The sequence below is a fragment of the Calditerricola yamamurae genome (assembly GCF_054654135.1).
The window spans coordinates 110,580-224,175 of sequence record NZ_BAAIFH010000003.1 but is presented as its reverse complement, the minus strand read 5'-3'; the positions used below and the strand labels follow the sequence as shown (position 1 = coordinate 224,175).

Annotated in this window: 106 protein-coding genes, 1 tRNA gene, 1 pseudogene, 1 riboswitch and 1 other annotated feature (1 of these 110 running past the window's edge); of the genes and pseudogenes, 95 read left to right on the top strand and 13 right to left on the bottom strand. The window is 63.2% G+C overall.

What is annotated here, in order from left to right:
* Positions 1-102 precede the first annotated feature (102 nt).
* From ACYQ0Z_RS01190 to ACYQ0Z_RS01170, 5 genes are all read left to right on the top strand, one after another.
* Complete coding sequence (locus ACYQ0Z_RS01190; RefSeq protein ID WP_459863601.1) at positions 103-603, top strand: DUF4912 domain-containing protein; 501 nt, start codon at positions 103-105, stop codon at positions 601-603.
* A gap of 94 nt (positions 604-697) precedes the next feature.
* Entirely contained in the window at positions 698-3,511 is a 2,814-nt protein-coding gene (locus ACYQ0Z_RS01185) for a 1,4-alpha-glucan branching protein domain-containing protein (protein WP_459863599.1), read from the top strand.
* A 12-nt stretch (positions 3,512-3,523) separates the two neighbouring features.
* Positions 3,524-5,932, top strand: a complete 2,409-nt coding sequence (locus ACYQ0Z_RS01180; RefSeq protein WP_459863597.1) for a sugar phosphate nucleotidyltransferase — start codon at positions 3,524-3,526, stop codon at positions 5,930-5,932.
* Between the two features lie 20 nt (positions 5,933-5,952).
* Entirely contained in the window at positions 5,953-7,932 is a 1,980-nt protein-coding gene (locus ACYQ0Z_RS01175; protein ID WP_459863595.1) for a glycoside hydrolase family 15 protein, read from the top strand.
* Positions 7,929-9,392 (top strand): phosphoglucomutase/phosphomannomutase family protein, encoded by a 1,464-nt coding sequence (locus ACYQ0Z_RS01170; RefSeq protein WP_459863593.1) that lies wholly within the window; start codon positions 7,929-7,931, stop codon positions 9,390-9,392. Before ACYQ0Z_RS01175 ends, ACYQ0Z_RS01170 begins: the two co-directional genes overlap by 4 nt.
* A gap of 104 nt (positions 9,393-9,496) precedes the next feature.
* Here ACYQ0Z_RS01170 and comER read toward each other — a convergent pair whose 3' ends face one another.
* Positions 9,497-10,354: a late competence protein ComER gene (gene comER, locus ACYQ0Z_RS01165; protein WP_459863592.1), complete on the bottom strand. Its 858-nt coding sequence runs from the start codon at positions 10,352-10,354 to the stop codon at positions 9,497-9,499.
* Between the two features lie 122 nt (positions 10,355-10,476).
* On the opposite strand from comER, the gene ACYQ0Z_RS01160 reads away from it, so the two are divergent.
* The 18 genes and pseudogenes from ACYQ0Z_RS01160 (at position 10,477) to ACYQ0Z_RS01075 (ending at position 30,138) form a co-directional block, all read left to right on the top strand.
* Positions 10,477-11,148, top strand: a complete 672-nt coding sequence (locus tag ACYQ0Z_RS01160; RefSeq protein ID WP_459863590.1) for a helix-hairpin-helix domain-containing protein — start codon at positions 10,477-10,479, stop codon at positions 11,146-11,148.
* A gap of 238 nt (positions 11,149-11,386) precedes the next feature.
* Positions 11,387-12,457 (top strand): Gfo/Idh/MocA family protein, encoded by a 1,071-nt coding sequence (locus ACYQ0Z_RS01155; RefSeq protein WP_459863588.1) that lies wholly within the window; start codon positions 11,387-11,389, stop codon positions 12,455-12,457.
* 3 nt (positions 12,458-12,460) lie between these two features.
* Positions 12,461-13,537: a LacI family DNA-binding transcriptional regulator gene (locus ACYQ0Z_RS01150; RefSeq protein WP_459863586.1), complete on the top strand. Its 1,077-nt coding sequence runs from the start codon at positions 12,461-12,463 to the stop codon at positions 13,535-13,537.
* Positions 13,534-14,562, top strand: coding sequence for a Gfo/Idh/MocA family protein (locus tag ACYQ0Z_RS01145; protein WP_459863584.1), 1,029 nt, complete (start codon positions 13,534-13,536; stop codon positions 14,560-14,562). Before ACYQ0Z_RS01150 ends, ACYQ0Z_RS01145 begins: the two co-directional genes overlap by 4 nt.
* Positions 14,563-14,658: 96 nt before the next feature.
* On the top strand, positions 14,659-15,627 hold the full coding sequence (locus tag ACYQ0Z_RS01140) for a sugar phosphate isomerase/epimerase family protein (RefSeq protein WP_459863582.1): 969 nt from the start codon (positions 14,659-14,661) through the stop codon (positions 15,625-15,627).
* A gap of 52 nt (positions 15,628-15,679) precedes the next feature.
* Positions 15,680-16,981 carry an ABC transporter substrate-binding protein gene (locus tag ACYQ0Z_RS01135; protein ID WP_459863580.1) on the top strand — a complete coding sequence of 434 codons (1,302 nt, stop codon included), beginning with the start codon at positions 15,680-15,682 and terminating at the stop codon, positions 16,979-16,981.
* A gap of 135 nt (positions 16,982-17,116) precedes the next feature.
* The gene (locus tag ACYQ0Z_RS01130) at positions 17,117-18,502 is read left to right on the top strand and encodes a carbohydrate ABC transporter permease (protein ID WP_459863578.1); all 1,386 of its coding nucleotides are present in this window, start codon (positions 17,117-17,119) and stop codon (positions 18,500-18,502) included.
* 15 nt (positions 18,503-18,517) lie between these two features.
* Positions 18,518-19,345 carry a carbohydrate ABC transporter permease gene (locus ACYQ0Z_RS01125; protein ID WP_459863576.1) on the top strand — a complete coding sequence of 276 codons (828 nt, stop codon included), beginning with the start codon at positions 18,518-18,520 and terminating at the stop codon, positions 19,343-19,345.
* A gap of 265 nt (positions 19,346-19,610) precedes the next feature.
* Positions 19,611-20,624, top strand: a complete 1,014-nt coding sequence (gene adhP / locus ACYQ0Z_RS01120; RefSeq protein WP_459863574.1) for an alcohol dehydrogenase AdhP — start codon at positions 19,611-19,613, stop codon at positions 20,622-20,624.
* A 106-nt stretch (positions 20,625-20,730) separates the two neighbouring features.
* On the top strand, positions 20,731-21,822 hold the full coding sequence (locus ACYQ0Z_RS01115) for an NAD(P)H-dependent flavin oxidoreductase (RefSeq protein ID WP_459863572.1): 1,092 nt from the start codon (positions 20,731-20,733) through the stop codon (positions 21,820-21,822).
* An 87-nt stretch (positions 21,823-21,909) separates the two neighbouring features.
* Positions 21,910-22,035, top strand: a riboswitch (SAM riboswitch).
* Positions 22,036-22,149: 114 nt separating this feature from the next.
* On the top strand, positions 22,150-23,451 hold the full coding sequence (locus ACYQ0Z_RS01110) for a homocysteine synthase (RefSeq protein WP_459863570.1): 1,302 nt from the start codon (positions 22,150-22,152) through the stop codon (positions 23,449-23,451).
* A gap of 374 nt (positions 23,452-23,825) precedes the next feature.
* Entirely contained in the window at positions 23,826-24,308 is a 483-nt protein-coding gene (locus tag ACYQ0Z_RS01105) for a deoxycytidylate deaminase (protein ID WP_459863568.1), read from the top strand.
* A complete protein-coding gene (locus ACYQ0Z_RS01100) occupies positions 24,305-26,821 on the top strand; it encodes a DNA internalization-related competence protein ComEC/Rec2 (RefSeq protein ID WP_459863566.1) in 2,517 nt (838 codons plus the stop codon). Before ACYQ0Z_RS01105 ends, ACYQ0Z_RS01100 begins: the two co-directional genes overlap by 4 nt.
* Complete coding sequence (locus ACYQ0Z_RS01095; RefSeq protein WP_459863564.1) at positions 26,814-27,362, top strand: RNA polymerase sigma factor; 549 nt, start codon at positions 26,814-26,816, stop codon at positions 27,360-27,362. Before ACYQ0Z_RS01100 ends, ACYQ0Z_RS01095 begins: the two co-directional genes overlap by 8 nt.
* Positions 27,359-27,454: pseudogene (locus tag ACYQ0Z_RS01090) on the top strand (zf-HC2 domain-containing protein); the annotation flags it as partial. The gene ACYQ0Z_RS01095 and the pseudogene ACYQ0Z_RS01090, both read left to right, overlap by 4 nt.
* Positions 27,455-27,489: 35 nt before the next feature.
* On the top strand, positions 27,490-28,533 hold the full coding sequence (locus tag ACYQ0Z_RS01085; RefSeq protein ID WP_459863716.1) for a hypothetical protein: 1,044 nt from the start codon (positions 27,490-27,492) through the stop codon (positions 28,531-28,533).
* Between the two features lie 40 nt (positions 28,534-28,573).
* On the top strand, positions 28,574-29,635 hold the full coding sequence (gene holA / locus ACYQ0Z_RS01080) for a DNA polymerase III subunit delta (RefSeq protein WP_459863562.1): 1,062 nt from the start codon (positions 28,574-28,576) through the stop codon (positions 29,633-29,635).
* On the top strand, positions 29,632-30,138 hold the full coding sequence (locus ACYQ0Z_RS01075; protein WP_459863560.1) for a 2-thiouracil desulfurase family protein: 507 nt from the start codon (positions 29,632-29,634) through the stop codon (positions 30,136-30,138). The genes holA and ACYQ0Z_RS01075 overlap by 4 nt, the downstream gene beginning before the upstream one ends.
* Before the next feature lie 104 nt (positions 30,139-30,242).
* Here the strand turns inward: ACYQ0Z_RS01075 and rpsT are convergent, their stop codons facing one another.
* Positions 30,243-30,539: a 30S ribosomal protein S20 gene (rpsT, locus tag ACYQ0Z_RS01070; protein ID WP_459863558.1), complete on the bottom strand. Its 297-nt coding sequence runs from the start codon at positions 30,537-30,539 to the stop codon at positions 30,243-30,245.
* Positions 30,540-30,746: 207 nt separating this feature from the next.
* On the opposite strand from rpsT, the gene ACYQ0Z_RS01065 reads away from it, so the two are divergent.
* The 22 genes from ACYQ0Z_RS01065 (at position 30,747) to ACYQ0Z_RS00960 (ending at position 59,180) form a co-directional block, all read left to right on the top strand.
* The gene (locus ACYQ0Z_RS01065) at positions 30,747-32,198 is read left to right on the top strand and encodes an ISLre2 family transposase (protein WP_459863556.1); all 1,452 of its coding nucleotides are present in this window, start codon (positions 30,747-30,749) and stop codon (positions 32,196-32,198) included.
* A gap of 115 nt (positions 32,199-32,313) precedes the next feature.
* Positions 32,314-33,423, top strand: a complete 1,110-nt coding sequence (gene gpr / locus ACYQ0Z_RS01060; protein ID WP_459863554.1) for a GPR endopeptidase — start codon at positions 32,314-32,316, stop codon at positions 33,421-33,423.
* 143 nt (positions 33,424-33,566) lie between these two features.
* Complete coding sequence (spoIIP, locus tag ACYQ0Z_RS01055) at positions 33,567-34,787, top strand: stage II sporulation protein P (RefSeq protein WP_459863552.1); 1,221 nt, start codon at positions 33,567-33,569, stop codon at positions 34,785-34,787.
* Positions 34,787-35,146, top strand: a complete 360-nt coding sequence (locus ACYQ0Z_RS01050; protein WP_488193078.1) for a DUF3679 domain-containing protein — start codon at positions 34,787-34,789, stop codon at positions 35,144-35,146. Before spoIIP ends, ACYQ0Z_RS01050 begins: the two co-directional genes overlap by 1 nt.
* Before the next feature lie 128 nt (positions 35,147-35,274).
* Positions 35,275-37,101, top strand: a complete 1,827-nt coding sequence (gene lepA / locus ACYQ0Z_RS01045) for a translation elongation factor 4 (protein WP_459863548.1) — start codon at positions 35,275-35,277, stop codon at positions 37,099-37,101.
* A gap of 68 nt (positions 37,102-37,169) precedes the next feature.
* Positions 37,170-38,396, top strand: a complete 1,227-nt coding sequence (gene hemW, locus ACYQ0Z_RS01040) for a radical SAM family heme chaperone HemW (RefSeq protein ID WP_459863546.1) — start codon at positions 37,170-37,172, stop codon at positions 38,394-38,396.
* An 80-nt stretch (positions 38,397-38,476) separates the two neighbouring features.
* The gene (hrcA, locus tag ACYQ0Z_RS01035) at positions 38,477-39,511 is read left to right on the top strand and encodes a heat-inducible transcriptional repressor HrcA (protein ID WP_459863544.1); all 1,035 of its coding nucleotides are present in this window, start codon (positions 38,477-38,479) and stop codon (positions 39,509-39,511) included.
* A 99-nt stretch (positions 39,512-39,610) separates the two neighbouring features.
* The gene (locus tag ACYQ0Z_RS01030) at positions 39,611-41,155 is read left to right on the top strand and encodes a TCP-1/cpn60 chaperonin family protein (protein ID WP_459863709.1); all 1,545 of its coding nucleotides are present in this window, start codon (positions 39,611-39,613) and stop codon (positions 41,153-41,155) included.
* 12 nt (positions 41,156-41,167) lie between these two features.
* A complete protein-coding gene (grpE, locus tag ACYQ0Z_RS01025; protein ID WP_459863542.1) occupies positions 41,168-41,896 on the top strand; it encodes a nucleotide exchange factor GrpE in 729 nt (242 codons plus the stop codon).
* A gap of 65 nt (positions 41,897-41,961) precedes the next feature.
* Positions 41,962-43,791 carry a molecular chaperone DnaK gene (gene dnaK, locus ACYQ0Z_RS01020; RefSeq protein ID WP_459863540.1) on the top strand — a complete coding sequence of 610 codons (1,830 nt, stop codon included), beginning with the start codon at positions 41,962-41,964 and terminating at the stop codon, positions 43,789-43,791.
* Between the two features lie 118 nt (positions 43,792-43,909).
* Complete coding sequence (gene dnaJ / locus ACYQ0Z_RS01015; protein WP_459863538.1) at positions 43,910-45,061, top strand: molecular chaperone DnaJ; 1,152 nt, start codon at positions 43,910-43,912, stop codon at positions 45,059-45,061.
* A 162-nt stretch (positions 45,062-45,223) separates the two neighbouring features.
* Positions 45,224-45,985, top strand: a complete 762-nt coding sequence (locus tag ACYQ0Z_RS01010; protein WP_459863536.1) for a glycerophosphodiester phosphodiesterase — start codon at positions 45,224-45,226, stop codon at positions 45,983-45,985.
* Between the two features lie 179 nt (positions 45,986-46,164).
* Positions 46,165-47,589, top strand: coding sequence for a sugar ABC transporter substrate-binding protein (locus ACYQ0Z_RS01005; protein ID WP_459863534.1), 1,425 nt, complete (start codon positions 46,165-46,167; stop codon positions 47,587-47,589).
* Positions 47,586-48,518 (top strand): carbohydrate ABC transporter permease, encoded by a 933-nt coding sequence (locus ACYQ0Z_RS01000; protein ID WP_459863532.1) that lies wholly within the window; start codon positions 47,586-47,588, stop codon positions 48,516-48,518. The genes ACYQ0Z_RS01005 and ACYQ0Z_RS01000 overlap by 4 nt, the downstream gene beginning before the upstream one ends.
* A gap of 69 nt (positions 48,519-48,587) precedes the next feature.
* The gene (locus ACYQ0Z_RS00995) at positions 48,588-49,424 is read left to right on the top strand and encodes a carbohydrate ABC transporter permease (RefSeq protein ID WP_459863530.1); all 837 of its coding nucleotides are present in this window, start codon (positions 48,588-48,590) and stop codon (positions 49,422-49,424) included.
* Entirely contained in the window at positions 49,421-50,515 is a 1,095-nt protein-coding gene (locus ACYQ0Z_RS00990; protein ID WP_459863528.1) for an ABC transporter ATP-binding protein, read from the top strand. Before ACYQ0Z_RS00995 ends, ACYQ0Z_RS00990 begins: the two co-directional genes overlap by 4 nt.
* Before the next feature lie 104 nt (positions 50,516-50,619).
* Complete coding sequence (gene prmA, locus ACYQ0Z_RS00985) at positions 50,620-51,555, top strand: 50S ribosomal protein L11 methyltransferase (RefSeq protein ID WP_459863527.1); 936 nt, start codon at positions 50,620-50,622, stop codon at positions 51,553-51,555.
* A gap of 44 nt (positions 51,556-51,599) precedes the next feature.
* The gene (locus tag ACYQ0Z_RS00980) at positions 51,600-52,340 is read left to right on the top strand and encodes a 16S rRNA (uracil(1498)-N(3))-methyltransferase (protein ID WP_459863526.1); all 741 of its coding nucleotides are present in this window, start codon (positions 51,600-51,602) and stop codon (positions 52,338-52,340) included.
* Between the two features lie 59 nt (positions 52,341-52,399).
* On the top strand, positions 52,400-53,746 hold the full coding sequence (gene mtaB / locus ACYQ0Z_RS00975; protein WP_459863524.1) for a tRNA (N(6)-L-threonylcarbamoyladenosine(37)-C(2))-methylthiotransferase MtaB: 1,347 nt from the start codon (positions 52,400-52,402) through the stop codon (positions 53,744-53,746).
* Between the two features lie 359 nt (positions 53,747-54,105).
* Complete coding sequence (locus ACYQ0Z_RS00970; protein WP_459863522.1) at positions 54,106-56,241, top strand: hydantoinase/oxoprolinase family protein; 2,136 nt, start codon at positions 54,106-54,108, stop codon at positions 56,239-56,241.
* Between the two features lie 31 nt (positions 56,242-56,272).
* A complete protein-coding gene (locus tag ACYQ0Z_RS00965) occupies positions 56,273-58,594 on the top strand; it encodes a hydantoinase B/oxoprolinase family protein (RefSeq protein WP_459863520.1) in 2,322 nt (773 codons plus the stop codon).
* 70 nt (positions 58,595-58,664) lie between these two features.
* Entirely contained in the window at positions 58,665-59,180 is a 516-nt protein-coding gene (locus ACYQ0Z_RS00960) for an acetone carboxylase subunit gamma (protein ID WP_459863518.1), read from the top strand.
* Positions 59,181-59,240: 60 nt separating this feature from the next.
* On the opposite strand, the gene ACYQ0Z_RS00955 is transcribed toward ACYQ0Z_RS00960, so the two are convergent.
* Entirely contained in the window at positions 59,241-61,241 is a 2,001-nt protein-coding gene (locus ACYQ0Z_RS00955) for a sigma-54-dependent Fis family transcriptional regulator (RefSeq protein WP_459863515.1), read from the bottom strand.
* A 216-nt stretch (positions 61,242-61,457) separates the two neighbouring features.
* On the opposite strand from ACYQ0Z_RS00955, the gene ACYQ0Z_RS00950 reads away from it, so the two are divergent.
* From ACYQ0Z_RS00950 to deoC, 7 genes are all read left to right on the top strand, one after another.
* The gene (locus ACYQ0Z_RS00950) at positions 61,458-62,426 is read left to right on the top strand and encodes an iron-hydroxamate ABC transporter substrate-binding protein (protein ID WP_459863513.1); all 969 of its coding nucleotides are present in this window, start codon (positions 61,458-61,460) and stop codon (positions 62,424-62,426) included.
* Positions 62,423-63,478 (top strand): FecCD family ABC transporter permease, encoded by a 1,056-nt coding sequence (locus ACYQ0Z_RS00945; protein WP_459863511.1) that lies wholly within the window; start codon positions 62,423-62,425, stop codon positions 63,476-63,478. The genes ACYQ0Z_RS00950 and ACYQ0Z_RS00945 overlap by 4 nt, the downstream gene beginning before the upstream one ends.
* A gap of 14 nt (positions 63,479-63,492) precedes the next feature.
* The gene (locus ACYQ0Z_RS00940) at positions 63,493-64,470 is read left to right on the top strand and encodes a FecCD family ABC transporter permease (RefSeq protein WP_459863509.1); all 978 of its coding nucleotides are present in this window, start codon (positions 63,493-63,495) and stop codon (positions 64,468-64,470) included.
* Between the two features lie 114 nt (positions 64,471-64,584).
* On the top strand, positions 64,585-66,069 hold the full coding sequence (locus ACYQ0Z_RS00935) for an IS1182 family transposase (RefSeq protein ID WP_459863507.1): 1,485 nt from the start codon (positions 64,585-64,587) through the stop codon (positions 66,067-66,069).
* Between the two features lie 161 nt (positions 66,070-66,230).
* Complete coding sequence (locus ACYQ0Z_RS00930) at positions 66,231-68,168, top strand: AMP-binding protein (protein WP_459863505.1); 1,938 nt, start codon at positions 66,231-66,233, stop codon at positions 68,166-68,168.
* 291 nt (positions 68,169-68,459) lie between these two features.
* A complete protein-coding gene (locus ACYQ0Z_RS00925) occupies positions 68,460-68,897 on the top strand; it encodes an NUDIX hydrolase (protein ID WP_459863503.1) in 438 nt (145 codons plus the stop codon).
* Positions 68,898-69,569, top strand: coding sequence for a deoxyribose-phosphate aldolase (gene deoC, locus ACYQ0Z_RS00920; RefSeq protein ID WP_459863500.1), 672 nt, complete (start codon positions 68,898-68,900; stop codon positions 69,567-69,569).
* A gap of 24 nt (positions 69,570-69,593) precedes the next feature.
* Here deoC and ACYQ0Z_RS00915 read toward each other — a convergent pair whose 3' ends face one another.
* Positions 69,594-70,517, bottom strand: a complete 924-nt coding sequence (locus ACYQ0Z_RS00915) for a Na/Pi cotransporter family protein (protein ID WP_459863498.1) — start codon at positions 70,515-70,517, stop codon at positions 69,594-69,596.
* A 77-nt stretch (positions 70,518-70,594) separates the two neighbouring features.
* On the opposite strand from ACYQ0Z_RS00915, the gene ACYQ0Z_RS00910 reads away from it, so the two are divergent.
* The 24 genes from ACYQ0Z_RS00910 to ACYQ0Z_RS00795 all read left to right on the top strand — a co-directional run bounded on the left by ACYQ0Z_RS00910 (position 70,595) and on the right by ACYQ0Z_RS00795 (position 89,548).
* Positions 70,595-71,803, top strand: coding sequence for a class I SAM-dependent rRNA methyltransferase (locus ACYQ0Z_RS00910; RefSeq protein WP_459863496.1), 1,209 nt, complete (start codon positions 70,595-70,597; stop codon positions 71,801-71,803).
* 82 nt (positions 71,804-71,885) lie between these two features.
* Positions 71,886-72,218, top strand: coding sequence for a histidine triad nucleotide-binding protein (locus tag ACYQ0Z_RS00905; RefSeq protein WP_459863494.1), 333 nt, complete (start codon positions 71,886-71,888; stop codon positions 72,216-72,218).
* Between the two features lie 163 nt (positions 72,219-72,381).
* Positions 72,382-72,558 carry a 30S ribosomal protein S21 gene (rpsU, locus tag ACYQ0Z_RS00900; RefSeq protein WP_054671155.1) on the top strand — a complete coding sequence of 59 codons (177 nt, stop codon included), beginning with the start codon at positions 72,382-72,384 and terminating at the stop codon, positions 72,556-72,558.
* 16 nt (positions 72,559-72,574) lie between these two features.
* A complete protein-coding gene (locus ACYQ0Z_RS00895) occupies positions 72,575-73,021 on the top strand; it encodes a GatB/YqeY domain-containing protein (protein WP_459863492.1) in 447 nt (148 codons plus the stop codon).
* A gap of 104 nt (positions 73,022-73,125) precedes the next feature.
* Positions 73,126-73,404, top strand: coding sequence for a sporulation protein YqfC (gene yqfC / locus ACYQ0Z_RS00890; RefSeq protein WP_459863490.1), 279 nt, complete (start codon positions 73,126-73,128; stop codon positions 73,402-73,404).
* A gap of 15 nt (positions 73,405-73,419) precedes the next feature.
* A complete protein-coding gene (gene yqfD, locus ACYQ0Z_RS00885; RefSeq protein WP_459863488.1) occupies positions 73,420-74,610 on the top strand; it encodes a sporulation protein YqfD in 1,191 nt (396 codons plus the stop codon).
* Positions 74,611-74,667: 57 nt separating this feature from the next.
* Positions 74,668-75,594 (top strand): PhoH family protein, encoded by a 927-nt coding sequence (locus ACYQ0Z_RS00880; RefSeq protein WP_459863707.1) that lies wholly within the window; start codon positions 74,668-74,670, stop codon positions 75,592-75,594.
* Positions 75,595-75,606: 12 nt separating this feature from the next.
* Positions 75,607-77,745, top strand: a complete 2,139-nt coding sequence (locus ACYQ0Z_RS00875) for an HD family phosphohydrolase (protein WP_459863486.1) — start codon at positions 75,607-75,609, stop codon at positions 77,743-77,745.
* 32 nt (positions 77,746-77,777) lie between these two features.
* Positions 77,778-78,254 (top strand): rRNA maturation RNase YbeY, encoded by a 477-nt coding sequence (ybeY, locus tag ACYQ0Z_RS00870; protein ID WP_459863484.1) that lies wholly within the window; start codon positions 77,778-77,780, stop codon positions 78,252-78,254.
* A gap of 14 nt (positions 78,255-78,268) precedes the next feature.
* Complete coding sequence (locus ACYQ0Z_RS00865; RefSeq protein WP_459863482.1) at positions 78,269-78,910, top strand: diacylglycerol kinase family protein; 642 nt, start codon at positions 78,269-78,271, stop codon at positions 78,908-78,910.
* 44 nt (positions 78,911-78,954) lie between these two features.
* The gene (locus tag ACYQ0Z_RS00860; RefSeq protein ID WP_459863480.1) at positions 78,955-79,368 is read left to right on the top strand and encodes a cytidine deaminase; all 414 of its coding nucleotides are present in this window, start codon (positions 78,955-78,957) and stop codon (positions 79,366-79,368) included.
* Complete coding sequence (era, locus tag ACYQ0Z_RS00855) at positions 79,346-80,254, top strand: GTPase Era (RefSeq protein WP_459863478.1); 909 nt, start codon at positions 79,346-79,348, stop codon at positions 80,252-80,254. The genes ACYQ0Z_RS00860 and era overlap by 23 nt, the downstream gene beginning before the upstream one ends.
* A gap of 84 nt (positions 80,255-80,338) precedes the next feature.
* Entirely contained in the window at positions 80,339-80,467 is a 129-nt protein-coding gene (locus ACYQ0Z_RS00850) for a YqzL family protein (RefSeq protein ID WP_459863476.1), read from the top strand.
* Between the two features lie 32 nt (positions 80,468-80,499).
* Complete coding sequence (gene recO / locus ACYQ0Z_RS00845) at positions 80,500-81,264, top strand: DNA repair protein RecO (RefSeq protein ID WP_459863474.1); 765 nt, start codon at positions 80,500-80,502, stop codon at positions 81,262-81,264.
* A 267-nt stretch (positions 81,265-81,531) separates the two neighbouring features.
* Complete coding sequence (locus ACYQ0Z_RS00840; protein ID WP_459863472.1) at positions 81,532-82,578, top strand: metal ABC transporter substrate-binding protein; 1,047 nt, start codon at positions 81,532-81,534, stop codon at positions 82,576-82,578.
* The gene (locus ACYQ0Z_RS00835) at positions 82,575-83,336 is read left to right on the top strand and encodes a metal ABC transporter ATP-binding protein (RefSeq protein WP_459863470.1); all 762 of its coding nucleotides are present in this window, start codon (positions 82,575-82,577) and stop codon (positions 83,334-83,336) included. The genes ACYQ0Z_RS00840 and ACYQ0Z_RS00835 overlap by 4 nt, the downstream gene beginning before the upstream one ends.
* A gap of 39 nt (positions 83,337-83,375) precedes the next feature.
* Entirely contained in the window at positions 83,376-84,218 is an 843-nt protein-coding gene (locus tag ACYQ0Z_RS00830; RefSeq protein ID WP_459863467.1) for a metal ABC transporter permease, read from the top strand.
* An 81-nt stretch (positions 84,219-84,299) separates the two neighbouring features.
* On the top strand, positions 84,300-85,136 hold the full coding sequence (locus tag ACYQ0Z_RS00825; protein ID WP_459863465.1) for a metal ABC transporter permease: 837 nt from the start codon (positions 84,300-84,302) through the stop codon (positions 85,134-85,136).
* 17 nt (positions 85,137-85,153) lie between these two features.
* Complete coding sequence (locus tag ACYQ0Z_RS00820; RefSeq protein ID WP_459863463.1) at positions 85,154-85,579, top strand: Fur family transcriptional regulator; 426 nt, start codon at positions 85,154-85,156, stop codon at positions 85,577-85,579.
* A gap of 302 nt (positions 85,580-85,881) precedes the next feature.
* Positions 85,882-86,724: a sensor histidine kinase gene (locus ACYQ0Z_RS00815; RefSeq protein ID WP_459863461.1), complete on the top strand. Its 843-nt coding sequence runs from the start codon at positions 85,882-85,884 to the stop codon at positions 86,722-86,724.
* Positions 86,721-87,365 (top strand): response regulator, encoded by a 645-nt coding sequence (locus ACYQ0Z_RS00810; protein WP_459863459.1) that lies wholly within the window; start codon positions 86,721-86,723, stop codon positions 87,363-87,365. Before ACYQ0Z_RS00815 ends, ACYQ0Z_RS00810 begins: the two co-directional genes overlap by 4 nt.
* A gap of 96 nt (positions 87,366-87,461) precedes the next feature.
* The gene (locus tag ACYQ0Z_RS00805) at positions 87,462-88,442 is read left to right on the top strand and encodes a CopD family protein (RefSeq protein WP_459863457.1); all 981 of its coding nucleotides are present in this window, start codon (positions 87,462-87,464) and stop codon (positions 88,440-88,442) included.
* Positions 88,443-88,826: 384 nt separating this feature from the next.
* Positions 88,827-89,279, top strand: a complete 453-nt coding sequence (locus ACYQ0Z_RS00800) for a FixH family protein (RefSeq protein WP_459863455.1) — start codon at positions 88,827-88,829, stop codon at positions 89,277-89,279.
* Between the two features lie 14 nt (positions 89,280-89,293).
* Positions 89,294-89,548, top strand: a complete 255-nt coding sequence (locus ACYQ0Z_RS00795) for a FixH family protein (protein ID WP_459863453.1) — start codon at positions 89,294-89,296, stop codon at positions 89,546-89,548.
* Positions 89,549-89,711: 163 nt separating this feature from the next.
* Here ACYQ0Z_RS00795 and ACYQ0Z_RS00790 read toward each other — a convergent pair whose 3' ends face one another.
* From ACYQ0Z_RS00790 to ACYQ0Z_RS00780, 3 genes are all read right to left on the bottom strand, one after another.
* Positions 89,712-90,107, bottom strand: a complete 396-nt coding sequence (locus ACYQ0Z_RS00790) for a c-type cytochrome (RefSeq protein ID WP_459863451.1) — start codon at positions 90,105-90,107, stop codon at positions 89,712-89,714.
* A gap of 141 nt (positions 90,108-90,248) precedes the next feature.
* Complete coding sequence (locus ACYQ0Z_RS00785; protein ID WP_459863449.1) at positions 90,249-90,437, bottom strand: hypothetical protein; 189 nt, start codon at positions 90,435-90,437, stop codon at positions 90,249-90,251.
* A gap of 123 nt (positions 90,438-90,560) precedes the next feature.
* A complete protein-coding gene (locus tag ACYQ0Z_RS00780; protein WP_459863705.1) occupies positions 90,561-91,730 on the bottom strand; it encodes a DDE-type integrase/transposase/recombinase in 1,170 nt (389 codons plus the stop codon).
* A 190-nt stretch (positions 91,731-91,920) separates the two neighbouring features.
* Between ACYQ0Z_RS00780 and ACYQ0Z_RS00775 the strand changes: the two genes are divergently transcribed.
* From ACYQ0Z_RS00775 to ACYQ0Z_RS00755, 5 genes are all read left to right on the top strand, one after another.
* Complete coding sequence (locus ACYQ0Z_RS00775; RefSeq protein ID WP_459863447.1) at positions 91,921-93,924, top strand: tetratricopeptide repeat protein; 2,004 nt, start codon at positions 91,921-91,923, stop codon at positions 93,922-93,924.
* Positions 93,887-94,351: a 6-carboxytetrahydropterin synthase QueD gene (queD, locus tag ACYQ0Z_RS00770; RefSeq protein ID WP_459863445.1), complete on the top strand. Its 465-nt coding sequence runs from the start codon at positions 93,887-93,889 to the stop codon at positions 94,349-94,351. The genes ACYQ0Z_RS00775 and queD overlap by 38 nt, the downstream gene beginning before the upstream one ends.
* Before the next feature lie 2 nt (positions 94,352-94,353).
* Positions 94,354-95,109, top strand: a complete 756-nt coding sequence (locus tag ACYQ0Z_RS00765; RefSeq protein WP_459863443.1) for a 7-carboxy-7-deazaguanine synthase QueE — start codon at positions 94,354-94,356, stop codon at positions 95,107-95,109.
* 78 nt (positions 95,110-95,187) lie between these two features.
* Positions 95,188-95,889, top strand: a complete 702-nt coding sequence (gene queC / locus ACYQ0Z_RS00760; protein WP_459863441.1) for a 7-cyano-7-deazaguanine synthase QueC — start codon at positions 95,188-95,190, stop codon at positions 95,887-95,889.
* A gap of 67 nt (positions 95,890-95,956) precedes the next feature.
* On the top strand, positions 95,957-97,387 hold the full coding sequence (locus tag ACYQ0Z_RS00755; RefSeq protein WP_459863439.1) for an HD domain-containing protein: 1,431 nt from the start codon (positions 95,957-95,959) through the stop codon (positions 97,385-97,387).
* A 142-nt stretch (positions 97,388-97,529) separates the two neighbouring features.
* On the opposite strand, the gene ACYQ0Z_RS00750 is transcribed toward ACYQ0Z_RS00755, so the two are convergent.
* The gene (locus ACYQ0Z_RS00750; protein ID WP_459863437.1) at positions 97,530-97,664 is read right to left on the bottom strand and encodes a hypothetical protein; all 135 of its coding nucleotides are present in this window, start codon (positions 97,662-97,664) and stop codon (positions 97,530-97,532) included.
* 168 nt (positions 97,665-97,832) lie between these two features.
* Between ACYQ0Z_RS00750 and asd the strand changes: the two genes are divergently transcribed.
* Positions 97,833-98,696 (top strand): archaetidylserine decarboxylase, encoded by an 864-nt coding sequence (asd, locus tag ACYQ0Z_RS00745; RefSeq protein ID WP_459863435.1) that lies wholly within the window; start codon positions 97,833-97,835, stop codon positions 98,694-98,696.
* 53 nt (positions 98,697-98,749) lie between these two features.
* Here the strand turns inward: asd and ACYQ0Z_RS00740 are convergent, their stop codons facing one another.
* Positions 98,750-99,931, bottom strand: a complete 1,182-nt coding sequence (locus ACYQ0Z_RS00740; protein WP_459863433.1) for a cysteine desulfurase family protein — start codon at positions 99,929-99,931, stop codon at positions 98,750-98,752.
* Between the two features lie 145 nt (positions 99,932-100,076).
* Between ACYQ0Z_RS00740 and ACYQ0Z_RS00735 the strand changes: the two genes are divergently transcribed.
* Genes ACYQ0Z_RS00735 through nadA form a run of 3 tightly spaced genes read left to right on the top strand, consistent with a single transcriptional unit; the run spans position 100,077 to position 103,573 of the window.
* Positions 100,077-101,645 carry an L-aspartate oxidase gene (locus tag ACYQ0Z_RS00735; RefSeq protein WP_459863431.1) on the top strand — a complete coding sequence of 523 codons (1,569 nt, stop codon included), beginning with the start codon at positions 100,077-100,079 and terminating at the stop codon, positions 101,643-101,645.
* Positions 101,599-102,438 (top strand): carboxylating nicotinate-nucleotide diphosphorylase, encoded by an 840-nt coding sequence (nadC, locus tag ACYQ0Z_RS00730; protein WP_459863429.1) that lies wholly within the window; start codon positions 101,599-101,601, stop codon positions 102,436-102,438. The genes ACYQ0Z_RS00735 and nadC overlap by 47 nt, the downstream gene beginning before the upstream one ends.
* 34 nt (positions 102,439-102,472) lie before the next feature.
* Positions 102,473-103,573 (top strand): quinolinate synthase NadA, encoded by a 1,101-nt coding sequence (gene nadA / locus ACYQ0Z_RS00725; protein ID WP_459863427.1) that lies wholly within the window; start codon positions 102,473-102,475, stop codon positions 103,571-103,573.
* A 137-nt stretch (positions 103,574-103,710) separates the two neighbouring features.
* Here the strand turns inward: nadA and ilvA are convergent, their stop codons facing one another.
* Positions 103,711-104,715: a threonine ammonia-lyase gene (ilvA, locus tag ACYQ0Z_RS00720; protein ID WP_459863424.1), complete on the bottom strand. Its 1,005-nt coding sequence runs from the start codon at positions 104,713-104,715 to the stop codon at positions 103,711-103,713.
* Positions 104,716-104,774: 59 nt separating this feature from the next.
* Positions 104,775-105,099 (bottom strand) — a binding site (T-box leader).
* 71 nt (positions 105,100-105,170) lie between these two features.
* Positions 105,171-106,142 carry a branched-chain amino acid transaminase gene (locus tag ACYQ0Z_RS00715; RefSeq protein WP_459863422.1) on the bottom strand — a complete coding sequence of 324 codons (972 nt, stop codon included), beginning with the start codon at positions 106,140-106,142 and terminating at the stop codon, positions 105,171-105,173.
* A gap of 196 nt (positions 106,143-106,338) precedes the next feature.
* On the opposite strand from ACYQ0Z_RS00715, the gene ACYQ0Z_RS00710 reads away from it, so the two are divergent.
* The 5 genes from ACYQ0Z_RS00710 to ACYQ0Z_RS00690 all read left to right on the top strand — a co-directional run bounded on the left by ACYQ0Z_RS00710 (position 106,339) and on the right by ACYQ0Z_RS00690 (position 109,695).
* On the top strand, positions 106,339-107,559 hold the full coding sequence (locus tag ACYQ0Z_RS00710; RefSeq protein ID WP_459863420.1) for an ISL3 family transposase: 1,221 nt from the start codon (positions 106,339-106,341) through the stop codon (positions 107,557-107,559).
* Between the two features lie 79 nt (positions 107,560-107,638).
* Entirely contained in the window at positions 107,639-108,292 is a 654-nt protein-coding gene (locus ACYQ0Z_RS00705; RefSeq protein WP_459863418.1) for a thermonuclease family protein, read from the top strand.
* 93 nt (positions 108,293-108,385) lie between these two features.
* Positions 108,386-108,778, top strand: coding sequence for a hypothetical protein (locus ACYQ0Z_RS00700; protein WP_459863416.1), 393 nt, complete (start codon positions 108,386-108,388; stop codon positions 108,776-108,778).
* A gap of 95 nt (positions 108,779-108,873) precedes the next feature.
* On the top strand, positions 108,874-109,320 hold the full coding sequence (locus ACYQ0Z_RS00695; protein ID WP_459863414.1) for a YlbF/YmcA family competence regulator: 447 nt from the start codon (positions 108,874-108,876) through the stop codon (positions 109,318-109,320).
* A gap of 84 nt (positions 109,321-109,404) precedes the next feature.
* Positions 109,405-109,695, top strand: a complete 291-nt coding sequence (locus tag ACYQ0Z_RS00690; RefSeq protein ID WP_459863412.1) for a YlbG family protein — start codon at positions 109,405-109,407, stop codon at positions 109,693-109,695.
* A gap of 72 nt (positions 109,696-109,767) precedes the next feature.
* Here the strand turns inward: ACYQ0Z_RS00690 and ACYQ0Z_RS00685 are convergent, their stop codons facing one another.
* Positions 109,768-110,166: a DUF7147 family protein gene (locus ACYQ0Z_RS00685; protein WP_459863410.1), complete on the bottom strand. Its 399-nt coding sequence runs from the start codon at positions 110,164-110,166 to the stop codon at positions 109,768-109,770.
* 87 nt (positions 110,167-110,253) lie between these two features.
* Positions 110,254-110,327 (bottom strand) — tRNA-Gln (locus tag ACYQ0Z_RS00680).
* Positions 110,328-110,478: 151 nt separating this feature from the next.
* Here ACYQ0Z_RS00680 and ACYQ0Z_RS00675 point away from each other — a divergent pair.
* The 5 genes in view from ACYQ0Z_RS00675 to ACYQ0Z_RS00655 are tightly spaced (at most 19 nt apart) and all read left to right on the top strand, a layout consistent with a single transcriptional unit that may run on beyond the window.
* Positions 110,479-111,585 carry a GspE/PulE family protein gene (locus ACYQ0Z_RS00675; RefSeq protein ID WP_459863408.1) on the top strand — a complete coding sequence of 369 codons (1,107 nt, stop codon included), beginning with the start codon at positions 110,479-110,481 and terminating at the stop codon, positions 111,583-111,585.
* Positions 111,563-112,606: a type II secretion system F family protein gene (locus tag ACYQ0Z_RS00670; protein WP_459863406.1), complete on the top strand. Its 1,044-nt coding sequence runs from the start codon at positions 111,563-111,565 to the stop codon at positions 112,604-112,606. Before ACYQ0Z_RS00675 ends, ACYQ0Z_RS00670 begins: the two co-directional genes overlap by 23 nt.
* A gap of 19 nt (positions 112,607-112,625) precedes the next feature.
* Positions 112,626-112,976: a competence type IV pilus major pilin ComGC gene (locus ACYQ0Z_RS00665; protein WP_459863404.1), complete on the top strand. Its 351-nt coding sequence runs from the start codon at positions 112,626-112,628 to the stop codon at positions 112,974-112,976.
* Between the two features lie 11 nt (positions 112,977-112,987).
* On the top strand, positions 112,988-113,434 hold the full coding sequence (locus ACYQ0Z_RS00660) for a GspH/FimT family pseudopilin (protein WP_459863402.1): 447 nt from the start codon (positions 112,988-112,990) through the stop codon (positions 113,432-113,434).
* Positions 113,406-113,596, top strand: partial view of a hypothetical protein gene (locus tag ACYQ0Z_RS00655; RefSeq protein WP_459863400.1) — the beginning only. It continues 202 nt past the right edge of the window; the window shows 191 of its 393 coding nt (coding positions 1-191); the start codon lies at positions 113,406-113,408; its stop codon lies beyond the right edge, outside the window. The genes ACYQ0Z_RS00660 and ACYQ0Z_RS00655 overlap by 29 nt, the downstream gene beginning before the upstream one ends.

The window sequence follows — 113,596 nt, the reverse complement described above, 5'->3', positions numbered from 1 at the left end:
AAATCTATAATTCAAGGTGTGGCTAAACCGACACCGAAGGCATCGCCGGCGTGACGGTTGCATACTGTTACTACTGTGTTGTGCCCAAGGAAGGGAGGACCGATGACCGTGTCGCTGCCGGCTTGTTCATCGTACCGCCCCACCGAGTTGACCCAGCTGGTGGCGCTGGTGCAAAATCCGCGCACCATCTTCGTGTACTGGGAGATTGGAGAAAGCCATCGCAAGTTGGCCGAGGAGATCACCGGGTGCGCGTGGGAGGAGCTGGCGTTTTTCCTGCGCGTTCACCAACTGGGTGATGGCGGGGGGAAAGGAGGGCTGGAACCCGTCGGCATGTGGGACATTCCCGTTCACCGGGAAGCTAACAACTGGTACATCCACGCCCTTACCCCCGGCGCCTTCTATCGCATTCATTACGGCGTGCGCACCGCACGCCATGCGTTCTTGACCCTGCTCTATTCGCGCCTGCTGCAAACGCCGTGGACCTCACCGGATCAGTACATCCCCCATCCGGCACACGAAGCGCCCTCCGTCATTACCCCGGACAGCTACGAGCTGACCCGCCTCCTGTCAACGAAGGAGTCGAACGCGCAGTCGAAAGGGTAAAAACCGTCTGGCTGTTCGCGCGGGTTGATCCGATGGTTTCGCTTGTCGACGTGGGCAACAGAGAGAGGCGATCTGCCGACGAAGGAGTGGAGTCATGACCCACGGATACGTCAACCTCGTGTTGCACGCCCATTTGCCCTACGTGCGTCATTTGCGCGCCGATCGGCTGGAGCACCGGTGGCTGTTCGAAGCCATCACCGAATGCTACCTTCCCCTCCTGGATGTGCTGGAAGGCCTTGTGCGCGACCGCATTCCCTTCCGCCTTACTGTCTCCCTCTCTCCCACCTTGATGGCCATGCTGGCTGATCCGCTTCTTCAACACCGCTATGCGAGCCATCTGCGCAGGCTGATCGCCCTCGCCGAGGAGGAAATCAGGACTCACCGAGGGCAACAACCGTTGACGGCGCTGGCTGAGGGATATCGCGAACGGTTTGGCTATTGGCTGGATGTCTATGAAAACCGGTACGGCCGCAACCTGCTCGCGCCCTTCAAGCGGTTGGCCGAGCAGGGGGTGCTGGAGCTCATCACCACGACGGCGACCCACGCCTTTTTGCCGTACTGCGCTACCGAGGCAATGGTGCGCGCGCAAATTGCGCTCGGCCTGCGCGAATTTGTGCGCCACATGGGGGTTTGTCCGCGGGGGCTGTGGCTGCCCGAGTGCGCGTACCGCCCGGGACTGGATCGCGTGCTGCGGGACTTCGGCATCCGGTACACCTTTGTGGACGCCCACGCCCTGCGTTACGCCGTACCCGCGCCGCCCCACGACGTGTATGCGCCGGTGGAGACGCCGGAGGGGGTGGTGATGTTCGTGCGCGATCCTGAGGCGTCGGCACAGGTGTGGAGCAACGTGGCCGGTTATCCCGGCGATCCCGATTACCGGGAGTATTACCGCGACATCGGCTATGAGCGCCCCCAAGCCTATTTGGACCGCTTTCTTCAGCCCACCGGCGTGCGTGCGCCGACGGGGATCAAATACTGGCGTGTGACCGGGCGCGGCGAGGAGAAGGAGCCGTATGCGCCGGAGCGGGCCGATGCCAAGGCGCGCGCGCATGCCGCCCATTTCTGGCAAGCCCGGAGGACACAGTTGGCCGCGTTGGCCGAGCGCATGGCGACGCCGCCCATCACGACCGTTCCCTTTGACGCGGAGCTCTTTGGCCATTGGTGGTATGAAGGCCCGCGTTTTCTCGACGCCCTGTTGCGGGAGGCCGCCGGCGACGGCGAGGTCGCCTTTACCACGCCGAGCTGCTTCCTGGAGCGTTTTCCGCCCCGCCACCGGGCTCGTCTGCCGTTTTCCAGCTGGGGACGGAACGGCTATGGCGAGGTGTGGCTTAACGGGAAAAACGACTGGGTCTATCCGCTTTTGCACCGGCGCGAGCGGGTGATGATCCGCGTCGCCGAGCGGTACCGGGAGGCGGCGTCCTGGCAAAAGCGGGCCCTTCGCCAGGCGCTGCGGGAGCTTTTGCTGGCCCAATCGAGCGACTGGCCCTTCATCCTCGACGGCCAGACGGCGGTCCCGTACGCGACGGAGCGCGTCTTGACCCATGTGCGGCGCTTTGACGCGCTGGTGGGGATGGTCGAGGGGACGCATCCCCGCAGCGAGGCGAAGCTCGCCCTGTGGGAGGCGGAAACGAACCCGCTTTTCGTCGACGGCGTTCTCGTGAGCCAGTTGGCGGCCTGGGCGGGGATGCGAATGGCGGCGGATCAGGCCGCAGCGGTCCGGCGGGTGCTCATGCTCACCTGGGAGTTTCCCCCGCGTGTGGTCGGCGGGCTGGCCCGCCATGTCGCCGAATTGAGCCGAGCCCTTGTGCGCCAGGGGGTTGAGGTGCACGTTGTCACCTGCGCCGCCCCCGGCGCGGCAAGCGAAGCGGAGTGGCACGGCGTGCGCGTGTTCCGCGTGCCCGTGGACTTCGTGCGCGCAGACGATTTCCTGCACTGGGTCGACCAGTTCAACCTCGCCGCGGCGGCGATGGCCGGGGAGCTGATGGAACAGTACACCTACGATTGCCTCCACGCCCACGATTGGCTCGTGGAACGGGCCGCCCGCGCTCTCCGGCGTGCATCAGGGCTGCCGCTGGTGACCACCATCCACGCCACGGAACACGGGCGCTTTGGCGGGCTCCACACCGCCATGCAACGGACCATTCACGGGCGCGAAGCGGCGCTGGTTGCAGCAAGCGACCACGTCATCGTATGCAGCCAAGCCATGTGGCGCGAAGTGCAGCACGTGTTTGGCGTGCCGTCGGAGCGCCTGACAGTCATTCCGAACGGGGTCGACCGGAGGGCCTTCCGCGGGGCGGACGGTGCGGCGGCCCGTGCACAGCTGGCCCTCCCGTCCGGGAAGCGGCTCATCGTCTTTGTCGGCCGGCTGGTGCACGAGAAAGGGGTGCATGTACTCCTTTCCGCTGTGCCGGAGATTGCGGCACACTGTCCCGACGTGCACGTCGTCGTGGTGGGCAAGGGGCCGATGCAGCCCCGTCTTGAGGATCAGGCCCGTGCGTTGGGGATCGAGGGGCGGGTCACCTTTACCGGCTTTGTGTCCGACGAGACGCGCAACGCCCTCTTGACTGCTGCCGACGTGGCCGTCTTCCCCAGCTTGTACGAGCCCTTCGGTATCGTCGCCCTCGAGGCCATGGCGGCCGGCGTCCCGGTGGTGGTGGCACACACTGGCGGACTGGCCGAGATCGTACGTCATGAAGAAAACGGCCTGACGGCTAATCCCGGGGACAGCCGGTCGCTGGCCGCACAGGTGGTGCGCGCCCTGACCGACGACCGGCTGCGCAGGCGTATCGCCGAGTCGGCGGCGCGCGACGTGGCCACCGTCTACGATTGGGACGGCATTGCCCGACGGACGCTGGGCGTGTATCGGATCGCGGCGGCACAAACCCAAACGGCAATCCGCACATCATGAGGAGGCGATGGGATGAAAGCAGTAATCATGGCAGGTGGCAAGGGAACGCGGTTGCGCCCGCTCACGTGTGCGATTCCCAAGCCGTTGGTGCCCTTGCTTGGCAAACCGGTTATGGCGTATGGCCTTGAGCTCTTGAAACGCCACGGCATTCGCGACATCGCCGTCACCCTGCAGTACTTGCCTGACGCGATCCGCAACTACTTTGAGGATGGCACGGCCTACGGCGTCAACCTGCACTATTTCGAAGAAGAGACGCCCCTGGGCACAGCGGGAAGCGTTAAGAACGCCGAGGCCTTCCTCGACGAGACGTTTGTCGTCGTCAGCGGCGACGCCCTTACCGACTTCGACCTGGAGCCGGCCATCCGCTTTCACCGTGAACGGGGGGCGGTGGCGACGATTGTCCTGGCCCACGTGGACAATCCCTTGGAGTACGGCGTGGTGATTACCGACGACGACGGGCGAATCCGGCGGTTTCTCGAAAAACCGGGTTGGGGTGAAGTGTTCAGCGACAAGGTGAACACGGGCATCTACATTTTGGAACCGCGCATCTTTTCGTTCTATGAACCGAACCGGGAATTTGACTTCAGCAAGGATTTGTTCCCCCTCCTGATGGCCCGCGGCGAGCCGCTGTACGGCTACGTTGCCAAGGGATACTGGTCGGACATCGGCAACCTCGCGCAATATCGTCAGGCGCAATTTGACCTGCTCGACGGGAAAGTGAACCTTTCGCTGCCGGGACGGGAAATTGCGCCCGGCGTGCGCGCGGAATCGGGCGCGGTGATCGAGGACGGCGCTACGGTGGTTGGCCCTGCCTTTTTGGGGCGGGACGTCCGCGTGCAGTGCGGCGCGCGGATCGACGGGTATACCGTGGTGGGCTGCGGGTCGATCCTGAAGGCGGGCGCTTCCGTCAAGCGCAGCATCTTGTGGGACGGCGTGGTGGTGGAAGGGGGCGCCGAGCTGCGGGGGACCACCCTCTGCAGCCGCGTCCATGTCGGCAAACAGGCCGCGCTCTTTGAGGGATCCGTTGTGGGGGAGCGCACGGATATCGGCGAGAAGGCCACGGTGCAGGCCGGGGTGAAGGTGTGGCCGGCCAAGCGGGTGGAAACGGGTGCCGCCGTGGTGACCTCAGTCATCTGGGGGGAAGGTGCCGGTCGTCGCCTGTTTGGCCGTTATGGCGTGTGCGGGCTGGCCAACGTGGCGATCACCCCCGATGTTGCCGGACGGGTTGCCCAAAGCCTGGGCAGCACCCTGTCGGTCGGCGCGACGGTAGCCGTGAGCGACGACGGCAATCCCTTCGCCGGGGTGATCAAACAGGCCGTGGCCGCGGGGTTGCACGGATCGGGCGTTCATACCCTCGACCTCGGCGCGGTCGCCACGCCGGCGGCGCGCCACGCTGCGCGGACGCTAGACGTGAGCGCCGGCGTCCACGTGCGGCACGAGACGGCCAAAAACCAGGAATGGATTCGCCTCCTCTTCTTCGATGGGCGCGGGGTGCCCTTTGACAAGGGCCGCGAGCGGAAAATCGAAAATGCGTACGACCAGGAGGATTTCCGTCGCGTGCTCCCCGCTGAAATCGGTACGGGGCGGGTTGTGTCCGGCCAAACGGCGGCGTATGTGGAGGCCCTCGTGGAGGCCGTCGACGCTGCGGTCATTCGCCGGCGGCGTTTCCGCGTGTGCCTGCAGCACGACGCGCGCCTCCATGCCACCGTCCAGGCGCTGATGACGGCTTTGGGGGTTGAGGCGATCAGCTTGTCGCCGACGGAGCCGCTGGCGACGGTAGCCAAGGTGACGGCGGCCAGCGGGGCGGATATGGGTGCCGTCCTTGATCCGGCGGGCGAGGCGCTGGTGCTCGTCTGCGACGACGGGCGTGTCGTCGAACCTGCGCAACTGGAGGCGCTGCGGGTGATGAGCCATCTCGCGGCGCGGGTGGGGCAGCACATCGCCCTGCCCGTGACTGCGCCGTCGGCCCTCGACGAGCTGGCGCAGAGGCTCAAGGGGCAGGTGGTGCGCGCGCAGGCCAATCCCGCCGCCCTGATGGGGGCCTGTCCCGACCTACCGTTCCAGCCGCTGTTTGATGCCTTCTATACCCTGGCGCGGCTTCTGGAGTTCCTGGCCGTGCGCGACGTCTCCTTGGCCGCGTTGTGCGCGCAGCTTCCCAACGTGGGAATCGTTCGCGTCGAGGTGGATTGCCGGTGGACGGAAAAGGGCAAGGTGATGCGCCGCCTGATCGAGGAGACGGCAGGCGAGCGCGTGGAGCTCCTGGACGGGGTAAAGGTGTACCACGAGGACGGTTGGACCCTGGTGCTGCCGGATGCCGAAGAGCCGGTGGTGCATATTGTCGCCGAGGCGCCGGACGCGGAGCGGGCCGACGCGCGCATCCGCGCGTATGTGACCAGAATCCACCGGTACCAGGAGCGGTGAACGGGAGCGTGGTGTCTCCAATGCCAAGGCCTTTGGTTGTCGGAAACGGGCAACTGCTGGTCAATTTTGACGACGGGCTTAACATGCGCGACTTGTACTATCCCCACGTGGGGCTGCTCAACCATGTCGGGGGGCACCGCAGCGCCTTTGGCGTCTTTGTAGACGGCCGGTTTTCGTGGTGCGACGAGCCCGCCTGGCAGCGCAGCCTCGGGTATCTTCCCGACACGCTGGTGACCGACGTGCGCGCCGTTCACCCGGAGCTGGGCATTGCCCTTTCCATCCATGACGCCGTGGACGACGCCGAGAACGTGTACCTCAAGGAGGTGACGGTGAAAAACTTGGCGCCGGTGGCGCGCACAGTGCTGCTCTTTTTCAACCAAGACTTATCCATCGACGAGTCGGATGTCGGCGACACGGCCGTGTACGACCCGCGTCTCCACGCCGTATACCACTACAAGCGCAACCGGTATTTCCTCTTTAACGGCAGAACGCCCGAGGGCGGCATTGACCAGTTCAGCACGGGCATCAAGCGTTTCCATCACGCGGAGGGCACCTGGCGGGATGCCGAGGACGGCCACCTCCACGGCAACCCCATCGCCCAGGGGTCGGTGGACAGCGTCATCGGCTTCCGGCTGCACCTTCCTCCCGGTGGCCAGCAAACGATGCACTACTGGTTTGCCGTCGGCGCGTCCTATGACGAGGTGGTGGCCCTGAACGAAAAGGTGCTGCAGTCCGGACCCGACCGGCTGATCCGGAAGGTGGCCCACTACTGGCGGCGGTGGCTGGCCAAGGCTCCGCCGCCCCCCGCCGACCTCTCTCCCGAGGTGCTGGACTTGTACAATCGCAGCCTGCTGATCATCCGCACCCACGTGAACCACAACGGGGCGATCACGGCGGCCAACGATTCCGATATCCTGCACTACAACCGTGACCACTACAGTTACGTGTGGCCCCGCGACGGGGCCTACGTGGCCGACGCCCTGAGCGAGGCGGGTTACCACCGGCTGGCGGCATCCTTCTTCGAGTTCTGCGCCCGGGCGGTGACGAAGGACGGGTACCTGCGCCACAAGTACAACCCCGACGGTTCGGTCGGCTCCAGCTGGCATGCCTTCACCAACGGGAAGGAGGAAAAGCTGCCCATCCAGGAAGACGAGACGGCCAGCGTCCTCTTTGCCCTGTGGCGCTTTTACCGGCGGGACGAGGACATCGAGTACATCCGCCGCTTTTACCCCGTCTTCATCCGGCCGGCGGCCCGCTTTCTCCTCGCCCATTACGATCCGCGGCATCGGTTGCCCAAGCCGAGCTACGACCTGTGGGAAGAGCGGTGGGGAATTTTCACCTATACGGCGGCCACTGTGTACGGCGGACTGAACGCAGCGGCCGGCTTCGCCGAGCTGTTTTGCGACGATGACCTGGCCCAGGCGTGCCGCATACGGGCCCAGGAGATCCGCGAGGGCATGCTGCGCCACCTGTACGATTCCGAGCGCGGCCGCTTTTTGCGCGCCGTATACCCGGAAGGTTCCCGCTTGCGCAAGGACCCCACCGTAGACAGCAGCCTGTTTGCCCTGTTTTTCTATGACGTCCTTCCCGCCGACGATCCACGGGTCATTCGCACGATGGCGGCCGTGGAGTCCCGGCTGCGCGTGCGCACGGACATCGGCGGGCTTGCCCGGTACCCCGCCGACGCCTATTTTCAGCAGACCGACGATGTGGACACCGTACCGGGAAATCCGTGGATCATCTGCACGCTGTGGCTGGCGCTGTGGAAGATCGTTTCGGCATCGACGGCAGGAATGCTCCGGGAGGCGCGGCAGTGGATTGAATGGGCGGTTCGCCGCAGTTTGCCGAGCGGCGTGCTGCCGGAACAGCTGCATCCGTATACGGGCCAGCCCCTTTCGGTGGCGCCGCTGACATGGTCGCACGCCACCTTTGTGTACGTGGTGCGCCGCTATGCCCGGCGGTACCACGAACTTCATTCGGGGCAGGAGGGAAAGGCGTGACGTTGATCCGTTTTGGCACCGATGGCTGGCGCGCTGTTATTGCCGGGGACTTTACCTTTGCCAACGTTCGTGCCGTCAGTTGCGCCATCGCCCGTTATCTCGCGAAGCAGGGAAAGGGGCGTCGCGGGGTGGTGGTGGGCTATGACACCCGCTTTCTGTCCGACGCCTTTGCCCGCGAAGCGGCCCGGGTGCTTGAGGCCCACGAGATCCCCGTGTTCATGGTCCAGCGGCCCACACCAACGCCTTTGGTGGCCTTTGCCGTCGTCCACCACGGCGCCGATGGGGCGATCATGTTCACCGCCAGCCACAACCCGCCGCAGTACAACGGCATCAAGTTCATTCCCGACTATGGCGGGCCGGCCACACCGGATATCACGCAAGGGATCGAGGCGGAGCTTCCCCGTGCCTTGCGCGAAGCGGACACCCTGCGCCTGCCCGATGCGCCGCGAGCGGAAATTCTCGACATTTGGCCGGCCTACGTGCGCCATCTCAACGGGCTGGTGGATTGGAATACGGTTGAACGGGCTGCCCTGTCCGCTGTGGCCGACCCGATGTACGGCGCCGGGCAGGGGTTGGTGCGCCAGCTGCTCGCCGCGCGGGGGTGGACCGTTGCCGAGCTGCATGGCACCCGCGATCCGCTGTTCGGCGGCCGACTCCCCGAGCCCACAGAAGCCCACTTGACGGCCCTGCGCGAAGCGGTGGTGGCGGGCAAGGCCCACCTCGGGCTTGCCAACGATGGGGATGCCGACCGCTTCGGTGTGGTGGATGGCGACGGGACGTACCTGACGCCGAACCAGGTGCTGGTGCTCCTCGCCCATCACCTGCTGGCGCGGCGCGGATGGAAGGGCGCCCTCGTGCGCACCGTAGCCACAACCCATTTGCTCGATCGGGTGGCCGAGCGGTTCGGCGTGCCGCTGGTGGAGACGCCGGTCGGCTTCAAGTATGTCGGCGAGGCGATGCGCCGGCAGCCCGTTGTGGTGGGGGGCGAAGAAAGCGGGGGCCTAAGCGTCCTCGGTCACATTCCCGAGAAGGACGGCATCCTGGCCAATTGCCTGATCGCCGAGATGCGCGCGGCGGAAGGGCGGTCCTTGCGGGAGGCGCTGGCCGACCTGGAGCGGAAATATGGCCGCGCCGTACACAGGCGGTTGGACCTGCGCCTGCGCGACGACGTGAAACGGGTGTTGATAGAGGCCCTTCGCCAAGCCCCTCCCTCGTCCCTCGGCGGCCGACGGGTACAGGAGGTATCCGCCGCAGACGGCGTCAAGTTGCGGCTTGAGGGCGATGCGTGGGTGCTCGTGCGCCCCTCCGGCACAGAGCCGCTGATCCGGGTGTACCTGGAAGCGGAAACGGAGGCGCAACTCCAAGTGTTACAGGAGGCGGTGCGCACGTTGCTCGCGCGCGCCGAAGAACACGCGCGGGCGGTGCGGACCGGAAGCGAAAACGGCAACAGCCCCAGGTGACAGCCCGGGGCTTTCTTTACGTAGATAAAATCAATTGGAAATGGAACGCGGTGGCAGGGAAACGCGCCCAGAAGGGAGAATCTTCAACCCTAATCCCAACGATTTCATGAAGGCGGTTCCGCGTCGGACGGGCGCGGGGCGAGGCGGTGGAAGCGCTGGCGCACCTGTTCGACGTCCTCCTCGAACTTTTGCCGGGTACGGCGATACAGCCGGTCGAAGGTCCCGCGCGTCTCCGCTTCCAGCACGGCCAGCCCCGCGCCGGTCACCCCGCCGGGAACGCACACCCGCTGGCGAAGGGCTTCCAGGGTGAACGTACCGGTGGCCAGCAGGCGGCCAAAACCGATGGCCATCTCCGTGACCAGTTCCGTGGCCAGCGGCTTGGGCAATCCCGTTTCCCGTGTCGCCGCTTCGGCCATCTCCTGCAGGAGGAAGCTGAGGAAGGCAGGACCACAGCTGGAGAGATCGGAGGCGATGCGCGTCCACCGCTCGTCGATTTCCACGGGATGCCCGATGGCGTGGAGCCAGTCCAGCAGCTCGCGGTGGTCGGCGTCGGAAAACCGGGAGCCGCGAACGACGAGCAGGGCTCCGCTGAGCGCCCCGTTGGTGATGCTGGGGATGACCTTGGCTACCTTGGCGTGCAGCAGGGCTTCCAGATCGGCGACGGACACCGGGCTGGTAATGGAAATCAGCCATTGTTCCGGACGCAGGCAATTGGCAATGCAATCGAGGACGTCGCTGTATTCCAGGGGCTTGACGCATACGAACATGCGGTCGCACGTGTGGGCCACCTGTTCGGCGTTCGGTGCCACGCGTACGCCCGGAAACCGCTCGGAAAGCGCATAGGCCTTGGCCAGTGTGCGGTTGGTCACCCACACCTGCTCGGGTCGAAGACGGCCCGAGACGAGAAAAGCCTCAACGAGGAGCGATCCCATGCTACCGGTGCCGATAAAGCCAACGTTCATCGCCGATCCCCCTATCTGCGGACGGTTCCCTTTTGGTTCATAGATATGCCTGGGTGCATTCGGCGATGACGGCGGGCGAGGAGAACCGCCATCGGGTTGGACGCAAACGGGGAGGGGAAAACATGCGCGAATGGTTGGCAGAGTGGACGACGCGCGAACGCCGGCTGGCGGCAATGGTGGTTGTGCTGGCGGTGGCCGTGCTGAGCCTGTTTGCGTATATCCTCTGGGGGGAAACGCACGAGGCGACGTGGACGGCCGACCTGGCGGTTCTGGATGCGGCAGACGAAGCCGTCCCTGGGGCAGGGGTGCCGCGGGGAGCAGCGGAACACAATGCGCAGGCTGCCGGCCCAACCGAGCGACCCAAGACGGTGACCGTTGACGTGAAGGGCGCGGTGAACCGACCGGGGGTGGTCGTTCTGCCTGAGGGAAGCCGCGTGCAAGACGCCGTGCGCGCTGCGGGTGGCCTCGCCCCGAACGCGGATGTTGAGCGGGTCAACCTTGCCGCGCCCCTTACCGACGGGATCGCCGTTGTCATTCCACGGCAAGGGGAAAATCCCGCTTTGGCGGGGGAGCTTGCCCCGACCGGCGCCGGACAAGGGGAAAAGCTGGATCTCAATCGGGCCACGGTGGCCGAGCTGGACGCGCTTCCCGGCATCGGCCCGTCAAAGGCGGCGGCAATCGTCAAGTACCGCGAGGAAAACGGCCCCTTTCGCGCGGTGGAGGACCTGTTGGACGTGCCCGGCATCGGTCCGGCGCTGTTGGAACAGATCCGGGACCGCGTGGTGGTTCGATAAAAAACGAGCACCCGTTCGCTTGACACATGGGAAAAATTTTTGATCTTTTATAAAAAGGGGGGTCATAAAGGAGAATGGAAGTCGGAAGGAATCCGTTTTTTTGGGGGTGAGACGGGTACGCAGGTTTGAAAGCGTTACCAAGATGTGCGGACTTTCTCTTTTTTCGGGGATTGAAATCGATTTCAATCTCGACGGACGTCGCAGCAGCCACACCAGCGACGCGGAAAGGGGTAGGAGGATGGAACACCGGCTGGGCATCATCGGAGCCGGCGGCATCGCCCGGGAGGTTCACGTGCCCGTGCTGCGGACCTTTTCCGACGTCAAGATTGTCGCCGTAGCCGATGTAGATCGAGCGGCGGCTGAACGATTGGCCGGTGTGCACGGGATTCCCCATGTGATGACGGACTACCGTGAGTTGCTTGCGCGCTCCGATGTCGACGTCGTGTTGATCAGCACGCCGAATCACCTCCACGCCGAGATGGCCGTTGCCGCCCTCGAGGCGGGGAAGCATGTCCTGCTCGAAAAGCCGATGGCTACCTGTGCCGCGGAAGCGGAACGCATTGCCGCCAAGGCCCGCGAATGCGGCCGCATCCTCATGGTCGGCATGAACAACCGCTTTCGCCCCGATGCCCAGCAACTGAAGCGGTACCTGGAGGGCGGGGCCTTCGGGGACGTCTACCACGTCCGCACCGGATGGCTGCGGCGAGCGGGCATTCCTTCGTGGAGCCGGTGGTTTACCGACAAGGCGCGCGCCGGCGGCGGGGTGCTGCTTGACATTGGCGTGCACATGCTCGACCTGGCGTTGTGGCTGCTCGGAAACCCCCGGGTGGTTCTAGTGACCGGGAAAACCTTTCAAACCTTCACCCGTCCCGAGGCACGCCAGACGCGCATGTGGGCGCCGGCGGCATCCGACGGCGCCTATGACGTGGAAGACTTCGCCGTGGCCTTTCTCCATCTGGAAACGGGTGCCACGCTGACCCTCGAGGTGAGCTGGGCGGCCAACCTGGCGCGCGACGTACAGTTTGTGCACCTGTTTGGGACAGGAGCCGGCGCGGTGTTGGAAGAAATCGATTTCAGTGACCGCCGCTTCACGGTGTACACCGAGCGGTTCGGATGCCTGGTTGACGAATCGCCCCGGGTTAAGTGGGAGCCGTGGGGCGACCGCGTGGCGATGTGGCGGCACTTCTTGGACTGCGTGAAGACGGGGCAGCCCCCCAGCGCGGCGGTAGAGGAGGCCGTGCAGGTACAGCGCATCCTTGACGCCATCTACACCGCTTCCGAAACCGGTCAGCCGGTTGCCCTGAGGTGACGGATGGCGACGATTCGGGATGTGGCCAAGCTGGCCCGCGTCTCTCCTGCGACGGTCTCCCGCGTGCTGTCCGGAAAAGGTGCGGTGTCGGAGGCGACGCGCCGCCGCGTGCTCGACGCGATGGCCGCGCTCAACTATGAACCCAACGCCTTGGGACGTAACTTGCGAAAGCAGGAGACAAAGACGGTCATCGTTCTGATTCCCGACATCAAGAACCCGTTCTTTTCCGAGATTATCCGCGGCATTGAGGATGTGGCCATTCGCGAGGGGTACACCATCCTCCTCGGCAATACCGACAACGACGTCAAGCGGGAGGCGGAATACCTGCGGATTCTGAATGCCAAGCGGGCCGACGGACTGATCCTCACCACGGCGCGGGTGGAGAAGGACCACATCCTTGCGCTGGCGCGCCAAAAGCCGGTCGTCCTCGCCTGCGAATACCTCCTCGATGCCGACGTGCCGTCCGTTTCCATCGACAACGTGTCGAGCGCGCGCAAGGCAACGGCTCATCTCCTGTCGCTGGGGCACACCCGTATCGCCCATTTGACGGGTCCGCTCCACGTCATCATCTCCCGTGACCGCTTGCAGGGCTATCAGCAAGCGCTGCACCAGCACGGGCTTTCCGTCGATCCGGCCCTGGTGCAAGAAGGTGACTGGACCCTTGATTCGGGTTATCTTCTGATGCGCAAGCTGCTCGCCCTCGCGCACCCGCCTACGGCCGTGTTTGCCGCCAACGACGAGATGGCCATTGGCGCGATTCGCGCGGTCCGCGAACGGGGCTTGCGGGTACCGGACGACATCGCCATCGTGGGTTTTGATGACATTGCCTATGCCGCGTACGTCGATCCGCCGCTGACGACGGTCGCCCAACCGTGCTATGAAATTGGGCGGACGGCGATGGAGATGGTCCTGCACCTGATCCGCGGCGAGCCGATTCCGCAGCCGCAGCGGGTGCTGGAAGATCGCCTGGTCATCCGCCGTTCCTGCGGGACCCCCCGGCGAAGGAACGACAAGGGCAGTGGAGCCAGGATGCCAGTTGAAGGCCCGATTCACCAATCCAAGGGGAGGGGCAAGGCATGAATCCGATTCGTGTTGGCGTGATCGGATGCGGCAGCATCGCCAAGCATCGCCATCTGCCGGAGTACGCCGCCAATCCGCACGCCCAAATCGTGGCCGTGTGTGACGTTGTCCGTGAGCGCGCCGAAGCGGCTGCCAGCCGTTACGGGGCCGAGGCGTACACCGATTGGCGGGCCATGCTAAAGCGCGGCGACCTCGATGCCGTCAGCGTCTGCACACCGAACGACTTGCATGGGCCGATCACCATTGCCGCTCTGGAGGCAGGCATCCACGTCCTGTGCGAAAAGCCGATGGCCACGTCGGCGGAGGAAGCGGAGGCGATGATCCGCGCCGCCGAATCCAGCGGCAAAATCCTGATGATTGCCCACAACCAGCGGTTCATGAAGGCGCACGTAAAGGCCAAGCAGATCCTCTCCTCCGGCGCTCTAGGACGTGTGCTCACCTTCCGCACCACCTTCGGCCATGCCGGTCCGGAGACGTGGAGCGTCGAGGGGGCAGGTGGGTGGTTTTTCCGCAAGGAACGGGCCTTCCTCGGCGCCCTCGGCGACCTGGGCATCCACAAGGTCGACCTCTTGCGCTGGCTCCTCGACGATGAAATTGTGGAAGTGGCGGCGCTGATGGGCACGCTGGAGAAGGCCGACACCGACGTGGAAGACAACGCGGTATGCATTCTGCGCACGCGCCGGGGCGTCATCGGTACGATGGTGTCCAGCTGGACCTACAAGCCCTACGAGGACAACAGCACGGTCCTTTACTGTGAGCGCGGCACGCTGCGTATCGGCGAAAACCCCGATTACCAGGTGGTGGTCGACTACGCCGGCGGCGAGCGGGAGCTGCACCGCGTCGGGAAGATCCAGACCAACGAAGAGGGCGGACAGACGGCCAGCGGGGTCATCGACGCGTTCCTCGAGAGCATCGTCAAGGGAACGCCGCCGCTCGTGCCCGGCGAGGAAGGGTACCGCTCGCTCAAGGTGATCCTTGCCGCGGTGAAGTCGGCCGAGACGAAGCGCGTCGTGGCGGTGGAATGAGCGGCGCGGTCCGTTGAACGACTTTGGTGAAACCGAAAACGTTTTAGGCGCCCGGCGAAGACCGCGGGTGCCCAACCCAGGGGAGGAGGAGTGCCGGTGAAGCTCGGCGTCTTTACCGTTCTGTTCCGCGACATGCCCTTTGAGGCGATGCTCGATTTCGTGAAGGCGCACGGTATCGAAGCGGTGGAGATCGGCGCGGGCGGCTATCCCGGAAAGGATCACTGCGATCCCGCGGTGCTCCTGGCCGATGAGGCCAAACGCAAGGCGTTCAAAAAGGCGGTGGAGGAGCGGGGACTCCTCATCAGCGCCCTCAGCGTGCACGGCAACCCCCTACACCCGCAGAAGGAGGTGGCGCAGCGCTTCCACGACGACTTCGTGCAAACGGTGCTGCTGGCCGAGCAGTTGGAGGTGCCCGTGGTCAACGTCTTTTCCGGCTGCCCGGGCGACCACGAAGGGGCCAAGTACCCCAACTGGCCGGTGATGGCCTGGCCGCACGACTTTCAGGAGGTGCTGGAGTGGCAGTGGCGGGAGAAGATTATCCCCTACTGGAAAGAGTGGGGGAAGTTTGCGGCCGATCACCACGTGAAGCTGGCCTTTGAGCTGCACGGCGGCTTCTCCGTCCATTCGCCCGACACGCTGCTCAAGCTGCGTGAGGCGGTGGGCGAGGTGATCGGGGCCAACCTCGACCCCAGCCACTTGTTCTGGCAGGGCATCGATCCGGTGCAGGCCATCCGCATTCTGGGCAGCGCCGGGGCCATCTTCCACGTGCACGCCAAGGATACCGGGATTGATTGGGGCAATGCGGCCCGCAATGGGCTCCTGGACGCCCGTCCCTTTACCGACCTTGCCAATCGCAGCTGGATCTTCCGCACCGTGGGCTTTGGCCATGACCTGAAGGTGTGGCGGGACATTGTCAGCGCGTTGCGCCTGGTTGGCTACGACTATGTGCTCAGCATCGAACACGAGGATGCCCTCATGTCGCCGCAGGAAGGGTTCCGCAAGGCCGTGGCCAACCTCAAGCAGGTTATAATGGAAGAGCCGGTCGGCGACATCTGGTGGGCATAGGGCGAAAGCCTGTCAACCGCACGCTGAATCCGATGGGGAGGGAGGAACAGCCATGCGCGCATGGCGAAAAGCGCTCAGCGGCTTGCTTGCCGCAATGATGGTCATTTCCCTTGCCGCCTGCGGTTCGGGAGGCAATGAAGCGGCGCCTTCCGGAGACGGTGGCGGGGCGAAAAGCGGGGAAAAGGTCAAGATCGTGTATGCCCGCGGCAAAGACGTGACGGGGGCGACGCTAAAAATCGTTGAGGAATTTGAAAAGCGGCACCCCAACATCGACGTGGAATTCCGCGAAATGCCGGCGGATACGGGGCAAAGCCACGACCAGTACGTGACGATGCTCAGCGCCAAGTCGGACGAGATTGACGTCTTCGACTTGGACGTGATCTGGCCGGCGGAGTTCGCCCAGGCCGGGTATCTCCTGCCGCTCGACCGCTTCATCGAGCGGGACGGCATCAACCTGGACAACTACATTCCCGGCGCTGTCGAGGCGGGGAACTACAACGGTCAGCAGTGGGCGATGCCCAAGTTCCTCGACGCTGGACTCCTGTACTATCGAAAGGATTTGGTGAAGAATCCGCCCAAGACGTGGGACGAGCTCCTGGCCCAGGCCAAGGAACTGAAGGGCAAGGGTGGCACGCAGTTTGGCTACCTGATGCAAGCGAAGCAGTATGAAGGCCTGGTGTGCAACTTCATCGAGTTCATCGCCTCCTATGGCGGAAAGGTGCTCGACGACAAGGGCAATGTGGTCATCAACAGCCCCGAGACGATCAAGGGTCTGAAGAAGATGATCGAGATCGTCCGGTCCGACGTGGTCCCGCAGAACATCACCACCTTCACCGAACTGGAGACGCACACGGCGTTCATCGAGGGCCAGGCGCCGTTCACCCGCAACTGGCCGTACATGTACGCCCTGGTGCAGGACAAAAACCAGTCGAAAGTGGTGGACAAGGTTGGTGTGGCGCCGTTGCCTGCGGGTGACGCCGGTTCCGTGGCGACGCTAGGCGGCTGGCTGACGGGGATCAACAAGTACACCAAGCATCCGGAAGAGGCGTGGGAGTTTGTCAAGTTCATGACCGGTCCGGAAGGGCAAAAGATCACGGCCATCTATGGTGGCTCGTCGCCGACGTACCTCCCGCTGTATGACGATCCGGAGGTGCAGAAGGCCAGCCCGTTGTTCTCCGAAAAGGAATACGTGGAAGCGGTCAGCAAGGCGGTGCCGCGTCCGGTCACGCCGGTGTATCCGAAGATTTCCGACATCATCCAGATTGAGGTGTCGAAGGCGCTGGCCGGCCAGCAGACGGCGGAAGAAGCCGTCAAGAACATGGAGCAGAAGCTCAAGGAAGTGCTCGGGAAGTAAGGGTGTCCGTCGCCTGCTCGCGGCGCCAATATGCGGAAGTTAAGAGCCGTAGCCTTCGCCTGCGGCTCTTAACTTCCTTTCCTTTACGTCTGGTTCATCGATTTCTGTCGATTTCTCCGGAAAGTGGGTGATTCAATGCGGCAGACCAACTTGCGGCAAACGGTTGACCCGTCGGCATCCTCGTCGTCGACGGAAACGAACCCACCGACGCGGCGCAAGGACCGTTTCCCCTTGCGGTTTTCGGAGAAAACCATCGGGTACCTGTTCGTCCTGCCGACGATCCTCCTCATCGCCGCCATCGCTATCTGGCCCGTTGTGCGCTCGTTTTGGCTCAGCCTGTACGACATCCGCCTCAACGATCCGGCGAAAACGGCCATTCACCGGACATACGGCCTCGATATGGAGGTGTATGCAGGCAAATACCCGCTCCTGTTGCGGGCGCTTGACCGGGAGATCAAGCAGGCTGACGCGCCAACGAAAACATCCTTAGCCGAGGCCAAGGACCGGCTGGAGAGCCTTCATGACGAGCTGATGAAGGACGAGGACTTTGCCGAGCGCTGGGAGGAGGTGAACCGGCTGCTCGACGCGTTCCAGCCGGTTCCGCCGAACCTCAAAACTGTCGACCTTGATCGGGATGAGGCCGAACGCGTGAAGGCGACGCTGCGCGATGTGGAAAAAACCCTTGCCCAGATTGACCCCGCCAAACTGCAGCGTCCCAACGACGTTACCGGGCTCCTTTCCGGCATCAGCGGCGCGCTGATTGAGCCCAATTTTGTCGGGTTTGCCCACTACACGCGCTTTCTCCACGAACCACGCCTGTGGATGGCGTTGTGGAACACCACGGTGTTTACGGTTGTCTCCGTCTCCCTTGAGCTGGTGCTGGGCCTGGGCATCGCGTTGCTCATCAACCGGTCCTTTAAAGGGCGCGGGCTTGTGCGCGCGGCGGTGTTGATCCCCTGGGCCATCCCCACCGTCATCTCGGCGTTAATGTGGAAATTCCTCTACGACGGGCAAAACGGGATTGTCGCCAAGCTGTTTGCTGAGATCGGGATCATTGACAACATGGCCACCCTGCTCACCACCAAATGGGGCGCCATGTTCGCGGTGATCTTTGCCGATGTGTGGAAGACGACGCCCTTTATGGCCCTGCTGCTTCTCGCCGGTCTGCAGACGATTCCCCAGTCGCTCTATGAAGCGGCCGAGGTGGACGGCGCGTCGCGGATCCAGCAATTCTTCCGTATCACCCTGCCCCTCTTAAAGCCGACGATCCTGGTGGCGCTGTTGTTCCGCACGCTCGACGCGTTCCGCGTCTTTGACCTCATTTACGTGCTGACCGGGGGCGGTCCGGCCAACTCGACGGAGACCATTTCCATCTACGCGTACAAGACGATGTTCGCCCAGCTGAACTTCGGTGCCGGATCGGCCTTGTCGGTGATCGTCTTCCTGTGCGTGGCCCTCATCAGCATCTTCTATATCAAGCTGTTGGGCGCCAACGTGCTGGGCGAAGAGAAGGCGCGGTAAGGAGGGGAAGCCCAGATGTCGAAAAAGGCAGGACCCGGGTTTTACGTGTTTCTGGCCGTGTTCGTCTTCGTGGTGCTGTTCCCCTTTTTCTGGCAACTGCTGGCCTCGTTCAAGCCACCGAACGAGCTGTTTGGTGAGGCGGCCTTTCGCGTCTGGATCGACAACCCCACGCTGGACAACTACGTGCGGGTCTTTTCCCAACGGCCCTTTTTGACATACCTGTGGAACAGCACCGTTGTTGCCACGCTGACCACGGCATACTGCCTGGTCGTCGCGTCGCTGGCCGCCTATGCGCTGGCACGGCTCGAGTTTAAGGGCAAGGCGGTAGTACTTGGTCTTGTGCTCGCCGTGTCGATGTTCCCTCAGATCGCCACTATTTCGCCCATCTTCCTGTTCATGCAGGAAACGGGGCTGACGAACAGCTATCTGGGCTTGATCCTGCCCTACACCACCTTTGCTCTGCCGCTGGCTGTGTGGAACCTGACTGTGTTTTACCGTAAAATTCCTGTTGATTTGGAGGAAGCGGCCAAGATCGACGGGGCGACAGTGTTGCAAACGTTCCGCAAGATCATTCTTCCTCTGGCCATGCCGGGCACGTTTACCACAGCCATCCTCGTCTTCCTGGCGGCATGGAACGAGTTCTTCTTCGCCTTGACGATTAACACCGAAGAGGCGATGAAGACCGTTCCGGTGGGCATCGTCATGTTCCAGGGCCAGTACACGATCCCGTGGGGCGAAATCGCCGCCGCGTCGATCATCGTGACCATTCCGCTGGTCATCATGGTCCTTATTTTCCAGAAGCGGATTATCTCGGGGCTTACGGCGGGCGCGGTGAAGGAATGAGCCGCGCCGGCCGGCTTGGCCCCGGCTTTCGCGCGATTCTGGTATCCCGTGTAGGTGCCCCCGCGAAAGCTCGCGGGGCGCTTTTTTTGGGCTTGGGGGTACGTACGCGGGCGAACAGTCGGGCGCGATCCGCTCTGTGGCACGGCATCCAATCGCTGGTTGACAACGGATGGTCCTTTTCCTATAATAGTCTTAACAATCTGATAAACATAATTGTCAGAAGTATATTGATAAAATTGTAAACGTATACAGGGAGGGGATGCCCATGAAGGCTGCGGTGGTAAACCAATTTAAGGAAAAGTTGGAGATCAAGGATGTACCGGTTCCCGAGATCGGACCGGGCGAAATCCTCGTGAAAATCAAAGCGTGCGGGGTGTGCCATACCGACCTGCATGCCGCGCATGGGGATTGGCCGGTAAAACCAAAGCTTCCCTTGATCCCGGGGCACGAGGGCGTCGGTGTCGTTGAGGCGGTTGGCCCGGGGGTCACCTCGCTCAACGTAGGCGATCGGGTGGGAATTCCCTGGCTCCATTCCGCGTGTGGCGAATGCGAGTATTGTTTAACCGGACAGGAAACGTTGTGTCCGCACCAGCTGAACACCGGTTATTCGGTGGACGGATGCTACGCCGAATATTGCAAGGCTCCCGCATCTTATGTCGTCAAAATCCCCGACAATTTGGGGTTTGAGGAAGCGGCGCCGATCTTTTGCGCGGGAGTAACAACGTATAAGGCGTTGAAAGTTTGCAACGCCAAACCGGGTGACTGGGTTGCCATCTACGGCATTGGCGGTCTGGGCCACGTGGCCGTACAGTATGCCAAGGCCATGGGATACAATGTCATCGCCGTCGATCTGGTCGATGAGAAGCTGGAGCTCGCGAAAAAACTGGGTGCGGACGCAACCCTCAACGGGACGAAGGTCGATCCGGCGCAGGAGATTCAAACGCGGTTCGGCGGTGTGCAAGCGGCGATCAGCGTGGCGGTAACGAAGAAAGCGTTCACGCAGGCGTACCATTCCCTGAAGCGCGGCGGCACCCTGGTTGTGGTCGGCTTGCCGAATGACGAACTGCCGATTCCCATTTTTGACACGGTTCTCAACGGGGTCACGGTGAAAGGGTCGATTGTGGGAACGAGAAAGGACTTGCAAGAGGCCCTGGAATTCGCCGCCCAAGGAAAGGTGAAGGTCAACATCGAGACCCAGCCACTGGAAAAGATCAATGATGTGTTTGCGCGCATGGAAAAGGGGCAGATTCATGGTCGCGTTGTTCTCACCTTGGAGTGAGCGGAAACAACGGGAGAGACAACCGGGTGGAAAAACGCGGTCGGGGGAAGGCATCCCGGCCGCGTTTAAACGTTGAAAATGGGATGGAGGGATATGGAGGAAGAACATGTTTCGCGAACTCCTGCGTTTTCCGATCGTCCAGGCCCCGATGGCCGGCGGGGTCTCCACCCCTGCGCTTGTCGCTGCCGTGTCGCAGGCTGGTGGCCTGGGATTCCTCGCGGCCGGCTACAAAACCGCTGACGCCATGCGGGAAGAAATCCGGACGGTGCGGACGCTCACCGACGAACCGTTTGGAGTCAACCTCTTCGTTCCGAGCCGGGAGGATGTCGATTTCGAAGCCGTTTTGCAGTACCGGAACCGTTTGGAGGGCGAGGCGCGGCGGCGCGGTGTGGAGCTGGGGGAACCGGTGGCCGATGAGGACGACTGGGAGGCCAAACTTGAGGTGCTCCTGAAGGAACCGGTGCCGGTGGTGAGCTTTACCTTTGGCTGTCCGTCACCTGACGTGATCGACGCGCTGAAAAAGCGGGGCTCCTGTGTCGTGGTGACGGTTACCACCCCCCAGGAGGCCATCACCGCCCATCGTGCCGGTGCCGATGCGCTGTGCGTGCAGGGGGTGGAAGCCGGGGGACATCGGGCATCGTTCCGCAACCGGCTGTCCGCGGAAGAGGATTATCCGCTCCTCGTGTTGCTGCGCCTCGTACGGCAGGAGGTGCCGTTGCCTCTCCTCGCCGCCGGCGGCATTATGAACGGACGCGATGTGGCGGCGGTGTTGGCGGCGGGCGCGTGTGCGGCCCAGATGGGCACGGCATTTCTCCGGTGCCCGGAAAGCGGAGCCCATCCGGTTCACAAAGCGGCCCTCGTTGACCCGCGATTCACCTCGACGACGTTGACGCGCGCCTTTACCGGCAGGCGTGCCCGAGGATTGGTCAATCGCTTTATACGGGAACATGATGCGGCCGCACCGGCCGCATACCCCCACCTGCACCATCTCACCCAGCCCCTCCGAAGGGCGGCGGCGCAGGCCGGCGACCCGGAGGGCATGGCGCTGTGGGCGGGGCAAGGCTTTCGTTTGGCCCGCGAGATACCGGCCGCGGAACTCGTGCACCAGCTGATGGACGAGGCGCGCCAGGGGCTTGCGGAGGTGTCCCAAACGCTCTGCGGGCGTTCCGATGCGCCCAACGCGCACGGTTTCCGTTGACAAAGGGGGGACGTGCGCCCTATAATGAGCGTAACGTTGCGTCAATCCATAATCTTTCGCCTTCTTCAATCCGCAAGGAGAAGGCTCCTCTTATCGCGAGAGGCGGAGGGACTGGCCCGATGAAGCCCGGCAACCGGTGGGATCCAGCGGTAGCAGACTCCCACAACGGTGCCAATTCCTGCAGAATCCTGCGCGGATTCTGAGAGATGAGAGGGGCGTAATGCGGTTGAAACGCCCCTTCTCGATGGAGAAGGGGCGTTGCCCTTGATAGGGGGCCTGTGGCGCGCCGGCGCCCCGGGACATTTGACCACGAGGAGGAAGGAGCGCATGAGCATCGAGACGCAAACTGCCAATGCCCATCGTCTGGAAACCCTGGCCATCCACGCCGGCCAGCAGCCCGATCCGACGACGGGGGCCCGGGCCGTGCCGATCTACCAGACGACGTCGTACGTCTTCCGCGACACCGACCATGCCGCCAACCTGTTTGCCCTGAAGGAGTCCGGCAACATCTACACGCGGATCATGAACCCGACCAATGACGTGCTGGAGCAGCGCGTGGCGGCCCTGGAGGGCGGGGTAGGCGCCCTGGCGGTAGCCTCGGGGCAGGCGGCGGTCACCTACGCCATCCTGAACATCGCCCAGGCGGGAGACGAGATCGTCTCCGCCACCAGCCTCTACGGCGGGACGTACAATTTGTTTCACTACACGCTGCCCAAGTTCGGCGTGACGGTGAAGTTCGTCGACGCGCGGGACCCGGAAAACGTCCGCCGCGCCATCACCGGCCGCACCAAGGCGGTGTTCGCCGAGATGATCGGCAACCCCAGGCTGGACGTGCTGGATATCGAGGCCATCGCCGAGGTAGCCCATGCCCACGGCATTCCGCTTATCGTCGACAACACCGTGCCCACGCCGTTCCTGTGCCGGCCCTTTGACCACGGCGCCGACATCGTCGTCCATTCCGCGACGAAATTCATCGGCGGCCATGGCACGACCATCGCCGGGATCATCGTCGACAGCGGCAAGTTCGACTGGACCAACGGCAATTTCCCTGCCTTCACCGAGCCGGATCCCAGCTATCACGGGATGGTCTTGAGCGAGGCCTTCGGAAACATGGCCTACATCCTGAAGGCACGCGTCCAGCTCCTGCGCGACACGGGGGCGGCCCTTTCGCCCTTCAACGCCTTCCTCCTGCTGCAGGGCCTGGAGACACTCCATCTGCGCATGGAGCGGCACAGCGAAAACGCGCGGAAGGTGGCGGAGTTCTTGGCCGGCCATCCCTATGTGGAATGGGTCGACTACCCCGGTTTGCCGGACAGCCCGTATCACGAGCTGGCCAAGAAGTACCTGCCGCGCGGGCAGGGCGCCCTCGTTACCTTCGGGATTCGCGGAGGCCTGGAGGCGGGGAAGAAATTCATCAACAGCGTCAAGCTCCACTCCCACCTGGCCAACATCGGCGACGCCAAGTCGCTGGTGATCCACCCGGCCAGCACGACACACCAGCAGCTCACCCCCGAGGAACAGGCGCAAACTGGCGTGACGCCGGAGCTGGTGCGGCTGTCGGTGGGGCTGGAGCACATCGACGACATCCTCGAGGACCTCGACCAGGCGCTGCGGGCCAGCCAGCGGTGAAAACGGAGTGGAGGGAAGCGGCCGGAAAACCGGCTCCTTTAGCCTGGAAAAGCCTCCTCGGTTCCAACGCAGCCGAGGGGGCTTTCTGTGCCTGTTTCTCAGGGCTCGCGCGATGGCCACATGTGACCGCGGCCGGAACATGCCGGCCGTTTTTTGTGCGCTTCCGGTTGGGGATCACCGCGCAGGCTGAAGGGAGCGCAAGGGGTGTCGAACAAACGGGTGAGTCAAGCGCGGGGCACAACGTGTAACGCTCACCGCACGTTTGCCACGGAAGGTGCTTTGTTTTTTCCCCTTACGTCCTCAGCAAGGAGACATTAAAATGGAAACGACAGGCTTGGTTACGCAGCTCCTGCAAAATGCCGCCAGAAAGGGGGATGGCGATGACCCGACGGCGCAAAAGCTGGGACGAGTATTTCATGGACCTTGCCTTCACCGTTGCCGAACGGGCGACCTGCCCGCGCCGGCACGTGGGGGCGGTTCTGGTGAAGAACAAGAAGCTGATGGGCACGGGGTACAACGGCAGCCCGGCCGGCGTAGCGGACTGCTATGACCGCGGCTGTCTCATCGAGCGCTACGTGGAAGACGGCGTTGAGCACGAACGGTGCATCCGCTCGATCCATGCCGAGGTGAACCTGATTCTTTTCACCGACCGCGCCGACCGGGAAGGGGGCACGGTGTACGTTACCGACGAGCCGTGCTGGAATTGCGCCAAGATGCTCGCCAACAGCGGGATTGTGGAGATCGTGTACGAACGGCCATACGAAAAGGACCATGAAAAGGTGGAGCGCCTCATGGCCGAGGCGGGCATTCGCCTGCGCCAATACGTACGCGAGCGTATGCGGGATGAGCAGGCGTGACGGCGCGGCCGGGCCTGTGGGCAGGACTGGGGACATGCGGCGGCACGGCCCTGGCCTTTGCCCTGGCCGATCGGCGGTGGGCGCTCTTTTGGGCCACGCTTTGCGCCCTCGGCGGGATGGTGGCGCTCGGGGTGGGGGTGCGAATTCGGGCGCGAACGGCACGGTGGCTGGCCCTCGGGACGCTTTTTGCGGCGCTGGCCCTTGCGCGGACCGCCGGTTCTCCCGCCCTTACCCCCTCGGCGCTTGAAACCCTTGGCGCGCAGGAGGGGATGACGGTAACGTTGGACGGCGTGGTGGCGGAACCGCCGCGCCTCGACGGTGACCGGCTGCAGCTTTTGGTGCGGGGAGCGGGGGTGCGGCTGGGTGCGGCCAAGGGGGAATTGGACGGCGAACGGGTCCTGGTGCGCGTGCGGCTGGCCCATCCGGGCGACCGCCGCGCGGCAGAAGGGCTGGGGCGTGGCGATCGCGTGCGCATTGCGGGTGTGCTCGAGCGGCCCTCGCCTCCGCGCAACCCCGGCGCCTTTGACTACCGCCGGTATCTGGAACGGCAGGGCATTCGCTGGATTGTTCGGGTGAGCGGGCTTGCGGCCGTCGACGTGGATCCCGGCCGACGGTTTTCTCCCCTGCGCTGGGCCGACGACGCGCAGCGGCGGCTTTCTGCCGTGCTGGACGACACCCTTTCCCCGCAGACGGCGGGATTTCTGCAGGCCCTTGTGCTTGGCGACCAGCGCGCCCTCGACCCGGAAGCGATGGAGATGCTGACACGCCTCGGCCTCCGCCACGCTGTGGCGATATCGGGGCTGCACGTGAGCCTGGTGGTTGCACTATTTTTACTTTTTTTGCGTGGTGTAGGGGTCACGCGCGAGCGGGCGGTCATCGGGCTGCTTGTCTTCGTTCCGGCCTATGTCGCGCTAACCGGAATGAGTCCGTCGGCCGTGCGCGCCGGGTTGATGGCCGAGCTGGCCCTCTTCCTTGTTGCCTTTCGCCGCTTGACCGACGCGCTGAACGCATGGGGCTGGGCGTTGGCAGTGTCGCTGCTCTGCGTTCCGGCGTGGCTGTTTTCGCCGGGCTTTCAGCTGTCCTACGCCGTCACTTGGGGGCTACTTGTTGCCGCGCTGCCGCTTGCCGAACACATGCCAAAGGTCCCGGCGCCGCTTCGCGCGCCAGTGGCGGTGACCCTCGTGGCCCACGTCGTCTCCTTCCCATTGGTTGTGGGGCATTTCCACAATATCCATGGGCTGACGCTGGTGGCCAACCTGCTGCTGGTGCCGGTGGTGTCGCTCCTTCTTTTGCCCCTCGGCACGGTGGTGCTTCTATTGGCGCTGGTGCATCCGGCGCTGGCCTTCGTTCCGGCGCGTCTGGCCGACGGCGCGGTGGCGCTGTTTTTCACGTTGGCGGCGGTGCTGGATCGCCCGCTCCTCTACACCGGTTGGCCGCCGCCGCCCGCCTGGTGGTGGCCGCTGTATGGACTGGCTCTCGGGGTGTGGGTGTACGGGCTCACGCGCTGGGAGCACCGCCGGGTGTGGATGGTTTTCGGCGCGGTCGGGGTTCTGCTGCTGGTCAGCCGTTGGGTGGGCGGGGATGGCGCTGCGGTGCGCGTCACCTTTTTGGATGTGGGGCAGGGCGATGCCGCGGTGGTGGAAGCGGACGGGAAGGTGTTCCTGATCGACGGCGGCGGGCAGCCGGCCATCCCGGCCGAAGCGTGGCGGCGCCGGCGCGATCCCTTTGATCCGGGGGCGGACGTGGTGGTGCCGTACCTGCTGTATCGCGGCGTGCGGCGGATCGACACGGTGTTTGTGTCCCACGGCGACGAGGATCATCTCGGTGGGCTGTTTGCCGTCGTACAACAGCTGAGGGTGAAGGAAGTGGCGGTGGGTCCCGGTTTCGGGCGCAACGCGCGGGAGCAGGCTTTTTTGGAGCTTTGCACCCGGCAAGGCGTTTCCGTGCGCCGGGTGGTTGCGGGATTCACGCGGCAGGTCGTTCCTGGTGTCTACTGGCGCGTGGTGCATCCAACCCGGGCGGGATGCCCCGGTTGTACGGAGAACGATGCTTCTCTCGTGCTGGCCCTTCACGCTTACAGACGCGTGGTTCTCTTCACCGGGGATGTTGAGCAGCGGAGCGAGCGGGCGATGGTGGCCGATCGGCGTGTAGGGGATGTGGACGTGTTGAAGGTGGCCCACCACGGGAGCAAGACCTCGACGAGCGAGGCGTGGCTGTCGGTGGTGCGTCCGGAATGGGCCGTCGTGTCCGTCGGGGAGCAGAACCGCTACGGTCACCCGCATCCCGCCGTGGTGGAGCGGCTGGGTCGCCACGGCGCGCGGGTGCTGCGCACCGATCGCCACGGCGCCATCGAGGTCTTCATCCGCCCCGACGGGGGATTGCGCGTGGTGCCGACGCTTCCTTCCCCGTCCGAAGCAGGTGCTGGCACGCCCTGGGGGGCAGGCGACGCGAACGCAACCTGCGGCGGTTCAGGTACGTCAACTGTTTGGAGAGGAGGACGTGCGCGTGGTTGACCCGCGTTTGATCCGCGATGCCCAAGCGGGAAACCGGGAAGCGATGATTGAGCTGCTTCGACAAATCGAGACGCCCGTGTACCGGACGGCATACTATTTGCTGGGCAATGAGCAGGACGCACTGGACGTGACCCAGGAAGCCCTTTTGCGCGTGTTTACGAAACTGCACACGTATCAAGAAAAGGCCCACTTCCACACATGGGTGCAGCGCATCGTCACCAACCTGTGCATTGACCTGTACCGCCGCCGCAGCGACAGCGTCATGTTCGAGGCGTGCGACGGCAGCCTGCCCGATCGCATCAGTGTGGAAGAGGAAGTGGAACGCCTCGACCTGGTCGCCGACGTGAAAGAAGCGATCAATCGCCTTCCGCTCCACCAGCGCGCGGTCGTCATCCTGTGCTACCTGCAGGACTTCTCCTATCAAGAGATCGCCGACGCGCTCAATCTCCCGCTTAACACGGTGAAATCCCACCTGTTTCGGGCCCGCCAACAGTTGAAGGTCTGGCTGCAAGACCACGTGAAAGGAGGGGTGCGGGGATGAGCTGCGACGAGGTGATGGACGCGATGAACCGCGAGCTCGACGGAGACCTGACCGCCGAAGAGCGCCAGCGCATGCAGCATCATTTGCTCAACTGCCCGCGATGTGTCCTGTTGTACGAGCGCTTGCGTTGTACGAGCGCTTGCGGCGGCTTTCATCGCAACTGGAAAGCTTGCCAAAGGTGCAGCCACCGTATTCGGTTGTCGACGCGCTGCTCCCCCGTCTTGAGCAGATGCCGTTGCCGACGGCGCGGAAGGTGCGGCGTCGGAGGATGGCATGGCGGCGCCTGATCCTTTGGACCGGCGGCAGCGTGGCGGTGGCGCTGCTTGGCGTGATGGCCGTGGTGGCCGAGATTCACGAGGGACAACTCTCCGCTCCACAGGACGGCGTTGTCTTGGAAACGGAGCGTGCCGACCAGGCGGGGGAGGTACCCCGATCGGGTGCCGCATCGCCGTTGGCATCGGCGCTCCGTCCTTCACCGGAAGGGCTGAGGGAACAGTCGGGTGATCCGCCATCGGGCCGCGCGGAACCGTCGCCCCGCGCCGGTAGAACGGAAGGTGGCGGAAGCGCGCTTCAGGCGGCTTCCCCGTTCGGCGGGCGCGGGACCGCACCGTCTTCTGCGCCGGAGGCCAAGTCCACCCATGAGGCATCCCGTACGCCCACTTCCACGCCGGATGTGCCGTCCGTGCCCGAGGCGCCCACTTCGGAAGCGCCGGTCGACCATGAGCCCAACGGCGAACCTCCCGCGCCGCCCCCATCGGACCATGCTACTGCTTTGGTGCCGCCGCAGCAGGAGGAGTCGGGGGCGGAACGTGCTGTTGCCCTTGGGGGTCCGGCCGGATCGGAGCGCCCGGTCGCGAACGCAGGCATCCCGCAGGGAGGAAAGGCGAAGGACGTGTCGAAGGCACCGCTGCCGTCGCCGGACGGCCAGTGGCAGGCGGCGGTGGTGGGAGAGGGCAAAGCAAGGCGCGTCATCGTGTACGACGCGAAGGGCGCAGTGCGGTTTCGCGGCCATGCTCTTTCCCCGATCGCCCGCGTCACGCTACAATGGGAAGGGAATGCGCTCGTCTACGATGTGGTGACGGCGCAAAATGGACGCGAAACGGCGGAGCGGTGGCGGGTAGACATGGCGGCGATGGCGGAGGCACGGCTTACCCAGTCGCCACGCCCGTAACCGAAGGCCCGACGGTCGGGGCCCCATGGGGGGATGGAGAATGGTCACCCCGCAAGACGTGATGCGGGAGCTTGATGCGGGACGCGTTCGGTCCCTCTACGTGTTTTACGGGGAAGAACCCTACTTGATCGACGAAATGGTGCGCAGGTTTGTTGAGCGGCTGGTGCCGCCGGAGGATCGCGACCTCAACGTCGCCGTCTATGACCTGACGGACGTTCCCGTCCAGGTGGTCGTGGAGGATTGGCTAACCTTGCCCTTTGTTGGCGAGCGGCGCCTGGTTGTGGGGACGCAGGCCCTGTTCCTGACGGCGGAACGCCTGCCGAAGAAGGTGGAGCACGATCCCGACGCCCTGCTCAACGCCCTGGTGGCCCCGCCGACCTTTTCCACGCTGGTGCTCACGGTACCGACGGCGAAGCTGGACGAGCGCAAGCGCGTGGTCAAGGCCTTGCGGGAGGCGGCAGCGGTGGTGGCCTTCTCGCCGCTCAAGGGTGCGGCACTTTCCGACTGGCTGGCCGCGCACGCCCGGGATCTCGGCGTCCATCTCGCCGCCGACGCGGCGGAAGAGCTGGTGATGCGCGTGGGCGACGAGCTCCCGTTTTTGGCGACCGAGGTGGAAAAGATGGCGCAGTACGTCGGCCCCGGCGGCACCATCACCGCCGACGTGGTGCGGGAATTGGCCCCGCGCACCCTGGAGCAGGATGTTTTCGCCCTGATCGACAGCGTTTGCCGCGTGGATACGGCAGCGGCGTACCGCATGCTGCGGGATTTGTGGCTGCAGCAGGAAGAGCCCGTTCGGCTCGTTGCCCTCCTGGCCCGCCAGTTTCGGCTGATCCTGCAGGTCAAGACCATGTCCGCCAAGGGGTATGGGACGCAACAGATCGCGCAGCGGCTTCGCGTGCATCCCTACGGCGTAAAGAAGGCGATGGAGCAGGGGCGACGCTTTACCGAGGAGCACTTGCTGGCGATATTGGATGCACTGGCCGAGGCGGACTACTGCATGAAAGCGGGATGGATGGACAAGGAGCTGGCCGTCGAAGCGTTTGTTGCCCGGCTGGCCCACTGGCTGCAGCACAGGGCGCGCAAAGGAGGGAACGGTTCATGATCGTGATCAGCGCGTGTTTGGCGGGCGTGCACTGTCGGTACGACTGCGGCCACAACGGGATCGCGGCCATCGAGGATCTGCTCCGTGTGGGGAAGGCGCTGCCGGTGTGCCCGGAGCAGCTTGGCGGCCTGCCGACGCCGCGCAACCCGGCGGAGATCGTCGGCGGCGACGGTGACGACGTGCTGGACGGGCGCGCACGGGTGATCGACAACCAGGGCCGTGATGTGACGGAGGCCTTTGTCCAGGGAGCCTATCAGGCGTTGCGCATCGCCCAGGCCGCCGGGGCGCGCGTGGCGGTGTTGAAGGAATCCAGCCCCTCGTGCGGCAGTCGCCGCATCTATGACGGAACGTTTCGCAAACAAAAAAAGCCGGGGCACGGCGTGACGGCAGCCCTTTTCCGACGCCACGGCATTCGCGTCGTGTCGGAGGAGGAATTCCTGGCGGCATTGGAGGCCGGGCGGGTGGCGGAGCTGCTGGGCGAAGACGGCGAGGGAACGAAATAAAGAGGGGGAAGCCGGGGACAAGGGAGAGCCGAAAAAAACAAAACGACCCTCAAGCGGGGTCGTTCTTTTTTTGCGGGTCTCCAGGCGTTGCGGGTTGCCGTACCTTACGCCGTCGCTTGCTCGGTTTGACCGCTTTGCTGCACCGCCTTGTTGAACTTTTGCATCAGCCGGGACTTCTTCCGCGCGGCCGCGTTTTTGTGAATGAGGCCTTTGGTCACCGCTTTGTCCAGCTTGCGGCACGCTTCACGCAGGAGCGGCTCCGCCGCTTGCAGGTCGCCGGCTTCCAACGCTTTGAGGTACTTCTTGATCGCCGTCTTCAGCGCCGATTTTTGCGAAGCCCGGTGCATGCGGCGCTTTTCATTTTGGCGTGCCCGCTTGATCGCCGACTTAATGTTGGGCATTCCATTCACCTCCTGAGGGGGATTGGGGTCCGAGACAACACGTCATATTCTACCACGATCCCCTGGGCAATGCAACAACAGCAGAATAACGGAGCGTGTAAAGTTTCAGTAGGAACACGGTGAGGAAAAAACGAAAAGAGACCTCACCGCAAGTTGTCTGGCCAGGCAACTTGCCCCGACACGAAGTCGAGGAGGCGGTGAGGTCTCATGGAATGGATTCGCGAAACCGTGCAAGAAATCCTCCTTCTTGTGCAGGAAATGGCTGACCTCCTGAAGCAAAGCCCGGATTTTGAGGCATTGGAGAAGGGCATCTACCGGCTGGTGCAGCAGGCAACCCTCCGGCTTTTGCAGGCGTCCTGTGCGGAGTTGGATCAACAGTTTATGAAAAACCGGGATCGGAAGCATTTAAAGATCGTGCATCGCAAGGAGCGCACGGTACTGACGCCCTTTGGTGAGGTGCGTATTGAGCGGCGGTACTACGTGGACCGGGAAAGCGGTCAGGGCCGGTACCTTCTGGATGAGGCGCTGGGCTTGGCACCACGCCAGCGGCTTTCGCCGTGGGCAAGACAGTTGGCCGTAGCCCTGGCGGTGGAGATGCCGTATCACCGGGCAGCGGAAGTGCTCAAGCACGTGACGCTTGGGAATGTGGACATCCGGGCCATGAGCATCTGGCAGGAGGTACAAAAGGCCGGTAGGGAATTGGGGCAACAGATCGAACAGCGGCGGCGGGATGTGTTTGAACGGGGCGTAAGCCCCAAAGGGCAACGAAAGAGCTCGGCAGTGTATGTGGAAGCGGATGAGGTTTGGGTACCAGCCCGGCGTTCGGAAGGGAAGCGGGCAACGATTCCCGTTAAGGTGGCGGTGGCCTACGAGGGAAAAGGGGACGTTTCGGCCCAGCGGCGTCGTTTGCAAGAACGTTGTGTGCATGCCGGTGTAGCAGAAGGGACGACCTTTTGGGAAGAGTGCGTGGCGAAGTTTGGTGAACATTGGGATTTCGGCGCAGTGGAGCGATGGTATGTGGGGGGTGATGGAGCGGCGTTTGTAAAAGAAGGGTGTGCGTATTTTCCGGGAGCGCAATACCGGCTCGATCCGTTTCACCTTCGTCGGAACCTGGTGGAGAGTCTTCGACATGACGAGAAGGCGTATCGGGAGGTTTGTGCTGCGCTGGCAACGTCCGATTGGGAAGGGGTTGAGCAGGCTCTGAAAGCAGCCGAACATCGCAGCCGCGGGGCACAGCGGCAGCGTGTGGTTCAGTTGCGGCGCTATCTGCGGACCAACTGGGAAGGCATTCGGGAGTTGGGAGAGCCCGTGCGATTAGGGGCGATTGAGGGACAAGTGTTTCATCACATTGCACGGCGGATGAAGCGTCATGGAGCGCGTTGGAGCGTCGAGGGGGCCGGCCGGTTGGCGCGGCTTTTGGCGTCGCGGGCAAATGGGGAACTGGCTGAAGTGGTGAAAACCAAGTGGACAGCCCAACCGGAAAGAATGAGCCATGTGTTTGGCAAAGGAGCGGCGGAGGAAAGGGAAAAGAGTTGGAGAGCAGACATAGAGGGATGGCTGCGCGCAAGGATTCCGGCCCTTAACGGGCCTGGATCCGGTGCGCCTTGGGTAAAGTATGTGCTTCGTGAGCTTGTGCGGGCGATTCCAAGAAGGGTGTAAACCGATCACTCAAATTTTTGTGTCGGGGCACCTACTGAAAGTTGACACGCACAGAATAACGGCAAGTTCCGCCAACCACCCTAGAAAGAGAAAGCGGAATGAAAGGAGCGCGGTCATGGAACACGACATTACGCTGCCCCTTGCCGTGCGCACCGATTTGGCCCTGGAGGCCCATGATTACGCCCGTGCCGCACTGGGGAAACCGGTGCCCGGCGTGACCATCGATACGGAACGGGACGATGGCATCACGGTGACCCGGGTGTCGGTGACGGACGAGACCGGCGCGCGGGCGATCGGCAAACAACCGGGCACGTATGTGACACTCGAGGTGCCGGGGTTGCGCCGGCAGGATACGCCGCTGCGCCATCGTGTGGCCGGGCGCCTGGCGCAAGAACTGGAGGGATTTTTCGACCGCCTCGGGCTTGGACCGCAAAGCAGCGTGCTGGTGATCGGACTGGGCAACGCCCAAGTGACGCCAGACGCGCTTGGTCCCCTGGTGGTGGAAAATCTGCTCGTCACGCGTCATCTCTTTGAGCTGGCCCCGGAGCAGGTGGCGCACGGGTACCGTCCCGTCAGCGCCTTGGCCCCCGGCGTGCTTGGCACGACGGGCATTGAAACGTCGGACATCGTGCTTGCCATCTGCCGCTACGTCAGGCCGGACGCCGTCATCGTCGTTGACGCGCTCGCCGCGCGCGCGCTGGAGCGCGTCAACACCACCATCCAGATTGCCGATACGGGCATTCAGCCGGGATCGGGTGTGGGCAACAAGCGCAAGCCCCTGGACCGTACGGCCCTGGGCGTTCCGGTTCTGGCCATCGGGGTCCCCACCGTCGTCGACGCGGCGACGATTGCCTATGACGCCATCGACTACGTCTTGGCTCACCTTCGCGCGCAGCTGACCGAGGCCCGGGAAAACCGCCCGGCGCGGCGCCTGGTGCCCGGTGCCCGGCGTTATGCGCCCGACCCTCGCCGCATCGAGGAGGCGCGCGGGGAACGAGACCCGGAGCTCGAAGCCTCCCTGTTTGGCGCCGTCGGGGCGCTGAAGCCTGAGGAAAAGCGCGCCCTGATAGCGGAGGTGTTGCAGCCGCTCGGGCAAAACCTGATCGTCACGCCCAAGGAGGTGGATGCCTTCATCGGCGGGATGGCCAACGTGTTGGCCACGGGGCTGAACATGGCCCTGCACGAGGCGGTGGACGGCGCCAACGCGGCGGCGTACACGTACTGATCGGCGTCCGGCCGCGACTCCTCCCGCCGCTCGGTCTTCTTCCGCCTTTTCCCGGTGGTCTGTTCTGTTTCTCCGCCCCGCCGCATAGGAATGGGACAAGGGGAGGGGGACAAGACCATCCGGGAACCGGGGAGGGACAGGCTGTGCGTAACCTTCGCTTTCGTGTGATCTCCGTCGTGGGCGGCAGCCCACGCGTGCAACGACAGATGATCGGGCTGGCGATCGGCGCGGCGGTGCTCTTTGTGTTGGCCGGGACCTTGGGAGTTTTGCAGGCGGATCGCGCGGTTGCGCCGATCGGGGGGACGTCATCGGTCCTGTCGGGGGCCCAGCTGATCCGCTGGGTCGCGCCGGAGATGTCCTATTGGTCGGCCTATGCCCACACCACCGGCGGCGGAAAGGGGTGGAGCGGGAGCCTCTTCCACCTGCTCGTTGGCGTTGACCCGTCCCGCCCGCGCACCTTCCTGTCGCGGGAACTGCCGGGGTATGCCCAGTTTGCCGGAGAGGAAGCGGTGCTGTTGGCAGCGGGCGACGCCCAGCCGCCGGCCGGCGCGTTGGCGGGAATGCCGCTCCAGGACGCAAGCGGGGCCCCCGAACCGGCTCCACCGCCTCCTCCGCCTGAACAGCCGAAGCCTTCGCCGTCCGACGAGAAGGCGTCGCCCGACGCCAAACCGGCGCTCACCACCGGCGGCCGCCGCGTGGTGTTCATCTATCACACCCATCCGCGCGAATCGTTTTTGCCGGAATTGCCCGGGAAAGACCATCCGAACAGCGCGATGGACGTCAAGGTCAACGTTACCCTGATCGGCCGCCATTTGGCCAAAGCCTTGGAGGCGCGCGGCATTGGCACGGTGGTCGACACGACGGACTTTACCGGCCAGCTCATGAAAGAAGGGAAACCCTATGCGTTGTCCTACGCTGCATCCATTAAAAAGGTGAAAGAAGTGATGGCCGCCAATCGGGACATCACCTTTATCTTTGACATTCACCGCGACGCGGTGAAGCGGGAGAAAACGACCCTGACAATGAACGGGAAAACCTACGCCAAACTGTACTTTATTATCGGGAAAGGCAACCCTCATTGGGAGAAAAACCATGCCTTTGCCGAGCAGTTGCACAAGGCAATCAACGAGCGGTATCCGGGCCTTTCCCGCGGCATCAAACCCTTTGAGAAGACGCCGTGGCGCAACGGGGAGTACAACCAGCATGTGTTGCCGCGTGCTTTAACGGTGGAGGTCGGCGGTGTGGAAAATACCCTGGAGGAATGCTACCGGACGGCGGAACTCTTTGCCGACGTCATTGCCGATGTGTATTGGGACGCAGTGAAGGTCCAGGCGCCGGCGGAGAAGGGAGAGGTGCACCGGTGATGGGCGGGGTAGCCCGCTTTGTCGGGGCGTTTGTTTCCGTGTCTGTGGTGTTGGTGGTGGGCATCTTGCTCGGGGTCAACGCGGTAGACAAGGGCATCCAGCGCGTGGAAGGCGGCGCCGACAAGGGACCCAACGGGTTGGCCATCACCCGCGTTGATGGCGATATTGTGGAGCTCACGGTAATGGGCGAACGCGTCACCCTCGACAAAGGGCGGCTGCGGCAGGCCCAGCCGCAGGCGCCGGAAACGGTGCGCGCCGACTCCCCCTTCCTGAGCCGGATGGGCAATGCGCTGGGGGAGTGGGTGCGCGGCTTGACGCGTTCGGCGGTCGAGTGGATGACCGGCAAGCTGGGATCGTGACGGATCCGTTCCGGACAGGCCCTCACGGCATGCGTGGGGGCCTTTGCGTCGGGTGTCCGTCCCGTTGTGGCGGGTTCGGCGCGGTGCTATAATGAAAAAAGTGCACGCAAGACGCGGAGGGAAACGGGATGGACCGTCGCAAGCGGCAGGAACGGATTCGCAATTTCTCCATCATCGCACATATTGACCACGGGAAATCGACGCTGGCCGACCGGCTGCTCGAGTACACCGGCACCCTCGACGAGCGGGAGATGGAGGACCAGTTCCTCGACCAGATGGAGCTGGAACGGGAGCGCGGCATCACAATCAAGCTCAACGCCGTGCGCCTGACGTACAAGGCGAAAGACGGCAACGAGTATATCCTCCATCTGATTGACACGCCGGGGCACGTGGACTTCACGTATGAAGTGTCGCGGAGCCTGGCCGCCTGTGAAGGCGCGCTTCTTGTTGTCGACGCGTCCCAGGGGATCGAGGCGCAGACGCTGGCCAACGTGTACCTGGCCCTTGAAAACAACCTGGAGATTCTGCCGGTCATCAACAAGATCGACCTGCCCGCCGCCGACCCCGAGCGTGTGCGGCGGGAGATCGAAGAGATCATCGGCCTTGACGCCAGCGACGCCGTGCTGGCCTCGGCCAAGGAGGGCATCGGCATCGAGGAGATCCTCGAGCAAATCGTGCACAAGATTCCCGCGCCCAAGGGCGATCCCGACGCGCCGCTCAAGGCCCTCATCTTCGATTCCTTTTATGATCCCTATCGCGGCGTGATTGCCTACATTCGCGTCGTGGACGGCGTGATTCGGCCGGGGATGAAGATCAAGATGATGTCAACGGGCAAGGTGTTTGAGGTGACCGAAGTGGGGACCTACGCCCCCTTTGCCACGCCAGTTGACGAGCTGACCGTGGGCGACGTGGGGTACTTTGCCGCCGGCATCAAGAGTGTGCGCGACACGCGCGTCGGCGACACCGTCACCTCGGCCGACAATCCCGCCGCCGAGCCGCTGCCGGGGTATCGCAAGGTCAACCCCATGGTGTTCTGCGGCATGTACCCGGTCGATTCCGACGACTACAACGACCTGCGCGAAGCGCTGGAGAAGCTGCAGCTCAACGACGCCGCGCTGCACTTTGAACCGGAGACGTCGCAGGCCCTCGGCTTCGGTTTCCGGTGCGGGTTTTTGGGGCTGTTGCACATGGAGATCATCCAGGAGCGCATCGAGCGGGAGTTCGGCGTGAACATCATCACCACCGCGCCGAGTGTCGTCTACAGGGTGTACAAGACCGACGGCACGGTGCTGGAGATCGACAACCCGAGCAAGATGCCGGCGCCGCAGCACATCGAGCGCATTGAGGAGCCGTATGTCAAGGCGACGATCCTCGTGCCGAACGACTACGTCGGCCCGATCATGGAACTGTGCCAGAACAAACGCGGGACGTTCGTCGATATGCAATACCTCGACACCTCGCGCGTCCAGCTCGTCTACGAGCTGCCGCTGGCGGAGATCGTCTACGACTTCTTTGACCAGCTGAAGTCGAGCTCGCGCGGCTACGCCTCCCTCGACTATGAGCTCGTGGGCTACAAGCCGTCCAACCTGGTGAAGATGGACATCCTGATCAACGGCGACCCGGTGGACGCCCTGTCGGTCATCGTCCACCGTGACAAGGCGTACTACCGCGGACGGCAGATCGTCGAGAAGCTGAAGGAGCTCATCCCGCGGCAGATGTTCGAGGTGCCGATCCAGGCGGCCATCGGCAGCAAGGTGATCGCCCGCGAGACGATCCGCGCCCTGCGCAAGAACGTGCTGGCCAAGTGCTACGGCGGCGACGTGACGCGCAAGCGCAAGCTGCTCGAGAAACAAAAGGAAGGGAAAAAGCGCATGAAAGCCATCGGCACGGTGGAAGTGCCCCAGGAGGCGTTCATGGCCGTGCTGCGCGTCGATGACGGCAACGGAAAGAAATGAGCGATCCCATGCGAGCACGAGCGGCTCACCCGTAGCGGGTGGGCCGTTTGCCAAAGGAGAGGGTACGGATGGCGAAAGCGGACGATCGGCCGGGCGAGACATGGGAAGCGGTTCCGTCGCCGGGGCAAGGGGAGCCGACTGCCCTGTATGTCCATGTCCCCTTTTGCCGGCGCAAATGCCACTACTGCGATTTTGCCGTGTTCGTTGCCCAGGGGGACGAGCTCATCGAACGGTACTTGGATGCCCTCGAGCGGGAACTGGCCCTCACCCTGGGCCATCGCCGGCCGCGCTTGGCCACCGTGTACGTGGGCGGCGGCACGCCCACGCTCCTTTCGGCCCGCCAACTGGAGCGGCTGCTCACCCTCCTGCACCGTCACGCCGACCTGACGGCGTGCGTAGAAATGACCGTGGAGGCCAATCCGGAAACGGTGGACGAGGAGAAGCTGCGCGTGTTGGCCGCCGGCGGCGTGACGCGTCTCAGTTTCGGCGTTCAGGCCTTCCAAGATCATCTCCTCGCATCCATCGGGCGCACGCATACGGCGGCCGACGCGGTGCGGGCGGTACGGCTGGCGCGCAGGGCGGGGTGGGACAACCTGTCGATCGACCTCATGATTGGCCTGCCCGGCCAGACCCTGGCCGATGTGCGCGCGTCGCTGGAGGCGGCCTTTGCCCTCGAGCTGCCCCACCTGTCGGCCTATAGCCTCAAGGTGGAGGAGCAGACCCTCTTTTACCGGAAGTGGGTGCGCGGGCAGCTCTGTCTTCCCCCGGAGGAGGAAGAGGTGGCGATGTACCTGACCGTGCTGGAGGAGACGGACAAGCGCGGCCTCCGGCAGTACGAGATCAGCAACTTTGCCCGCCCGGGGTATGCGTCGGTTCACAACCAGGTATACTGGCGAAACGAACCGTACTATGGCGTGGGTGTGGGGGCCCACGGGTATGCGGGCGGCGTGCGCTATGCCAACGTCGGGACGCTGCACCGGTACCTGAAGGCGGTTGCCGAACGTGGGCTACCGCGAGCCGAGGCCCATGTGGTCACGCCGCGGGAGGCGATGGAGGAGACGATGTTCCTCGGCCTGCGCCTAACCGAGGGGGTGAGCCATGCGCGTTTTCTCCGGCGCCACGGCGTGACCATGGACGCCGTGTTCGGCCCGGTGATCGCGGAGCTGGTTGAAAAGGGCCTGCTCGAGCGCGATGCGCGGGGCGTGCGCCTGACGCGGGATGGCCTGCTTTTGGGCAACGAGGTGTTTGCCCGCTTCCTCCTCGACGGCGGGAATGGAGGCAATGCGAATGATTGACAAACATGAGGGGGCTTGCTAGTGTAAAAGTAAGGGTTTAGCACTCGAAGTCCTCGAGTGCTAACAAGGTGGTGAACACGATGTTGACCGAGCGGCAGAAGCGCATCTTGCGCGCCATCGTCGACAACTACATTCGCTCGGGCGAGCCGGTCGGATCGCGCACCATCTCCAAGCGCGAGGACATCGGGTTCAGCCCGGCCACGGTGCGGAACGAGATGGCAGACCTGGAGGAAATGGGATACCTGGAGCAGCCCCACACATCGGCCGGGCGGATTCCGTCGGAGAAGGGCTACCGGTTCTACGTTGACCACCTGATGGAACCCGTGCGGCTGAAACCGGAAGAAATCCGCCGTATCCGGCGGTTGTTTACCCAACGCCTACATGAATTTGAGGAAGTGATCCGCCAGACGGCGACGATTCTCGCGTCGCTTACCAACTACACGGCGGTGGTGTTGGGGCCCGAAATCTACGAAACGCACCTCAAGCAGTTGGCCATTGTCCCGCTCAGCGCCGAGCGGGCCGTGGCCGTCATCGTGACGAACACCGGGCGCGTGGAACATCGTGTGGTCGACGTGCCGCCCGATTTGTCGCTGTCCGACGTGGAGCGCATGGTGAACTGGATTAACCATCGGCTGGCCGGCTTGCCGCTGTACATGCTGAAACAGCGCATTGATGCCGAGCTGGCCGAGGAGCTGCGCCGGGAAAGCGACCGATGTGCGCGCGTGCTGCAGCTCTTGGACCGCGCGCTGACGGTGGCCGACGAGGATGCGGAGCGCGTCTTTGTCGGCGGCACAACGAACATTTTGGCACAGCCCGAGTTCCGTGATGTTGAAAAAGTGCGCGCGCTGTTGGGCGTGCTGGAACGGAGCGACCTGGTGGTGGAACTTTTCGCCACGCGGGAGGACGGTGTCCGCGTGCGCATCGGGCGGGAAAACGCCAACGAAGCGGTGCAGGGGTGCAGCATCATCACCGCCTCGTACTCCGTGGACGGCAAGCTGGTCGGCACGGTGGGCATCCTCGGGCCGACGCGCATGGAGTACGGACGGGTGATCGGCATCCTGGAATACCTTGCCCACGATCTGTCTGCTCTGCTCAGCCGCCTGTACAGCGCGTAGGCGCGTTTTGCCGACGTGGACGAAGCCATCGGAGTTTGCGCAAGGAGGGGGGGAGCGCCCCCCTTCGCTATGTTCTACGAGAGGGGACGCGTGGTGGGCATGGAACAGAAAGCGGCAACCAAAGGAGACGAGAACGAGCAGCTGGCTACCTTGCTGCATAACGCGCGCGCGGTGCAGGCGGTCGCCGCGGCGGTTGAGGGAACGCTTGGCCCCAAGGGGCTTGACACGCTGCTGGTGGACGAAGGCGGTAACGTGGTCGTCACGAACGACGGCGTGACCATCTTGGAGAAGATGGAAGTCCGCAACCCGGTTGCGCGCATGGTGGTGCGCATTGCCCAGTCCCAACAGGCCGAGATGGGTGACGGCACGACGACGGCCACGGTGCTCGCCGCAGCCCTGGTGACCGAGGGGACGCGACAGGTGCAGCGCGGTGTTCCCGTGGCGCGCGTGATTGCCGGGATGCGCAGGGGCATCGCCGAAGCGCTGCGCCTTCTCGGCGAGCGGGCCGTTCCCGTCCGCGGCCTCGACGATCCGGCCCTCTTGCGCATCGCCTACATCGCCGGGCGCGAGCAGGCCGACATTGCCGAGCTGGTGGTGGAGGGCGCGCGCCGGGTCGGCGAAGCCAAGCTGCGCGACCCCGATTTCAAGCTGGCGGACACCGTGGTGGCCCACGAGCGGGCGGAGAACGAGGTGGTGGCCGGCGTGCTCATCGGCAAGCAACGGGCGAGCCGGCAAATGCCCCAGCGGGTGACGGACGCGCGGGTGCTCATTGTGGATGACGCGCTGGCGCCGGAAAGCCTCGATGAGGAGGCCCTGGCCACCGAAGCCGGTTTCCGCCGGTATCTGGAGTTGAAGGAAGCCTTCGTGCACAATCTGGAGAAGCTGGTGCGGCTCGGCGTCCGCTTCGTGGCCGTCGACCGCAGTCTCGACCCTGCGGCCGAGGAGTTTTTTGCCGATCACGGCATCCTTGCTGTCCACCGCGTGGCCCGCGCCGAGCTGCGGCGGCTGGCGGCGCACACCGGGGCAGTGCCCATCAAGCGCACGGGACTCAAAAAGCGGGAAGAGGATCTCGCGCGCTATTTGGGCACAGCCCGGTGCGTGGAGGAGGATCCGCGCCTCGGCCGGGTGCGCGTGACCGGCGGTGGCGGTGAGGAGACGGCCACCATCCTCGTGGGCGCCTCGACCCGTGAGGTGACGGGCGAACGGGAGCGCATCGCCCGCGATGCGGCGTCGGCTGTGCAGGCGGCGGTACGTGGAGGGTACCTGCCCGGCGGCGGCAGTGTGGAGGTGGCGGTGGCCCGCGAGCTGGAGCGGCTGCGCGCGACGATGCGCGGCATGGAAGGATTTGGCGTCGACGTGGTGGCCACGGCGCTGCGCGTCCCTCTGGCGCGCATCGTGCAGAACGCCGGGTTCAACCCGCTGGAAAAACTGGAGGCGGTGACGGCGGCGCAGGTGGAGAGCGGCAGCGACGCCCTCGGCGTGGATTGCGACACGGGAGACGTGGTGGACATGGTGGCCGCCGGTGTGCTTGACCCAGCCCCGGTGAAGCGACACGCCCTGAAGACCGCCGGCGAGGTGGCCGAAGCGATTTTGCGCATCCATACGGTGATCCGCATGCGGCGGGACGAGGAAGGAGAGGGGTAGGAGGTGGAAGGCGTGAACGAGAAGCAGGAGCGGCAGGAAGCGCGGGAAACCACGTCGATTGAGGGCACGGCGGAAACGGCCGCTGCGAACGCGGGCGCGCCCCAGGAGGGGCTGCGATCCGCGCCCGGCAGTGGTGAGGCCGCACAGGCCGGAGGCACCCCTCAGCCGGATGCTGCAGCGCCGGAGCCATGCGCGGCCGGAGAGGGGACCGCAGGGGGCGAGACCGATCCGAACCGCGGCGGGGCGACGGAAACGGACGTGGCGGCCCTCAAGGCGCGCGTCGCCGAGCTGGAAGGCGAAGTGGCGGCCCTTAAGGCCCAGGTGCAAGAGGCCCATGAGCGGTTCCTGCGCGCCCGGGCCGACCTGGAAAACGCGCGCCGGCGCTTCGAGAAGGAAAAGCAAGACGCCCTCACCTTCGGGGCGCTCCGCCTGGTTGAACGCCTGTTGCCCGTTCTGGACAATTTTGAACGGGCCCTTGCGGCGGGCAAAACCACCGACAACGTGGACGCCCTTGTCAAGGGCATCGAGATGATCCACCGGCAGCTCGACCAGGCGCTGCGCCAGGAGGGGCTGGAGCCCATTGAGGCCCTCGGCAAGCCCTTTGATCCCAACATCCATGAAGCGGTGATGCAGGCGGAGTCGAGCGACCATCCGCCGGGCACCGTGATTGAGGAACTCCAGAAGGGGTATACCTTCAAAGGGCGTCTCGTGCGCCCGACAATGGTCAAAGTGAGCAAGTAACCCCTGACGGACGCAAGGGGAGATACGACGCGACACGTGAGGACGCACAGGGAGGGATGGGCACGATGAGCCGGATCATCGGCATTGACCTCGGGACGACCAACTCCTGCATGGCGTACCTGGAAGGCGGCCAGCCGGTTGTCATTCCCAATGCCGAAGGGGGGCGCACCACGCCGTCGGTCGTTGCCTTCAAGGACGGGCAACGCATTGTCGGCGAGGCCGCCAAGCGCCAGGCGATCACCAACCCGGACCGGACGATCATCTCCATCAAGCGGCACATGGGCACCGACTACAAGGTGAACATTGATGGCAAGTCCTATACGCCGCAGGAGATCTCAGCGATGATCCTGCAGAAGCTCAAGGCCGACGCCGAGGCCTACTTTGGCGAGCCGGTCACGAAGGCGGTCATCACCGTTCCGGCATACTTCAACGACGCCCAGCGCCAGGCGACGAAGGACGCCGGGCGCATTGCCGGCCTGGAGGTGCTGCGGATCATCAACGAGCCGACGGCGGCGGCGCTGGCGTATGGGCTGGACAAGGAAGACGACCAAACGATCCTCGTCTATGACCTCGGCGGCGGGACCTTCGACGTCTCCATCCTTGAACTGGGTGACGGGATCTTTGAAGTGAAGGCCACCGCCGGCGACAACCGCCTCGGCGGCGACGATTTCGACCAGGCGATCATGGACTGGCTGATCGAGGAGTTCAAGGCGGAAACGGGCATCGACCTGCGCAATGACAACATGGCGATGCAGCGCCTGAAGGACGCCGCCGAGAAGGCAAAAAAGGACCTGTCCAGCGTGCTGACGACGACCATTTCCCTGCCCTTCATCGCCGCTGACGCTACGGGTCCGAAGCACCTCGAACGCGAGCTGACGCGGGCCAAGTTCGAGGAGCTGACGGCCCACCTCGTCGAGCGGACCATGGGTCCGGTGCGCCAGGCGCTCCAAGATGCGGGCCTGACGCCGAATGACATCGACAAAGTGATCCTCGTCGGCGGTTCGACGCGCATTCCGGCGGTGCAGGAAGCGATTAAGAAGTTTATCGGCAAGGAGCCGCACAAGGGCGTCAACCCCGACGAAGTGGTGGCCATGGGTGCGGCCATCCAGGCCGGCGTGCTGTCCGGCGAGGTGAAGGACGTCGTCCTCCTCGACGTGACGCCGCTGTCCCTGGGGATCGAGACGCTTGGCGGCGTGTTCACGAAACTCATCCCGCGCAACACGACGATCCCGACCAGCAAGTCGCAGATCTTTACCACGGCGGCCGACAACCAAACGTCGGTGACGATCCGCGTGGCCCAGGGCGAGCGGGAGATGTTCGCCGACAACAAGTTTCTCGGCGAGTTCGAGTTGAGCGGCATTCCGCCGGCGCCGCGTGGCGTGCCGAAAATCGAGGTCACCTTTGACATCGACGCCAACGGCATCGTCAACGTGTCGGCGAAGGACCTGGCCACGGGCAAGTCGCAAAAGATTACCATTACCTCGGGTGGCGGCCTGTCGGAGGAAGAGATCCAGCGCATGGTCAAGGAAGCCGAACAGTATGCCGAGGAGGACAAGAAGCGTCGGCAGGCCGTTGAGCTGCGTAACGAGGCTGACCAGCTCCTGTACACCGTGGACAAGACGATGAAGGAATTCGGTGACAAAGTGTCCCAGGCGGACAAGGACATGGTCGAGGAGAAGAAAGCGGCGCTGAAAAACGCCCTGGCCGGGACCGATCTGGAGGAGATCCGCAAGGCTAAGGATGCCCTGGCGGAGGCCATCGCCCAGGTGTCGACCAAGATGTACCAGCAGGCTGGGGCACAGGCGGCATCTGGCGGCGCGCAGGGCGGCGAAGCCAAGAAGGACGAGAACGTCGTCGATGCCGAGTACAAGGTCATGGACGACGACAAGAAGTGACGCGGCGAGCCGGTCAACGCCACGGGGCCGGGGCAGGATGGTCCCGGCACCAGGGCGTTGACCGTTTTCGCCCCGGCCGCTCCACGCGGCTGGCGCCGCGAAGGCAGGAGTGATGCCGATGTCCAAGCGGGACTATTACGAGGTGCTCGGGGTGTCCCGCGACGCCTCACCGGAAGAAATCAAAAAAGCGTACCGCAAGCTGGCCCGCAAGTACCACCCGGACGTGTGCAAGGAGCCCGACGCGGCCGAAAAGTTTAAGGAAGTGAAGGAAGCCTACGACGTCCTCAGCGACCCCGAGAAGCGGGCCCGCTATGACCGCTATGGCCACGCCGGCGTGAACGAGGATGTCGGCGGCGGTGCGGGAGCGGGCGCCTCGGGTTCCGGAGGGTTTGACTTCGGCGGGTTCGAGGACCTCGGTGGCTTCGGCGACATCTTTGACATGTTCTTCGGCGGCGGGCGGCGGCAAAATCCCAACGCGCCGCGTCAGGGGGCCGATGTGGAGATGCCCCTGCTCCTTGACTTCCGCGAAGCGGCCTTTGGCACCGAAGTGGACCTCGAGGTGCCGCGGGAAGAGCCCTGTTCCACCTGCCGTGGCACCGGCGCTCGCCCTGGCACGCAGCCGGAGGTGTGCCGCGCCTGCGGCGGGACGGGGATGGAGGAGATCGTGCAGGCAACCTTCCTTGGTCGCATGGTGAGCCGGCGCACGTGCTCGGTGTGCGGCGGACGCGGGCGACTCATCCGCGAACGGTGTCGCTCCTGCGGCGGGAGAGGGCGGGTGCGCGTGCGGAGAACCGTGCGCGTCACCGTCCCCCCCGGTGTGGACACGGGGACGCGCCTGCGCATCCCCGGGGCGGGCGAGGCCGGTTACAACGGCGGCCCGCCGGGTGACTTGTACGTGGTGATTCGCGTCAAGCCCGATGACTTCTTCCGCCGCGAAGGAGACGACCTCTACTGTGACGTGCCGATCACCTTTGTCCAGGCCGCGCTTGGCGACGAAATCGAGGTGCCGACCCTCGACGGACGCGTCAAGCTGCGCATTCCCCCGGGAACGCAAACGGGGACCCTCTTCCGCCTGCGCGGGAAGGGGATTCCCCGCCTGCGCGGCAGTGGACGCGGCGACCAGCATGTGCGCGTGGTCGTCGTCACGCCGACCCACCTGACCGAGCGCCAGAAGGAGCTGTTGCGCGAGTTTGCCGCCATCAGCGGGGAGGAGACGCACCGCGGCGAGAGCCTGTTTGAAAAGATGAAGCGGGCCTTTCGGGGCAGCTAGGCCCCTGCCACGAACCGTTTTTGGTTGGCACCCGCGTCGTTAACCCAATCGTAAGCGAATCGTTATCCTCTTTTCATCCCAGACGTTATAATGAAGAATGAAACGGTATCCAACCAGATGATGACCGACGCGCGCTGAGGTGCCAACGGGGGGTCTACGGAGATGGGAGCGCTGAAGCCGCTCCACGAGACGCTGAAGGAAAAGCGTTGGCTCAAGTCCGCACACCGGGGAGGGAGGGCGACCGCACCGGAGAATACGCTGACGGCGTTCCGCAAGGCATTGGAAGCCGGTGTCGACATGATCGAGCTCGACGTCCAGCTGACCCGCGACGGCCATCCGGTTGTGTTCCATGACTGGACACTGGAGCGGACGACCAATGGCCGCGGTCGGGTCGCCGATCAGTCCCTTGCCGATCTGCGTCGGCTCGACGCCGGGAGCTGGTTTGGCGACGGCTATCGCGGCGAGCCGGTGCCCACGCTGTCCGAGGTCCTGGAGTGGTCCTCGAGCCGGCTCTATCTCCAGATCGAGCTGAAGAGCCGGGGGGACGACGAGGAGGTCCTGTGCGACCGCGTCGTCCGCATGATCAAGGAGCGGCATATGGAAGAGCAAGTGATGGTGATGTCCTTTGACCACGCCATTGCACGCCGGGTTAAGCAGCTGGAACCCCGCATGATGACGGGTGTCATCTGCCAGGCGCGGCTGATCGACCCGGTGTCGGTGGTGCGGCAGGCGCAGGCCGATGTGCTCTGTGTCGATTACGACCACCTGCGGCGGGAAGATGTCGACACGCTGCACCGACAGAACGTGGCCGTGCAAAGCTTTGCCCCTACGCCGGATACGTTGCGCGAGCTGGTGGAGTGGGGGGTCGACATCGTCCAAACCGACGACCCTTCCGCCTTTCAGGCCGTAACCCAACAAGAGTGAGACGTGAGCCGTCGTGGGGAAAGCCGGAAAGCCGACGGTTGGATGAAGAGGACGGAACCATTATCGCTTGGTCGATGCGGTGAGCCTTATCTCTTCTTCTTTTTCGTCAATAGGATATTTTTTACAAGCGTGAAAATAATAAAATCACCATAACATCAATTGGATGCGGAGGTGGAAAGATGATGCGCACGTACCCGCGGGTGAGGGTGTCGCGCTGGTGGTCCGTGTGGGTACTGCTCGTGCTGATTCCTTCGCTGCTGGTAAGCGGGTGCGCGACAACATCCAAGGAAACGAATGGGACTTCTGCACAAGCGCCCGGTTCAGACGGCGTGCAAACGGTGACGTTTTCGGTAATGGTTGTTGGCAAGCCGACGGAGCGCTACCGCCTGGAAAACCTGAAGGCGGCGGCCGAGCGGCTCAACAAGAAGCTGGAACAAGAGGGCCAACCTGTACGCGTGCGTGTTGAAGGAAAGCTGGAAGACCGGCCGTGGGAGGAGTACAAGCAGAAGTTCATCCTCGCCTCCGAGGCGGGCAAGGCGCCGGACATCGTGCTGAGCGGCCACGAGGACGTGGCGCCGTGGTCGGAGGCCGGCCACATCATTGCCCTGGATGAGTACGTGCGGAACAATCCTGTGTATCAGGAACTGTTCCCCAATCTGTGGGAGGCCGTGACGTATAAAGGCAAAATCTGGGGAATTCCTCAAGACGTTGAGGCCCGTCCGCTGTACTTCTGGAAATCGCTGCTAAAGAAAGCGGGATGGTCCGACGCGGACATCGAGGCGCTCCCGGATCGCATCCGGAGCGGGGCGTTCACTCTGGATGACCTGCTGAAGGTGGCCAAGGACCTGCAAGACAAAGGTGCCGTTGAACCGGCGATGGGCTTTTGGACGCGGCCGCAGCCGGGACCGGACTTCTACCTGTTCTACTTTGCCTATGGTGGAGAGATGTACGATGCCGAGTCGGGCAAGCTCGTCCTCGATAGGCAGGCCCTGTTAAACGAATATCGCTTCTTCGCCCGTGCGGCCCAGGAGGACAAGGTGATGCGCCCGACGCTCATCGGGACCGACTGGAGCATCTGGCACCGCACGGTGATGGGACAGAAGGTGGGCTTCTTCCACGGCGGGTCGTGGCAGGTGGCCGAGTGGAAGGACAAGTACGGTCTGACGGACGACAAAATGCGCGACCTCGGCTATGCCCTGATCCCCAGCGGCGAAAAGGGGCGTCCGGGCGTGACGCTGTCCCATCCGCTCGTGTATATGGTGACGGCCCAGTCGAAGCATCCGGAGTTGGCGGCGCGCCTGCTGATCGAGGCCACGGCACCCGATCTCAACACGCGCCACGCTGTGGAAAGCGGCCACTTGGCGATCCTGAAATCGCAGCTTGACGATCCGGAATACCGCAAGAGCGGGTTCCTTCACGCCGTCAGCTACATGGTTGAGCACGCCAAGTTTCTTCCCTTGCACAGCCAGTTTGGCACGTACGACCAGGCGGTCTACCGTGGCCTGACGGCGGTGGTGGCCGGACAGATGACGCCGGAAGTGGCCGTTGAGACGGTGGTGAAGCAGCTGCAGGGGCAGCTGAAAGACGAGGTGATCATTCGATGAGAAGGCGTCCGCAGGCGCACGCGTGGCGCCTTCCCATCTTCTTTTTGTTGCCGTTTTTTCTTGTTGTGCTCATCTTCTTCGTGATTCCCGTTGTGCTGACGCTGCTCGTGAGCCTGACGAACATGAGCGTGGCGACGGGTCTTCGCGGTTTTTCGTGGGTCGGGCTGGAGAACTACCACCGGATTGCCGCGGATCCGTCGACCGGCCAAATCCTGCGGAACACCTTCCTCTACGTCGCGATGACGCTCACGCTATTCAATGTTGGCCTTGCCCTGGTGCTCGCCCTGGCCACCTCCTTCTTGTCGGGCCGGTGGGGCGGAGCCTTCCGCGCCTTGTGGCTGCTCCCGCGCATCACGCCGTCGGTGGTGTACGTGCTGATGTGGCGGTATTTTGCCGCCGAATCGCCGTACGGCATTCTGAACCAATTTTTTTCGTGGCTCGGGCTTCCGGGCGACCGGAACTGGCTGCATGAGGCCCCATGGCCGATGATCATCGCCATCAACGGGTTTGTCGGCGCGTCGATGGGGATGATCATCTTTTCTGCCGCCATTCGCGCCATTCCACGCCCGCAACTTCTCGCCGCCCAACTGGACGGCGCCTCGGCGTGGGCGACGGTTCGCTACATCGTGCTGCCGCACCTGCGGTGGCCCATTCTCTTTGTTGCCGCGTACCAGACGCTGTCGCTTCTGGCATCTTATGAGTACATCCTCCTCACGACCAATGGCGGACCCGGCTACTACACCACCGAGGTGTGGGCGCTGTATGCCTTCCACACCGCCTTGTCCAACTACTTCGGCAACGCGCAGTTCGGCTTGGGCGCTGCTCTGGCAGCGGTACTCGTCGTGATCGGCCTTGTTGCATCACTGGTATACCTAAGATTTTTCCAGTTTAGGAAAATGGTGGATCGACCGAAAATTGAGGTCTCGTAGGCCGCGGGGGGATGCGTTCCCGCCGTTCGGCGACGCAACGGCGAATCCGTGGGAAAGGAGGAACGGTGAATGCTGGGTGCGGCCAGCGAAGTGCGCCAACGCGCTTGGGTGCCGTGGCTTTTGCTTATCCCGCTGACCTTGCCCCTCGTCGTCTTGTACGCCTGGCTTTTCCTGGCGTCGTGGAGCGACGGAATGGAGGGGCTGCGTCCCCTTGGTTGGACGTGGGACAATTGGTCCTTCCTCTGGACCTCGGATCCGTACCTGCCGAACATCTGGGCGCTGACGGCGAATACCCTGCTGTTTGCCGCCCTGGTGACCCTCGGGGAAGTGGGGTTGGCCAGCACGGCGGCCTATGCCTTGTCCCGCCTTCACGTGCCGGCCCGCCGCCTGTGGCTGGGGTTGCTGATCGTCTTGCACGCCTTCCCCAGCATCACCCTGCTGGTGGCCATCTTTTTGCTTTTGCGTTACCTTGGCCTCTATGACACGCTGATCGGGGTTGTGCTGGTCAAGATCGCCCTCGACTTGCCGTTTCACGTCTGGGTGCTCAAGGGCTTTTATGACCAGGTGCCGTGGGATTATGAGATGGCGGCGATGGTTGACGGGGCCAGCCGCTTCACCGTGTGGCGAAGAGTGGTACTGCCCCTGGTGAAGCCCGGCCTCCTGGCGTCAGGCGTCTTTGCCTTTTTGTCCGGGTGGAGCGAGTTTCTGCTTCCCTACGTGCTGGCTCCAGGAATGGAGACCCAAACGTTGCCCGTCTTTTTGAGCAGTCTCATGTCGCAAGGGGACGTGGCCGACTACGGCATGGTGGCGGCGGTGGCGGTGTTCTACATGGTGCCCGTTCTCCTCGTCTACGTGTTGATGCAGCGCTACCTGCTGGCGCTGTATACAGGGGGGGTGAAAGGATGAGGGTGCAGCTGGACGGTGTAACGAAGCGATTTGGTCGTGTGACGGCGGTGGAGAACCTAACCCTGGACATCCCCTCTGGGTCCCTTGTCGCCTTGCTTGGGCCCTCGGGCTGCGGCAAGTCGACGACCCTCTATCTCCTCGCCGGCGTGCTCCGGCCGACGGCCGGGATGATCCGTTTCGACGGCAAAGTGGTGAACGATGTCCTGCCGCAGCATCGCAACATCGGCATGGTGTTTCAAAGCTACGCCCTGTATCCGCACATGACGGTGTACGACAATATCGCGTTCCCCCTGCGCATGCAAAAGAAATCCGAGGAGGAGATCCGCCGGCTGGTTCACGAGTACGCGGAACTGGTGCAGGTGGCCCACCTGCTCGACCGCCGGCCGGGGGAACTGTCCGGCGGCCAGCAGCAGCGCGTGGCCCTGGCCCGGGCTCTCGTCAAGAAACCGGCCTTGCTGCTGCTGGATGAGCCGCTGTCCAATCTCGATGCCCAGCTGCGTTTAGCCATGCGCGCCGAAATTCGCCGCATTCAGCGCGAAGTGGGCATTACCGCGGTGCTGGTCACCCACGACCAGACCGAGGCGATGACCATCGCCGACCGGGTGGTGGTGATGGATGCGGGGCGCATCGTGGCCGAGGGAACGCCCCAGGAGCTGTACCGGACGCCGCCTAATCGTTTCACGGCCGCCTTTATCGGCCATCCGCCGATGAATTGGCTGACGGGTCGCGCGGACGGGCAGCGGCTTTACCTCGAGGGGATGGCGGCCGCTGTGCCGTTGGCGGCGACGATCCCGGCGGGAGCGTATGATGTCGGTGTGCGCCCGCACCACGTGCAGGTCGTGGGGCCGGGGCAAGGGCACGCGGACGGTACGGTGGACCTGGTAGAGCTGCTCGGGCACGAAAAACTGGTGACGGTGACGACGGAGGGTGGTTCCACCTTGCGCGTTCTAATGGAAGGCGAGACGCCCGTGGCGGAAGGGGACCGCGTCGGGCTTCGCCTCGTGCCCGAGGGCGTGCACGTGTTCCGGCGGGACGATGGCCGGCGCGTGACCCACGGGATTGGCGTCACCGACGCCCCCCTGCTACAATAAACGAAGATTGCGGGCAAGACGCGGTGGGCGCGTCGCGAAAGGCCGCGGCGCGGCGGCCGCGTTTTGTTATCGGAACGGAACGCGCAGAATGGGGGAACACGCCGATGACGTGGATCGAGATCGCCGTGCATACGACGCACGAAGCACAGGAAGCGGTGGCCAACCTCTTGCACGAGGCGGGCGCGGGAGGGGTGGTGATCGAGGATCCCCTCGTGCTGTTGCGCGAAGGAGACCAGGCGTTCGGCGAAATTTACGCCCTTGATCCTGCGGAATACCCGAAGGAAGGCGTGGTGGTGAAGGCGTACCTGCCGTCGTCTCCCCACCTGCCCGAGACGGTAAAGGCCATCGAGGCGGCGGTGCGCGGATTGGCCCAGTACGGCATCGAACCGGGCCCCGCCCGCGTCACGCTGGCTGAGGTGGACGAGGCCAACTGGAGCGCGGCGTGGAAAAAGTACTACAAGCCGATTCGCGTGACGCCGCGCCTCACCATTCGCCCGGTGTGGGAATCGTACACCCCGGAGCACCCGGAGGAGCGGGTAATCGCCCTTGATCCCGGAATGGCGTTCGGCACCGGCACGCACCCCACGACGGTGCTCTGCCTGCGGGCGCTGGAACAGGCGGTGCGGCCCGGCGACACGGTGATCGATGTGGGCTGCGGATCCGGCGTGCTGGCCATCGCCGCCGCCAAACTGGGCGCGGGCGAGGTGCTCGCCCTTGACCTCGATCCGGTGGCCGTGAGGGCGGCGCGGCAAAACGTGGCCCTGAACAAGCTGGAAGACCATATTACCGTGCGGGAAAACAACCTCCTCGACGGTGTGACCGTGGCCGCCGACGTGATTGTGGCCAACATTCTGGCCGAGGTGATCGTCCGCCTGGCCGGTGACGCAGCGGCACATCTCAAACCGGGCGGGACGTTCATCGCCTCCGGTATCATCCGCTCCAAAGCGCCGGCGGTAAGGGAGGCGATGGAATCCAGCGGTCTAGCCGTCGTGGAAACGGTTTCCGAGGACGACTGGCTGGCGGTGATCGCGAAAAAATGATAGAATACCAAAGTTAATACGGTTGCAAGCATGAGGTTGTTGCCATGCAACGGTACTGGGTTCCCCGTGAGCGATTTGCCGGCGACCGGGCGGTGCTGCTGGACGAGGACGCCCACCACGCGCTGCGCGTGATGCGCCTGAAGGCGGGCGACGGTGTGATCATCTGCGATGGCGAGGGCAGCGTGTGGCGGGCCGAGATTGCCTGTGCCTCACCGCGCGAGGTGGTGGTGCGCCTCGTCGAGCCGCTGACCGAGGACCGGGAGCTTCCGGTGGAAGTGGCCCTCGCGCAAAGCTTGCCCAAGGGGGACAAGATGGACCTCATCCTGCAAAAGGGCACCGAGTTGGGTGTGGGCCGCTTTGTGCCGCTGGTGTCGGCGCGGACGGTGGTGAAGCTGGACGAAAGGAAGGCGGCGCAGCGACAGGCGCGCTGGGCACGGATCGTGAAAGAGGCCTTTGAGCAGTCCCGCCGCACCCTTTTGCCGCGCGTCGAACCGGTGCGGCGTTGGGATGAGGTGCTCCGGCTCGCCGGCGACTACGATGCCGCGCTGTTGGCCTACGAAGGGGAGGGCACGGTGCCGTTGGGAACGGTGCTCTCCCTCGTACGGCCGGGGCAGCGCGTGCTGGCTCTCATCGGTCCGGAGGGCGGTTTTGCGCCGGAAGAGGTGCAGGCGGCGCGGGCGGCCGGGTTTGTGCCCGTGTCGCTGGGCAAACGGGTGTTGCGAACGGAAACGGCCGGGCTGTTTCTGATGGCGGCCATCGCCTACCGGTTTGAGCTAATGGCGTAGCATTCGGCAGACGCCGTCGCGTTTTGTTGGATTTTCCATCCGGAAAGGGGGGATCGCGAATGCCAACGGTGGCCTTCCACACGCTGGGGTGCAAGGTGAACCACTACGAGACGGAAGCGGTGTGGAACCTGTTCAAGCAGGCCGGTTACCGGCGGGTTGACTTCAACGACGAGGCCGACGTGTACGTGATCAACACGTGTACGGTGACGAACACCGGCGACAAGAAGAGCCGCCAGGTGATCCGCCGCGCCGTGCGCCGCAACCCTGATGCCGTCATCGCCGTGATGGGCTGCTATGCGCAAACGTCGCCGGCGGAAGTGATGAGCATTCCCGGTGTCGACATTGTCATCGGGACGCAGGACCGCGACAAGATTCTCGAGTACGTGGAGCGGTACCAAGCCGAGCGCAAACCGATCAACGCCGTGCGCAACATCATGAAAACGCGCATCTTCGAGGAGCTGGACGTGCCGGACTTCACCGACCGCACGCGGGCCTTCCTGAAGATCCAGGACGGCTGTAACAACTTCTGCACCTTCTGCATCATCCCTTGGGCCCGTGGGCTTCTCCGCAGCCGCAAGCCGGAGAGCGTGCTGGCCCAGGCGCGGCAGCTGGTGGAACAAGGGTACAAGGAAATCGTCCTCACCGGCATTCACACGGCGGGTTATGGTGAGGACCTGGAAGACTACTCCTTCGCCCAACTCCTCGCCGATCTCGTCCAGATCGATGGCCTCAAGCGACTGCGCATCAGTTCCATCGAGGCCAGCCAGGTGACGGACGAGGTGATCGCCGTCATCCAGAGCTCGGAGAAGCTGTGCCGCCACCTGCACATTCCGCTGCAGTCGGGTGACGACGAGATCCTGAAGCGGATGCGCCGCAAGTACACCACGGCGGAGTACCGCGCCAAGATTGAGCGGATCCGTGAGGCGCTGCCGGGGGTGGCCATCACCACCGACGTGATCGTCGGCTTCCCCGGCGAGACGGACGCCCACTTTGAGAACACCTATCGTTTTATCGAGGAGATCGGCTTTGCCGAGCTGCATGTTTTCCCGTACTCCAAGCGCAACGGCACGCCGGCGGCGCGTATGCCCGACCAGGTGCCGGAAGCGGTGAAGAAGGAGCGGGTCGACCGGCTTATCGAGCTGTCGAACCGCCTCTCCCTTGCCTACGCCCAGCAGTTTGTCGGCGACGTCCTCGACGTGATTCCTGAACACCCGGTGCGCGACCTGCCGGCATCGGGCCTCTACGTCGGTCACACCGATAACTACCTGAAGGTGGTCTTTCCCGCCGATCCGTCGCTGGTCGGGAAGATGTGCAAGGTGCGCATTGACGAAGCCGGCCCCGACGAATGCAAGGGCACCCTCGTGCGCGTCCTCGACGACGACGCGCCGATGGCCCACGTGTCGTGAAGTCCAGAAAACCCGCTTTCCCCTTATGGGAAGGCGGGTTTTTATTTTGCATTGGTGCGGGGGATGGTGCGCCGTCGGACGTGCGGGGTGTGGAGCGCCCCGTCCCGTGAACAACTGTAACACAACAAGTGGACACCCGTATCACAACAGGTGTAACCGGACGGTGGTAAGGGTGCGCGAAAAAGGCCGGCGAGCTGCGTGTGGCGAGGGAGACCGACGTGGAGAAATGTTGGCATGATGCTTGCTTGGAATTTGGAGTGAAACGCTTTCCTGGAGGGAAGGCGTTCGCCTCCTGTTCATCTTCCACCACAGGGGAAAGGGGCGTTTGTGTAGACAACCAAGCATGGGAGGGTTCAAAGATGGCGAGGAGCATTCAGGTGTTGGGGATCGATGCCGGCGGAACGATGACGGACACCTTTTTTGTCGACGCGGAAGGGAACTTCGTTGTGGGCAAAGCGCAGAGCACCCCGCATGACGAATCGGTCGGCGTGATCAACTCATCGAAAGACGCGCTGGCGCAGTGGGGGCTCACCGTCGAAGACGTCTTTCCGCAGCTGGTGACGGCCGTGTACTCGGGGACGGCCATGCTCAACCGCATCGTGCAGCGGAAAGGCTTGCGCGTCGGGTTGATCGTCAACCGCGGGTTGGAAGATTTCCATCGCATGGGGCGGTCGATCCAGTCGTACCTGGGCTATTCCTACGAAGATCGCTTGCATCTCAATACCCATCGCTATGATCCGCCTCTGGTCCCGCGGGAGCTGACCTTTGGGGTTACCGAACGGATCGACATGTTCGGCAACATTGTCATCCCCCTGCGGGAAGAGGAAGCCTATGAAGCGGCGCGAAACCTTGTGGAACAAAACGTGGAAGGCATTGTCATCAGCTTCCTTCATTCGTACAAGAACCCCGTACATGAACGGCGGGTGCGCGACATCGTCCTCGAGGTGGTGCGGGAAGCCGGGAAGGCGATCCCCGTGTTTGCCTCTTCCGACTATTATCCCGTGCGCAAAGAGTCCCACCGCACCAACACCACTATCCTCGAAGCGTATGCCGCTGAGCCGTCGCGGAAGACCTTGGTCCGAATTAACGAGCGATTCAAACAACTCGGCGCCCGCTTCGACTTGCGGGTGATGGCCAGCCACGGCGGAACGATCAGCTGGAAGGCGAAAGAGCTGGCGCGGACGGTCGTGTCGGGGCCGATCGGCGGTGTCATCGGGGCGCGATCCCTCGGCGAACGTCTCGGTTATCGCAACATCGCGGCCACCGATATCGGCGGCACGAGCTTTGACATGGCGCTGATCGTCCAAGGGCAGTTCACCATCCAGCACGACCCGGATATGGCCCGGTTGGTCTTGTCGTTGCCGCTCGTGCAAATGGACAGCGTGGGATCGGGCGCCGGCAGCTACGTGCGCATCGATCCGTATACCCATGCGATCAAGATCGGCCCGGATAGCGCGGGATACCGTGTCGGCGTCTGCTGGCCGGAAAGCGGCGTTGAAACCGTCACCATCTCCGACTGCCACGTGGTGCTCGGGTACATCAACCCCGACAATTTCCTCGGCGGGCAAGTCAAGCTGGATCCACAGCGGGCCCGAGAAGCGATTGAAGAGCAAATCGCCCGTCCGCTGGGGCTCTCGGTGGAGGAAGCGGCCGCGGGGGTGATTGAGCTCCTCGATACGCGCCTTCGCGATCATCTGCGGGCAATGATCAGCGGGAAAGGCTATCATCCCTCGGATTTCGTCTGTTTCTCCTACGGTGGCGCCGGTCCGGTGCATACGTACGGGTATACCGAAGGGCTCGAGTTCGAGGACATCATCGTTCCCGCCTGGGCGGCCGGGTTTTCTGCCTTCGGCTGCGCCGCGGCGGAATTTGAGTACCGCTACGACAAGAGCCTCGATATCAACGTGGCGCCGGATGCCGGTGCGGCCGAAAAGCTTGAGGCCGTGAAGGTGCTGCAGAGCGCCTGGAGCGAGCTGGCAGAGAAGGTGATCGAGGAGTTCCGCCTCAACGGTTATGCGACGGAAAGCGTCACGCTGTTTCCGGGTTACCGCATGATGTACCGCGGCCAGCTGAATGATCTCGAGATCAATTCGCCGCTCAGCCGTGTCGAGAAGGCCGAAGACTGGGATCGGTTGACGGAGGCCTTTGAAGAGACGTATGCTCGCGTGTACGCCAAAGCCGCCCGCAGCCCCGAACTGGGCTTCACCATCACCGGCGCGATCATGCGCGGCATTGTGCCGAGCGTCAAGCCGCGCATTCCCGAAGAACCGCTCGGCGACGCAACACCGCCGAACGAAGCGTATCGCGGGCAGCGCCCGTTCTACTTCCGCGGGAAATGGGTGAAGGCCGACATCTGGGATATGGACGCCTTGAAAGCGGGCAACCGGATCGAGGGCCCGGCAATTATCGAGGCCCCGGCGACGACGCTGGTCGTTCCCCCGGGGTGGAGCACGACGTTGGATGCCCACCGCCTCTTCCATCTCAAGCGCCGGTAAGCCATCACGAACATGAAGGAGGATGGTCCAAATGGCAAATCCCCAAACGGCACAGGGCATGGTTTTCCGCCCCTTGAAGCTCGAGGGACAGACGCTCAAAACGCATCGCGATGAGGTGCTGCAGCTCACGCGGGAGACCGGGCACTATGCCGGTTTGACGAACTTGGAACTCAAAGAACGCGACCCGATTTTGTACAACAAAATGTTTTCGCGGCTTCGTGCCGGCGTGGTGAATGCCCGTGAGACGGCGAAGCGCATCGCCGCTTCGCCGATCGTCGAGCAAGAGGGTGAGCTCTGCTTTACGCTTTACAACCCCGCCGGCGATTCGCTGATGACCTCCACGGGGATCATCATCCACGTCGGGACGATGGGCGCGGCCATCAAGTACATGATCGAAAACGGATGGGAGGAAAACCCTGGCATTCGCCCCGGTGACATTTTTACCAACAACGACTGTTTGCTGGGCAACGTTCACCCGTGCGATGTGCATACGATCGTCCCCATCTTCTGGGAAGACCGGCTGGTCGGTTGGGTCGGGGGCGTGACGCACGTGATTGATACCGGCGCCCTCGGGCCGGGATCGATGACCATGGGTCCGGTGCAGCGGTTTGGTGACGGCTACCAGATCACCTGCCGGAAAACCGGAGAAAATGACCGGCCGCTCCGCGACTGGCTCCATGAAAGCCAGCGGTCCATCCGCACGACACGCTACTGGCTGCTCGATGAGCGCACCCGCATCGCCGGCTGCCACATGATCCGCGATCTGGTGCTCGACCTCATTCGGGAAGTGGGGATCGACAACTATATGAAGTTTGCCTACGAGATTGTGGAAGACGGGCGCCGCAGTCTGATCCGGAGAATCAAGTCGATGACGGTGCCGGGCAAGTATCGGGCGGTGGCGTTCGTCGACGTCGGGTACAAACACCCGGACGTTCACGTTCCGCCCTATGCGAAGGTCGACACGATCATGCATGCGCCGCATGAAATCACGATTCACGCGGACGGCACGTGGAAGCTCGATTTCGAGGGGTCGAGCCGCTGGGGCTGGCATTCGTTTAACGCGCAACCGGTCTCGTTCACCAGCGGGATCTGGGTGATGATGACGCAGACCCTGATTCCAACGGAACTCGTCAATGACGGTGCCTATTATGCGACGCAATTCCGCCTGCCGAGGGGGACATGGCAGAACCCGGACGATCGCCGCACGGCCCACTCGTACGCTTGGCACTTCCTGGTTTCCGCCTGGAGCGCGATCTGGCGAAGCCTCAGCACAGCCTACTTCGCCCGCGGGTATCTTGAAGAAGTCAACGCCGGCAACGCCAATACGTCCAACTGGCTCCAAGGCGGCGGGTTCAACCAGTACGACGAGATCCACGCCGTCAACAGCTTTGAGGCGGCTTCCGAAGGCACGGGAGCCGGCGCGGTGAAGGACGGGCTGGATCACGCGGCCGCGATCTGGAATCCCGAGGGCGACATGGGCGACATGGAGATTTGGGAGCTGGCGGAGCCGCTCATCTACTTGGGCCGCAACGTCAAGGCCAACACCGGCGGGTATGGAAAGTATCGCGGCGGGTGCGGCTATGAGACGCTCCGCATGGTGTACAACGCCAAGGACTGGACCATGTTCTTCATGGGGAACGGGTATATGGTCAGCGACTGGGGGCTGATGGGTGGCTATCCAGCGGCCACCGGCTATCGCTTCGAAGCCCACGGCACCGATCTGAAAGAGCGGATCGAGAAGGGGCTCCCGCTTCCCCTTGGGCCCGACGCCGATCCGGACAATCCCGAATACGAGAAGGTCATGAAAGCCCGCACCATCAAGCGGGATAAGCAAACCATGACCACAGAGACGATCTTTGAGAACTACGATCTCTACCTGAACTACCTGCGCGGTGGTCCAGGCTTCGGCGATCCGCTCGAACGTGATCCGGCGAAGATCGAGGCCGACCTGAACGGCGGGTACTTGCTCCCCCGCTATGCGGAAAAGGTGTATGGGGCGGTCCTCTTCCAAGATGAGCAGGGCCGTTGGCGTGTGGATCGGGAGGCGACCCAAAAGCGCCGGGAGGAGATCCGCAGGGAGCGCATCGCCCGGGCGAAGCCGACGCGCGAGTGGATGAAGGAGGAGCGGGAGCGCATCTTGCGCAAGGAGGCCTCGGTGCAGGTGCGCCACATGTTCGCGACGAGCTTCCAGCTAAGTCCCAAGTTTTTGGCGGAATTTAAGCGCTTCTGGGATCTGCCGGAGGACTGGAACCTGACCGAAGAAGAACTGGAGGTGCCGACCTTCGGTTCCAAACATCGCATGAGCGTGGAACAGCTGCCCGACGTGAAGCGCCTTGTGCTGGTCGAAGAGTGAGGAAGGCTGCGGAGGGCGGAGAATCGCCCCGCCCTCCCGCCAACGCGGAAAATGGAGGAGGTCTACCGCAATGGCATACGATCGGAAGAAAATTGAAGAGTTGATCGACGGGACGATCGACTGGGAGACACTGCACCGCATGCTCTCGGAGCCCAAAGATCCCGAACGCTTCCGGATGTACCTGGAGATCTTACAGGAGCGGGTGCCGTGGGAGGACCGCATCATCCTCCCCTACCAGTATCACCTGTATATTGTGCAGAAGAAAGACACGAAGGAATGGGTGATCAAGTGTGACTGTGGTCACGAATTCTGTGACTACCGGGACAATTGGAAGCTCCACGCGCTCATCTACGTGCGGGACACGGAGGAAGCGCTGAATGAAATCTACCCCAAACTGATGGCGCCGGACCCGAACTGGCAGGTGTTCCGGGAGTATTACTGCCCGAGCTGCGGCACCCTGCTCGAGGTGGAAGCGCCGACGCCCTGGTACCCGGTCATCCACAACTGGGAGCCGGACATCGAGACCTTCTACCGCGACTGGCTCGGCCAGCCGGTGCCGGAGCGTGCGGAGCCGGCCCACAGGTAAGCGAGGGTGCATGGAATGCGCAAAAAGCCCCGCCTAACAGCGGCGGGGCTTCGCGTTTTCCTAGGCGTTTCGCACGTGAATGACGGCCTGCTTTTCGAGCCCGAACTTCTTCAGCTTGCGGTACAAGGTGGTGCGGGCGATGCCGAGGCGGCGGGCGGCTTCCGACAGGTTTCCGCCCGTTTCCGAGAGCACCGCAAGCAGGCGTTCCCGTTCCCCGGCGTCATGGTTGTTGTGTGCCCCTGATGGCGAGGGGGGAAGCAGCCGAGCGGTCGGGTTCGGCGTGTTGGCGAGGTATGCCTGCGCGATCGATGGGGGAAAGTGGGTGGCATCGATGCGGTTCCCCGTACAGAAGAGCACGGCATGCTCGACCGCGTTTTCCAATTCGCGAACGTTGCCGGGCCAGTCGTACGCGTGTACGAGAAACGCTTCCAAATCAGGATTGAGCTGGGGAAGGGAACGGTTGTACTTGTCGGCGAATCGCCTAAGGAAGTGATCGATGAGCAGCGGGATGTCTTCACGCCGGTCGCGCAGCGGGGGAATGGCGACGCTGACCACGTTCAACCGGTAGAACAGGTCGGCCCGGAAACGTCCCTCGCGAACGAGTTGGGCCAAGTCGCGGTGGGTGGCGGCGATGATCCGCACGTCCACCGGAATGGGTCGGCTGCCGCCCAGGCGGAGAATCTCCTTTTCCTGCAGGACGCGCAGCAGGTGAACCTGAAATTCCAGGGGCATTTCTCCGATTTCGTCGAGAAACAGCGTGCCGCCGTCCGCTTCCTCAAATTTGCCCTTTTTGCCCTGCTTTAATCCCCCGGTGAACGTTCCCGGCTCGTATCCGAAGAGCTCGGCGGCCACCAGTTCTTTGGGGATGGCGCCGCAGTTGAGGGCGAGAAACGGTTTGTTGCGGCGGCGGCTCGACGCGTGAAGGGCCCGGGCAAACCGCTCCTTTCCCGTTCCGCTCTCCCCCAGAAGCAAAACGGGAACGTCGGCATCCGCCACCATTTCGCATTTGGTCATCGCTTGGACAATGGCCGGCGAACGGCCCACGACGGTTTGCCAGGCGGCGCTGGAGCGTGTTGGCGCCTTCGAAGGCACGGTAGGCTTGTTTCGGATGATGCAAAGAAATCCGATGCGCGCGTTGCCGTCGTACACGCCCTCGATGACGGGGTCGTCGGGTATTGAGGAGATCTGCGGACACGGCTGCGCATCCGCAGGAGACGGGCGATCTATCAGCTCGTGATAGAGCAAGCGGCGCAAGCGGGCCTCGTTGGTCCGCAGCCAGCATCGTGCGGCAGCGTTGGCCTGCACCACATGCGCGGACAGATCCAGCACCAGTACGCCGTCGCCTGGGTACTGTTCGCGGGCTTCCCAAAATCGTTCCATCAGCCGATAGCGTTGGCGGGCGGCCTCTTCGTTTAGCCGCTGTTGGATGAATTGGGATGTCGCCACCACCAGGCCGAGGCTATGAGGTTGGGCATAGTTCCACGGACCGGTCAGGTCGACGACCCCGAGAATGGTTTTGGTCGTGGGATCAAAAATCGGGGCAGCGGAACAGATCCACTCGTGAACCCCTTCGCAATAATGTTCGGAAGCGAAAATCTGAACCGGTTGTCCGATCTTTAGGCACGTACCGATCGCGTTGGTTCCAATGGCTTCTTCGCTCCATTGCGAACCGAGGACGAAATTCATCTTTTCCGCTTTTCGCAAGATGGCCGGTTCGCCACGGAGGTACAAAATGAATCCATCCCGGTTGCACAGGGTGAGGAGGTGACCCGTTCCTTCCGTCTCCTTGGCAAGCTGTTCTAAGATGGGAAGGGCCAGTTGATACAGGCGGAAATTTGCAACCAAATTTTGCACGTCGTCCTCGTCAAGGAGCACCGTTGTTTGCTGCCGCGTGGGGTCCACACCGGACGACATGCAGCGTTTCCACGAGTCCTGGACCACGGGGCGAATGGAATGCGGGATCTGGCGATGGACCACAAGCCCGTTCCATTCGCGAGACAATTCTTTCCGTTTGCGGGCGATCTCGCGATAGGAGGTGAGCGCCAAATGCCCGCCGTGCACGGGATCCACCTCCTTACCAGAAAGGATATGGTGCGAGGGGATGCGTTCCGACGGTCGTTACAGCGCAGCACTTATTTGTCGCAAATTATATTATACTAAAAATTTTTTGTATATTCAATGCGACTAGAAAGCGCCGCTGTCCCTTGACGGCGGTGATGAAAAAGATTATCATTTTTAGCGGTGTGACTTCATTGTCGAATCGAGGGGGTTGCCATCATGATGTTGACGGGAAAACGAAGGGCTGCACTTGCGCTGCTCCTCGTTCTGGTTCTCGCGATGGTGAGCGCCTGCGGGAATCAAGGGGATCCCGCAGTGGAAAACGAGAAGGCAGCGGAGAACGAAACGCGAACCTTCTCGATGGCGAACGGGAAAACCGTGGAAATTCCCGCCCATCCGAAGCGGATTGTCATGCCCTACGAGTATTTGGGAAACGCGCTGGCGCTTGGCGTAAAGCCCGTAGGGGTTTCGCAGGCGGTGATGGAAAATCCGTACATCCGCGACCAGGCGAAGGGAATTGAAAACGTCGGCAACCCGATGTCCCTGGAGAAAGTTGCCGAACTGAATCCGGACCTCATCATTGTGTATTTGGAAGACCAGTACGAACAGTTGTCGAAAATCGCGCCGACGGTGTTGATTCCGTTCGGCCACTACAAGAACATCCAAGAAGAGATCCGCGTATTCGGCGAGCTTTTTGGTAAGCAAAAGGAAGCGGAGGAATGGATTCAACGCTTTGAACAGAAAGCCGCGGCCGCCCGTGAGAAAATCAAAGGCGTCATCGGCGAGGGCGAAACCGTTGGCATTTACAAGCTGCAAGGAAAGGATTTTTACGTCATTGGCGACAATTTTGGTCATGCCGGCCAGGTCATTTACAATGCGCTGCAGCTGACACCCCCGGAGAAAATCCGGCAAGAAGTAATACAAGGTTCGCAGTGGAAATTGATTTCGCTGGAAGCGCTGCCTGACTACGCGGCTGACCACATGTTCTGGACCGTATACAAGACGGACGGAACCGAACAGGCGGAAAGCGAGTTGAAAAACAGCGCCATTTGGAAAAACCTTGGTGCTGTGAAAGACGGTCATGTTTACGAGTTGAAGATTGAAGACATTTGGTTTTCCGATGCCATTTCCGTTGAACACCAGCTCGATCTTGTTGTCGAAACCCTTCTTTCTGCCCATCAAAAATGAACACGCGGAACACGATGAAACCAGGAGGACGAAAACCGGAACCTCAATTGCCTGCTCGTCCGTGGGCGGCATCCCTCGTGCTCGTGGGGGGATTGGGCGCCATTGTGTTGAGCATTGCCCTGTCGATCTCGGTCGGCGCTGCGGACATTCGTTTGGCGACCGTATGGGATGCGCTTTTCGCTTACGATGCGCAGCAAACCGCCCACGCCATTGTCCGCGATCTGCGCCTGCCCCGTTCGCTTGCCGATGTGCTTGTCGGCGCGGCGTTTGCGGTCGCGGGTGCGATCATGCAAGGAATGACCCGAAATCCGCTGGCCGATTCCGGATTGCTGGGGCTGAATGCCGGTGCGATCTTTGCGGTAGCTGTCTGTTTTGCGTTTTTTCCCGGTCTTTCCTATCAGGCGCTCATTCTGTGGTCCTTTTGTGGCGCCGCCGTTGCCGCGGCGCTTGTTTATGGAATCACCGCGCTGACGAGGGGTGGTGTGACGCCCGTTCGCCTCGTGCTCGCCGGCGCCGCGGTGAGCGCCCTGTTTACGTCCTTAAGCGAGGGAATTGCGCTTCACTTTCAGCTCAGTCAAGATTTGGCGTTCTGGTTTGCCGGCGGGGTGGCGGGTGTGAAATGGAGCCAGTTGAAATGGCTGGCGCCGTGGCTGGTCTCCGCTATCCTTGTCGCGGTGTTCTTGTCCCGGTCGATCACCCTTCTCAGCCTTGGCGACGACGTGGCCACCGGACTGGGACAAAAAACAACAAGGGTGAAGCTGGCAGGTGCCGCTGTGGTGCTGGCCCTTGCCGGCGGCGCGGTGTCGGCGGTCGGTCCGATCGGCTTTGTCGGCCTCGTCGTTCCGCATCTGGCCCGTTTTGTGGTGGGGGTTGATTATCGTGCGGTCATCCCGTGTTCCGCGGTCCTCGGCGGGCTGTTGATGATTTGGGCGGATATCGGCGCGCGCATGATCAACCCGCCTTATGAAACGCCGATCGGCGTGCTGTTTGCGTTAATCGGCGTGCCCTTTTTCCTGTACGTGGCCCGCAAAGGGAAGGGGGGATTCGTATAGGTCGCCGACGTGCGGTGATTCCGATTCTCTTCCTCTGCCTGCTCGTGATCGTTGCCATCAGCCTGAATACCGGGGCCAGCCGCATGAACCCGGTGGAAGTGGTCAAAACGCTCGCCGGCATGGGGACGGCGAAGCAGGAGCTGATCTTATTCGAGTTTCGGCTTCCGCGCGTCCTCGTTGCGGCATTTGCGGGTGCGGGCCTGGCGCTGTCGGGATGTGTCATTCAGGCGGTCTCGCGCAACCCGCTGGCCGACCCGCACCTTTTAGGGATTTCCACCGGTGCGGGCGTGATGGTGGTCCTGTACCTTTCCTGGTTCCCGACGGGGTCAGGTGCTCCGGTACTCCTGTTGCCGTTCCTCGCGTTTGTGGGCGGTGCACTGGCGGCCGTTCTCGTGTTCGCCTTGTCCTACGAGCGGCGGCAGGGGCTGCAGCCAGGTCGTCTCGTGTTAACCGGCGTGGCCGTTGCCGCCGGGTTGAGCGCGCTTATGACCGTGCTGTCCCTCCGGCTCAGCCGGGAGCTGTACCAGTTTGTGGCGACCTGGCTCACGGGAAGCATATGGGGAGCCACCCTGGATCATGCATGGACATTGTTGCCATGGGTGGTGGGGCTGTTTCTTTATGTCTATTTCAAATCCCGTGTTCTCGACGCGCTCTTATTTGGCGAGACCATCGCAACCGGGCTCGGCGTGTCGGTGGCAAAAGAGCGGTTGCAGTTGCTGGCGGCTGCCGTCGCGCTCGGGGCGGCTTCGGTGTCGGTGAGCGGCGGGATCGGGTTTGTGGGACTGATTGCCCCGCATTTGGCGCGGCGCTTGGTCGGCGTGCATCATGCGCACGTCGTGCCGGCGTCGGCATTGCTCGGCGCATGTTTACTCTTGGGAGCCGATACGGTTGGGCGCGTGGTGGTGCAGCCGTCGGAGATTCCCGCCGGCATCGTCGTCGCCGTTGTCGGTGCGCCGTATTTTTTATATGTACTTGCCCGTTCGGCCCGTTGAACGCAGGCTTCTCCGGAAGTCTGCGTCAGCGTGTAGACAAAGTACCGGGAGGTACAAGGTCTACACGCTTTTTTGTCGAATAGAGTTCTTATCCCATCATGCAGAGGTGGCCACATGCTGAGAAAACAATCGGCCGAAGGCCGTTACCAGCTTACCGTTGTTTCGTTGGACGAATTGGTGCCTCAGGATCACCTGGTTCGCAAAATCGAAAACGCCATCGACTTCTCGTTTATCTACGAACTAGTGGAAGATCGTTACTGCCCAGACAACGGAAGACCCAGCATCGATCCCGTTGTCCTCATCAAAATGGTGCTCATCCAGTATCTGTTCGGCATCCGTTCCATGCGTCAAACCATCAAAGAAATCGAAACCAATCTCGCCTACCGGTGGTTTCTGGGATACGATCTCACCCAGCCCATCCCCCATTTCACGACGTTTGGAAAAAACTATGTCCGCCGATTCAAGGGTACCGACCTCTTTGAAAGGATCTTCACGCGCATTCTTGAAGAAGCCTGCCATCATGGGCTGGTCGACCCTTCCGTGTTGTATATCGATTCCACCCATGTCAAAGCCAACGCCAACAAGAGAAAATTCATCAAGCGGCTTGTCCAGGAAGAAGGCAAGAAATATCAAGAACTTCTCGAAGAGGAAATCAACCAGGACCGCGAAGCGCACGGGAAAAAGCCGTTGCCAAAAAAGTCTAAAGCCGTCTGGAAGGAGGTGAAAAAAAGCACCACCGATCCGGACAGCGGCTGGTTTGTCAAAAACGAAAAGGAACAGACGTTCGCTTACTCCTTCCATGCGGCCAGCGACCAAAACGGCTTTGTCGTCAGTGCCGTCGTCACGGCCGCCAACGTTCATGACAGTCAGGTTTTCCCGGATGTGTTCGAGCAAGCTGTCAAGCACGTCGGAAAGCCCAGCGCTGTCGCGGTGGATGCGGGGTATAAAACGCCTTATATCTGCAAGTACCTCTTGGACCAACAGGTCCGTCCGGTCATGCCGTATACCCGTCCCCACACAAAAGACGGAAGGTATCGAAAGCAGGATTACGTGTACGATGAGTACTACGATTGCTATCTTTGTCCTGCCGGACAAGTGCTTACCTACGAAACCACGACCCGTGAGGGTTACCGAATCTACCGTTCCGATGCCACGACCTGTCGATCTTGTTCATTCCGCTCCCAGTGCACAGAAAGCCACGACGCGGTTAAGCGTGTGAGCCGCCATATCTGGGCCCATTACATGGAAGAAGTGGAGCACTTGCGCCATACAGAAGTGAATAAACGCCTATATGCACGCCGAAAGGAAACGATTGAGCGTGTATTTGCGGATCTCAAGGAGAAGCATGGCTTGCGTTGGACCACGTTGCGAGGGTTGGAAAAAGTGACAATGCAGGCGATGCTTGTTTTTGCTTGTATGAATTTAAAAAAGCTGGCGAATTGGTTATGGAGGTTAGGAAAAACAGGGCGCCATGCCCTTCATTTCGGTGTCCTTTTCGTACTCAGACGACATGAAAACTCCCTCGGCTGCGTTGGCACCGAGGGTGTTTGTCTGCAGTCTGACGCAGGCTTCTCCGGAAGTCTGCGTTTTTGTTTCTGAGATCATCCTCCTCGCCAGGGTTGACATGGATAACGTCGTGATACCTGCATGTGCGGACACGAAATCAAGGTTTTCTGAATAGAAAAAGAATGCTAAATTGATAATGTAATCGGAATAAAATCGGGGCAGAGCAAGCGTTTCTCGGAGAAGGAGGAGAGCTGATGGCAGAACCCGTTTGGTACCCGACACCGGAGTACGTCCGCAACACGCGGCTGGCGCAGTGGATGAAGGCGCTGGGGTTTGACGACTATGACGCCTTTTACGCCGCGTCGATTCGCGATGTGGCCTGGTTTTGGGGAGAAGCGGAAAAGGCCCTCGGCATCGCCTGGTTTGCGCCCTACCGGCAGGTGCTCGACGTCTCGCGCGGCCCGGCGTGGCCGGAGTGGTTTGTGGGGGGGCGGCTCAACGCGGCGCACAACGCCGTCGACAAGTGGCTGGACGATCCTGCCGTGCGCCACCGCCCGGCCATCGTGTGGGAAGGGGAGGAAGGGCGCACGCGCATAATTACCTACGAGGAGCTGGCGGCGTGGGTCAGCCGCGTGGCGTGTGGGCTGAAGCGGCTGGGAATCGAAAAGGGGGACCGCGTGGCCCTTTACTTGCCGATGCTCCCCGAAACCGTCGTGGCCATGCTGGCGGCAGCCAAGATCGGCGCCGTGGTGATGCCGGCCTTCTCCGGCTTTGGGGCCGACGCCGTGGCCAAGCGCCTGGAGAGCGCCCAGGCGAAAGTATTGATCACGGCCGACGGGTTCTACCGGCGTGGCAGGGTCGTCCCGATGAAGGAGGAGGCCGACAAGGCTGCGGATCGGGTGCCGAGCGTCGAGCGGGTGGTCGTCGTGCGGCGCACCGGGCGGGCCATCCCGTGGCGCGAGGGGCGCGACCTCGACTGGCGCGAGTTGGAAGTTGAGGGCGCCCATATAGCAGCCGCACCGATGGACAGTGCCGATCCGCTGCTCATCCTCTACACTTCGGGTACAACGGGGCGACCCAAGGGCGCAGTGCACACCCACAGCGGCTTTCCGATCAAGGCCGCCCTCGATGCCGGCTTCGGCATGGACCTGAAGCCTGGAGAGGTGCTCCTGTGGGTCACCGACATGGGCTGGATGATGGGCCCGTTCCTTGTCTTCGGTGCGCTCTTGAACGCGGCGACGATGGTGCTATACGACGGCACCCCCGACTATCCGGAACCGGATCGCATCTGGCAGCTCGTTGCCCGTCACCGCGTCACGCACCTGGGCATCTCGCCGACGCTGATCCGCTCGCTGATGCCCCACGGCGAGGCGTTGGCCCACCGGCATGATTTGTCCAGCCTGCGCGTCATCGGATCGACGGGTGAGCCGTGGAATCCCGAGCCGTGGCTGTGGCTGTTCGACAAGGTGGGCCGGGGTCGCGTACCGATCTTTAACTATTCGGGGGGGACGGAAATTTCCGGCGGGATCCTCGGCAACGTCCTGGTGAAGCCCATCGCGCCGGTCACGTTCAACGCCGCGCTGCCCGGCATGGCCGCCGAGGTGTACGGGGAGGACGGCCGGCCGGTGCGCGGCGAGGTGGGCGAGCTGGTGCTGACGCAGCCGTGGGTGGGCCAGACGCGGGGCTTTTGGCAGGATCCCGAGCGGTACGAGGAAACGTACTGGAAGCGCTGGCCGGACACGTGGGTGCACGGCGACTGGGTGATCCTCGACGACCAGGGCTTTTGGACGATCACGGGGCGCTCCGACGACACCCTCAACGTGGCCGGCAAGCGGTTGGGGCCAGCGGAAGTGGAATCGGTGCTGGTCGACCACCCGGCCGTCAAGGAGGCGGCGACCATTGGCGTTCCGGATGAGGTAAAGGGCGAGGTGCCGGTCTGCTTCGTCGTGCTGAAGCCTGGCGCAGAAGCGTCTGAGGTGCTGGCGCGGGAACTGCTCGATTGGGTTGCCGAGCGGATGGGCAAGGCCCTGCGTCCCAAGACCATCCATTTCGTTACCGACCTGCCCAAAACGCGCAACGCCAAAATCATGCGCCGTGCCGTGCGCGCCGCCTACCTTGGCATGAGCGCCGGCGATCTGTCGGCTTTGGAGAACCCAGAGGCGGTCGAGGCGATCCGCCGGTTGGCGCGGTAGTCCACGCCGCTGAACCGGATGAAACGCTGTAGGTCCTGTGTGGCCTGCAGCGTTTTTTTTTTTGGCATGGGGAGCGGCAGAAGGGGTTGGTGGGATGGCGAATGGATGTGTGTTACAATAAACACAAAACCTTTCTCAGGTTGCCCGGTTGCGGGGTGACGGACGCAAACGCGTGGCAGGGAACTTCGTGTGGTTGGGTGGGGGACAGGCTTGCAAGGCAGGACGAGAATGCGTAGGATGAAGGCGTGTTGCCCTCCGCTCTTCCGCCATGCGATTTTGGGGGGTGAAAGGATGCGTGAAGTGTCCGCCGGTGGCGTGGTGTACCGCAAGCGCCACGGAGGCTTGGAGATTCTGATGATTGAGGATCGCTATGGCAAGATGACCTTTCCCAAGGGCAAGCAGGAGCCGGGGGAGACCATCGAGGAGACGGCGTTGCGCGAGATTGCTGAGGAAACGGGCGTGCGCGGCCGCATCGTCCGCCCGCTGGCGGTTGTGCGGTACCAGTACGTCCACCCGAGGGAAGGAAAGACGGTGGACAAGGAAGTGCACTACTTTCTCGTGGAAGCCACCGATGGGGCGGTTCGCCCGCAGGTGGAGGAGATCAACGAGGCGCAGTGGCTTGCGCCGCACGAAGCGTGGCGGCGACAACGTGAGCATGGGTACGACAACAACGTGGACGTGCTCACGAAAGCATACGCGTACTTGGGCTTGGAAAGGGGAACCGGTTGAATGCGCGACTTGGCTCGATACATCGACCACACGCTCCTCAAACCGACGGCAACGGAGGCGGACATCCTCAAGCTGTGCGACGAAGCGCGGGCGTATGGTTTTTACGCTGTCTGCGTCAACCCTTACTGGGTGCGCACGGCAGCCAGGCGCCTTGCGGACACGCCGGTGCGGGTGTGCACGGTGATCGGATTTCCGCTCGGCGCGACACCCACGGCGGTCAAGGTATACGAAACCACGCAAGCGCTTTCTGACGGGGCGAGCGAAGTGGACATGGTGCTCAACGTCGGGGCGCTCAAGTCGGGGCACGAGTCGACCGTGCGGGACGATATTGCCGCGGTGGTGGAGGCCGCGCGAGGGAAGGCCCTGGTCAAGGTGATTCTCGAAACGGCACTCTTGACCGATGAGGAAAAGGTGCGCGCGTGCCAGCTGGCGAAGGAGGCGGGCGCCCATTACGTCAAGACCTCCACGGGGTTCGGACCGGGCGGAGCCACGGTGGCCGACGTGCGGCTGATGCGCGAGACGGTGGGCCCGGAGATGGGCGTCAAGGCCTCCGGCGGGGTGCGCGACGCGCAGACGGCGCGGGCCATGATCGAAGCGGGTGCCACGCGCATTGGCACGTCGAGCGGTGTGGCCATCGTGACCGGGGCGCAGCCGGCGGGGCAAGGATACTGACGCCGTGCGAGCGGTCTCCGGGCATCAGAAGAGCCGCTCGATCCACTTTGCGTAAGGGCGGGCCAGCGGAAGGGCGATCAGGGAACAAAACAGGTTAAACAGTGTTTGCGCGTGGGCCACCTGGGTGTCGGGATCAGCGCTCAGCCAGGCGACGAGGCGGGTGAGGGCCTCCAACAGGGGATAGGCGGCCACGACGCCGAGCACGTTAAAGGTGAAGTGGCACCACGCCACGCGCTGCGCTGCCGGACGGGCCCCAATGGCGGCGAGCAGGGCCGTCGTGCACGTGCCGATGTTTGCCCCCAGCACGAAGGCGATGGCCTGGGGGACGGAGAAGGCGTTGGTGGCGGCCATGCTCATGGCCACGGCGGTCGCTGCGGTGCTGCTTTGCATGAGGGCCGTGAAAAGGAGCCCGAACAGAAGGGCGATGGCTTCGCTGTGCTGGGCGCGGCGGAACAGCTCTGCAAACCACGGGGTCTCCTCAAGCGGGCGTGCGCCGCTCTGCATGACGACAAGGCCGATGAGCAGGCAGCCGAAACCGCCGACGGTGAGGCCGATCCCCCTGAGGATGGGGCGTTTGGGTGCGGCCCACAGCAGGGCCCCGATCAACACGAGGGGCAGCGCGAAACGCTCAACGTTGAGGGCCAACAGTTCGACCGTAAGGCACGTGCCAACATTGGTGCCAAGGATGACGCCGACGGTAGCGGGGAACGTGAGCAGGCGCGCGTCCACCAAGCCCACGAGGGCCACCGTGACGGCGCTTGAGGATTGCAGGATCCCCGTTACGGCCGTGCCGGTGAGAAAGCCGTGCAGCGGCGTGCGCGTGCAGGTGGCCAGCAGCCGCGCGGGACGGGGGCCGGCAAACCCGTCGAGCCCGCGGCGCAGGATGGTGAGGCCGAACAGGAACAAGGCCAAGCCGACGGAAAACGGGATGAGCACTGCTTTGATCATGTCCTGCCCTCCGGACGTGTTGTCCTTTCATTCCTATGAAGGGCGGGACAATGCCATGCGCGAAAGGAGGGACGGCGGTGGGCCGCGTTTTTTTGCAGCGCAAGCGGCGGCGGCGCCTGGAACAAGGGCACCCGTGGATCTACCAGACCGAAGTGGCGCATGTGGAGGGCGATCCCCAGCCCGGGGACCTCGTGAACGTCTACAACCACCAGGGTGTCTTTCTGGCCAAGGGCTACATCAACCCGCGTTCGCAGATCCTGGTGCGTGTGCTGACCTACGATCCGCACGAGGAGATCGACGTGGGCTTTTTCGTGCGCCGCCTCGAACAGGCCAAGCGCCACCGCGAGCGCTTTCTGGCCGACACCTCGGCCTGCCGGATGGTGTACGGTGAAGCCGACTTTCTCCCCGGCCTGATCGTCGACAAGTTTGGCGACATCCTCGTCGTCCAGCTTCTGACCTACGGCATGGACGCGCGTCGGGACCTGATTCGCGCGGCCCTCGTCGAGGTGTTTCGCCCGCGGGGCATCTACCTGCGCAACGACGTGCCGGTGCGCGAACTGGAGGGCCTGGCGCAGGAGAAGGGCGTCTGGTACGGCGAGGTGCCGCGGTGGGTGGAGATCGTCGAGAACGGGCTGCGCTTCGTCGTTGATGTCCACGAGGGGCAGAAGACGGGCTACTTCTTCGACCAGCGCGAAAACCGCGCCGCGATCGCCCCGCTGATGACCGGCTGGGGGGAGACCGGCATGGACGGTGCCGAGGTGTTGGAGTGCTTCTGCCATACCGGTGCTTTCACCGTGCACGCGGCACACTACGGCGCCAGGCACATCACGGCCGTCGACATCTCCGAAGAGGCCATCGCGGTGGCCAAGGAGAACGTGGCCCGCAACGGTTACGCCGAGCGCGTGACGTTCCGTGTGGCCAACGCCTTCGACGAGCTGCGCCGGCTCGATGCCGAGGGCGCGCGCTTTGACGTCGTGATCCTCGACCCGCCGGCCTTTGCCAAGAACCGCCAGGCGGTGGACGCGGCCTGTCGCGGGTACAAGGAGATCAACTTGCGCGCCATGCGCATTCTGCGCGACGGCGGGTACCTCGTGACAGCATCGTGCTCGTACCATGTCAGCCGGGAGCGCTTTCTGGCCACCATTGCCGATGCCGCCCTCGACACGCACAAGATTCTCCGGCTGGTCGAGTTTCGCACGGCCGGCAAGGACCATCCGGTAATCCACGGGGCAAGCGAAGGCGACTATCTCAAGTTTGCCATTTTTGAGGTGCGCAGCCGAAAATAACGCTCGAGACGCCGTTGGCGCGTGTTCCCGTTTGTGATACGCTAGAGGCAAAAACGGGAGGACAAGGAGGAAGGTGGGCATCATGGCGCAAGACTGCGTATTCTGCAAAATCATCGAAGGCGCGCTGCCAGCGCGGATGGCGTATGAAGATGAGCAGGTGGTCGTCTTCCACGACATCAACCCAAAAGCTCCCACCCACCTCTTGATCGTACCGCGCAAGCACATCCCGACGATGATGGACGTGGCCAAGGAGGACCTGCCCCTGATTGCGCACATCCACGGCGTGGCGCAGGAATTGTACCGCAAGCTGGGCCTGACGGGGATGCGCCTCGTCAACAACTGCAACAAGGACGGGGGGCAGGAGGTGTTCCACCTGCATTACCACCTGATGGGGTGGAAGGGAACGAACGGATGAGCCGCATGCGCGGCGGGCTCCCCCCTGGCGTTGCGCTGGGCGCACGCCGTCGAGACGCGGGTCGTCGTTGACCGCCCTCCCGCCGTGTACTATAATGAGACAGACAGACTTCAGGACGGAAGGTACTGGGTCTGTGAGGGTTTGAGCGGAGGGAGGGAAGAGGGTGCCTGCGATTCGCGTCCGCAAGAACGAGTCTCTGGACAGCGCGCTGCGCCGCTTTAAGAAGACGCTGGCTCGCGACGGCATTTTGGCCGAGGTCAAAAAACGCGCGCACTATGAGAAGCCCAGCGTTCGTCGCAAAAAGAAGGCCCAGGCGGCTGCACGCAAGCGGGGGAAGTAAGGTTGGAGGGGAAAGCATGAGCCTGATCGAGCGGTTGACCGAGGATATGAAGCTTGCCATGAAAGCAAAGGACCAGGTTCGGCTTTCGGTCATTCGCATGGTACGGGCCGCGATCAAGAACGCGGAGATCGAGAAAGGTCGTCCCCTTACCGATGACGATGTGATCACCGTTCTGCATCGCGAGCTGAAACAACGGCGCGATTCCCTCCACGAGTTTGAGAAAGCCGGCCGGCAAGACCTTGTGGACAAGGTCAAGGCCGAAATCGAGGTGTTGACCCAGTACCTGCCTGCGCAGCTGTCGGACGAGGAGCTGCTGGAGCTGATCCGCAATGCGGTGCAGGAGGTCGGCGCCACGTCCAAGAAGGACCTGGGGAACGTGATGCGCGTCCTGATGCCGAAGGTGAAAGGACGTGCTGACGGAAAGCGGGTCAACGCCCTGGTGCAGCAAGTGCTTGGTGACTAACGCGCATACGCCCATCCCGGCTCGGCCGGGATGGGCGTTTTCATTGGATGCCATAACCGGTCCGCACTGCGCATATTCCTGTGAGAGAAAAGGGGGCGGGGCACATGGCCAGGTGGACCCGTCGGCTGCGTCGCTGGGCGGTGCAGGCACTCGACCTCCCGGATGACGCCCTCCTCGATGTACCCCGAGTCACGATGATCGGCTCCTTCCACGTGTATATCGAAAACCACCGCGGCATCCTGTGGTTTGACGAGCAGGAGGTGCGCCTCCTTCTCACCAGCGGACAACTGGTGATTCGCGGAAAGAACCTGGTGCTGCGGGCCATTTTGCCGGAAGAGCTGTTTGTCGAGGGGCAAATCGATTCCATCACGTTTTTGAACTAGAGGGGGCGGAAGACGGTGCGCGACCGGTGGCTGAAATGGTGGTGGGGATACGTGGTGCTGGCGGTGCGCGGGCGGCACCTGGAGCGGTTCTTGAACCAGATTGTGCGCCAGGGCGTGCAGGTATGGGATGTGCGTGTCGTCGGCAAGCAGGAGGCGTACCTGACCGTTCGGGCAGGAGATCTGCGGCGACTGCGAAGCGCGCGGCGGATGTTGGGGATGCGGACACGCATCATGGTCAAGCAGGGCTGGCCCTTTTGGCGGCTACGTCTTTTGCGGCGCAAGGGATTGATTGCTGGTCTGCTTTTTTTTGCCGTCTTGTTGTACGGGCTCTCGCAGGTGGTGTGGCACGTGGAGGTGGTCGGCAACGAGCGCCTGCGCGACGAGGAAGTCCGGCGCGTCGCCGAGGAGCTGGGCATCAAGCGGGGGCAGTGGCGTGCGCGCCTGGCCGCACTGGACGAGCTGCAGCGGCAGCTCCTTTCCCGCTTGCCTGACGTGGCGTGGGTGGGCATCGAGCTGAAGGGGACGCGCGTGCGCATTACCGTTGTCGAGCAGGTGAAGCCCGAAACGCCCCCTGCACAGGGGTCGAGCCATCTGGTGGCCGCCAAGCGCGGAATGGTGCACCGGCTGATTGTGGAACGCGGTCGCCCGCTGGTGCGTCCCAATGAATGGGTCGTCCCGGGGCAGGTGCTGGTGTCCGGGGTGGTGGGCGAAGGCTCACAGGCGCAGATCGTCGGCGCCGAGGGGAAGGTGGAGGCGGAGGTATGGTACGAGAGCGAGGTGGCCGTTCCCCTGGTGCAGAAACGCGAGGTGCTCACCGGGCGGCGGTTTGTCCGGACCTACGCCCTCCTCGGCACTTATCGCATCCGCCTGCGCGGGTACGAGGCGGTCCCTTTCGTACGCTATCGCGTCGTCGAGGAACGTGAGGAGGGCGAGCTGTTCGGTCGGCGTCTTCCGCTCGGATGGAAAAAAGATATCTATATGGAAACGGAGCTGCAGCAGCTGCGCGTTGCGCCAGGTGAAGCGGCCGCCATCGGGAAGCATCTGGCCCGGGCCGACGTCCGGCGCCGCATCGGGGAAGATGGCCGAATCCTGCGGGAAAAGATTTTGCACAGCGAAGTGCGGAATGATACATTGTATATGAAACTGCACGTGGTAACACTTGAGAACATCGCCAGGGCGCAACCCATCATGGAGCAAGGAGACTGAGGACCGTTGCAACCTGTCACGTACAAAATCCTCTTGCGCGATCCCGAAGAAGGCTTGATGCTCTTCGGACCGCATGACGCGTTTCTCAAGCGGATCGAAGCGGCGACGCGGGCCAAGATCGTCTCCCGCAACAACGAGGTCACCATCACCGGCGATCCCGAAGAAGCCCAGCGCGTCGAACAGCTCTTTCGCGTCCTCCTGCGCTTGATCCGCAAAGGCTTTTCGCTGAGCGAGGGCGATATCCAATACGCCATCGAGCTGGCCCGGCGGGGGCTGGTGGACGAGCTGGTGGACCTCTTTCACGAGGAAATCGGGATGACGTTCAAGGGCAAGCCGATCCGCGTGAAAACCCTGGGCCAACGCCACTATGTGGCGGCGATGCGCAAGCGGGACATCGTGTTTGCCATCGGCCCGGCGGGGACGGGGAAAACGTTTTTGGCCGTCGTGATGGCCGTCAACGCCCTGAAAGGCGGCGAAGTGAAGCGGATCGTCCTCACCCGACCGGCCGTTGAGGCGGGGGAGAACCTGGGCTTTTTACCGGGTGACCTTCAGGAAAAGGTCAACCCGTATCTGCGGCCCATTTACGATGCCCTGCATACGATCATGGGGCCCGATGCGGTGGCCAAATTTATCGAACGCGGGCTGATTGAGATTGCCCCCCTCGCCTACATGCGCGGGCGAACCCTGGACGACTCCTTTATCATTCTTGACGAAGCGCAAAACACCACAACCGAACAGATGAAGATGTTCTTGACGCGCCTGGGATTTGGCTCGAAGATGGTCATCACCGGCGACGTGACGCAGATCGACCTGCCGCCGGGCAAGGTGTCGGGCCTGCGCGACGCGGAGCGCGTTCTGCGTGGCATTCCGGAAATCGCGTTCATCTATCTCTCGCAAGCTGACGTGGTTCGGCACACCCTGGTCCAGAAGATCATCGAGGCATACGAGGAGCAGCGGGAAACGGTTGGAGCGACCGCGCGATAGGGAGGGGACAACATGCCGCGAAGCGGACGGTCGGACGCGCGTGCGGTGCTGCGGGCCTGGAACGCGAGCACGGTGGTGCGCATAGGGCTCCTGCTGGCGCTGTGGGGGCTTCTCTTCACCCTGGCTCTTCCCCACGCGCGCCCGACCGCCTATGAGCTGAAGGTGGGCGAGCCGTCGCCGGTGACGCTTGTTGCCCCCTACACCGTGGAGGATCCCGAGGAAACGCAGCGCGCGCGCCAGCGGGCCGAAGCCGGCGTGGAGCCGGTCTTTCGCCGCGACGACCGCATTACCGCCAACCAGATCGAGGTACTGGAACGCGTCTTTGCGGAGGCAAAGGCCCTCGCCTCATCCAACCTCCCCGCGTCCGGGCGGATTGAGCGGCTGAAGGCCGCCGTTCCCTATGAGTTGGCGGATGAGGTGTACACGGCGATGGCTCGCCTGTCGCCGCAGACGGTGGAGGTGGCCCGCGCCATCACGGTGAACACCGTGGAGCAGATCCTGCTGGAAGGCGTTACCGACCAGGCTACCGGCGTCAAAGCGGCGCGGGAAAAAGTGGACGAACAGCTTGTGCGCAGCGATCTGGGGCGCAGTGTACGAACCGTCGTCCGGGCCTTGGTGCTGGCGTCGGTGGTCCCCAATGTCTTTTACGATGAGGCGGAGACGGAAAAACGCCGGGCACTCGCCCGCTCCCTCGTCAAACCGGTAACGATTGAGCAGGGGACGGTGCTGGTAGAAAAGGGCGCCTTGGTGACGCCCGAGGGGTACCGCAAGGCCAAGCTGCTGGGGTTGGTGGAGACGACGCCGTCACCATGGCCCATGCTGGGCTTGGCCGGGCTGGCGGCGATGCTGGTGGCCATTCTGTGGGCCACACTGGCGTCGACCGGCAAACCGTCACGGCGGGACAACCGCACCTTGCTGATGCTGGTGCTGATCGCCGCGGTGCAGATGATTGCCCTGAAGGCCGTCGCGCTGTGGGGGTTGCGGACCTATCCGTATCACGGGTTTGTTGCGCCCGCCGCGCTGGGCGCCTCCCTGATCGCTGCCCTGGTGGGCAAGCGGGTGGCCCTTGCCGGAGCCATGCTGTTTGCCACGCTGGCCGCACTCTTGTACAACGAGAGTTTCGAATTGCCCCTTGACTTTCGCTACGCGCTGGTGGCGCTGGCCGGCAGCGTGGCCGGGGTGTACAGCATTGGGCGGATAACCCAGCGCCATCACTTTCTCCTGACGGGCTTCACCGTATCCGGTGTCGCTTCTGCCGCAGCGGCCGTCGTTGTGCTGCTTACTGCGCGGCACGGCTCGGCGTTCCCGTGGCCTGAGCTGTTGATGGCGATGGGCTTTGCCTTTGCCGGCGGCTGGCTGTCCACGGTGCTGACGGTAGGGCTGCTCCCGTTTTTCGAGAACGCCTTCGGGGTTCTTTCGTCCGTTCGCCTGGTCATGCTGTCCAATCCGAACCATCCCCTGCTGCGCAAGCTGCTCATCGAAACGCCGGGCACGTATCACCACAGCATGGTGGTGGCCAACCTGGCCGAAGCGGCGGCCGAGGCCATCGGCGCCAACGGCTTGCTTGCGCGTGTCGGGGCGTACTATCACGACATCGGCAAGACCAAGCGCCCCCAGTACTTCATCGAAAACCAGTACGGGGCGGAGAATCCCCACGACCGGTTGTCACCGTATCTGAGCAAGCGAATCATCCTCGCCCATCCATACGACGGCGCGGCGATGCTCAAGGCCCACAAGATTCCCAAGCCGATTCGCGACATCGCCGAGCAGCATCACGGGACGACGCTGCTCAAGTACTTTTATCACAAGGCGAAACAGCAACACCCGGACAGCGAGGTGAGGGAAGAGGATTTTCGCTACCCGGGACCCAAGGCGCAGACGAAAGAAGCGGCCATTGTCGGCATCTGCGACTGCGTCGAGGCCGCGGTACGGTCCATGAAACGGCCGACGCCGAGTCAGCTCGATCACCTGGTGCGGCGCATCGTCAAAGAACGCCTTGACGACGGCCAGTTCCACGAGTGCGATTTGACCCTCCGAGAGCTGGAAGTCATTTCGCGTACGATCGTCGAGGCTTTGATTGGCATGTTTCACTCGCGCATCGAATACCCCGCGGACGTCCGGCGCGACGAATCGTCCGCCGCCGCGCGGTGATCGGTTAGGTTTGGAATGAGGGGAGATGCATCATGGCCATTGGGGTGGACATTATCACCGAGTACGACGGGACGCCGCTTCGCGGTGATCACCTGCGCTTGCTCGAGGCGGTGCTGCAGGCCGCGGCAGAGGCGGAGGGCGTGTCCGACGCGGAAGTGTGCGTCACGTTGACCGATGACGACCGGATCCACGAACTGAACCGCACGTGGCGCGGCATTGACCGGCCCACGGACGTGCTCTCCTTCCCCTTGCGCGAGCCGGGTGAGGGAGAAACGGCGGTACACGAGGCGCCGGAAGGTCCCGAGCCCCTCGGGGACATCGTCATCTCTGTGCAGCGTGCTGCCGAACAGGCTGCACAGTATGGCCACTCCTTCGAACGGGAGCTGGCCTTTCTCGCTGTTCATGGCTTTTTGCATTTGCTGGGCTACGACCACCAGACGCCGGACGAGGAGCGGGAGATGTTTGCCCGCCAGGAAGCGATACTGGAGCAGTTCGGGCTTCGGCGCTAAAGGGGGGATTCCGCGTGCCCCGGTGGCCCTCCTTTGCCGCCTTCCGCTCGGCATGGGCAGGCATATGCGCTGCGGTTCGCGCCGAGCGAAACATGGGCATCCATCTTGTCATCGCCAGTATTGCCCTCGCCCCCTTTGTGTTTGTGCCCTGGCCGGAAGCCGCGTTTTGGCGTGTGGTAACGGCAGTCGCACTGGTGCTGGCCTTCGAATTGACCAACACGGCTGTTGAACGCGCGGTCGATTTGGCCACAACCCGCCGTCATCCTCTCGCCAAAGCGGCCAAAGACGCCGCGGCGGGCGCAGTGTTGGTCGTGGCCGGATATGCCGCGGTGTGCGGCTTGCTTATCTTTGGCCCGCCGGTGTGGCAGTGGATGACCCAAGGCGTGTGGCCGTATCGCGATGGGCATGTCCTGGTCGCCGCCTGCGCCGCCATGGTCCTGGCGGCACTGTGGTCGGCGCTCGCTGTCGTCGACGGCCGGATCTTGTGGGGGGCGGGCCTGGTGGCTGTCCTGGGCGGGCCATGGGTCGCGGCGGGCCTGCTTGTGCTCGTTGGACTCTGGATGTGGCAACGGAAGGGGTTGCGTGCGCTTGTGCCCGTAATGTTCGGCGGCGCGTTGGGCATCCTGTTAGGGATTGGCGTTGGCGCCCGCCTGTAGTGTTGGGATTATGGGGTAACGGAATCGAACGGGGTGACGAACGCATGGATGACCGCACGTTGGTTGAACATGCCCGCCGCGCGCGCGACCGCGCCTATGTGCCGTACTCCCGCTTCCCGGTTGGCGCAGCGCTCCTTTCGCGCGACGGGCGGGTGTTCACGGGGTGCAACATTGAAAACGCGGCATACGGGCTGTGCAATTGCGCCGAGCGGACGGCGCTGTTCAAGGCCGTGTCGGAGGGGGTGCGCGACTTTGTGAAGCTCGCCGTCATCGCCGACACCCCAAGACCGGTGCCGCCCTGCGGGGCATGCCGCCAGGTGCTGGCCGAGTTGTGTCCGCCGGACATGCCGGTCATTCTGGCCAACCTACAAGGAGACCAGGAGGTCAAGACGGTGGCTGAGCTGTTGCCCGGCGCCTTTGGAAGGGGGGATCTCCATGGAAACGAAAAGCGGGCATAAGTCGGGGTTTGTGGCCATCATTGGCCGACCGAACGTGGGTAAGTCCACCCTCTTGAACATGGCCATTGGCCACAAGATTGCCATCATGTCGGACAAGCCACAGACGACGCGCAACCGGATCCAGGGTGTGCTGACGGAGGCGCGCGGCCAGATCATTTTTCTCGACACGCCGGGGATCCACAAGCCCAAGCACAAGCTGGGCGATTACATGGTGCGGGTGGCCGAAAACGCGTTGAAGGAAGTGGACCTCATCCTGTTCCTCGCGGACGTGACGGAGGAGCCCCTAGGGCCGGGGGACCGCTATATCCTCGAGCGCCTCGGGGAAGTCAAGACGCCGGTTTTTCTCGTCATCAACAAGATCGACCAGGTTTCCCCCGACAGGGTGTTGGCGTTCGCCGACGCGTACCGCCGTGCGTTTTCCTTTGCCGAGGTGGTCCCGATCTCTGCCCTGAACGGCACGAATGTGGAGACGCTTCTGGAGACCATCTTTGCCTATTTGCCGGAGGGACCCCAGTACTATCCGTCTGACCAGGTCACCGATCACCCGGAACGGTTCATCGTGGCCGAACTGATTCGCGAGAAGGTGCTGCTCCTGACGCGCGAGGAAGTGCCCCATTCCGTTGCCGTGGTCGTCGAGGAAATGACGCGGCGGGAGGGGAAGGACGTTGTCTACATCCACGCCGTCATCTACACGGAGCGCGACTCGCAAAAGGCGATCCTGATCGGCAAGCAGGGCTCCATGCTGAAAGAGATTGGCCGGTTGGCGCGCGAGGATATCGAGCGCCTGCTGGGGAGCAAAGTTTTCTTGGAATTGTGGGTGAAAGTGAAAAAGGATTGGCGGAACCAGGAATTTTACCTAAAAAACTTTGGTTTCACCGAAGAGTGAGGACAGCGTTTGCCAGTATAGCGGGCACTCGGGCGGCTATCCTACAAATACAGGAACCAATCCGTCACGAAAGGGTGATTGGCGGTGCGCGACTTCTCGTGGGACGTGTTCGCCGCAACAGGGAACATCGAGGCCTACCTGCTTTACCGGGAACTGAGCAAGCGCCACGAGCAGCAGGTGGAACGTGACGTGACGGAGGTTGTTGCGACGTAGGAAGCCGCTCGCGAATCGAGGCGAGAGCGGGCATGCTCATACGGTTGGAAGGCGTAGTGTTGCGAACAAGGGATTACGGAGAAGGGCATAAAATCATTACCCTGTTCACGCGCGAGCAAGGGAAGCTTGGGGCCGTCGCCCGCGGCGCGAAAAAACCGCGCAGCCGACTGGCTGCCGTTACACAGCCGCTTACGCACGGCCTTTACCTGTGCCATGCGGGAGGCGAGCTGGCCACTCTGAGCCAGGGCGAGGTCCTGCACGCCTTTTCCCGCATCCGCGACGACTTGATCCGGACGGCATATGCGGCCTATATGTTGGAGGTGACGGATCGGCTGCTTGCCGAGCGCGAAGCGCACCCGCGTCTGTTTGATCAGCTTGTGGGGATCCTGCAGCAGCTCGAGGCAGGCAAGGATCCCGAAATCCTCACCCGCATCTATGAGCTGCATGCCCTCGCTGCGTCCGGCTTCCGGCCGCACCTCGATGCCTGTGTCGCCTGTGGCCGGCTAGAAGCGGCGGCGTTCAGCGTGCGCGAGGGCGGCTTTCTCTGCTCCGCATGCCAGCAGACCGACCGCGATGCGCTTCCCCTTGCCCCGGCGGCGGTTCGCGTGTTGCGGCGGCTGGCCCGCGTGGACGTCGGGCAAATCGGCACGATCAACGTAAAGCCGGAAACCAAGGCGCAGCTGCGCCGGCTCATGCGGGCGTTTTGGGAGGAACATGTGGGCTTGCGCCTCAAGTCGCGCGACGTGCTGGAACGACTCGAATCGTGGACGGAGGAACGACCGGCCCCTTTGGAGTGAGGCGGAACCGGTCTCGTTTTGTTTAAACGGGGATGGGCTTGACAGCGGGAACGTTCCCCGTTACGATAAAAATCGTAATCGTTACGATATAGCGAGGAGCCGCCACCGATTTGCTGTCGTTGCCGCCCCCCTTGTGTAACCGGGTTCTGCGTGGCCTACTAAATCGAAATTGTTCCTGTTTACAGGAGGCTGGCACCTTCGTATAATCGAAGGGGAGTTGCATCGGAACGGTTCCGTACAAAGCCCCGATAAGGGAGGAGATGTGCCGTGGGACGGGCACTGCGCGGGTTGAAGGGGTGGGCCGCGTGTCTCGTGCTGATGCTGGTTCTGGCCGGTTGCGGGCAAGGCACCGTGCCGTCAACTGAACCGGAAGCTCCGAAGAAGTTGTCCGTGTACACTAGTCTTTATCCGTACCAGTTTTTTGCCGAGCAAATCGGCGGCGGCCGTGTCGAGGTGCACAACCTGGTGCCACCGGGCGCGGAACCGCACGAATTTGAGCCCACGCCAAAGGACGTCGTCAAGCTGGACGAAGCGGACGTCTTTGTGTACAACGGGGCCGGGTTTGAGCGGTGGATCGACCAGGTGCTGAAGGCCATCGACACGTCGGATATGGTCATTGTGAAGGCTACCGAGCACGTCAACCTGCTGTCGAGTCCCGGGGAGGACGGACACAGTGGGAAGCTGCACGGCGCGGCGGGCGAGCGTCCCAACGTGGACGGCGCCGGAGCCCACGGGAACGGAGCGAAAGCCGAGCCGGGACATGCGGACGAACGCGGCAATGGGCCGTACGATCCGCACGTGTGGCTGGATCCGGTACGGGCCAAAGATATCGCCCGGGCGATCCGCGACGCGTTTGTCCGGGTCGATCCGGAAGGAAAAGCAACGTATGACGAAAATTATAGAAAGCTGGCGGAAGAGCTGGATCGCCTTCACGCCGAGTACGAAGCGGCGGTGAAACAAGCCCCGCGCAAGGAAATCATCGTGTCACACAGCGCGTTCGGGTATTTGGCTGACCGCTATGGGCTCAAGCAGATCGCCATTTCCGGCTTGTCCCCGTCCGACGAGCCGAGCCAGAAGGAACTGCAAGAAATTCTGGCGCTGGCGAAAGCCCATCATGCGAAATACATCCTCTTCGAAACGCTTGTCAGCAACAAGGTGGCTGAAGTGGTGCGTGAGGAGATTGGCGCCGAGGCCTTGACGCTCAACCCGCTGGAAGGTTTGTCAAAGGAGGATGTGGCCAAGGGCAAGGACTACTTCACCGTGATGCGGGAAAATCTGGCTGTCCTGAAGAAGGCCCTTGGTGTTGAGGCATGAGAACGTCCATCCCGGTTGTCCAGTTGCAGGGTGTAACTTTTTCCTATGGCGACCGTCCGGTACTCGAGGACATCAACCTAACCGTGACGCACGGCGAGTTTCTGGGGATTGTCGGCCCAAACGGCGGCGGCAAGTCTACCTTGATCAAACTGATTCTGGGCCTGCTTAAGCCGAACAGGGGGGAGATCCGCCTGTTCGGCGAGCCGCTTTCCCGGTTCCGTGACTGGTCGAAGATCGGATACGTTTCCCAGAAAGCCAACAGCTTCAACACCGGTTTCCCCGCCACGGTGTTTGAGGTGGTGTCGATGGGCCTGTTCGGCAAGATGGGCCTGTTTCGGTGGATGGGGAAACGGGAAAAGGAAAAGGTGTACCGCACGTTGGAATGGGTCGGCATGGCCGACTACGCCCGGCAACCGATCGGCAAGCTGTCGGGCGGCCAGCAGCAGCGCGTCTTCATCGCCCGGGCTCTGGTGGCCGACCCGGAGTTGCTCATCCTCGACGAGCCCACGGTGGGGGTGGACGAGCAGTCGGTGGGCCAGTTTTTTGCCCTGCTGGCGAACATGCGCCGGGAGCTGAACGTCACCATGCTGCTTGTTTCCCATGACATCGGGGTGATCACATCCATGGTGGACCGCGTGGCCTGCCTGAACAAGCGGCTGTACTTTCATGGGGATCCCGAGGCGTTTACCGCCCGCCAAGACGAGATCCTCCACCGGGTGTACGGCCATGACGTGCGCGTGATGGAACACCAACACTGACGCGCACGCGAAACACGTTGACCGAGGGGAAGAACGGCCGTGCTGGAAGACGTTTTGCGACACGCTTTTTTGCAACACGCCGTGGTGTCGGGTCTGGTCATCGGGGGGGTGTGTCCGGTCATCGGCGTCTTCCTCGTTGTGCGCCGCCTGTCGCTGATCGCCGACACATTGGCCCACGTGACCCTTTCCGGTGTCGCCGCCGGGCTCTTTTTGCAGACGACGGTGCCGGCGCTGCAAGCCGTGAACCCGGTGTACGTGGGGATGGCCTTCTCGGTGGCGGGCGCCTTCTTTGTGGAACGGCTGAGCCGGGTGTACCGGTCATACCGCGAACTCTCGCTCCCGATCGTGCTATCGTCCGCAACGGGGCTGTCCGTGGTGCTCATCAGCTTGGCCGACGGAATGAACGGAGACCTCTTTGGGTATCTGTTCGGCAGCCTGATTGCCGTCTCCCGCGCCGACGTGATCGTCGTGCTGCTCGTGGGATTGGCGGTTGTCGCGATGGTGGTGCTCTTGTACAAGGAGCTGTTTTACCTGGCGTTCGACGAAGAAGGGGCGATGGTGTCCGGCATTCCCAAAGCCTCTATCCACATCCTTTTCGTCTTGGTTGTCGCACTGGTCATTCCCGTGGCGATGAACATCGTCGGCATCCTCCTCGTTTCCGCGCTCATCACCCTGCCCGTGGCTGCTGCGTTGCAGGTAGCCCGCAGCTTTAAGCAGGTATTTGCCTACGCCGTTTGCTTCTCGGAGCTGGCGGTTGTTGGCGGGTTGGTGCTATCCTATGTCCTCGACCTGGCCACAGGCGGGGCTATCGTCCTCCTGGCCGCGGCAATTCTGCTGGCGACGATCGCGGTGAGGCAGATTGGCCTGCGCTTCCGTCCGTGATATGCTTTGTACGTGAAGATCGCTGACCCGGCGGCGGGATGATGGCGGTCCGCCGGGAGAGCGCAAGGGTGGAGGCGTGCGATGGTCGACTGGATTCTTGCGCTGCCGCTGGCCCAACGCGCGCTGCTTACTGGAGCGATGGTGGGGCTTCTCTGCCCGATCATCGGGCTCTTTCTCGTCGCGCGCCGGCTTGCCGCGATCGGCGAAGTGCTTGCCCACTTGAACCTGACGGGGGTTGCCGTCGGCTCGCTGGTGGGGAGCGCGCTCCCGTATTTTTTGTCCCTTACCCTTCCGGCATACGGCATGGCTTTTGCCGTTCTCGGCGCGTTCGTCGTCCTGTGGTTGCGGCGCGTGTACGCCCATTTTGCCGAGTTGGCCGTTCCGCTGATGTTGGCCCTGGCCCTCGGCACCAGCGTTGTGCTGTTTCGGCTGCTGGGCGGATGGAATGCCGATTTTGCCGGGTACCTCTTCGGCAACCTGGTCGCCGTGCAACCTGGCGACGTCCAGTTGACGGCCCTGGCTACGGTTCTCGTGCTCGGTGGCGTCGTCCTTTTGTATAAGGAGTTGTTTGCCACGACGTTCGATCCCGAGTACGCGCGGCTTGTGGGCATACCGGCGCGGCTGGTGGAGAACGCCTTTGTCGTGATGATGGCCCTGACCATTTCCGTTGCCGTGCGCGCCGTCGGGGTGCTGCTCGTCTCCGGGCTGATGGTGCTCCCGGTGGCCGCGGGCATGCTGGTGGCCAGCGGCTTTCGGCGCACGCTGGTGGTGTCTGTTGCCATCAGCGAGCTGTCGGTGGTTCTCGGGTTTGCGTTGGCCTATGGGTTCCGGCTGGCCACGGGCGGGACCATCACCCTGGTGGCCCTTGTGTTGTTGCTGGTGGCGGCGGCGTATAGGCGCCTGCGGGAACGATGGTAGGCGAAGGGGAGAAAAGGATGGACGTCAAAACGGCACTGGATCGCTTGAAGGAGCACGGCTACAAATACACGGGGAAACGCGAGAAGATGGTGCACATCTTTGCCCGGGAAAAGCGGTATCTGACGGCCAAGGACGTCCTGGCGTACATGCAGGAGGAGTATCCCCGCGTCAGCTTCGATACCATATACCGAAACCTGTCCTTGTTTGAACGGCTGGGCATTCTCGAGTCGACGGAGTTGGATGGGGAGAAGCACTACCGTTTTGCATGCGCCGGCGCGGGGCACCACCATCACCATCTGATTTGCACCGGTTGCGGCAAAACGATGGCCATCGACCTGTGCCCTATGGACGCCATCTTCGGCCAACCGGAGGGGTTCACGATCACCGGGCATAAATTTGAAATTTACGGCTACTGCGGCGAATGCAAGGGAGGGGAGAAATGAGGCGCTTGGCCGAGCGCGATCGGTAGTCGGTCATTGTTCTCGACGACGCCACGTACCTGCAGGACCTGGATACCGCAGCATCTACGTGGATCCGCCCAAAGACCCGGATGTATACGACAATTTTTAAGGTTTGTTGAAAAATGAAGGTCGCCTATGAAGGGTGCCCTTTTTTCTTTATAATGGGACTAGATATTGGGACGACGTGTTGATCACCACAGGGGTGATTCCGGATTTTCGCTCGATCGTACAATTCCGAGGCGAAACAAGCGGTGAAGGATGGAAGGAACGGAGGAGGTTCTTCCGTGCCCTATAGGCTGGTCAAGTGGGCCATTTTGCTCCTCCCGCCTCTGGCGGTGGGACTGTGGGAATACGTACGCCATGAGTTTCTGTTGCCGTATGTGTCGATGGAGGCGGGGAACTGGCTCACGCCGGTACTGGTGTTTGCGGTGTCGATGGTTTTCCTGCGCCCGTTGCTCCGCTTATTGGAGCGTATGCAGCACGATCTGCATCGTGCGCAGGTGGAGAAGGCTGCTTATGAGGAGAGGGCCAACCTGGCGCGGGAGCTGCACGACGGCATTGCCCAAACGCTTTTTTGGCTGGCGGTGAAACTGGACCGGATAGGCCGTGCCCTCACGCCGGAGCAGGAAGCCGTGTTCCACCAAATCCGTCAGACTGTGCGCCAACTATCCGACGACGTGCGCCAGGCGATTGCCAACCTGCAGGTTTCCCCGTCCGGCGAGGGCCCGGAAGAGTCCGGGGCGTGGCCGCAGGCCGTTCGTAACCTTGTCGACCGGTTGCGCGCCGAGACGGACCTGGAGGTGCATGTGGATTGGCCACTGCCGGATGAGCGCCTTTCTAACCGCGAGAAGGTGGAACTGCTCGCCTGCCTGCGCGAGGCGCTGGCCAACGTGCGTAAACATGCCCGGGCCCGGTCGGTGTACATTTGGTGTGGGGAAACCGAACGGGGATGGGCGCTGGTGGTAGAAGACGACGGGCGGGGGTTTACCGGGTGTCCCTTTGAACACCCCGACGGATTTGGCCTCAAGATCCTGCGAGACCGTGCGGAGCGGATGGGATGGACGCTGCGCCTGTCGCGCGAGGATGGGCGCACGCGGTTTGAGGTGCGCAAGGAGGGAATGACGTGAAGCGGATTCGCGTGTTGGTGGTCGATGATCATCTCCACGCGCGGGAAGCGGTGCGCGACATCCTGCAGGCTGCGCCGGAGTTTGAGATCGTCGCCGAGGCAATGAGCGGTGAAGAAGCCCTTGCCCTGACGGAGCAGCACATGCCCGACCTCATCCTGATGGACATCAAGCTGCCGGGCATGGACGGTCTGGAGGCAACGAAGCGCATCAAGGCGCGCTTTCCGTACGTTAAGATTGTGATGATGACGGTTTCCGATGAGGTCACCCACCTGTTCGAGGCGATCAAGCGGGGAGCGCAAGGCTACTTGATCAAGCATCTGCCTTCCGATATGTGGGTGACCTATTTACGAGCCGTTGCCGTCGATGAGGCGCCGCTTTCGAAGGAGCTGGCACTGTGCATCTTGCGCGAGTTGACGGAGCAGCGTGCTGCCCCGCCAGAAGATGACGGCCCGTTGTCCAAACGGGAGCGAGAAATCCTGCACCGGGTGGCCCAGGGCAAGACCAATCGCGAAATCGCCGAAGAACTGGGCATCTCCGAGTACACGGTCAAAAACCACCTGAAAAACATCCTCAACAAACTGCATCTCGAAAACCGCGTGCAGCTGGCGCGGTACGCCTACGAGCGCGGGTGGATGCCGTAAACCTGGTATCCCACGTGCAGCAAATGCCGCGGAGTTGGCCATGATGGAGAAGGACAGGCTCCCGACGGGAACCGTCGGAAAAGGGAGATGAAGAAAGTGAATCCTTATATCTTCTGTGTCGTTCCGGGAATCAGCCCCTTATTGGATTTCCTGAAAGAACTGGACGGCTGGTTGCGTCCTGTCGAGCTGCTCGTGGCGCTGGCGGTGGTGTATATCCTGGGGGTGGGGCCCTGGGCGGCGGCGCGGGAACCGGCGTTGCGGGAGCGGGGGACGTTTTCGCCGGAAGTGCAGCGGCGTGTCCGCCGTGCCGCAACGGGGTTCTTTCTCCTTTCCGGGTTTACTCGGGTTTTCCTTTTGGCCCAGGGGTTTAATGCGGGTCGTTGGTTCGGCGTTGAATTCTGGCTGAATGTTCACGCCGTCCTGTTCGCCACGCCGATCGGTTTTGCGGCCTGGTTTCGACCGCTGTTGCTGTGGGGAATGGGGCAGCTGGAACAGTTTTCCCTGGCTCCCCGCCTTCGCCAGCAGATCCTTGCCGGTTTGTTGGTGGCGTTGTTGCTGACGTTTCCCATTACCGCGCATGCCTTGGATGGTCCCGGATCCCCGTTGAACGGATGGATGGCCAAACTGGTTCGCACCCTGCACCTGTTTGCGTGGGCGGCATGGATTGGTGGATTGGCTGTCCTTGCCGTTTCCGCTGCCAAGGTTCGCGCAAGCGGGGGGACGGTGTCGCGGCTTGTTCCTGTGCTGCGCCGCTTTTTCACCGTAACACTGCCTGTGCTGGTGGTGGGGTGGGGAACGGGGTTGCTGCTTGCGTGGATGCGGCTGACCGCGTGGCGCGACCTGTGGACCACGCGCGAGGGCCTTCTTTTGACCGGAAAGCTGGCGCTGGCCACCCTCGCGTTGCTGCTTGCCGCCGGGATCCGCTTTCGGGTGCTTCCCCATGTGGACGCGAAGAGCGAGGTACCGGGAGAGGGGGCAGGATTCCTCCTTGTTTGGGCGTTGCGGCTGGAGCTGGGGGTCGCGCTGATCCTGATGATCCTCGGCGGGGTCTTGGCTTCCATTTCCCTACCGAGCTGAGGGCTTTTATGGGGGCCGATGCGAACGCTTAACGGAGCGATACAACAGAATCGGGATGAAGCAAAGTGACCTGAAGCCTTGGGCTTCAGGATTTTTTGTGAGCCGGTTCTAATGAGGGCCAGTACCCGGAATGGGCAGGATGTTTAAAATACGAAGACAATCTTTTGTCACAACTTAGCTCTTTTGAGGGATAGAGGGGGGATGATGATTTGTCTAGAATCTAAGACGAATGAAAATTTTTTAACCAAACGGGGAGATACAAAAGCCCGGCCCATCGCAACTGCCGCATAGCTCCTAAGGGCCATTGGGAAGGAAACGCGCTTGTCCTATACTAGGAGAGACATGCCGTGACCGATCCTCAACGGAGAAGAAGGAGGGATATCCGTGCGGATCAACAGGATCCTGGGCATGGCGACGGGACTCATCGGCATGGCCATGTTGCTTGGCGCTTGCCAAAACGCGGCGCAGCCGCCTGCCTCGTCCTCGCCGATTGTGGTGAACTTGACCATTGAACCCCAATCGATACAACCGGGCGATGAGGTGCGCTTCCGCCTCTCGGTAACGCAAGATGGAAAGCCGGTGGATGATGCCCAAGAAGCAAAAGTGGAGCTGTGGCGTGAGGGCGAAGCGCAGCACGAATTCCTTCTCGCCGCGCATCGCGGAGGAGGCGTTTATGAGGCCCAGAAACGGCTTGACCAACCGGGTCGTTACCACGTGATGTACCACGTTACCGCCCGTGAGATGCACAGCATGGAGGAAACCACGTTTGTCGTGGGGAACCCGGCAGAAGCGGAAGCCCCGATAAAAGAGGGCCACTCCCACGATCACGGGAGCTGACCCTTGACGTCAAGATGGACGAGCCGGTTGTTGCTGGGAAAGAGGTGCGCATCTCCATCGTCGTGGCGCAAGGAGGGCAACCGCTCTCGGGGGCCCGGGTGCGGCTAGAATACGGGCGGGAAGGCGCCCAGAAACGAACCTTTGCCGATGCCCACGAGCAGCAGCCCGGCACGTATGTGGTGACGGTGGCTTTTCCGGAACCGGGCACGTACCGGGTTCACACGCAACCGAGAAAGCTTCGCTGCACGAACACAAGGCGCTTACGGTGACGGTTCAGTAACATCCCAAGCGGTGGCTGTTGACCGGAGTCGGTCAACTGCTTTTTTTTTTCGCTCAGACGAGGTGCGGGTTTGAGGGGGGACACGGGTATTGCCAAAAAAATGTTCCCCTGCCGCCGATGGCGCGGCAGGGGACAGAGTGAGGGGTGTCGGCTTACTTTTTGTCGGCCAGCCACGCGGCCAGCGTTTCCGCGTCTTCGCCCTTCACGAGGCCGCCCGGCATCGTTCCTCTCCCGTTTTGCAGGATGTCCAAGATCTCGTCTTTGCTCAGCCGCGAGCCGACGGTTTGCAGGTTCGGCCCAACGGTGCCCTCCAGATTTTGGCCGTGACAGGCGGCGCAGCTTTGATTGTACAGGGCTTCCGCCTTCGCAGCATCGTACCCGCCGCTGGCCGGTTGCTGGGCTTGGCTGTTTTGTTGCTGGCCTTGTTCCGGCTGCTCACCTTGTGTGCCTTGATTGCCGTCTTCTGTTGCGCTGCCACAGCCGGTGAGCGCAAGGGCGAGCGCAGCGGCAACCAGCACGGGACGCCAATAGGACAACAGGTTCTTCATCCTTTCCTCCCCCTTTGTCAAAGAAGCGCATTCTCCCTTAATTGTAGCAAAACTGCCAAGGGAAAAGTTGTGTCAGAGTCTTGAACAAATCGTGGCCGAACCCTGCACCCAACATCCGCTCTTTTCTTGATCCTGGGTGCTTTACGAATTTTGCTGCTGCGCAACCAGCGTGTCTTTCCAACGGGCAATCTCCGCTTGCAGGTGGGCGTTGTCGGTCAGATGCGCAGCGCAGGTGGCTTTCTCCAGGTGCCGAAGCGCGTCCGACGGTCGCCCGGTATGGGCCAGAATGATGGCGGCTTGCAGGTGCGCATGGCCGACGAGGTAGCGCAAATCGTGGGCGTCCGTGTCAACTCACATAAAAACCTAACCGAAGTGAAACCGATCCCTCACGTAAAAACCTAACCGAATACTCTTGGCAAGAGGCTCCCTCAGGTAGGAAAATGGAGTTGAGGTCTACCCGACCTCAAGAGGTTCTTGGTTAGGTGGCTCGGGGGAGGGAGCCCAAGGACCCCGAGCCACGATTTTTTCGAGCTCATCATGAAGATCGAGCGGGTTGAGCGTTTCAAACTGAGCCTTGAGCACGTGTTCCATCTCCGGTTTTAAGGCGCCGCTTTCGATCAGGCGTTGGAAAGGCGTGCGGGCTTGGTCGAAGCGTTTGCGAATGCGCTTGCCTTCGTAGGATTTTTCGACGACCTTGCGGGTGGGCAAAAAGAGATTGGCGTAGGGGTCGAGGAGGGCATAGACGGCGTTGAGCCACTCCACAGCCTCTGGGGTGTCGTAGCGGGCATAGCCCACGATCTCGCGAACGAACTGGCGGTTTTTCTGTTCGACATGGGGGTTGTCGTTTTTGCGGTAGGGACGGCTGCGCATAAACGCAATCCCCTTTTGCCTGCAGAAACGGAGGAGATGATGGTTCAAGAACTCGGAACCGTTATCGCTGTGGAGGGTATGGACAGCTGTAGGCCACTGCGAGAGGATGGATTCCAAGGCAGCGAAGACGGCTTTTTGGCTTTTGCCGAGGATGGCCTGGCGGCGGCTGTAGCCGGTGACCATGTCGGTAACCGACAAGGTGCAGGCGAACTGGCCGGACGAGTCGCCGCCATTGTGTTCGACGAGATCGATTTCCAGGGCGCCGGGGCGGGATTCGTTCCAAGGGAGCCGGCCTGCAGGGATGTCCCTTTTCAAGCGATTGGTGGGTTTGGGGCGCATAAAGCGTCTGGGTTTGGGCGAATCGAATTCCTTCAGGCGCCGAGCGAGCGTAGATCGGCTGATTTGGGCGAGTTGCTGGCGGATGAGCGAGGTTAAGCGAAGTTTTCCATGGCGTTCTAAATGCTCGGCAGTCGGCAGGAGGACCGGATGGAGGCGTTCGGCACAAGGGTAGTCAAGGGCTTCCCAAACGGTTCGGATGACAGGGAGCGCTTCTTGATACCGCTTGGGCCGTTTGCGCCGGATCTGTTTGGGTTTCCACTCCGGGCCGTTGAGAACCTGGATAGCGTACTTGCGGTGATACCCCAGCACGCGCGTGACTTCATCGAGAATGCGCGACTTTTCTTTTCGGGACGAGGCTTTGGCATACCATTTCCGGATTTGTGTAAGGTATTCGCGACGGCTTTGAAGAGACATGGTCACGTCACATCCCCCTCGGTAAGATTTCGATGTGAGTGATCCAGTCTCCCTTCGGTTAGATTTTAGCTGAGCGATTGCGCCCTGTGGCATGAACGATTTGTGTGTGGTATACTCAATCTGATGAGCAGGTGAAACGAGCACCGTGGCGGTGCTCGTTCCTTTTGCTGTGGAAGCGAGGTGATCGGTCATGGATTTGGAAAAACGGCTGTCCATGGCCCATCGCTATTACAATGCGGAAGACTATGAACGGGCGGTCGAGGAATACGATTATCTCGTCCGCCTGCATCCCGATATGGCCGAAGCATGGTTCTTCAAGGGCATGGCCCACCGCTACCTCGAGGACTACGAGGAAGCGGTGCAAGCGTTTCGCCGTGTCGTGGAAATCAATCCGCGCGACGCGGTGGCGTGGTATCGGCTGGCCGATTGCCTGATGGCGCTGGAACGTTACGAAGCCGCGCTGGCCGCGATCGACGAGGCGCTGGCGCTGGACAAGAGCAACGCCGAGTGGTGGCAGATGCGGGCCATCTGCCTGGAAATGCTCGACCGGTTTGACGAAGCCTACCAGGCCTACGAAGAGGCGTTGCGCCTTGAGCCGGACAACCCGGACATCTGGTACAGCAAGGGCGTGACCCTGGCCAACGACGAGCGCCTCGAGGAGGCGCGGGAAGCCTACGAAAAGGTCCTTGCCCTGCGCCCCAACGACGAAGGCGCCCTGCTCAATTTGGGCGACATCTGGGAGCGTCTGGGCGATCTTGAGCGCGCCCTGGCGTACTATGAACAGGCGCACAATCGGAACCCCGACAACCCCGAAGCGCTCGAAGGCTGCGTCCGCCTGCTGGCGTCGATGGGGAAAGCGGCCAAAGCCCTGCCCCTGGCGCGGCGTTGGGTGTCCCTGGAAGGGGACAACGCCGAGGCGTGGAACTGGTACGCCCTGTGCCTCACCGACCTGGGCGATTGGGAGGCGGCGGAAACGGCCTTCAAGGAGGCCTTGCGGCGGGAGCCGGCCCAGGAGCGCTTCTGGAACAACTACGGCACCCTCCTCCTCGACCAAGGGCGGTACGAGGAGGCGTTGGGGGCTTTCGACCAGGCGATCCATTTGGACGTCTCGTATGCCTTGGGCCACTACAATCGCGGTTACGCCTTGGAACAACTGGGCCGCCACGACGAGGCCCTTGAGGCGTACCGAAAGGCCTTGGCCCTCGATCCGCAGGACCCCAAGATCCTCTTTCGCGCCGCCAGCCTGCTTTCGGAGCGCGAGCAGTGGCCGGACGCGCGGCGGCTGTGGCGGACCTACTTGACCTTCGTGCCCGACGACTACGAGGCGTGGATCCAGTTTGGCATCGCCTGCGGAGAGACGGGGCACTATGAGGAGGCCCTGGCAGCGTTTGACGAGGCCCACCGCCTGCGCCCCGAGGAGACCACCCCGCTGCACAACAAAGGGTACGCCTACGAGAAGATGGGGCGCTACCGGGAAGCGGCCGAATGGTATGCGCGCGTTGTTGCGCAGGATGAGAACGACCACGAATCCTGGAGCCGCCTCGGGTGGTGCTATTTCCAAGCCGGCGAACTGGAACGCGCCTTGGCCGTCTGCGAACAATGCCTCCAGCGTGAAAAGGGCTGGACGGCGATGTGGAACAATAAAGCGATGGTCTTGGCGCGCATGGGGCGCCTCGAGGAGGCGCGGGAGGCCTACGAACGTTACCTCGCCGTGGAATCAGGGGACGCGTCGGCGTGGGTCCGGTACGGTGAGGTCCTTGAGGCCCTCGGGCGCAGCGCGGAGGCCGGAGCAGCCTATTCGGCGGCCCTCAAGGCCGACGCGGCGTTCCTGCCGGCGCGCGTGCGCTTGGCGTGGCTGTACCTGCGCAAGGGGGATGTCGAATCGGCCGCGCAGCTGCTCGATGCGCTGCCGGAAGCGGAAATCGACGACGGGAACGTGTGGCTGTTGCGCGGCTTCATCGCCTTGCGCCGAGGACGGTGGGCGGAGGCGCGGCAGGCCTTTGTGCGCGCCAAGGCGAAAGGCTGGGATGAGCCACTGACGTGGCGCGAGCTGTGGACGCTCGTCCGCCACGCCCTGCTCGCCTCCCTCATCCGCATGTTTGGCCGGGGCCGAAACCCGTCGGCTGAAGGTCGGAACCAGAGGAGTGATGCCGCGCATGCGCAATCATCCGACGACGCTGCAAACGCTGGGTAAGGACATCACGCGCGAGCAGCTGCGCTACCACCAGAAACGCGTGCTCGTGGCCAAGGAGTTCACCTTTGACAGCGCCCACCATCTTCATTGCTACGAAGGAAAATGCGCCATTTTGCACGGGCACACCTATCGCCTGCGCGTCGCCGTGAGCGGGTACCCGGACGACCGCGGGCTGGTGATCGATTTTGCCGACCTGAAGCGCATTGTCAAGGAAACGATCGTCGACCGGCTCGATCACCAGTATCTCAATGCGATCCTGCCGCCGATGAACACCACGGCGGAAAACATGGTGGTGTGGATGTTTGAGGAGCTGGAAAAGGCCTTGGGGCGCGAGGGCATCCCGGGCCTGCGCGTTGAAGAGGTGGTCTTGTGGGAAACGCCGACGAGCTACGCGGCCGTCAAGCGGGAATGGATGGAGGCGACGTGAGGATGCCGGCCCACGGTCAGCCCTCTTTCGGCGGCGAGGGGTGGGCGGAATCGGCCCGCGTGCGCGACCCAGAGGCGTGGCGGCGGGCACGCCTTCCCCTCGTGGAGCTGTTTGAAACGGTGGAAGGGGAGGGAACCCGCGCGGGGGTTCCCACCGTGTTTGTGCGCGTGTTCGGGTGTCCGCTGCGCTGCACATGGTGTGACACGCCGTACAGCTATCCCCCCGACAAACCGCAGCGTGTCCTCACCGTGGCCGAGATTCGGGAAGCGGTGGGACGCTATCCGTGGCGGCACGTCTGCGTAACGGGCGGGGAGCCGCTGATGTATGCCGAAAAATCGGCCATGCTCCTCGCCGCCCTCGCCGACCTGCCCCATGTGGTGGATGTCCACGTGGAGACAAGCGGCGCCGTTCCCCTTTCCCCCTTCTTGGCGGCCGTGCCGAGCGAGAAGGTACGCTATATTGTCGACTACAAGCTGCCCGCATCGGGGGAAGAGGCGGCGATGGTGGTCGACAACCTGTACCAGTTGCGGCCCCAGGATGAGCTAAAGTTTGTCATCGCTGACGAGGACGACTTTCGGCGGGCCGTTGAGGTGTTGAACACCCACCGTCCCCAGGGGCAGGTGCTCTTTAGTCCGGTGTGGGATACCATGCCCCCGCGGCGGTTGGTCGAACTGATCCTGACCCACGGGCTGGCCGAGGTCAAGCTGAACCTCCAGCTGCACAAAGTGATTTGGGATCCGCAGGCTCGGGGGGTGTAGGGCGTCGACGCGCGCCGAAGACCGCATGTCGGCGCCCGGGGGCCGCGCTGGGTCCACCCCAGGAAAGGAGCGTGCAACATGGAAAAGCGAGCGGTCGTCATCTTAAGCGGCGGGCTGGATTCGACGACCTGCATGGGCATCGCCGCCGCGGAAGGCTACGCGCTGTATGCCTTGACCTTCGACTACGGCCAACGCCACCGCAACGAACTTGAGGCGGCCAAGCGGGTGGCCGCGCACTACCGCGTCCGCGAGCACCGCATCACCCGCCTTGACTTCTTGCACGATATCGGTGGCAGCGCCTTGACCGATCCCGACATTCCCGTGCCGACACATGGCCTGTCCGACGAGATTCCGGTCACCTACGTGCCGGCGCGGAATCTCCTTTTTTTGGCGCTTGCTGCGGCTTACGCCGAGGTCAAGGGAGCCGAGGCCATCTTCATCGGGGTCAACGCCCTCGACTACAGCGGGTACCCCGACTGCCGCCCGGCCTTTATTGAGGCGATGCAGGAAGCGATTCGCCGCGGGACGAAGGCGGGCGTCGAGGGGCACCCCATTGCCATCCACACGCCGCTCCTCCACATGACCAAAGCCGAGATCATCCGCACCGGCATGAAACTGGGGGTCCCGTACCACCTTACCACGTCGTGTTACCAGGGTGGCGACGTGGCCTGCGGTGTGTGTGACAGCTGCCGGCTGCGCATCAAGGGGTTTCAGGAAGCCGGCGCGCGCGATCCGATCCCGTATGCCGTCCCCATTGCGTGGCCTGATTCGGCGCGATAGGGGAGAACAGGACCACAATCCGGGCTCCATCGGTACGGCCAAGAAGGCCGATGGAGCCGTAAAATCGATGGAAAAGACGAAAAAGAAAGACAACTACGTGCGCGGCGTTGCGCGCAGCGGTGCGGGTGTCGTAAAATACAGGGAAACTGGGATGACGACATGGGAAATTCCCGCGGGGGAGATGTTCGACGGCGTGCGAGCTGAAGAGGGAGGGAAGCGCGTGAAGCTTTCCCTGCTACCCGAGGAGAAGGTGTTTAAGGATCCGGTACATGACTACATCCACGTACGCAAGCGGTTGGTGTGGGATCTCATCAATACCCGTGCCTTCCAGCGGTTGCGGCGCATCAAGCAGATGGGCACCTCGGACCTGACATTTCACGGCGCGGTGCACACCCGGTTTGCCCATTCCCTTGGGGCGTATGAAGTGATGCGCAAGTTGCTGAACTACCTGAGCCGGTTTTGGACCCATCAGCCAGATGAGTTTGTGGCTGTGGCGTACGTTGCGGCGCTCCTCCATGACATCGGCCATGGCCCCTTTTCCCATGCCTTTGAAAAGGCCATCGGCAGCCGCCACGAAGAGTGGACGCAGCGCATCATCCGCGAAGACGAGGAAATCGCGGCCATCCTCGCGGGAATGGATCCCGGCTTCCCGGATGAGGTGGCCCGCGTTTACGATGAGGCGCAGCCCGTGCGGTTTCCGCTCATTCGTCAGCTGATCGCCAGTCAGCTGGATGTTGACCGGATGGACTACCTCCTGCGCGACGCCATCTGCACGGGCGTGACGTACGGGCGCTTTGAATTGGAGCGCATGTTTCGCATCATGGAACCCCACTGGGAAGGCGGGGGCGACATCCCCACGTCCATCGTCCTGCGCCCGAGCGGCATCCACACCGTCGAGCAGTACCTCGTGGCCCGCTACTTCATGTTTACCCAAGTGTACCTGCACCCGAACACGATCGGGTCCGACGTGCTCTTGGAGAAAATCTTGCGTCGCGCGCGCATGCTGTACCGTGAGGGGCGGCTCGCCTTTGTCCCGCGTGCCCTGGTGCCGTTCTTCCGCAGCAACGACCCGAACCGCGAACTGAGCGTATCCGAATACATTGCCCTCGACGAGACGGTGATGATGGCCGCCTTCCACGAGTGGCAACACGAGGCTGACCCGGTGCTGGCCGACCTCGCCAGCCGCTTTCTCCACCGTCGGTTGTTCCAGTACGTTGATTTCCCGGGCGAGGAAGCAATGGCGCACATCCGCGACGCCCTTACACGGGAAGGACTGGACCCCGATTCTTACCTTGCCGTCGTGCGCCGCGACAACAAGCTGTTCTGCGACTTTTCCGGGGTGCGGGTGCTGGTGGGCGGGCAGCCGGTGGACATCGTCGAGCTGTCCGACATTGTCCGCGCCTTGCGCCAGCAGGCCAAGCCCATTCACAAGCTGTACTATCCGGACGACATTCCGTCGGTGCGCGACGCGGTGGCTCGCTGGGTTGCGCGGGGGTAAGGGAAGCGCGCAGCCCGTTTTTCGTGCAGGGAAATCTGGAGGAGAAAACGCGTGGTGCCGGCGCTGGAGGCGTGGATCGGCCTGTCCGATAAAAAACAGGGGAACGGGCATGTCCCGCCTCGTTCCCCGATGACGGCCGTCTTCACTTGAGCAGCAGCTCAAGGATGGTGAAAAGGACGGCCAAACCCATAAAGAAGCTGAACCAGATTGTAAAACCGCGCAGCGAGTGGATGAGGTCTTCGTTCTCCATCGTCTGCCGCTTGTTCGGTTCCGCCATGGGTATCCCTCCTGTCTGCTCTCCATTCCAGTATAAATCACGCCCCGTGAAAAATTCTACCGGTTATCCCCTCAATTGATCGGCGCGCGTTGTCCGTGGTACAGTAAGGCTGTTGCGTGAGGACTGTAATGCGAGGGCATGTCCGAAACGCTACGATGGAGGTTGTCGATGGGTCATCGGAAGATGGTCGCAAAAGATCGCCTCATGCTGTGGTGCTTGCGTGCCGTGCCCAAGCGCAGCGTCTCGCGCCTGGCCGGGTACTTGGCCGCTTCTCCGATGAGCCGCGTGCTGATTCCCCGCTTCGCGCGGGCGTACGGCGTCAACGTGGACGAGGCGGAGCGGCCGCTGGAGGCGTACGAGAGCCTGGCCGATTTTTTCACCCGACGCCTGAAGCCCGGCGTGCGTCCGGTGGCGCCCGGTGCGGACGTCGTCGTGAGCCCGGTCGACGGTCGGGTGTCGCAAATGGGTGGCATCACCAATGGGACACTGCTGCAGGCCAAGGGGGTAACCTACCGCGTAAGCGAACTGCTCGGGTCTTCCGAAAAGGCCGCCGTGTACGACGGTGGCACCTTCGTCACCCTTTACCTCAGCCCGCGTGACTACCACCGCATTCACATGCCGGTAAGCGGGTGGATTACCGGGTACTGCTATGTGCCGGGCACGCTCTTTCCGGTGAATCCCTTCGGCGTGCGCTGTGTCGCCGGGCTGTTTGCCAAAAACGAGCGCCTCATCACGTACATCCGGACGGACTGGGGGGAGGTGGCCGTCGTCAAGGTAGGGGCGACGATGGTCGGCAGCGTGTGCGTCACCTACGACGAGACGGTGCGGACCAACGTCCGCCGCGGGAAGCTGACGTGCCGCGTCCTCGAGGCGCCGCGCTACGCAGGAAAAGGGGACGAACTGGGGTACTTCACCTTCGGATCGACGGTGATCGTGCTGTTTTCGAAGGGTGCGGTGCGGCTGCGCGACGACCTGCACCCGGGCATGCCGATCCGAATGGGCCAGCCGATCGGCCGTGCTGTCACCATGTGACCACGCCCCGTTGCGAACGGGGCGTCATGTTTTTTTTTCGCCCCATCCTGCCCTTACGGCCGGCCGCCGGCGAAGGGGATGTTGGCCGCCTGCTGCCATGCGTGGGCGACGGCGATGAGGGCGTCGGCCAGGGCGTCGACGCTCGCTTCCGTCGTGGTTCGGCCCAGGGTGATGCGCAGGCTCTCCCACGCGGCCTCCCGCGATTGCCCCATGGCCAGGAGCACATAGGAGGGTTCGTGGTTGGCGGCACTGCACGCTGAGCCGCTCGACGTGGCAAAGCCGCGTCGGTCGAGCTCGAGCATGAGGGCTTGTCCCTCGATCCGGTCGATGCGGATGTTGAGGTGCGTCGGCAGGCATTCGGTGGGGTGGCCATTCACGTGAAAACCGGGGATGGCCGTTGCCAGGCGCGCGATCAGCCGCTGGCGGAGGGCGGCGAGGCGCCGGCGCTCCGTTTCCTGTTCGGCCAGAGCCAGCTCAACGGCCTTGGCGAAGCCGACGATGCCGGGCACGTTCTGCGTTGCCGGGCGCAGGGCCCGCTCTTGCTTGCCGCCGTAGACGAGGGGGTCGATGCGCACGCCCTTGCGCACGTACAGGGCCGCTACACCTTTGGGCCCGCCGAGCTTGTGGGCGTTCACGGTGAGCAGATCGACGCCGAGGGCGTTCACGTTCACGGGGATCTTTCCGAAACTTTGCGCGGCGTCGCAGTGAAACAGGGCCGACGTCCGGCGAACGGCGGCGGCGATGGCGGCAATCGGCTGGATCGTGCCGACGACGTTGTTGGCGTGCATGACGCTCACGAGCACTGTTTTCGGTGTCAGGGCGCGTCGCACGTCATCGGGGTCGACGCGGGCGTAGGCGTCGACGGGCACCCACGTGACGCGAAAGCCTTCCGCCTCCAAGGCCCTGGCCGCTTCGCGCACCGATGGATGTTCCACCGCGCTGACAACGACGTGGTCGCCCTTGCCCAGGCGGCGCATGCGCCGCGCACCGCCGAGCACGGCGAGGTTGTTCGCTTCCGTGCCGCTGCCGGTGAAGATTAGCTCTCGGGGGCTGGCGCCGATGGCTCCGGCGATGACGGCGCGGGCGCGTTCAAGGGCTTCCTTGGCCCGGAGACCGAAGTCGTGCAAGCTGCTGGGATTGCCGAAGTGGTCCGCCCAGCAGGCGGCCATCGCCGCGATCACTTCGGGGCGGACGGGCGTGGTCGCCGCATGGTCGAAATAGCGGGTCAGGTCCATGAACCGCGCCTCCTTTCCGTGCGATCGGCGTTGTTCGAACCGCGTCTCACTTTAAGTTTACACCTGTCTTGACAGCATTCAAGACACATCGGATAATTTGAAATAAGAATTCCGATTTGCCTTGCGCCGCAGGAAGGGATGCCCCGTGTACGAACGCATCGACGCCGACGTGCTGGTGATCGGTTCGGGCCTGGCCGGACTGGCCGCCGCGCTACTGGCCTCCCGTCATGGACGGGTGGTGTTGGTGACAAAGGGGCGCCTGGGAGTCGGCAACAGCCGGCTCGCCCAAGGGGGCCTGGCGGCGGCGCTTGCCGAGGACGACAGTCCCGCGTTCCATGCCGCCGACACGCTGCGCGCCGGGCAGGGACTGTGCGACCCGCAGGCGGTACAGACGCTGGTCGCGCGCGGGCCGGGGGTGGTGCGCCTGCTGGCGGAGCTGGGTGTGCCCTTTGACGTCGATGCCCAGGGCAACCTCCTTCTCGGGCGGGAGGGGGCCCATACGCGGCGGCGCATCGTCCATGCAGGGGGCGATGCCACCGGCTGCGCCCTCGTCGATGCGCTGTGCGTACGGGTGCGCGCCCACGACCGGATCGCCGTGCGCGAAGGCGTCCGGGTTGCCGAGCTCTTGGTGAGCGACGGGGAATGCACCGGTGCCGTGGCCACGACTGCCGGCGGAGGCGCCCTGCAGCTTACCGCCCGCGCCGTAGTCCTTGCCACGGGCGGATTGGGTCAGCTCTATCGCTACACCACCAATGCCCCCGTTGCGTTGGGGGAGGGCTACGCCCTGGCGTACCGGGCCGGGGCCGTACTGCGGGACATGGAGTTTGTCCAGTTTCACCCCACCGCGCTGGGCGCCGCCGCCTCACCGCTGCCCCTCGTTTCCGAGGCGGTGCGCGGGGAAGGGGGCGTGCTCGTCAACAGCTGTGGTGAGCGATTCCTCCGGCGCGTCCATCCGCTTGGTGAGCTGGCCGCACGGGATGTGGTGGCGCGGGCCATCTACCAGGAACTCCGGGCGGGGCGGAAGGTCTTTCTGGATGCGCGGTACGTCCCGGACCTCGCGGGGCGGTTTCCTACCGTCGTGGAGTTATGCCGGCGGCACGGCGTCGACCCTTTATCCGAGCCGATCCCGGTCGTTCCGGCGGCGCACTTTTGCATGGGCGGGATGCTCACCGACCCGTGCGGCCGGACGACGGTACGGCGCCTGTACGCCGTGGGGGAAGTGGCGTCCAGCGGCTTGCACGGGGCCAATCGCCTCGCCTCCAATGCGCTGCTCGAAGGCGTGGCCATGGCCGAGCAACTGGCCGAAGCGCTGCCGGAGGCGCTGGATGAACCGGTGCAGAGGGTGGCGCCGCCCCTTCCCGCCGCTGCCGTCGCCGCCCTGCCCATGCAGCCGGATCCGCGGCTTCTGGCGCACCTCCAAGACCTCATGTGGGCGCACGTGGGGATCGTCCGCGACGAGGACGGGTTGGCGCGGGCCGAGCGGGCGCTCGCCGCCTGCCTGGAGCGGCTGGATCCGCTCCCGACACCCGACCGCCACCTCGTGACAACGGCCCTGCTCGTCGCACGCGCGGCCCGCTGGCGGCGGGAAAGCCGCGGGGCCCACTACCGGCAGGATGCGCCGCATCCGGATCCGGCATTTCACATCCACTCGCTCCAAGGAGGGGCCTATGCATCTGTGGTCGGTACGCCCGCTCATCGCGCAGGCCTTGCGTGAAGACATCGGAACCGGTGACGTGACGACCGAAGCGATCCTCCCGCCGGGGACGCCCCTTGTCGGGCGGCTCGTGGTCAAGCAGGCGGGACGGATTGCCGGCCTCCCGGTGGCGGAAGAGGTGTTTCGCCTCCTTGACCCGCAGGTGCGCATGGAACGCCATGTGGACGAGGGAAGCGACGTGGCTGCGGGAACGGTGCTGGCCACCGTGTCCGGGGAAGGCCGGGCCATCCTGTCGGCCGAGCGTGTCGCCCTCAACCTCCTGCAGCGCCTGTCGGGCATCGCCACGGCGACGCGAGACGTCTGCCGTGCTGTGGCCGATTTCCCCGTGCGCATCGCCGACACGCGAAAGACGCTGCCGGGACTCCGCGCCCTGGACAAGTACGCCGTGCGGATGGGCGGGGGCATCAACCACCGGTTCGGCCTCTACGATTGCGTCCTAATCAAGGACAACCACATTGCCGCCGCCGGGTCCCTCTCCCGCGCCGTCGAGGCGGTTCGCCGGTACGTCGGGCATTGGATCAAGGTCGAGGTGGAAGCGGACACCCTGGAGCAGGTTGACGAGGCCGTGCGGCTCGGCGTTGACCTCATCCTTTTCGACAACATGCCCCCCGACGAGGTGGCGGCGGCGGTGCGCCGCGTGGGGGGGCGGGCCATCACCGAGGCGTCGGGCGGCATTACGCCGGAGAACGTGCGGGTGTATGCCGCTACGGGGGTAGACGTCCTCTCCCTAGGCTGGCTCACCCACTCGGTACGGGCGCTGGACATCAGCCTGGACGTGCAGCCGGGCCGCTGAACGTGTGCCGACACAAGGACAAGGGGGGTTCGCCATGGCCGTTACCGGAAACGTGCGCTACCCGACACCGATCGACGAGGCGTACACCGGCCTTTCGTCGGAGGAGTTGGACCGCTGCATTGCCGAGGCCAAGGCGGCGCTGGGAAAGGACCTCGTCATCCTCGGCCACCACTACCAGCGCGATGACGTGATCGCCTTTGCCGATTATCGCGGCGACTCGCTCAAGCTGGCCCGCATCGCCGCCGAATTGGACGCGCGGTACATCGTCTTCTGCGGCGTGCATTTCATGGCCGAGACGGCGGACATCCTCACCGCCGACGAACAGGTCGTCGTGCTTCCGGACTTGAACGCCGGGTGCTCCATGGCCGACATGGCGGCGCTCGAAGACGTGGAGGCGTGCTGGGACCTTCTCACCGAGCGGTTTGGTGATACGATCCTCCCCGTGACGTATGTCAACTCCACCGCGGCGATCAAGGCTTTCGTCGGTCGGCACGGCGGGTTGACGTGCACCTCGTCCAACGCGGAGAAGGTGTTCGCCTACGCATGGACGCAAAAGAAACGCATCCTCTTTCTGCCCGACGAGCACCTCGGGCGAAATACAGGAGTGAAGCTCGGCCTGTCTCTGGCGGACATGGCCGTGTACGATCCGCAGGAGATGGCCCTTGTCCATCCGCACGGCGAAGGCGATGTGCGCCTCATCCTGTGGAAGGGATACTGTTCGGTGCACCAACGGTTTGCGCCGCGCCACGTGCACGAGGTGCGGCGACGCTATCCGGGCATCCGCGTTCTCGTCCACCCCGAGTGCAGTTACGAGACGGTGCAGCTGGCCGACGACTACGGCTCGACGGAGTACATCATCCGCGCGGTGGAGAAGGCGCCCCCGGGCACGAAATGGGCCATCGGCACGGAGCACAACCTTGTCAACCGCCTGGCCAAGGAGCATCCGGAGCAGTTCATCCTTTCACTCAACGAGAGGGTTTGCCCGTGCCTGACGATGAACCGGATCGACCGCCCGCACCTGTTGTGGGCGCTGGAGAACCTTGTCAAGGGAACGCCGCAAAACGTCATCCACGTCGAGCCGGAGGTAGCCCGGTGGGCCCGGGTGGCCATCGATCGGATGCTGGACTTGGCCTGAAACGGTGCGGAGACGGTGGGCGGATGGAAGATTGCCCGCCGGTGTGCCGTCGCTGTGCGCCCCAATCGAAACGGCACCGCAGGGAACGCGGTGCCGTTTGTCTTTTGGATTCTCGTTCGGTCGCGCCGGGTTTCCGGTCAGCTTCCCGTGCCGATCGGCGTTTTCGGCGCTGCGGCCAGGGTCGTCAGGCGGCCGAGGTCGACGTTGCCACCGCTGACGACGAGCACCACCCGCTGCCCGCGCAGGTAGGCCAGTTGACCGCTGAGCAGGGCGGCGAGGGAGGCCGCGCCCGCCCCTTCGACCAGCAGCTTGGCCCGCTCGAGGAACAGGCGGATGGCCGCCGCGATGGCCTCTTCCGTCACGAGGACCATGTCGTCAACGTACCGCTGCATGAGGCGAAAGGGGAGCGCCCCCGGGCGGCGCACGGCCAGCCCGTCGGCCAAGGTGCGCGATGCCGGCACGTCGAGGCGGAGGCCCTTCCGCCACGAGTCGTGGGCCGCCGGCGCGTTTTGGGCCTGCACGCCGATGATGCGGATGTCCGGCTTGATCGTCTTGGCCGCCACGGCGATGCCGGAGATGAGCCCGCCGCCGCCGACCGGGACGATCAGGGCGTCGGCGTAGGGCAGCTCTTCGAGGATCTCGAGTCCCACCGTGCCCTGACCGGCGATGACGTAGGGATCGTCGAAGGCGTGGATAAACGTGGCCTTCTCCCGCTCGGCCATCTCGCAGGCTGCAGCGTAGCTTTCGTCGTAGGATTGGCCGACCAGCACCACCTCGGCACCGTAGCCGCGGGTGGCTTCGATTTTGGCCTGGGGTGCTCCCACCGGCATGACCACCGTGGCCTGCACCCCAAACCGGAACGCGGCCATGGCCACACCCTGGGCGTGGTTGCCGGCCGAGGCGGTGATGACGCCACGGGCGCGCTCGTCGGGCGAGAGGCTGGCCACCTTGTTGTAGGCGCCGCGGATCTTGAACGCGCCGGTTTTCTGGAGGTTTTCGAGTTTCAGGTATACCTCGCAGCCGCTCATCGCGCTGAAGGTGCAGGAATGCTGAAGCGGCGTGCGGTGAACCACCCGCCTTAGCCGCGCTTCCGCTTCGGCGATGTCACGGTACGTAACGTCAAAATCCCCATTGCCAACCACCTCCGCAGAAGGGTAACGGGATCGCGATAGGGAACTGGGCAAACAAAAAACGCCCGTCCCCAAGGGACGGGCGTAAACCCGCGGTACCACCCTTTTTCCGCCCGAAACCCCCATTCCGGGCGGCACTCCGGCAGGCACCCTTGCCGCGTGGAAAGATGTTCGGTGGCGGGACCGATACGCGGTTCCGCGAGCCTCTTCCGCTCCGGCAGGGTGCCCGTTCCGATAACGGCGGAATCACCGGGACTCCCTACTGGCCGCGGCGAAGTCGGCGTTCGGGAGCCGCCTCCGAGGGGATTTTCCGCGACGGGGATCGCCGGCTCGCACCGTCCGCCGGCTCTCTGGAGATACCACCTGACGCGTACTCGTCCTCGTCATCGGCTGATGGCGAGCTGGATTGGGATGGCCGGCCTCCAGCGAGACGCAAGCCGGAGAGGAAACCGGCCGTTCTTGCACCGTTAGCGCTCTGCCCCGCGTGCTCCGGGGGTCGTGGTGGCCACGCGCCCATACACCGGCGTCAGCCAGTGGGCGTAGCGTTCGTCGCGCCCACGAACGGCGGCGAAGAACCGCTCCTGCAGCGCCCTCGTCATCGGGCCCGGCTTCCCGTTGCCGATGGGCCGGTGGTCCACCTTGGTCACCGGGGCGATTTGCACCCCCGTCCCGCACAGGAACATTTCCTCGGCCACGTAGAGCTCGGTGCGGTCGATGGGGCGGACCTCCGTCTCAAAGCCGAGGTCGCGGGCCAGCTCCAGCACCATGCCGCGCGTGATCCCTTCGAGAATGCTGTCCGACACCGGGCTGGTGACGAGCCGCCCGCCGCGCACGAGGAACAGGTTGGCGGAAGAGCCTTCGGCGACGTGGCCTTCCGGGGTCAGCATGATCGCCTCGTCAAAGCCGGCGGCACGGGCGTCGTCGGAGGCGAGCGCGGCATTGATGTAGCTGCCGTTGATCTTGGCACGGGCGGGGATGGCATTGTCGTCGACCCGCCGCCACGGCGACACCCCCATGTGCAGCCCCATCTCCGTGTCAAAGTAGTCGCCCAGCGGCACGCAGTACACGCAGAAGTCGTCGCGGATACCGGACAGCTTGACGCTGATGAGCGGTTCGGCCTTATAGAGGATCGGCCGGATGTACACGTCGGTGCGGAACGCGTTCGCCCGGAGCAGCTCCACGGTTACCTCCACCATCTCGTCGACGGAGAGCGGCGGAGTCATCTTCAGAATGTGCGCCGAACGGTGCATGCGTTCGTAATGTTCGCGCAGCTTTAAGACGAACAGTTCCTCCTGTTCTGCGTTCCAATAGGCGCGAATGCCCTCAAAGCACGCCGTTCCATAGTTGAAGGCGTGGGTGGCGATGCTGATTTTTGCTTCGGAAAAGGGTACAATGGTTCCCGCGAAGTATGCGTAGCCGGATTGTCCAGTTGCCGTCATGTTCCTCGCTCCCCTTGCTTCGGATTCCAGCCCATTTTGATCATTGATTTATTCGTTATTATTTCCGCAATTCGTGCGTACTGTCAACAGGGCGAAGGCTCTACGCTAAAAAGTGTGGGATCTAAGAGGAAAAGGCGGTCGACGAGCCAAGGGATAGTTAGGCACATCACATCCCGAAGGAGGCTCGCGACCGCCTATGAACAAGCTTACCGCAGAAATGTTCGGCTTACAATCGTGGATTGTTTACCGTATCGTGCATCAATCCGATGGTATTCACATCTACGCCGGTCGGCCGCGTAAGGAAGCGCGGTGTCCGGATTGTGGACAGCTGACACGCCGCGTCTACGATCGTGCGCGCGAATGGAAACGGAAGCTGCACACCTGGTGCAACGAGAAACCGGTTTACCTCTGGGTACGTCCCCGGCGCTTCCAGTGCACGGCCTGTCGAAAAGTGTTCACCGAACGCTTTCCTGGTATTCGCCCCTGGGCACGCAGGACCGAACGGGCCGAAGCCCTTTTGCTCCAGCGCCTGAAAGCGGGCAGTTTCCGTCGTGCCGCCCAGGAAAGCGGAACAAGCAGCAGCACCTTGCGCCGTCTGCTCCTTCGGTACGTAGACCAGCAGGTAAATCTCGAGGAAGCCCTCCGGGATGTCGATGCCTTCGTGCTTAGCATTGATGAACACAGCTATCGTGGCCGTGACATGATGGTTACGGTCACATGCGTGTGGCCAAAACGGTGCCTTTTGGCCATCTTGCCGGATGACCGCATGAAAACACTGGAGCGCTTTTTGCGCCAGCTGCCGGAGACGGTTCGTCGGCGGATTCGGGCCGTGTGCATCGACCTGAAGGATGCTTGGCGCCATGCCGTGAAGCGCGCTTTGCCCGGCGCTGTCATCGTGGCGGATCCGTTTCACGTCATCCAGGACGCGAATCGGCGGGTTGACGAAGCACGGCTAGTGGAACAGCAGGTGACCGGGGTACGCCTGCCTCGATGGCCGCTTTTGAAGAACGAGGACGACCTCACCGAACGCCAAGCTGCCCAGCTTGCCGCCATTCGGAAGCATCACAAGAACGTGGCCCACTTTCACTGGGTCAAAGAGCAGCTGCGAGACGTTTACCGTGCTTCCAATCGAGACGAAGCCGCAGCCATCCTGGACCGCGTGATCTTTGAGGCCCAGTCGGCAAGCGATGCCGCGCTCCTGCAGTGGGGACGCACGCTCCGCCGCTGGCGCGAGGCGATTCTGGCTTACCACACCTGGCGTGTTTCGAACGGCTACACGGAAGGCGTGCACACCAAGATCAAGCTGCTCAAACGAATCAGCTACGGGTTCCGCAACCGCGAAATCTATGTGCGGAAGATGCTCCTCGCTTTTATACCCTTGGCTTGGTTGACCTCCCATCCACAGTTATTGACTTAGAGCCCAGGGCGAACGGATCCCCTGTCCACATTTGGATCACGTTTGGACATGGCTTTGTATCGATGGAGGTGTGTGCGGAATGATCTTCAGGACTCTTATACGCGGACTGGCAGCGGTGTTATTGGTCGCATGGTTGGCGGGGTGCGTGGCCGATACGGCGTCCACGACGGTTGTGGCGCGCGTGATCGACGGCGACACGTTGGTACTGGAAAACGGGGAAACGGTTCGGCTGATCGGCGTTGATGCGCCCGAGATCGGCAAAAACGGGCGCCCGGGGCAGCCTTACAGCGAGCAAGCCAAAGCGTTCGTGCGCCGGCTGGCGGAGGGAAAGGCGGTACGCCTCGAGCGGGACGCGCAGGAGCGCGACCGGTACGGCCGGCTCCTCGCGTATGTCTATTTGCCCGATGGCACGATGCTCAACGAGCGCCTGCTAGCCGAAGGGTACGCCTTGAAGATGACGATTCCACCCAACGTGCGCTATGCCGAGCGCCTGATGGCCGCCGAGCGTCGCGCGCGGGACGAAGGGCGGGGCCTGTGGCGGACGCGCGACATTGACAAGCCGTACGTAGACCGCAGGGGGCGCGGGTTGATTAAGGGCAACATCAACGCCCGGGGTGAAAAGGTGTACCATCTGCCGGGCGGCCGTTACTACGACCAGGTGCGGGCGGAACGGTGGTTCCGCACGGAGCGGGAGGCCCTGGATGCCGGGTTCCGTCCGGCGCGGACGGAGTAACCGCGGGCGGTGGTGGGCAACCGGCGAGGAATAGGCAGCCGGGTGGCCGTTTAAACTGAGGGGGGAAGAAATGGGAGAAGGGAGGGCCCCCGCATGCTCGTACGGCAACGGCTGCTCATTCTGTTCACCTGTTTTTCCATTGGCACACTGCTCGTGTTGTTCAACCTGGCGAAGGGAAAGGGCGAGCCGGTCACCGCGCCGACGCCGACGCTGGCGGTTACGGCCGAAGTGCAAGGGCGGGACCTCATCCTCCAGTTGAAGACGCAGCATTTCCGGTTCCGCGCGACGAAAGTGGGGCAGAAAAACGTGTATGGGGAGGGGCACGCCCATCTGTACGTCGACGGGAAGAAGGTGGCCAAAATCGTTGGGCACCGCTACGTGCTGCCCGATCTGCCGTCCGGGCACCATCGGATCAAGGTGGAGCTGGCCCACCACGATCACACCCCGTATGGCATAGCGCAGACCTTCGACGTGACGGTGGACTGACGCTAACGCCGTATTTGGCGGCCCGGAATCGGAAGCACCTGGCTTCCTGTTTTCCCTGCGCGTGCTGTGGTACAATGGGGTCGGGAGGTGGGCCCATGCCTTCCCTGGACATGGCGCACGTGATCCGACAGGCGAGCGAACTGGGCGAATTGATCCTGGCCTCCCGGGAAGCGAAGGAGTATGTTCGCTGGAAGGCGGCGCTGGCGCGCGACGCGCGGGCGCAAACGCTCATCCGGCGCTTTCAGGCAAAAAAGCGGGAGTACGAAGACGTGATGCGCTACGGTCGCTACCACCCCGACTACAGCCGGGTGGTGGAGGAAACGCGCGCGTTGAAGCGCGAGTTGGACGAGCTGGAGACGGTTTCCCGTTTTCGACAGGCCGAAGCACGCCTTGACGCGCTGCTCTACGAGGTAAGCAAAACCATCGCCCATGCCGTCTCGCCGAACATCAAGGTACCCGGAAACAATCCCGTTGCCGGGTTGGGGTGCGGATCGAGCGGTTGCGGTGGTGGATGCGGCTCCGGCGGGTGTTGCGCGACGTAGCCTTCATCTGACGTCCAGTTTTCACCTTGCTGTTTCCTCTGCCATGTGGTTTAATTTTACAGAGGAAACGGTGGGAGGGGCGGTATGTTTCCGAAACGGATCGGATTGGCGGTGTGGGTGCACCACACGCGCTACGCGCCGCGATTGCGGAAATTTGGCAATATCCATTATGTTTCGCAGCGGATGAAGTATGTCGTGTTGTATGTGGACGGGGAACGCGTGGACGACATCGTCCGTCAAATCGAGCGCCTTCGCTTTGTGCGCAAGGTGGAGCGTTCCCACCGGCATGAACTGCCGGTTGATTTTCCGGCCAAGCGCACGCCGCTGGACGCGTTTTATGATGTTCGCGGTACCGGAAATTCAGGACCCGCCTGACCGCAAGCGGTCAGGCGGGTCTTTTATGTCTTGTCCTGATCGGATGGGCGAGAGCGCGCGGCACGCCCGGGTTTACCAGAAGTTGTGCGGTTCGGGAAGATACCGGCCGGAGCGTAAGAGGGCGATGAGGTGCATGTAGTACTGCTGGGGGTCGGCGTAGGCAGTGGAAGGTTTGGTGCGCAGGACGATGATCGGCTTGTTTACTTCCTGCGCGCACGCTTCCATGGCGGCGATGCGTTGGTTGGACTCCCCGGGTTTTATGCGTATGCCCTCCCGGCACAGGTACACGGGCTGGAAAGATGAGGGGGGTGCCGGGTCGAAGGCGGCGGCAAAGGACACGGCAATCCGATCGGCGATCTCGCTTTCGATGCGCAGGATGTGGCGCAAGCGGTGACGGTTGGTGCGGATAAGCATCATGAGTTCGTACAGATCGGAGAAGCCAGGCCCGAGTTCGATCACCTTTTGGATCATGCCGTTCCTCCTTTCCGCGCCTGCCCCCATGCTACCATGGGCGAACAGAAAAAACCAGCCGGCTTGCCGGCTGGTTTTTTCGCGTTGTGGCTGGAGAGGCAGGATTCGAACCTGCGATCACGGAGTCAAAGTCCGTTGCCTTACCCCTTGGCTACTCTCCATCGACAGGCATAGGGTGTCCCGTGCGGGCGTCGAACATGCGCCAATGCCAGCGGAAGGGGAGACAAAAAAATTTTTCATGGAGCGGCAGGATTTCTCTATGCGTATTGCGAATGGGAGACACTGTAATCCGTTTGACAAAGGGTGAGAAAATTGGACACGGTTTCCCAATGGGAGCGGTGGATTCGACAAGCCGTTCGACAGCGGGCTAGCGATCTGCACCTGGAGCCGGAAGAGGGCGGGTGGCGGCTGCGGCTGCGTATCGACGGGCAGCTGTTCTGCCATGACCGGGTTACTACGGAAGCGGGCGTCGCCCTCGTGACAGCGCTGAAGGTGTGGGCCGGTATGGATATCGGCGAAAGGCGGCTTCCGCAGGACGGGCGGTTCACGATGACCGTCAGCGGTGTCGCCGTTGACGTTCGCGTGTCCACGCTGCCCACCCTTCATGGCGAGAAGGCCGTGCTGCGCCTGCTTGGCCGCCATGTGGAATGTTTTGAGCTGGAAGATCTGGGGATGACGCCGGAGCAGCGCGCCACAGTGGAGCGGTGGCTCGCGCAGATGGAAGGGCTGGTCCTGGTGACGGGACCCACCGGATCGGGGAAGACCACCACCCTTTACGCCATGGTGCGCCGGTTGGCTCGCCCGGAAACAAACGTTGTGACGCTGGAAGACCCGGTGGAATATTGCCTGGCGGGGGTGAACCAAGTGCAGATCAACGAACGCGCCGGGCTCACCTTCGCTGCTGGGCTTCGCGCTGTGCTGCGGCAGGATCCCGATGTGATTCTGGTCGGCGAGATCCGGGATGCGGAGACCGCGGCCATCGCGGTGCGCGCCGCCCTGACCGGCCACTTGGTTCTGGCCACGGTGCACGCCGCCGACGCCTCCAGTGCCGCGACGCGCCTCATCGACCTGGGTGTTGAACCGCATATGGTGGCGGCGACGCTGTCCGGCGTGATCGCCCAACGGCTGGTGCGGCGGCTCTGCTCCTGCCGGCGGAGCGAACGGATGGCGGCGTCTTGTGCGCGCTGCGGCGGTGTGGGATCGATCGGCCGAACCGGCGTGTTTGAGCTCCTGGACGTGGATGAGGAGCTGTCGAGCGCGATTCGGCAGCGTTGGGAGCCGAACGGGCTTCGCCAGCTGATGCGGCGCAAAGGATGGCCGACGTTGCACGAGTTGCTGCATTGCCGATCAAGCGGGGAGGGGAGGCGTACCGACGAGCCGTTGGAGGTGGGGACGGGTGAAAGCGAACTGGTCGGATAAGGCCATCGAGGAGACCTGCGAAGCGCTTTCGGAATTGTTGGAAATCGGGGTGCCGCTGCTGTCCGCCTTAGAGACGGTGGCGGGGATCTGCCCTGCGCGCCGGCGTGAGACCCTGATCCGTGTGGCCGCCGATCTGCAGGCGGGGTGGTCGCTGGCGGGCGCGCTGGCCCGCGCCGGGATGCCGAGACCGGTGGTGGCCCTCATTCGCGTCGGAGAAGAAAGCGGTGAGCTGCCGGGCGCGCTGCGCACTGCCGCCGACTATGCCCGGGATCGCGTGCACCTGCGCCAGCGCCTGCGGCAAATCCTCGTTTACCCCCTGGTGGTGTTGGTTACGTTGACAACGACGCTGACCTTTCTTCTCATTGGGGTGATTCCCCGCTTTGCCGATCTGTATGCCGCGATGGACGTCCCGCTTCCCCTGGCCACGCGCGCGGTGCTGCGCATCGGCCAGGGCCTGTCGCAGGGAGTGATGCTGGCAGCGGTGGGCATCGCCCTCGCGGGAGGCGCCGCGTTCCTCCTCCGCGGCACAGTTCCGGCGCAATTCGCTGCCCTGCGCACGCGCCTGTCCTGCCTTCTGGGGCGGGTGCCGCTTCTTGCGCGTGGCCTGCGGGATGCGCGGGCACACTTTGTGGCCTTCCAAGTGGGACGGCTGCTGGCAAGCGGCGTGCCCTTGCGCCGTGCACTGGAGATCTGTGCCGACAGCGCGCCCTCCGAGCCTTGGCGGAAGGAGGTAATCCGGTTGGTCGAGGCGGTGACCTCGGGAGCCACCTTTGTCGACGCGTTACGGGCGGGCGACTATCCACCGCTTCTTCTCCAGGCCGCCTGGCATGGGGAAGCGACGGGCCGGTTGGGGAGCTGCCTCTTGCGCGCGGCCGCGGCCCTTGAGGCGGAGCGCCAGCGCCGGGTCCAGCGCGCCGTGCAGCTGCTCGAACCGCTTCTTGTCCTGGGTACGGGGGCGTTTTTGCTCCTTGTCGTCCTGACGCTGTTCTTGCCCCTTCTCCATCTGATGGATCAATTGTAACCGGGATGGAGGGATGCACATGTCATCGCGCGAACGCGGGTTTTCCCTGCTGGAGATGTTGGTCGTTCTCTTTGTGATCGGGGTTCTCTTGATGATCGCCTTGCCCAATTTTCGCGGCGCCGCCGAACGATCGCAAGCAAAAGCGTGCCACGCCAACCAGCGCCTGTTGATCGGCCAGCTCGAGCAATTCCGTCTGGACAAGGGCACGTACCCGATGGAAAACGATACGATCGACCTGGAACAGCTGGTGGCGGAAAAGTACCTCCAGAGCGTACCGAAATGCCCCAAGGGCGCTGCCTATGCCGTCAGCATCAGCGGCGACGTTGTAACGGTAACGTGCCCCGTGCACGGGCAGCCCAAGTCGCCATAGGGGGGAAGGGCGTGAACCGGTTTCGCTGCGAAGGAGGTGTAACCCTGTTGGAATGGGTGGTGGCCCTCGCGGTGTTGGGCGTGTTGCTCAGCATTGCCCTTCCGGCGGCGCAGGGGCCGCTGGCGGAGGCGGAGCGGCGCGCATTTCTCCGCGCCGTTGTCCGCGATGTCCAGCACGCGCAGAGCGAGGCCCTCGCCCGAGCGGAAGCGGCGGTGGTGCGCGTCGTTCCCACCGGCTATGCCGTGGCGCTGGCCAGCGGGATGCCGCTGCGTAAACGGGCCGCGCCGCCGGGCATTCACCTGGCGAGTAACTTCCCGCACGGTACCCTTCGTTTCGGCCCCGACGGGCGCATCCAACAGGGCGGATCGATCTGGGTCGAAGCCGATGGTGCGCCTTATGCCCGCGTTATCCTGCAGGTGGTGAGCGGCCGTGTGCGCGTGGAGTTCGTGGCGCCGTGAGGCAAGCGGGCTAACGCTCGTTGAATGCGCCGTGGCCATGGGGGTGGCCGTGACCCTGCTCCTCGTCCTCATGTCCGTTTGGCAGGCGGTTCTCGACGGCCGTGCCAAGCTGCTTGTCCGGCAGCATGCGCTGGCCGTAGCGGTCTCCTGCTTGGAGCAAGC

What these genes read in the sequence shown, in the direction of transcription:
- ACYQ0Z_RS01190 (WP_459863601.1), top strand. Translation starts at nt 103, where the DNA reads ATGACCGTGTCGCTGCCGGCTTGTTCATCGTACCGCCCCACCGAGTTG.
- ACYQ0Z_RS01185 (WP_459863599.1), top strand. Translation starts at nt 698, where the DNA reads ATGACCCACGGATACGTCAACCTCGTGTTGCACGCCCATTTGCCCTAC.
- ACYQ0Z_RS01180 (WP_459863597.1), top strand. Translation starts at nt 3,524, where the DNA reads ATGAAAGCAGTAATCATGGCAGGTGGCAAGGGAACGCGGTTGCGCCCG.
- ACYQ0Z_RS01175 (WP_459863595.1), top strand. Translation starts at nt 5,953, where the DNA reads ATGCCAAGGCCTTTGGTTGTCGGAAACGGGCAACTGCTGGTCAATTTT.
- comER (WP_459863592.1), bottom strand. Translation starts at nt 10,354, where the DNA reads ATGAACGTTGGCTTTATCGGCACCGGTAGCATGGGATCGCTCCTCGTT.
- ACYQ0Z_RS01160 (WP_459863590.1), top strand. Translation starts at nt 10,477, where the DNA reads ATGCGCGAATGGTTGGCAGAGTGGACGACGCGCGAACGCCGGCTGGCG.
- ACYQ0Z_RS01155 (WP_459863588.1), top strand. Translation starts at nt 11,387, where the DNA reads ATGGAACACCGGCTGGGCATCATCGGAGCCGGCGGCATCGCCCGGGAG.
- ACYQ0Z_RS01150 (WP_459863586.1), top strand. Translation starts at nt 12,461, where the DNA reads ATGGCGACGATTCGGGATGTGGCCAAGCTGGCCCGCGTCTCTCCTGCG.
- ACYQ0Z_RS01145 (WP_459863584.1), top strand. Translation starts at nt 13,534, where the DNA reads ATGAATCCGATTCGTGTTGGCGTGATCGGATGCGGCAGCATCGCCAAG.
- ACYQ0Z_RS01135 (WP_459863580.1), top strand. Translation starts at nt 15,680, where the DNA reads ATGCGCGCATGGCGAAAAGCGCTCAGCGGCTTGCTTGCCGCAATGATG.
- ACYQ0Z_RS01130 (WP_459863578.1), top strand. Translation starts at nt 17,117, where the DNA reads ATGCGGCAGACCAACTTGCGGCAAACGGTTGACCCGTCGGCATCCTCG.
- ACYQ0Z_RS01125 (WP_459863576.1), top strand. Translation starts at nt 18,518, where the DNA reads ATGTCGAAAAAGGCAGGACCCGGGTTTTACGTGTTTCTGGCCGTGTTC.
- adhP (WP_459863574.1), top strand. Translation starts at nt 19,611, where the DNA reads ATGAAGGCTGCGGTGGTAAACCAATTTAAGGAAAAGTTGGAGATCAAG.
- ACYQ0Z_RS01115 (WP_459863572.1), top strand. Translation starts at nt 20,731, where the DNA reads ATGTTTCGCGAACTCCTGCGTTTTCCGATCGTCCAGGCCCCGATGGCC.
- ACYQ0Z_RS01110 (WP_459863570.1), top strand. Translation starts at nt 22,150, where the DNA reads ATGAGCATCGAGACGCAAACTGCCAATGCCCATCGTCTGGAAACCCTG.
- ACYQ0Z_RS01105 (WP_459863568.1), top strand. Translation starts at nt 23,826, where the DNA reads ATGGCGATGACCCGACGGCGCAAAAGCTGGGACGAGTATTTCATGGAC.
- holA (WP_459863562.1), top strand. Translation starts at nt 28,574, where the DNA reads ATGGTCACCCCGCAAGACGTGATGCGGGAGCTTGATGCGGGACGCGTT.
- ACYQ0Z_RS01075 (WP_459863560.1), top strand. Translation starts at nt 29,632, where the DNA reads ATGATCGTGATCAGCGCGTGTTTGGCGGGCGTGCACTGTCGGTACGAC.
- rpsT (WP_459863558.1), bottom strand. Translation starts at nt 30,539, where the DNA reads ATGCCCAACATTAAGTCGGCGATCAAGCGGGCACGCCAAAATGAAAAG.
- ACYQ0Z_RS01065 (WP_459863556.1), top strand. Translation starts at nt 30,747, where the DNA reads ATGGAATGGATTCGCGAAACCGTGCAAGAAATCCTCCTTCTTGTGCAG.
- gpr (WP_459863554.1), top strand. Translation starts at nt 32,314, where the DNA reads ATGGAACACGACATTACGCTGCCCCTTGCCGTGCGCACCGATTTGGCC.
- ACYQ0Z_RS01050 (WP_488193078.1), top strand. Translation starts at nt 34,787, where the DNA reads ATGGGCGGGGTAGCCCGCTTTGTCGGGGCGTTTGTTTCCGTGTCTGTG.
- lepA (WP_459863548.1), top strand. Translation starts at nt 35,275, where the DNA reads ATGGACCGTCGCAAGCGGCAGGAACGGATTCGCAATTTCTCCATCATC.
- hemW (WP_459863546.1), top strand. Translation starts at nt 37,170, where the DNA reads ATGGCGAAAGCGGACGATCGGCCGGGCGAGACATGGGAAGCGGTTCCG.
- hrcA (WP_459863544.1), top strand. Translation starts at nt 38,477, where the DNA reads ATGTTGACCGAGCGGCAGAAGCGCATCTTGCGCGCCATCGTCGACAAC.
- ACYQ0Z_RS01030 (WP_459863709.1), top strand. Translation starts at nt 39,611, where the DNA reads ATGGAACAGAAAGCGGCAACCAAAGGAGACGAGAACGAGCAGCTGGCT.
- dnaK (WP_459863540.1), top strand. Translation starts at nt 41,962, where the DNA reads ATGAGCCGGATCATCGGCATTGACCTCGGGACGACCAACTCCTGCATG.
- dnaJ (WP_459863538.1), top strand. Translation starts at nt 43,910, where the DNA reads ATGTCCAAGCGGGACTATTACGAGGTGCTCGGGGTGTCCCGCGACGCC.
- ACYQ0Z_RS01010 (WP_459863536.1), top strand. Translation starts at nt 45,224, where the DNA reads ATGGGAGCGCTGAAGCCGCTCCACGAGACGCTGAAGGAAAAGCGTTGG.
- ACYQ0Z_RS01005 (WP_459863534.1), top strand. Translation starts at nt 46,165, where the DNA reads ATGATGCGCACGTACCCGCGGGTGAGGGTGTCGCGCTGGTGGTCCGTG.
- ACYQ0Z_RS01000 (WP_459863532.1), top strand. Translation starts at nt 47,586, where the DNA reads ATGAGAAGGCGTCCGCAGGCGCACGCGTGGCGCCTTCCCATCTTCTTT.
- ACYQ0Z_RS00995 (WP_459863530.1), top strand. Translation starts at nt 48,588, where the DNA reads ATGCTGGGTGCGGCCAGCGAAGTGCGCCAACGCGCTTGGGTGCCGTGG.
- ACYQ0Z_RS00990 (WP_459863528.1), top strand. Translation starts at nt 49,421, where the DNA reads ATGAGGGTGCAGCTGGACGGTGTAACGAAGCGATTTGGTCGTGTGACG.
- prmA (WP_459863527.1), top strand. Translation starts at nt 50,620, where the DNA reads ATGACGTGGATCGAGATCGCCGTGCATACGACGCACGAAGCACAGGAA.
- ACYQ0Z_RS00980 (WP_459863526.1), top strand. Translation starts at nt 51,600, where the DNA reads ATGCAACGGTACTGGGTTCCCCGTGAGCGATTTGCCGGCGACCGGGCG.
- mtaB (WP_459863524.1), top strand. Translation starts at nt 52,400, where the DNA reads ATGCCAACGGTGGCCTTCCACACGCTGGGGTGCAAGGTGAACCACTAC.
- ACYQ0Z_RS00970 (WP_459863522.1), top strand. Translation starts at nt 54,106, where the DNA reads ATGGCGAGGAGCATTCAGGTGTTGGGGATCGATGCCGGCGGAACGATG.
- ACYQ0Z_RS00965 (WP_459863520.1), top strand. Translation starts at nt 56,273, where the DNA reads ATGGCAAATCCCCAAACGGCACAGGGCATGGTTTTCCGCCCCTTGAAG.
- ACYQ0Z_RS00960 (WP_459863518.1), top strand. Translation starts at nt 58,665, where the DNA reads ATGGCATACGATCGGAAGAAAATTGAAGAGTTGATCGACGGGACGATC.
- ACYQ0Z_RS00950 (WP_459863513.1), top strand. Translation starts at nt 61,458, where the DNA reads ATGATGTTGACGGGAAAACGAAGGGCTGCACTTGCGCTGCTCCTCGTT.
- ACYQ0Z_RS00945 (WP_459863511.1), top strand. Translation starts at nt 62,423, where the DNA reads ATGAACACGCGGAACACGATGAAACCAGGAGGACGAAAACCGGAACCT.
- ACYQ0Z_RS00935 (WP_459863507.1), top strand. Translation starts at nt 64,585, where the DNA reads ATGCTGAGAAAACAATCGGCCGAAGGCCGTTACCAGCTTACCGTTGTT.
- ACYQ0Z_RS00930 (WP_459863505.1), top strand. Translation starts at nt 66,231, where the DNA reads ATGGCAGAACCCGTTTGGTACCCGACACCGGAGTACGTCCGCAACACG.
- ACYQ0Z_RS00925 (WP_459863503.1), top strand. Translation starts at nt 68,460, where the DNA reads ATGCGTGAAGTGTCCGCCGGTGGCGTGGTGTACCGCAAGCGCCACGGA.
- deoC (WP_459863500.1), top strand. Translation starts at nt 68,898, where the DNA reads ATGCGCGACTTGGCTCGATACATCGACCACACGCTCCTCAAACCGACG.
- ACYQ0Z_RS00915 (WP_459863498.1), bottom strand. Translation starts at nt 70,517, where the DNA reads ATGATCAAAGCAGTGCTCATCCCGTTTTCCGTCGGCTTGGCCTTGTTC.
- ACYQ0Z_RS00905 (WP_459863494.1), top strand. Translation starts at nt 71,886, where the DNA reads ATGGCGCAAGACTGCGTATTCTGCAAAATCATCGAAGGCGCGCTGCCA.
- ACYQ0Z_RS00895 (WP_459863492.1), top strand. Translation starts at nt 72,575, where the DNA reads ATGAGCCTGATCGAGCGGTTGACCGAGGATATGAAGCTTGCCATGAAA.
- yqfC (WP_459863490.1), top strand. Translation starts at nt 73,126, where the DNA reads ATGGCCAGGTGGACCCGTCGGCTGCGTCGCTGGGCGGTGCAGGCACTC.
- ACYQ0Z_RS00880 (WP_459863707.1), top strand. Translation starts at nt 74,668, where the DNA reads ATGCTCTTCGGACCGCATGACGCGTTTCTCAAGCGGATCGAAGCGGCG.
- ACYQ0Z_RS00875 (WP_459863486.1), top strand. Translation starts at nt 75,607, where the DNA reads ATGCCGCGAAGCGGACGGTCGGACGCGCGTGCGGTGCTGCGGGCCTGG.
- ybeY (WP_459863484.1), top strand. Translation starts at nt 77,778, where the DNA reads ATGGCCATTGGGGTGGACATTATCACCGAGTACGACGGGACGCCGCTT.
- ACYQ0Z_RS00860 (WP_459863480.1), top strand. Translation starts at nt 78,955, where the DNA reads ATGGATGACCGCACGTTGGTTGAACATGCCCGCCGCGCGCGCGACCGC.
- era (WP_459863478.1), top strand. Translation starts at nt 79,346, where the DNA reads ATGGAAACGAAAAGCGGGCATAAGTCGGGGTTTGTGGCCATCATTGGC.
- recO (WP_459863474.1), top strand. Translation starts at nt 80,500, where the DNA reads ATGCTCATACGGTTGGAAGGCGTAGTGTTGCGAACAAGGGATTACGGA.
- ACYQ0Z_RS00835 (WP_459863470.1), top strand. Translation starts at nt 82,575, where the DNA reads ATGAGAACGTCCATCCCGGTTGTCCAGTTGCAGGGTGTAACTTTTTCC.
- ACYQ0Z_RS00825 (WP_459863465.1), top strand. Translation starts at nt 84,300, where the DNA reads ATGGTCGACTGGATTCTTGCGCTGCCGCTGGCCCAACGCGCGCTGCTT.
- ACYQ0Z_RS00820 (WP_459863463.1), top strand. Translation starts at nt 85,154, where the DNA reads ATGGACGTCAAAACGGCACTGGATCGCTTGAAGGAGCACGGCTACAAA.
- ACYQ0Z_RS00795 (WP_459863453.1), top strand. Translation starts at nt 89,294, where the DNA reads ATGGACGAGCCGGTTGTTGCTGGGAAAGAGGTGCGCATCTCCATCGTC.
- ACYQ0Z_RS00790 (WP_459863451.1), bottom strand. Translation starts at nt 90,107, where the DNA reads ATGAAGAACCTGTTGTCCTATTGGCGTCCCGTGCTGGTTGCCGCTGCG.
- ACYQ0Z_RS00780 (WP_459863705.1), bottom strand. Translation starts at nt 91,730, where the DNA reads ATGTCTCTTCAAAGCCGTCGCGAATACCTTACACAAATCCGGAAATGG.
- ACYQ0Z_RS00775 (WP_459863447.1), top strand. Translation starts at nt 91,921, where the DNA reads ATGGATTTGGAAAAACGGCTGTCCATGGCCCATCGCTATTACAATGCG.
- queD (WP_459863445.1), top strand. Translation starts at nt 93,887, where the DNA reads ATGCGCAATCATCCGACGACGCTGCAAACGCTGGGTAAGGACATCACG.
- ACYQ0Z_RS00765 (WP_459863443.1), top strand. Translation starts at nt 94,354, where the DNA reads ATGCCGGCCCACGGTCAGCCCTCTTTCGGCGGCGAGGGGTGGGCGGAA.
- queC (WP_459863441.1), top strand. Translation starts at nt 95,188, where the DNA reads ATGGAAAAGCGAGCGGTCGTCATCTTAAGCGGCGGGCTGGATTCGACG.
- ACYQ0Z_RS00755 (WP_459863439.1), top strand. Translation starts at nt 95,957, where the DNA reads ATGGAAAAGACGAAAAAGAAAGACAACTACGTGCGCGGCGTTGCGCGC.
- ACYQ0Z_RS00750 (WP_459863437.1), bottom strand. Translation starts at nt 97,664, where the DNA reads ATGGCGGAACCGAACAAGCGGCAGACGATGGAGAACGAAGACCTCATC.
- asd (WP_459863435.1), top strand. Translation starts at nt 97,833, where the DNA reads ATGGGTCATCGGAAGATGGTCGCAAAAGATCGCCTCATGCTGTGGTGC.
- ACYQ0Z_RS00740 (WP_459863433.1), bottom strand. Translation starts at nt 99,931, where the DNA reads ATGGACCTGACCCGCTATTTCGACCATGCGGCGACCACGCCCGTCCGC.
- nadC (WP_459863429.1), top strand. Translation starts at nt 101,599, where the DNA reads ATGCATCTGTGGTCGGTACGCCCGCTCATCGCGCAGGCCTTGCGTGAA.
- nadA (WP_459863427.1), top strand. Translation starts at nt 102,473, where the DNA reads ATGGCCGTTACCGGAAACGTGCGCTACCCGACACCGATCGACGAGGCG.
- ACYQ0Z_RS00715 (WP_459863422.1), bottom strand. Translation starts at nt 106,142, where the DNA reads ATGACGGCAACTGGACAATCCGGCTACGCATACTTCGCGGGAACCATT.
- ACYQ0Z_RS00710 (WP_459863420.1), top strand. Translation starts at nt 106,339, where the DNA reads ATGAACAAGCTTACCGCAGAAATGTTCGGCTTACAATCGTGGATTGTT.
- ACYQ0Z_RS00705 (WP_459863418.1), top strand. Translation starts at nt 107,639, where the DNA reads ATGATCTTCAGGACTCTTATACGCGGACTGGCAGCGGTGTTATTGGTC.
- ACYQ0Z_RS00700 (WP_459863416.1), top strand. Translation starts at nt 108,386, where the DNA reads ATGCTCGTACGGCAACGGCTGCTCATTCTGTTCACCTGTTTTTCCATT.
- ACYQ0Z_RS00695 (WP_459863414.1), top strand. Translation starts at nt 108,874, where the DNA reads ATGCCTTCCCTGGACATGGCGCACGTGATCCGACAGGCGAGCGAACTG.
- ACYQ0Z_RS00690 (WP_459863412.1), top strand. Translation starts at nt 109,405, where the DNA reads ATGTTTCCGAAACGGATCGGATTGGCGGTGTGGGTGCACCACACGCGC.
- ACYQ0Z_RS00685 (WP_459863410.1), bottom strand. Translation starts at nt 110,166, where the DNA reads ATGATCCAAAAGGTGATCGAACTCGGGCCTGGCTTCTCCGATCTGTAC.
- ACYQ0Z_RS00665 (WP_459863404.1), top strand. Translation starts at nt 112,626, where the DNA reads ATGTCATCGCGCGAACGCGGGTTTTCCCTGCTGGAGATGTTGGTCGTT.